We start from the raw sequence: 115,343 nt of genomic DNA, 5'->3' as shown, positions 1-115,343 counted from the left end.
ATTGTTGTCTTTCTATCTTGAGAGAAAAAGGAGCCGGCGGCTTCTTTGCTATAAAATAAGACACTGGAAGGGAGTCCGGCAGAATGGGTCAGAAGATCATTTACACGGAGCTGTTCTTTGCCGGTTACCTTTGCATCTGGTTCATCTTTAAAATCTGGCAGGATGGATTGTATTTTTTCGTTCACATCCAGTTTTTTCTCGTAGACTAGCTTTTGCAGGGCATAGTTGGTCGCATACATTTTGGTGTTGGATGCTAAGTCGAACAGTGTATTCTTTTTCATTTTCTTATATGATTTGAGTTCGGTTGTGCCTTCGTATTTTTGCCTGTAGCCATAGGCTTTTTGATGGACGATTTTTCCGTCTTTGATAATGATGAGTGCGGCTCCTGGAAATCCTGCTTTGATGTCGTTTTGAATCATGTGATCAACCTTCCTAAGCTGCCTGGAAGAAAAACCTGCTTGTTCCGGTCGTTTTGCCTTTTTTAAGACGGGATATTCTTCAGGTGCTGTTTTAGACAAAGACGATACAGGATGGGAGCTAGTTGCAAATGTTTGTACGGGTAATCCAAGGAGCATGAGCAGACTTGTTATTAAGAGAAAGTATTTCTTCAAGAGTTAGACCTCCTATTGCTTATTTTTCCTCAAATTCAACAGCCATATCATCATGAAAACCAAATAAGTATGTGAAAATAAATCCAGCGACATATGCAATAAAGAGTCCGATTAAGTAAAGAAGCATTTGATGTGTGTGAACAATAAAGGTTAATGGGAGACCTGATACACCAATCGCCTTCGTTGCAATTTGGAAGTAGGCTTGAAATGCGCCGCCGATTCCAGCGCCAAGACAAGCAGTGAGAAATGGCCGTCCCAGAGGGAGTGTGACACCGAAAATGAGTGGTTCACCAATGCCGAGCATCCCTGAAGGAAGTCCACCTGCGATGGCTCTTTTGAGTTTTTTCTTTTTTGTTTTCATATAAATGGCGAATGCCGCACCGACCTGTCCTGCACCGCCCATAGCGAGGATTGGCAAAAGCGGGTCATCTCCAATGGAATTAATGAGTTCCATATGAATTGGTGTCAGTCCTTGGTGAAGTCCTGTCACAACAAGTGGAAGGAAGGTCGCACCAAGAACAAATCCAGCGAAGATTCCGCCCATATTTAATAGATAAGTTAATCCTGAGGTGATGGCATCAGATATAAATCCGCCGACTGGCATGAAGACAACGTACGTAAAAATGCCTGTAATGAGTAGTGTGATGGTAGGTGTGACGATGATATCAAGTGACTGCGGGACGAAGCGTCTAATTCGGGTTTCCACAAGCGCCATAAAGATGGCGGCTAGAAGAACACCGATGAGTCCGCCTCTGCCTGGTAGAATATTTGTGCCAAATAACATAATGTCTGCGGAGGCTGGATTAATAATCAGGATACCAGCTAATGCGCCTAATGCAGGAGAGCCTCCAAACTCCTTTGCGGCATTTGTTCCGACTAAAATACCGAGATATGCGAACAAGCCTGAACCAATAACGGTTAAAATGATCGCTGCTTGAGACTTTTCATCGAGCCAGCCTGCTTGCACGATTGCTTTCGTAATTCCTGTAATAAGACCCGATGCAACGAGTGCCGGAATGATAGGAATAAAAATGCTGGCAACCCGTCGTAAGAACAGCTTGAACGGTGTGCGGTTCTTTTGTGAAATGGCTTGCTTGTTTTTTTGTGCTTCATTGTTTAAATTATAAGAGCCAGAGGCATTTAGCAGCTGTTCAAACGCACTTGAAACTTGGTTGACAACACCTGTACCTAAAATGATTTGAAGCGTTTCTGCCTCGACGACACCTATGACGCCATCGAGTTCTTTGATTTTTGTGATGTGAACTTGTTCATTGTCAATCGGTGTAATTCGGAGACGCGTCATACAATGTGTATGGGAAGAGATGTTTTCAGAACCACCACAGAGAGAAAGAATGTCTTTCGCCAACTGCTGATATTTCGTTTGATGACTCATGTTGAATCCCCCTTTGATTTTCGTTTCATGGAGCGGATGGCATGTCTTGTCTTGTCAATATATTGCGCTGTCTCTTCATATTGACGGGAAGCTAAGCTGAGGAACAAGACATCAATTAAGTAGAGCTGTGCCATTCTAGAGGAAGTGGCTGCACTGCGAAAAGGTGCTTCATTGGAACCGGACGTCGATAGGTGAACATCACTTAAGGCAGAAACGCTTGTTTGACCAGGATGCGTTAAGGCAATGGTTTTCACTTGATTGTCTTTTGCGAGCTGAAGGGCTTGAATGATGTCTAACGTTTCTCCTGAAAAGGATATACCGAACACGATGTCATTCTTTCCTGCATTTGCGATGACCGTTGATGCGATGTGCATGTCAGTGAAGGCAGTCGCTGCATAATTGATTCTGAGAAATTTCTGCTGGGCATCCGCTGCGACGATGCCAGATGCGCCGACGCCGATAAAATGGATTTGGTTTGCATGCAGCAGTAATTGAACAGCTTTTTCTAATGCATCTGCATTTAAAATAGAAGCGGTGTCCTTAATCGATTGAATCGAGTTTCCTGCTGTTTTTTGAATAATGGATTGAATCGGTTCATCTTGTTCGATATCACGGTAGCCTTGTTTATCGTTGTGCACCAAGTCTCCAGCGATTCGCATTTTTAAATCGTGATAGCCATCTAGCCCGAGAGATTTACAAAGGCGGATGACTGCAGAGCTGCTTGCACCGGCTGCCTGGCTGATCTCGTGTACTGTGCTCTTAATGACTTTGTCAGGATGGGCAAGAATATAGTCTGCAATGATTTTTTCAGATTGGGGGAGCTTTGCTTTCATTGTGTGTAGTAGGGTGAGTCCACCTGCTGACATGAGCTCTGCCTCCTTTAGGATTGATGATGAGAGATGGCTTTGTCGATATGACCATTCGTTTTGTTGAGTAAATCCTTGGCTGTTTTTTTGTCTGTGTTTGTTTGAAGCATGACGATGGCGGTTTTGACTTCTAAGTCTGCTGCTTCAAGAGTCTTCACGGCTTGTTCATAGGAAGCGTTTGTCACATGTTGAATGATGGTGATGGCGCGTTCTTTTAATTTATAATTGCTGACTTTTACATCAACCATCAGGTTTTCATATACTTTACCTTGTCTGATCATGACAGAGGTGGAAAGCATATTTAAAATCATTTTATGAGCGGATGCGGCTTTCATTCGTGTTGACCCAGTGATGGCTTCTGGTCCTACAATGACTTCAATGGCGCAGTCTGCCAGCTCGCTAATTTCTGCTTGTTCATTGCAGCTGAGGGCTACTGTTTTTGCGCCGATGGATTTAGCGTAGTTTAAAGCGCCGATGATGTAGGGTGTCCTGCCGCTGGCGGCGATACCGACGACCGTATCTTTTGATGTCAGGTGAATGTGTACTAAATCCTGTTTGCCGGCTTCTTCACTGTCTTCCACATCTTCGGCAGCATGTGAAAAAGCAGAGTCGCCGCCTGCCATGATACCGACAATCACATCAGGTGAGACGCTATAGGTAGGGGGACATTCAACAGCATCCATCACGCCAAGTCTGCCGCTTGTCCCGGCTCCTAAATAAACGAGTCTACCCCCATTTGAAATGGATTCATAGGCGAAGTCACTTGCTGTTTTGACATGTGGTAGGACACGGTTCACTGCTTGAGCGACCTTCATATCTTCTTCATTGATCAGCTGGAGTATTTCGAGCGGATCTGCTTGTGATATTCCCATTGTGTTAGGGTTTCTTGATTCTGTTGTCAAAGAACGCAATTGAGATGGCTGCATGCGACATTCCTCCTTATTTCTTCATTTTCAGTATATTCAGTATGATATGAAATTTCAACATTATATTTAAATATTGAAATTATATTTCAATCAAAAAGTGGTGCTAATCAAAGGTAAATAGTTAGAAAATAAAAAAAATAAAAATCCCCTTTACAAAAGGGGGACAACCTGTATATAATAACTTTTGTCAGCTTCACGGAAACAGCAAACTTGACAAACTGGCCCGTTGGTCAAGCGGTTAAGACACCGCCCTTTCACGGCGGTAACACGGGTTCGAATCCCGTACGGGTCACCATGATGTGGAGGATTAGCTCAGCTGGGAGAGCATCTGCCTTACAAGCAGAGGGTCGGCGGTTCGAGCCCGTCATCCTCCACCATATGCCGGTGTAGCTCAACTGGTAGAGCAACTGACTTGTAATCAGTAGGTTGGGGGTTCAAGTCCTCTTGCCGGCACTGTTTTTTCTTTATCAATTCCATATGTGGAGGGGTAGCGAAGTGGCTAAACGCGGCGGACTGTAAATCCGCTCCCTCCGGGTTCGGCGGTTCGAATCCGCCCCCCTCCACCATTTTTGGGCTATAGCCAAGCGGTAAGGCAACGGACTTTGACTCCGTCATGCGTTGGTTCGAATCCAGCTAGCCCAGTTAAGACACTTTTTTCAAAAAGGTGTCTTTTTTTATGTTGGCAGACGGAATGTATAACTATTCAAAATATTGTTGAGTTGAGTCAGAAGGCATCGAGAAAGTAAAATATAAGCATGAACGGAAAGGGGATGTACATATGGGAGATCAAAAGAAGGTCACGCTTGTCGGAGTTCCGATGGATTTGGGTCAAATGAGAAGGGGCGTCGATATGGGACCGAGTGCGATTCGGTGTGCAGGTGTAAAAGAAAAATTGGAATCGCTTTCATTTGATGTGGAGGATCTCGGCGATATTTTGGTTGAACAAAGAGATGATGAGAAAGGTTTATATACAAGTGAAAAGCTAAAAAATTTAACGGAGAATGCTGGTGCGAATCAGCTGCTAGCTGAGAAGGTTGACAGTATTGTGCAATCAGGCTCATTCCCGCTCATTTTAGGCGGTGATCACAGCATTGCGATAGGAACACTTGCGGGGGTAGCCAAGCATTATGAAAACTTAGGTGCCATTTGGTATGATGCACACGGTGATTTAAATACAGAGGAAACCTCTCCTTCTGGAAATATACATGGTATGCCGCTTGCAGTCAGTATCGGCCTTGGGCATGCTGATTTAACGAACATTGGTGGTTATTCCCCTAAATTGAAGCCTGAGAATGTTGTTATAATTGGTGCTCGATCCTTAGATGAAGGAGAGCGGGCATTGATTAGAGAGAAAGGCATTAAAGTGTATACGATGCATGAAATAGATCGTTTAGGGATGACAAGGGTGATGGAGGAAGCCATTTCATATTTAAAGGAAAGAACAGATGGTGTCCACCTGTCACTTGATTTAGATGGACTAGATCCAGCGGAGTGCCCTGGTGTAGGAACTCCTGTGGCGGGCGGCATTAGTTACCGGGAGAGTCATCTTGCCATGGAGCTTTTAGAGGAAGCGGGTATTTTGACTTCAGCTGAATTTGTTGAGGTGAATCCGGTTTTGGATGAAAAAAATAAAACAGCCGAGGCAGCTGTTGCGTTGATTGGTTCGTTAATGGGCGAAAAGCTATTGTAGAGCGGGACTTGTTCCCGTTCTTTTTTGTTTTGGAGAAATTTAAGGATATATTAAGGTTTTTACCGGTGGATATGCGTAACACGCTGTCAAAAATTTGTTACACTATTTTTTAGAGGAGAATGAAACCTTTTGGAAAGAGATTCGTATACATAAAGACCGGTGAAGGCAGAGGTTGAATATACTATGGACACAATGATTAAAAAGAGAATTAAGCAAGTGAAAAAAGGCGACCAGAACGCATTTGCAGACATCGTAGACCTGTATAAAGACAAAATTTATCAGCTGTGCTACCGTATGCTTGGGAATGCACACGAAGCAGAGGATATTGCACAGGAGGCGTTTATTCGTGCCTATGTGAATATTGAAAGCTTTGATGTAAATCGTAAGTTTTCTACGTGGCTGTACCGCATTGCAACCAACCTGACCATCGACCGTATTCGCAAAAAAAAGCCGGATTATTATTTAGATGCAGAGGTGGCAGGAACAGAAGGACTGAATATGTATTCTCAAATTGCTGCTGATGGCATTTTGCCAGAGGAAGAGGTGGTGTCTCTTGAATTATCGAGTACCATTCAGCAAAAAATTCTAAGATTACCCGATAAATATCGTTCGGTCATCGTATTAAAGTATATTGATGAACTCTCGTTAAAAGAAATTAGCGAGATTCTGAATATACCCGTTGGTACGGTAAAAACGAGAATACACAGGGGTAGAGAGGCTCTCCGGAAACAGTTGAGAGACCTTTGAGTGAGGTGATTTTGATGAGCTGTCAGGAAAAAATCGTCCTGCTTATGCATCAGTATTTAGACGGGGACATTGAGCCCCAAGACGAAAAAGAATTAAAGAGCCATCTGCAATCGTGTGAGGAGTGCCGTACTCATTTTCAACAAATTGAGAAATCCATCGCGCTTGTGCAGAGTACATCTCATATAGAAGCACCAACTGATTTCACTGCAAAGGTGATGGCAGGTCTTCCAAAGGAAAAAAAGCGTGTGTCGGTTCAAAGATGGATCAAAGCTCATCCGCTGATGGTGGCCGCTGCCCTCTTTCTCATTTTGATGGGAGGCAGTCTGTTTACAAGCTGGAATACCGATCATAATTTCAGTGTGTCGAAGCAGCCGAATCTCGTCGTTGTAAATGATACAGTGACCGTACCTAAAGGGGAAACCGTAAAAGGTGATGTCACTGTTAAAAATGGCAAGCTGATTGTAGAAGGCAAGGTTGATGGAAATGTCACCGTCGTCAATGGGGAACAGCTGACTGCTTCTGCCGGACAAGTCACTGGTCAAATTAATGAAATTAATGAAGTGTTTGATTGGATTTGGTACAAAATGAAATCTACAGCACAAAATGTGATGCGGGTCATTGGACCAGAGGAGCAAAAGTAATCATACGGGTCGAGAGCAGTCTCTTTAGGGGCTGCTCTTTTTCTATATTATAGGTCAGAATCTATGCAAATTAGCACGCCAGCCATATATGGCAACTGTTTTCCTTGCTGAAACAAAATGTGGTATAATAGCCACGCTATGTATTTACACATAGGTTCTTTTTTTATCAAAAATGCATCAAACGAAGATTAACTGAAAATTCTGGAGGACGAGGAAATGGCTTTAGGGGATATTCCTTTTTTGCAGTACCTCGGTAATGCTGTTGATATTCTCGTTGTTTGGTATGTGATATATAAATTAATGATGGTCATCCGCGGAACAAAAGCGGTTCAGCTTTTAAAGGGAATTGTGGTCATTGTTCTCGTCAGGATGGGAAGTGCGTATCTCGGTCTTAACACACTTCAATGGCTGATGGATCAAGCGATTACGTGGGGATTCCTTGCGATCATTATTATTTTTCAGCCAGAGCTAAGGAGAGCGCTTGAGCAGCTTGGGCGCGGCCGTTTCTTCTCAAGAAGCGGGACACCTATAGAGGAACAGCAGCAGAAAACGATCGAGGCAATTACAAAAGCAATTAAATATATGGCAAAACGCAGAATCGGCGCGCTTTTGACAATTGAGCGTGATACTGGGATGAATGATTACATAGAGACTGGAATTCCTTTGAATGCAAAGGTGAGTTCAGAGCTGCTCATTAATATTTTCATTCCAAATACACCGCTTCATGACGGTGCTGTCATTATGAAGCGTGATGAGATTGCAGCTGCGGCTTGTTATTTACCGCTGTCAGAAAGTCCTTTTATCTCTAAGGAACTGGGGACGCGTCACCGGGCGGCAGTCGGAATTAGTGAAGTGACAGACAGCTTGACCGTCATCGTTTCTGAAGAGACAGGCGGCATTTCTGTCGCAAGAAATGGTGATCTCCACCGAGAATTGACAGAAGAAGCGCTTGAAGAAATGCTGATTGCTGAATTTAGTAAGAACAGCAAAGATGCTTCCTCGACCAAATGGTATTGGAGGGGCAAGAAAAATGGATAAGATTTTGAATAATCGCTGGGCCGTAAAGCTTCTTGCATTGGTCTTCGCTTTATTGCTGTATGGTGCAGTCAATTCAGCGCAAGCGCCCACGCCGAAAAAAATCGGTGAATCCTTTTTCCCAACATCGACGACAGATGAAGCAACCTTAACCGACATTCCTGTTAAAGCGTATTATGACGACGAGAAGTACGTCGTTACTGGTGTGCCGCAAACAGTCAATGTGACGATTAAAGGGTCAACGAGTGCTGTGAAAACAGCAAGACAAACAAAGAACTTCGAAATATATGCAGATATGCAGAATTTATCGACAGGTACCCATAAAGTGGAGCTGAAGGCAAGAGATGTATCAAAAGGGCTCACACTATCGATCAACCCATCTGTGACGACGGTGACGATACAAGAAAAAACAACAGCTGAATTTCCTGTTGAAACCGAATTTTATAATCAAAATAAAATCAAAGACGGCTATTCACCTGAACAGCCTATTGTGAATCCGAAAAAGGTCACAGTCACTGGCTCAAAGGACGTGATCGACAAAATTTCTGTCATTAAAGCATTTGTGAACCTAGAGGATGTCGATCAGCAAATTGAAAAGGAAGCGAAGCTCACTGTGTATGATAGCAGCGGGAACGAGCTGCCAGTCGAATTGAGTCCCTCTGTGGTGAATATTACAGTTCCCATCTCGAGTCCAAGCAAAAAGGTTCCGTTTAAAATTGAGCGGACGGGCAGCTTACCTGACGGGATCAGTATCTCAAGCATTGAGACAAGCCCGAGTGAGGTCACGGTGTACGGCTCTCAAAAAGTGCTGGATTCGCTTGATTTTATTGATGGCGTCAAGCTGGACCTAAGCAAGATCAAAGATGATACGGAGATTGATGCCGACATTCCTCTGCCAGATGGTGTGAAAAAGGTATCGCCCGAAACGGTTAAAATCAAGGTGAAGGTTGCAACAGCGCAAGAAAAAAAGATCGATAATGTACCGATTTCTGTCGTGGGTCTGAGCAAGGATCTCACCTCTGATTTTGTGAGCCCATCTTCTGGACGGCTCACGTTAACAGCAAAGGGATCAAAAAGTGCGATTGATAAACTAAAGGCTTCAGATCTTGAAGCCTATATCAATGTCGGGGACTTGAACGAAGGAACACATGAGGTCACCATTCAAGTGAACGGTCCTCAAAATGTGACGTGGACATTATCGAGATCAAAGGTCAAAGTGAAACTGACTTCTACTGAGACAGAAGATCAGCCAGCGTCTACGAATGATCGCAAGGATCCATCTTCTGATGACGATGATCAGGATGAGAAGAGTAAAGAAGAATCCACGCAAGATAAAGCAAAGAAAGAATCAAGTCAGAGACAGCGGATCAAAGAAGATAAAAAAGAGGACGAAGCGTCCTCTTGAATGGTAAAAAAGGAGCGATTGAAACATGGGCAAGTACTTTGGAACTGATGGTGTAAGGGGTGTGGCGAATAGCGAATTAACGCCAGAGCTCGCATTTAAAATTGGGAGATTTGGCGGCTATGTGCTCACGAAGGATAAAGAACGTCCAAAGGTACTCGTTGGACGAGACACACGTGTATCCGGTCATATGCTAGAAGGAGCGCTCGTTGCAGGCTTACTTTCAATTGGCGCTGAAGTGATGCGTCTAGGTGTGATCTCAACACCTGGTGTGTCTTATTTAACGAAGGCAATGGACGCAGAAGCGGGTGTCATGATCTCTGCTTCTCACAACCCAGTTCAAGACAACGGAATTAAATTCTTCGGCGGTGACGGCTTTAAGCTGTCTGATGAACAGGAGAATGAAATTGAGCAGCTGATGGATCAGCCGGTCGATCAATTGCCACGCCCAGTTGGAGCGGATCTTGGAACGATGAATGACTACTTTGAAGGAGGTCAGAAATACTTGCAATTCTTGAAGCAGACAGCGGACGAGGATTTCACAGGTATTCACGTGGCGCTTGACTGTGCTCACGGTGCAACCTCTTCTCTAGCGACACATTTATTTGCGGATTTAGATGCTGATGTGTCCACAATGGGAACATCACCAAACGGATTGAATATCAATGATGGTGTCGGCTCAACTCATCCAGAGGCACTTTCTGCTTTTGTGAAGGAGAAGGGTGCAGATATTGGTCTGGCGTTTGATGGTGACGGAGACCGTTTAATTGCTGTCGATGAAAAAGGTGATATTGTAGACGGCGATCAAATTATGTACATATGTGCACGTTATTTGAAGGGTGAAGGCCGATTAAAGGATGACACCGTCGTGTCCACGGTCATGAGTAACCTAGGCTTCTATAAAGCGCTGGAGAAACAAGGCATTAAGAGCATCCAAACCGCTGTTGGTGACCGCTATGTGGTTGAAGCGATGAAAAAGGATGGCTATAATGTCGGCGGTGAACAATCAGGCCATTTGATTTTCCTTGATTACAATACGACAGGTGATGGCATGCTTTCTGCGATCATGCTTGTCAATACACTCAAAGCAACAGGAAAAACATTGTCAGAGCTTGCAGCTGAAATGGAAAAATTCCCGCAGCTTCTAGTGAATGTGAAAGTGTCTGATAAATATAAAGTGGAAGAAAATGAAAAAGTAAAAGCAGTGATTCAAGAGGTCGAAAAAGAGATGAACGGTGATGGCCGTATTCTTGTTCGTCCATCTGGAACAGAGCCGCTTGTACGCGTGATGGCAGAGGCGAAAACAAAAGAGCTGTGTGATGAATATGTGACTCGAATTACCGCTGTTGTGAAAGAGGAAATGGGTATCGAGTAATAGATGAAAGCAAATCGCCAGCGGCGGTTTGCTTTTTTTTCGAATAAACGTCATAAATGATGGATTTGTACGAATCTTATAAGCGAGGGCAATTTGCTGCCTTCATACATAGGAGAGCACATCAAAGGTAGAACATGACAAGCCTCATCGCATATAGTGAATGGAGGTCTCACTTTCTTGAGCGGGATCACCCGCTAAATTGTGATTGACGGAGGTCAGACCTTATAGTACAATCATCCTTGTGTTACTGGATTTTTATTCTATCAGGAAAGGCAGGGTAGATGTTCAGCAACTCTCTTATAATTATAGCGCCCGAACTAAGCGATCGGACGAAAGATGCTTAGTTGACGAGGATGGAGGTTATCGAATTTTCGGCGGATGCCTCCCGGCTGATCAAAAAAGAGATCACAGCCGTAAGTGTTTCTTTAAAGCAAAGAGGTGACTCTTTGTACAAAGGGAATACACATGATCTCCCAAATTAAACATGTAGAGAGGGACGAAGAAATGTCCCTTCTATTTTAGTAGGCTTTCTTTGTCCCTTTCACATGAACGGGAGGAAGAATATTTATGTGTGGAATCGTAGGTTATATTGGTCAGAATGATGCGAAGGAAATCTTATTAAAGGGTTTAGAGAAGCTTGAGTACCGCGGGTATGACTCAGCAGGTATCGCTGTGGCAAACGAAGAAGGCGTGCATGTGTTCAAAGAAAAAGGACGTATTGCTGAGCTTCGTGAAGTTGTTGATGCAAATGTAGCATCTTCAGCTGGAATCGGACATACACGCTGGGCAACACACGGTGTACCAAGCCATCTAAATGCGCATCCGCATCAAAGTGCTTCTGGCCGTTTTACGCTTGTTCATAACGGTGTCATCGAGAACTATGTACAATTGACACGCGAATATTTACAAGACGTCACACTAAAAAGCGACACAGATACAGAGGTTGTTGTTCAAGTTATCGAACAATTTGTAAGCAGAGGTCTTGATACAGAGGAAGCTTTCCGTCAAACGCTTCTTCAACTAAAAGGCTCTTACGCAATTGCCCTTTTCGATAACGAAAACAAAGAAACAATCTATGTGGCGAAAAACAAAAGCCCATTATTGGTTGGTTTCGGAGAAGATTTCAACGTTGTAGCTTCTGACGCAATGGCGATGCTTCAAGTAACAAACGAATATGCGGAATTAATGGATAAAGAAATGGTCATTGTCACAAAAGACGAGGTGATCATCAAAAACCTTGACGGTGATATCATGACACGTCCTTCTTATATCGCTGAGCTAGATGCAAGCGACATCGAGAAAGGCACATATCCTCACTACATGTTAAAAGAAACGGATGAGCAGCCGCTTGTCATGCGCAAAATCATCCAAGAATATCAAGACGAAAACGGCAAGCTGTCAGTCGCTGGCGATATCGCAAGCGCAGTAGCAGAAGCAGACCGCATTTACATTGTGGCTTGCGGAACAAGCTACCATGCAGGACTTGTCGGTAAACAATATATTGAAGACTGGGCGAAAGTACCTGTAGAAGTCCATGTAGCAAGTGAATTCTCTTACAACATGCCGCTTCTATCGAAAAAGCCGTTGTTCATCTTCCTTTCTCAATCTGGGGAGACAGCGGACAGCCGTGCTGTACTTGTTCAAGTCAAAGAGCTTGGTCATAAAGCATTAACGATCACAAACGTACCAGGTTCAACGCTTTCTCGTGAAGCGGACTTCACATTGCTTCTTCATGCAGGACCAGAAATCGCAGTGGCTTCAACAAAAGCTTACACAGCACAAATCGCTGTTCTTGCGATCCTTGCATCAGTTGCAGCCGAATTAAATGGTCAATCTCTTGACTTTGATCTTGTGAAAGAACTTGGGATTGTAGCAAATGCAATGGAAGCCCTTGTCGATCAAAAGGATGAAATGGAACAAATCGCTCGTGACTTCTTCACAGTGACACGTAACGCATTCTTTATCGGAAGAGGACTTGATTACTATGTGTGCCTTGAAGGTTCACTAAAACTAAAAGAGATCTCTTACATCCAAGCAGAAGGATTTGCTGGCGGAGAACTCAAACACGGCACAATTGCTTTAATTGAAGAAGGCACACCGGTTATTGCCCTTGCAACGCAAGAGCACGTGAACCTCAGCATTCGCGGTAACATCAAAGAAGTCGTGGCACGCGGAGCAAACCCATGTGTCATCTCACTAAAAGGCCTAGAAGACGAAGGCGACCGTTTCGTCCTTCCAGCTGTACACCCAGCACTTGCACCACTTGCATCTGTTGTCCCATTACAGCTCATCGCTTACTACGCAGCCCTTCACCGTGGGTGTGATGTGGATAAACCACGTAACCTTGCGAAGAGTGTGACGGTGGAGTAGGTTTAATTTTTATAATGAAACACCCCTTTGAGAATTTGTTAAAGGGGTGTTTTTTGTTTAGGTTACTATTATTTGCGAATAATCACCATTTTCAAAGCGTTTAAGGAGATTTTCAATCTTTTTTATGGATGTTAATGAGTAACTATAAACTCCAAGCTCTTTTATTAAACAGATGTTCTCTATTTTGTAAATTGGCACTTCCCAATTATGTGCTTTACGTTTTATTAAGTCACCTTTAATTAAATAAGTAAACGTATTTTGGGGAATCGAAGGCAAATCCCAAAAATCAAAATCAGCTATTCCTAATTTCTCTATTAGATTTTGTTCGTCATTAATACTATATTGTTGGCCGATATGATTAATTTTATCATGCTGTTCATATTCTAATAACAACTCCATAGTAGACATGAGTTTTAATACTTTTGATGATTCATCGCCATCTCCTAATTGCTTCATAAATCGCTTAATGGCAGGTTCAACATAGAATTGATTAAAATGATATGGTGTTAACTCTTCGAAAAGCCTATATAATATGCTTTCCCACTCACTGTTATAGATGTAGTATTCTCCAAATTCAGGATAAAATAGTTCAGATAATTTTTTTCCATTCTCCAGCTTTATTCGTTTGATTTTTTTTGAATTTTCACCCCATATTTCGGGGTAGATTTCTAGTAATTCATCATCATCAATGCTAAAACTTATACTCATCGAAAAGCAAGCGACGAATAATGGAATATTAATAAATCGTAACCACTGTTCATCCTCTAATATTAAATGTTCATACACAATATTTTTGAGTGGAGGGTTATCTGCTAAATGATCTCTATAAATGTTACTTTTTAAAAATTCCCTTTTTCGAAATAAAGGTTGTTCCCGATACATGAATGAACAAAATGAATCAATACAAAAGTCAATTAAATTTATTAATAATGTAGAATCACCTTGGGTTAAATAGGTTAACGTTTTCATATATAAGTCGGTTTCTCTCTCAGGTAGCATTGAACCGTCTTTTTCTAATGTTGCGATTAATAAGTTCAAAGATTCTTTCGTATTTAGTAACTGATAGATGTAAACTGGTGAATTATTGTCTAATACGAGATTTAATTTATCTTTGACACCATTCGAAAGTTTGCTTTTTGATATAAGTTCGATAACTTCATCATTTTCTATTAATTCTTCTTCCTTTCCATACATCCAATCATATGCGTTATATTTTACTGTACTTACGTCATGTTCACTTAAATTATCAGTTGGCGAATGTCTGTTCATTATTGAATGGTCATTATTTATTCGTGTAGGTGAGCGTCCATATAAAAGCTCAATTTGTTTATCCATTTCTATTGAGTATTGAAGGCCATAAAAGTCACATAAATCAGGAATGCTATCAATTAACATATCTAATTCTACATCCATGCAGTATTCTTCTAAAAAATCCAACTCTGAAAAAATCAATTGTTTTATATTTTTTCTAATTTTTGAGTTAAAAGATTCATAAAATATTTCGTACTCCTTAGGAAATATTTCTCGAAAACGTTCCATCGCTTTATAATGAAACACACTAAAGGCGTTTTTGAAGTATTTATCTATTAATTTATATCCGTTAAAAGCCATTCCAATATTTGTGCAACTTACGATATAATCAGGTAAATTATGCAAATCATTATATTGATATTCTTTAGGGTCATTACTCCCCATATCAATACAGTACTGATTGATTTTATACTCTAAAAATTTATAAAGTCTCGGTTGTTTTTGATTTTGTGTTAGATAAATTCTAAGTAAATCAAAGAATCTATCTAAGCTTCCCTTTTCTTGTTCTAAAATATCAATATTCCATATATTATCGTTTTCTGAAAAACTAGTTGTATAATCATCATAATGTTCTATACAACTTTGTATGATCTGTTCACTAATGTTTGAACTACAAGAAGGTGATACATTCTTAAATAGAAACAATAATTGATTATAGAAGGAGCAGCAAGGCAGTAGTTTGGGAATCCATTGTTCACAATTCTCTTTCAAGAAGTCAAGCAGAAAATCTTGTGCTGATGGGTTTATAAAATATATAAAGATATCATCATACTCATCATCATAAACGGTCTTGATCATGGTTTCTTCAAGTTCTCTAAGACTCTCACTTAAATTCTTCGTGTGCGTTTCATTGAAATAATAATGTAAAGAATTTTTGTAGCAGACTTCTACATCCTCTTGTAATGAAGGTGTTGAAGTAATTAGTAGTAAAAAAGCTACAAACTTTGCTTCATTAGATAAATTATCAAAAATATCTCTCCAAAAATCACTTGGACAATCTAAATAATTTAACAATCGATTTAAGTAATCTTCTGGTGTTTCATAACTTTGAGGTTTTTGATCTAAAAATAGTGATAGTACCCTTGGATTATAATTGTCGTGATATACAATCTCATCTGTATAAAGATGCAAATAGTTAACATGCTCATAATTTAGTTTTGAGTAGTAGAGACGACTAAATAAAATACTTGCTTTTTCACTCTCGGAGTATGCTTCCAAGTTGCAAATTAAGGTATAGTTATCAAATACTTTTTTTAGTAAAGGACTTTTATGAATGAGTTGTTGAAGAATATATTCTCTTGTTGTAATAATTAATCTTGTATCATTAGGGAAATTTTCGATATCCTTTATTAACTTAGCTAAGCGTTCTTCTTCTTTTTTATTCTTTTCTTTTTCGAGGATACTTCCCCAGTAATCATCTAAAATAAAAACTTGTATTTGGTGTTCATCTAACATACTGTATATATCATCGATTGAGTATACCCATCTAAATCCGTTTAAATGATTTTGATACAAATGGGCTAAAGCTAGAATTTGAGCGATTGTTGTTTTTCCAACACCTGGTTCTCCGGAAAGTATGATAGTTCGGTTAATGTCCCAATTCGAAACTGCTGATCTATAGACTTTTGAAGGTAAAAAAGTTTTTGCTGTTTTACAAGCATCTTTTAATCTATAGGCAGACTCTCTATAAATACGACTATGTAGATATTCTTTTAACAAGTGTTCAAGCACATTTGAATTTGGAATTAAAAGCTTTGGTTGATTAATTATCACTTTTCTGTAAGTCGGCTGTGAAAGGAGTCTGTTCAATTCAACCCTATCTAATATATCGTGTTCAGTCACATTGAATTCTTTAAATAATTCAACAATATCTTTCGTTTGTTGACGTGTTAACTCCATTGATATCCCTAGGATATAGCGATCTGGTTTTAATTTGCGAACTTTTTGTAGGTCTTGCTTTAAAGAATGTATTAAAGGCTTAAAAGATTGCTGAGCATAACGCTTTACTTGTATGACGGTTTCAGTTTTACCGTCTGTATAAAAACCATCAATGCCTTGATCTCGCCCCTCTTTAAAGGTTCTAAAGGGAACGTTCTCTCTTTGAGAGACTACATCACATACCAACACTTCAAACTCTAATGGTTGAAGTAATGCATGAAAATCGTAATTAGACAATTTTCTTCTTCCTTTCACATGTAGATAACGAGTAATTATATCATAATTTATGTATATATGGTTATTATTGTAATGTTTATTTTGTAGCTAGATTCCTCATTACTAGATTGGACATAAAAGGTTAGGCAGATTAAAAACGTGAGGGTAACTATCTTCTAATGCATGGATAAAAGTACTTTAAGAAAGAAAAGGGGAATAACACATGACCAAACCTAAAATCTATACAATGAGCTTCGCAAAAGTCTATCCTCTCTACATCGCAAAGGCAGAGAGAAAAGGACGAACAAAGGCTGAAGTCGATACGATTATTTGTTGGTTAACAGGGTACAGTCCGGAAGAGCTGCAGGAACGGGTGGATCAACAGACAGATATTGAAAACTTCTTTGCCGAGGCCCCTGAGCTTCATCCTTCCCGCAGTTTAATCAAAGGAGTCATCTGTGGTGTTCGAGTAGAAGACATTGAGGAAGAAACCATGAAAAACATTCGGTATCTAGATAAGCTGATTGATGAGTTAGCGAAAGGAAAGACGATGGAAAAGATTTTGCGAGATTCGTTATGACCATCACAAGCAAGCCCAGTGAACTTACTTTCACTGGGCTTTTTTATATCTTATAGACCACTCGATCGATAAAAATAAAATCCATTTGAACGAATTCACTCTTCATGTCGTCAAAAGAAGTGATATCAAAACAAATTGGTTATGAAAAAGGAGTGGCGTGGATGGATATGAAGATGATTTTACCTCTCGTTTTGCTGCAAGCCATTTTAATGGTGATTGGTTTGTTTGATTTGCTGAAAAGAGATCCATCTAGGATCAGAGGAGAGGTGAAGTGGGTTTGGGCTTTGGTGATTGTGTTTGTGGCGAGTGCCGGTCCTATTGCGTATTTCATTTTTGGTCGTAAACAATCTTAGTAGGGGGGATTTGCTTGAATATGCTGGAGTGTCAAGGGCTGACGAAATCGTATGGTCGGCATGAAATTTTAAAAAACGTTTCGTTTTCTGTTGGGGAAGTTGGTTGTGTCGGTTTTTTAGGAGCCAATGGAGCGGGGAAGACAACGACGATTCGGATTTTGACGGGGCTTGCTCGTCCTACGTCTGGCGTCGTGAAGGTGGCGGGTATGGATGTGACAAAGGACATGGATGACATCAGTCATGTGATTGGATATTGTCCGCAGCAGCCTGCATTTTATCAGGACATGACGGGGCAGGAGTGGATGCATTGGGTTGGCGGGTTATTTCAATTAGAGAAAAACATCATTCGCTCCAAAACTGAGGAGCTGTTGAAGCTTTGCCGTGTGTATGAGGCGAAGGATCGTGCCATTGGCAGCTATAGTGGAGGAATGAAGCAGAGGCTCGCCATTGCACAGGCGCTCATCAACAGCCCGAAGGTTCTTATTCTAGATGAACCTGTGTCCGCACTTGATCCGATGGGGAGAAAAGACGTCCTGACTTTGATTGAGCGTTTAAAGCATGAGATGTTGATCTTTATGTCGACCCATATTTTAGATGACATTGAAAGGGTGGCGGATCATATTATCATGATCAACAGCGGAAAAATTGAAATGTCCTCTTCCATGAAACAGATCAAAGAAGACTATATTCAGCCAGTGATTGAATTTCAATTAGAACAAAAGAATACGAAATTAGTGGCTTTGTTAAAAGAGCAGGATTGGATGGAGGAATGCATTGAGGCAGGGGACGGTTATCAGGTGCGAGTGAACGATCAACAAATGGCGTTGAAGGAGCTGCCTGGTCTCATCACTGAAACTGGCGGTGTTCTCCTCCATTATCGACTATCTAAGCTGACGCTTGAAGATATTTTCATGAAGGTTGTGAATGCATGATGATGCTGAAAAAGGAATTTAGGGAGTTATTCACTAGTTATAAAATTTTATTTGTGCCGATCATTTTTACGATTTTAATGATCACACAGCCTATTACGCTCAAAATGCTGCCGGATCTTTTATCGAAATCAGCTAATTTACCTGAAGGGTCCACATTTTATATACCAGAGCCTAGCGCTGGTGAGGCTTTAGCGAGTGCATTGAGTAAATTCGATTCGCTTGGTGTTTTTATTCTCATTATGATTGTGATGGGGACGATCGCTGGAGAGCGTGCCTCTGGGGTGACGGCGATGATTATGGTGAAGCCGATCAGTCGAATGAGTTATTATGTCTCAAAAATATGCGCCTATGCTGGTTTGACCTTGTTTAGTTTGGTGGTGGCGGTGCTTGCCTCCGTTTATTATGTGGACATTCAATTTGGGCATCTGGATTGGGTCAATGTGGTAAAAGGAACGCTTCTTTATTACCCCAATTTATTGCTGATTGTCGTGTCGACCATTTGTGCTTCGGCGTTCTTTACGCGTTCCGTCACAGCCGGCGGTGTATCGCTTGTGATCAACCTTATTCTATTTACCGTTCCTTCATTTTATGAGGATACATTAGGGAAGTTTGCGCCTAAAGGCGTGACAAGTGCGGCAGAGGAGATGATTCATAGAGGGACTTATTCGGATCAGACTCTTACAAGCTTTCTAGGTGTATCGGTATTGATTGTTATCTTTTTTCTCATTGGATGGTTTCTTTTTAGAAAACAAGAATTATAGGTTGCTGGACCCTTTGGAGCAGCTCGAATTATCGTTAGAGAATGTGAAACGGAATGTAGAAGCGACAGATATGGCTGTAGAAGAAATAACGAAACTAGTGTTTTATCTTGTGGGAGAGTTCGATGCTGCGAGTAGAAAACGAATCATGAGTCAGTTTTTAGGTGATCATCTTCCTTGTATGACGATGGTTTATGTGGTGGCCCTGGCTTCTCCTGCTCTTAAGATAGAGGTGGATGCTTGGGCGTGTCAGGAGATTTAATAGGTAAAAGATTGGGTGGTTGATGCTCAATCTTTTTTTGTTTTGTGAAATTTTAAGTGTTTTCGTTCAATAAATTACCTCTATACCCTTATCTTGTTATTGTCTGTATGGTAATATCAGGGTAAATGTTGAGTGGGTCTAATTACATTTACATGTCATCGTAAAAAACACCATAGATAAGCATACATCACTCTAATAGTAAGGGAGAGATTCGATGCCATTCATGGAGGTTCAGAATATAAGCAAACGATACAGTAATGGTGATGGGATAGAGGGCCTGTCATTTTCCATAGAAGCAGGAGAAGTTGTGGCGCTGCTTGGGCCGAATGGCGCCGGGAAGACGACAACGATTCGGTGTTTAACGGGTCTATATAAACCAGATGGAGGGGAAATTCTCATTGAGGGTTTCCCGCCTGGTCATTCCCATGTCCAAAAACAAGTAGCTCTTATTCCTGATCAGCCGTATTTGTATCCAGACTTAACGGCTGCTGAACATGTTCAGTTCCGTGCTCGTGGATATCATAAAGGCTTAAAACAGATCAAGGAAAAGGTATATGGAGCGTTGAAAGAAGTACATATGGAAAAAAAGATGAACGAACTGTGCGGAAGGCTGTCAAGAGGTCAAAAGCAGCGTGTCGTCTTAGCAGGGGCCATTGTTCAAGATGCCTCCCTTTTTATATTAGATGAACCGACTGTTGGGTTAGATATTGCGTCAAAACAGTGGCTGTCGGATTGGCTGAGACAAAAAAGCAGTCAAGGTGGGTCGGTCTTTGTGTCGACTCATAGTCTGGAGTTCGTTCTCGATACGGCCAGCAGGGTGGTATTGATTCGAGACGGTGCCATCATGAAGAATATGGATGTTCCTCAATTAAAGGAAGAACAGATTGAGTGGAGGGCAGAAGTCATTCAACTTCTGGGGGAGTGGTCAAGTGAATAACACACTCTCCCTTTTATGGATGAAATCTCAAAGGCGCTTGATCAGTAAAAATCAAGAAAAGAAAATGCCTTTTGTGATCTTACTTCTTTTCATTGCGGCAATTGGTTTTCAGCTAAGCGCAGTTTCAAGTATGGGTGATTGGAATACGGTTGCAGCTGGATGGATCATTGTCAGTTTGTTTGTTCTCTATACGGGGTTTGGCTTGTTTACAAATCGACTCCCTAGTCAAATGAACGATATCATTTGGTTATATGGAAATGGCGCTTCTCTATGGACAGTTGTCATCAGTGTATGGTTGTATCACATTTTTTGGCGAGGGGCTCTTCTCATTGTCTCTGCTGTGGCTGCGGATCTTCTTCTGTTTTTTATGACGCAGCAGTACCCGTTTCTGCTTGGAAAATCACTCATCCTGACAGGGCTGTTATGTTTGATCGAAACTTGGATGATTGCGATGTCTTGTGCTAGAACCATTCGAGTATACAAGCGCCTGCTCTTACTCGGTTTTGTATTGATGTTTGGCTTCTTTGCACTGCTTGTTTTGAATCAATTCATGATGAAACAGCCCTTCTTGATGAACATTGCTGATTCTTTGATGTTTCAAGCTGGACGTATGTTCGAAGAGTTCTCCATTCTTTCTTTCTTCATCTTTATTGGAGTAATGTTCCTATCTTTCCTGATGATGTACAAGGCTAGTCATCGTTTAGAGATGAAGGAGTCTTTAGTCAAGGAGGCAGTATTTTGGGAAGAATTTGAGGGGAAACATATTCAATCAAGTCCAATCGTTCAAAAAAAGGGCAAGACGTGGTGGGGGCTTCCGTCATTAACGGGCAGCTGGGCTTTTCTTTGGATTGAATTATTGCTGCTAAAAAAGTATGCGACCTTCCATTTGTTATCTACCATGCTGTTAATTGGTACTTACTATGTCGTCCTTACTTATTTTTCAGATTGGCTATTCTTAATCGTCATCGCTGCATCCGTTCTTTTTAGTTCATATTATGCGGGGATTGTAAGACACGCACAAACAGGAGTGCTCTATCTTTTTCCAGGCGCTTTATATCAAAAAATCATTCTGTTAGAAGTGTTTCAAACCTTTTGGCTGTATGCGTTCTACTTGATTTCACTTTATTTGGTTGAGATTCAGGATGTATTGTATTGGACCTTATTTGGTGGAGGAGTTTATATATGGTTTTTGGTCATACGGCTCTTTGCCTTTATGCAGCCTCTGAGACGAGAAAAGAGTTTTGCTTTGGCCGCCTATTATCGATCATTGCTATTTGCGTCTGTGATCAGTGCTGTGGTCATTATTAGCATTCATCTGTTCACTGATGGCTTGTTGACAGCAATTGTATCCCTAGTGGCTGGAGCTGTATTTTATGTGCTTTGTTATCGATACCGTGCGGTTCATTAAAAAGAGGAGTTGATTGTCAATGAAACCAGAAAATAAGCTGTCTCAATCAGTTCAACAATTGGCAAATACAAATGAAGTAACGATCATTCAAGCAATAGGGGAATTGAGAAAGTTCGGAAAAGATGCAGTGCCCGTCCTTGTTGAGGCTTTAAAAGAAAGAGGATCTCTGCGGAACATTGCAGCAGCTGTACTTGGTGAATTTGGAGCAGATGCGGGAGAAGCAGCTGAGCCGCTAGCCCAGCTATTAGAAAGTGACGAAGAGGATACAAGAATGGCCGCTGCCATGTCACTCATGAGGATTGGACAGCCCAGCTTGCCATTCCTTCTGGCACTGGCTAAACGTTATGAGGGACCTACTTGTTTCTGGGCATCATGGTGTATCTCTTGGATTGATCCATCAAAAATTGAAAAAAACATGTACGAGTGCTTAAAACAAGAACAAGAAAATCCAACAGGCAGCGTCACTCCTTTTGCTGCAGAGGAAGCATTAGGGAAAATTATCGCTTTTCAGCTAAAGGAAAAGGAGGATGAATAGTGGAAAAGCAAAAACTCAATTGGCCTGAGCACCTTCCGTGGATTCATCCTTCAGATCAAAGGAAAAGTTAGAAAAACATTCAATTGGTTAGTAAGTGTAAGGGAGGAGAGAGTGTTGTTTCTATCAAACAAAGAATTAAAAAGAAACGCGGTTTTTTTCGCAGGGATTGGAGCGGTTTTGTTGATTTTAATGATATTGAAATGGTTTCCGATTCCTGCAGACTGGGAGTTGATGTTGATTTTTTTTGGATTGGGGATTTTGTTTTATTTGAAACGTGTGATGCGGAAAGAAGAAAATCATCATTCATAATTCATCAGTAAGATACCTAGAATGTATATTCTAGGTTTTTTTATTAAAATTACCTTAAAACGCATGTTTTTACATGGGTGTAGAGACCAATTTTTTGAAAGTGTGGTAGGATAAATATGCTTTTATATTTTCCGAAGGAGCTGTCGTGTTGAAGGGATCTAGGGTTGAGTTCATTGATAGTTTGCGTGGTTTTAGTTTATTAGGTATTTTGATCGTGAATATGCTTAATTTTCAATATGATTATGATTTTGAGAAAATGTTTGATTCGAGTTTTTGGGGGCAGGAATTCGGAGTTTATCTGACGGAAATTTTGTTCCAAGGGTCGTTTTATCCGATATTCTCTTTTTTGTTTGGGTATTCTTTTATCAAGCTGATTGAATCAACGAAAGCCAAGGGACTAAATACGAATGCCATTGTCGTTCGCCGGGGCTTTGGTCTTATTGTGCTTGGGATGCTGCATTACATCTTTATTTGGAATGGTGACATTCTTCTTTATTATGGAGCTTGTACGTTTTTCTTGATGATGTTTTTGAGCAGCCGAATCAAAACAATGCTTATTTGGTCGGGTGTGTTAGGGGCGTTGTCTTTAGTCGTTGTGCCATATATGATGAACTTTGTTTATGGGAATGATGATTTTTTAACCGATGTGTATGCGAAGGGTGCATATGGAGATATTTTGCTCAGCCGGATTACGGTTGAAGACGATATGTTGATTGTGACCATTATTCTGGCGATCGTGACCATTACGCTTATGCCGATACTAGGGTTTCTTTTCGGTACGATGATGGTGGGTCCGTTCGCATTGCTTGGCATGGTGATTGGTAAACGAGGACATCTGACAGAAGAAGATCGAGGAATGGCCTATCGCAAAGGCTGGGTATGGATGATTGTCGTCGGGCTTGCGCTAAAATGTGCGACGTTCATTGATGCGCCTTGGAGTGAATTCGTTATGATTCTCGGTGGCTATGTGCTGGCGATCGGGTATATTCAAGCGTTTATTGTTTTTTACTATTCGAAAGCAGCTCAAGGCCTCAAACGTCTGCTTGCAGGACTTGGCCGTTTGTCCCTATCAAATTATTTGGCGCAGTCGATCATTTGTACAACAATTTTCTATTCTTATGGACTTGGTCTATTTGGACAGATGGGGTCAATGTTTGGACTGCTGCTCGCTGTCGGACTGTACACAGCACAGCTGTTCATCAGCTATCTCTATTTGAAAAAATGGAGAAGAGGTCCGGTGGAGTGGATGATGGGAAAATGGGTGTATTGGAGATGAATTTTGTTGGGGAAGGCCGCATAGCTGAAGAGCTGTGCGGTTTTTTTTAGTTGAGTTGCAATCAAAAAATGGTTGATTATTCTTTCAGTGTGTATATAATGTGTATATAGTGTATATACAATATTTCGTTCCAAACACCAGTACAGAAAAAAGAGGTTTTTATATGCAGATTACGATTTCAAACCACTCTAAGGAGCCCATTTATGAGCAAATTACGAATCAAATCAAATCGATGATTTTAACGGGGGAGCTGGCGGAAGGCTCGGCACTGCCGTCTATTCGAAAGCTGGCGAAGGATTTGCAAATTAGCGTCATCACAACAAAGCGAGCATATGAAGAGTTAGAGAAGGCAGGATTTATTTATTCGATTGTAGGCAAGGGATCATTTGTTGCGGAACAAAACCTAGAGGTCATGAGAGAGAAAAAATTGAAGGTGATTGAGGATCAGCTTGGAGCGGTTGTCACAAACGGCAAGGAATTAGGCTTATCTTTTGATGAATTGCAGCAGTTATTAAAGTTCTTGTATAAGGAGTGAGATGAGTGGAGCATGTGATTGAATTCAAAGGAGTATCAAAACGATTCAAGGACTTTTCTGTTCAGAATCTTGATTTACAGGTCAAAAAAGGCTTTGTTACAGGGTTTATTGGGGAAAATGGAGCCGGTAAGTCGACCACCATTAAAATGATCATGAATTTGTTAAAACCAGATTCAGGTGAGGTCAAGATTTTCGGATTAGATTATCACACCCATGAAAAAGAGATTAAGGAACGAATCGGCTTTGTTTACGATGCCAACGTTTTTTTCCCAGGTTTGAATTTAAAAGACATTAAACGGATTGTGGCACCTGCTTATAAACGCTGGGATGACCGTCTTTTCCATCAATATATTGAACAGTTTGGCCTGCCCCTGCATAAAGCAATCAAAACATTCTCAAAAGGGATGCAGATGAAGGCGTCACTTGCGATTGCGCTATCACATCATGCAGAGCTGATTATCATGGATGAGCCAACAGCCGGTTTAGACCCAGTTTTTAGAAGAGAGCTGTTAGGAACGTTACAAGAGTTAATGATTGATGAGAACCGGACCATATTTTTCTCAACACATATGACAACAGATTTAGACCGGATTGCGGATTATATTGCGTTTATACAAAATGGACAATTGGTCTTTCAACAGTCGGTTCATGATGTAGCGGAGAATTATGCGCTGGTGAAAGGAAACCTGGATTTATTGGATCGAGACACAGAAAAGGCTTTTGTCCATATTCAGCGTACAGCAGCAGGGTTTGAAGCATTAACAGATCGGATCGGTGAAGTGAATCATATTTTTGGAGACGCTGTTGTGATCGAACCGGCGTCGCTTGAGGATATCATGTTTTATTTGAAAGGCGGGGTGGCGCATGTTTCATTTAATTAAGCGTGATGTGATTTTGCAGAAAAAGCAGCTGATTATTTTCCTTCCGTTTATCTTATTTTTTATTCTCATGGATGCGCATCCGGCATTGACGTTTCTAGTCGCTAGTTTCTTCATTCCTTTTAACACATATGCGTACGACGAGAAGGCAGAAACGAATATTCTATTAAACTCTTTGCCTTATACACGTAAAGAAATTATCGCATCACGTTATCTTGGTGCCGTTTTCTATATGATTATCGCAATCGGGCTGACAAGTGCTGCTTTATTTGTTTTTGGGAAGCTGTTTTCGCTGACGGATATTGCGATTGGCAGCGGGCTGTTTTTATTGTTTGCGGCGTGTACGTTTCCATTGTTTTATATCTTGAAGCCTGGCTATATCACAACGGCAGTGATTATTGGCTTTATCCTTTTATCTGGTATAGGACCGCCATTTGTTGCCTATTTAGCGGAGCAATTCAGTGGGATCACAGATTTTATCATGAAATTATCGATACCTATTTTATATACTGGGTCAGCTGTGCTGATTATGCTTATCTACCTGCTGTCTTGGGGGCTTTCTACTGCTATTTATCAGAGGAAAGTGTTCTAGGAAAAATAGCTGAATCTATTCAAAGTAGATCATGACCGCAATTATGATCAAGTAGAGGTGAGCGAGATGATGTATAGTCTGTCACGCAAGAGGCGATTTTCTATTTTGAGTCGCATTTGATGGATGAGCTGTATTAAGGCAGGTGCCTGAAATAGTGGGGAATTCTCATTTTCATTTCAATATGCGATTGTTTTAGATATCCCTTCTCACAGTGAATCCATTCATTTTGGTGTCTTGCTCAGCGGCAAGGGAACGGTATGGGCAGATGGGTTTCGATTTGAGGAAGTGAATGAGAAGACATCTACAACCAATATGGTGGAGGATTCTGCATTGCCAGATGTTCCAGTGAATTTACAGTTTGAGCTTGAGGAGACCGTGTGAGCGGTCTTTTTTATTTATTTTATATAAAGAACCTATATTGACAGTTTATCATGAAGTAGATTAAAATACATACCAACGGTCGGTATGTAAGAGGAGGCGTTTCATTTGGCCAGAAATAAATATCCAGAAAAGACAATCCAACAAATTTTAGATGTGTCGACGAAGCTGTTTCAGGAAAAAGGATTTGAAAAGACGAGTTTGCAGGATATCATCCATGAATTGAACATGTCTAAGGGTGCTATTTATCATCATTTCAAATCGAAGGAAGAAATATTACGTGCCGTGATGGATCGGCAATTTCGTCATGCGACAGAGAAGCTTGAAGATCTGATTAAGCATACAGAGGCAGTTCATGCAAAAGAGAAGCTGCAGCTTATTTTAGAGAAGCTTGTGGCAGATCCACAGTCTCACTCAATTGATGGAATCTTAGTTGATCAGATCAAAAACCCGCAGTTTGTGGTGGAAGGGATGAAGGCAGGAGTAAATCAGGATGCGCTTAAAATTAAAAGGCTGATTCTAGAAGGAATTGATGATGGTTCGATGAAGACTGCTTTTCCTGGTGAAGTGGCAGAAGTGTTTATGCTTCTCGTGAATATATGGCTGAATCCAACACTATTTGCTCGTGATCAACAGGAAACTAGTCAGCGTTTGCTGTTTTTACAACAGATGATGAAAGGGCTTGGAGTGGATGTAGTGAGTGATCTATTTATTCAAAAGGTCACAGCGCATTATGCTGGAATTGGTGGATATGATCAGCCTGGAACCTAAATGGTCAGATAAGAGACAAAAAGAAAAATTCATTTCATAGGAGGATGCCTTATGCTTCACTACATAAAACTTGAGCTAAGAAAAAGCCATATGAAACATTATATTCAAGCTAGTATGATTGCAAGCATTGTACTGCTGGTGTTTATTTATTTTGTCGCGTTTGTTGCACAGGTTGAACAGGAAATAGGTTTTCAGCAATATCCGAATATCTATTTGTTGACCAGTATAGTATGGATGATCTTTTTTTCGATCGTCACAGCCTTGATGTATTGTCGAGTGATGGTGACTGCATTGAAAGAGCATGAACCTCATTCATCAAGTCTGAAAGCATCACTCCTTTCGAGAATGGTCTGGATGCTGTGCTTTTCTACGATTGCAATGCTGTGTAGCATCATTCCCTCATTTGTTGTGTTTAGTGTCACTGAAACGTTCTTCCCCCTTGTTCAGGATGCGCTGACAGCTGATGTGATGTTCACTGTGATCAAAACGTACCTAGTGTTTACTTGTTGTATCAACGGTATTGGCATGATTGCGATGAGAGTGGGGTTAATGAAGAAATCTACCTCCATGACCATTCTGACTGCGATTGTTCTATGTGCTGTTTTAGGAAACCTATTAATTGCTTTTTATGGAAATGATCAAATGAATTTCATTCTGTCAGGAGTCATGATCGCAGCCGTTCTCATTGTGATCTTGGAATTATGGGGCAGTATCATCCGGCTTCAAGGGAGATGAGCCGCGTTGAAAAAAGGAGGGAGACATTGTGGAGCATACGATTCAAATTGAAGAATCGGTCGTAGAATTATCGCTGGATTGGCTATTGGGAGAGGTGCGTATTCATCATCATGATCATCCTTATCTATTCATTCGTCAAACGACCAATCAAGCCTTTCCCCAACGCTATTTGCTGCATCATCAGGTAAGAGAAGGACGTTTAGTCATTCAAGATAGACGAAAAAGAATACTCAGCTTAGGGTTTCACCTTTATAAAACTGATGTAGATATTTATCTTCCTAAACAACAATTACAGTCCATATCTCTTCGTTGTAAAGGAGCAAATCTTCAGGCAGAGAGGCTGAAGGTGGAAAATGTCTCTTGTCATTTAACTTCTGGAAAGACGATGCTATCAGGTGAAATCAAGCATCTCCATTTAGAGACAGCAGGTGGACTTATTTCTAGTCGGCAGCTGGTCGCGCAGAGATTATTACTGCACGCCACATCGTCAAAAGTTGAGTTGACGGGTGCTTTTTTGGACGTTGATCTGCATGTAACAGGTAGAAGGATACAGATTCATTCTACAAACATGCTAGATTCACTTAAATCTACTTCAACAGGAGCAAATGTCAAAGTGGCGATACCGGAAAATGATGGGTTTACTTGTTATGTAAAGAAAAGATCCGGCGCTTTCCGGAATGACTTTTCTTGTCATCGAGAGAAGGAGAAAATGGTGCATAAAAATGGATTGCGATCCTTTGAGGTTGATATAAGAGGCGGTCAGTTCCTATTAAGTCATCAGATTTGAAATGACTTTCACCCTTTGATTCAATATATCAATATAAAACAATTTGAACATCTCTTTATGTCGGAATATTTTGATAATAGTGTTTCCCTCAAAAAAACAATTGTTTTTTAAGGGTAGATTTATTATGATAATATACAACGAAAGATTGATGTTTCTCAATCAGAATGAACATTCTGATTTTTATTTTTTATGTTGTTTGTTGATGAGGGGGAAGAAAAGTGGCTCAAAAGGAATTAAAGAGAGGGTTAAGTGCCCGCCATATTCAAATGATTGCACTCGGCGGCACGATTGGTGTTGGCTTATTTATGGGGTCAGCCAAGGCCATTCAATGGACAGGTCCATCGGTTCTTCTAGCGTACGCAGTATGTGGTATCTTTATTTTTTTTATTATGCGTGCGATGGGAGAAATGTTATACGTTGAACCGAGTACAGGTTCATTTGCTACATTTGGTCATCAATATATTCATCCGCTTGCGGGGTATATGACAGCTTGGAGTAACTGGTTCCAGTGGGTCATTGTCGGGATGTCGGAAATTATTGCCGTAGGCGCTTATATGAAATATTGGTTCCCAGAGCTGCCAGCTTGGATTCCAGGATTAATTGCGATGATTATTTTGGGAGCGGCCAACTTGATTTCGGTTAAATCGTTCGGTGAGTTCGAATTTTGGTTTGCAATGATCAAGATTGTGACGATTATTTTGATGATCATTGCAGGTCTAGGCATTATTTTCTTTGGATTTGGAAATGGCGGGACGCCTATTGGCTTGTCTAATCTGTGGGCGCACGGCGGGTTCTTTACAGGTGGATTTACCGGATTCTTGTTTGCGTTGTCGCTCGTCATTGCTGCCTATCAGGGGGTAGAGCTGATTGGGATTACAGCAGGTGAAGCACAAAATCCAGAAAAGACGCTGACCAATGCCATCAAAAGTATCATCTGGCGTATTTTGATTTTCTATATCGGTGCGATCTTTGTCATTGTGACAGTGTATCCTTGGGATCAGCTGAATACCCTTGGCAGTCCATTTGTGGCGACGTTTGCGAAAATTGGGATTACAGCAGCTGCTGGTATTATTAACTTTGTCGTCATTACAGCAGCGATGTCAGGCTGTAATAGTGGGATTTTCAGTGCGGGACGTATGCTTTATACATTAGGTGTGAATGGACAGGCGCCTGCTTTCTTCACCAAAATTTCGAAGAATGGCGTGCCGTATTTTGGGACATTTGCTGTGCTGATTGGTCTAGCGATAGGAGTTGTCCTCAATTATGTTGCGCCACCAAACATTTTCGTCTATGTGTATAGTGCGAGTGTACTTCCTGGTATGGTGCCTTGGTTTGTGATTTTGATTAGTCATATCGGCTTTAGAAAAGCGAAGGGATCTGCTCTTGATCAACATCCATTCAAGATGCCGCTAGCGCCGTTTTCTAATTATTTAACAATCGGTTTCTTACTGATGGTGCTTGTGTTTATGCTTATTAATCAGGATACGCGTATTTCTCTGATTGTGGCCATTGGGTTCTTGATTGTAGTAGCGCTTAGCTTCTTTGTCTTTGGGATTGGGAAACGGAAACCGATCGAAACAGCTTCTTCTGATCAAACGGTAAAATAATCAAAGGCCTTGCGGGATGGACCGCAAGGCGTTTTTTGTTTAGAGTGAAGCTTTCACACGGTTAAAGACATCTGGAAAGTTGGTGAAAAGACCGGTGACGCCGTATTGCAGTAAACGGGTCATGTCTGCTTCGTTGTTTACCGTATATGGGTGGAGGAGGAGTCCGTGGCTTCTGACCTGCTGTACGTTTTCAAGTGTCAATGCTCTAAAGTTTGGCCCGACACCCACTGCATAAGATTTGATGAAGTCGAGTTGATCATCTGTGATGGACGTCATTTGGGTTCTGTCTAAAAGCTGTACTTTGGGAAGGCGTGGATCTAATTTCTGTAGTTTTAGCAGGCTGTCTTGGCTAAAGGATTGGATAATGACCTGCCCTTTTCTTGTGTGTTTCCCGAGAAGATGATGTTTTTTAAGGGTAGCCAATAGCTTTTCTTCCATTTGCGGATAGATGTCTGGTTTTTTTGTTTCAATATAATAATTCTCTCGTTTGCCGAAATAGCGCAGCACCTCATCTAATGTGAGTACTCGCTGTCCGATATAGTTGGCATTTTGTCTGTCGGGATTGACTTCGTTAAACCATGTACCGGCATCAAGCTGTTTGATTTCGGCAAGTGTGAGGTCTTTGACCCAGCCTGTTCCGTTTGTGGTCCGGTCAACGGTTTCATCGTGCATGACGATGAGGTGTCCATCCTTTGTCATTTGAAGGTCGAGTTCGAGGTAATCCACATTCATCTTTGTAGCGAGTTTGTAGGAAGCCAGGGTATGCTCTGGTGCATACCCTGATGCTCCGCGGTGTGCAACGGTTAGAATACGATCTGGAGATAAAAGATGTTCATGTGCCGATATGGTGGTCGGCACCCACGCAAAAGACAGTAAAGCAAAAGAGAGCAACACGAAAGCAAGTAATCTACTTTTCTTCATATTTTATCCTCCTTTTACGGTAACTTCCTTCATCATAAGAAATAGATGTAAAGGGCATGTTGGGTGGATATGAATCTTTTATGTGATTTTCATTAAGCTTGCTCTACGCGCTTCCCTGTATTCCATGTCATCGCCAGGAAGACAATCGCAAGCACACAAGAACCAACCAGTAAAATGAAGCCTCCTGTCCAGTCATAGTGATCTACGACGACGCCCATCATCGCATTGGCAAAGGCAGAGCCGCCAATATAGCCAAAGAAGCCAGTGAGTCCGGCCGCAGTGCCAGCCGCTTTTTTAGGAGCGAGGTCAATGGCTTGAAGTCCAATGAGCATGACAGGTCCGTAAATCAAAAAGCCGATGCTGATAAGGGCGATGTTATCGACCATTGGATTGCCAGCAGGGTTTAACCAGTAAACGAGCACCGCAATTAACACCCCAGCCATAAAGAGGACGCCCGCTGGTGCACGGCGGCTTCTAAAGAATCGGTCGCTGATCCAGCCGCACAACAATGTCCCCGGAATGCCTGCATATTCATAAAGAAAATAAGACCAGCGTGAATGCTCTGGTGAAAAGCCCTTTGCTTCTGTTAAGTAGGTCGGCGCCCAGTCCACCACACCGTAACGGACGAAGTACACAAAGACATTGGCAATGGCGATATACCAAAGGAATTTATTGTTGAGTACATACTTAAATAAAATCTCTTTCACTGTTAATTCTTTTTCTTGATCTTCATACTGCTGTGCCGGATAGTCATTGCGATATTCCTCGATTGGCGGAAGGCCAGCGGATTGCGGGGTATCTCGGACGAGTAGAATGATCACGATGGAGACGATAATGGCAATGATGGCAGGGAAGAAAAAGATACTTTTCCATGTCGCAAACAGCACGATCCCTAAGGTGATGAGCGGTGCAAGAATTCCCCCGCCGATATTGTGAGCGACGTTCCAAATGGACATTTTCGTTCCACGTTCACTAACCGAAAACCAATGCGCCATCGTGCGTCCGCATGGCGGCCACCCCATGCCTTGGAACCAGCCGTTTAAAAACATGAATAAGAACATGATCCATACACTTGACGTCACCCATGGAAATGAGACAAATAGGATATTGATAAGGGCTGATAGAAAGAGTCCGGTGGCTAAAAAGTATCTTGGGTTACAGCGGTCTGAGATCATCCCCATGATGAATTTACTAAAGCCATAAGCGATAGAGACAGCTGCGAGTACAAAGCCTAATTCACTTTTCGTGAACCCTTCTTCCTGTAGATAAGGAATGGCAAAAGCGAAATTTTTGCGCAGCAAATAGTAGCCCGCATACCCGATAAAGATGCCTAAAAAGACTTGCAGCCGCAGCCGCTTATAGGTCTCATCTGTTTTGGCATCATCGAGCCTGTCGATATGCGGAGCGGGTTTAAACCATTTGAACATAAAGATCCTCCTCTTGTCGTTATCCGATTGACTGAAGCAAAAGTACGAGATCGGCGTTTGATCTTGTACTTTTTAAGAGACAAAAGAATTGATAGCGCTTTCTTTTGTACTCCCATCATATCGGATGGAAGAGACGTTTATGATGAGGCTTTTGTCATAATTTTGGAAAAACAGTTCATCAAGTAACGAAAAAAAATCCGCACAATGGCGGATTTTTCTTAGCTGTTACAGAGATACATTAATTTTCGCAGATTTCTTTAGTTTTTCAATTTCTTTTTGTACTTCTTTCTGCTTTTCTTGAGATTCTAGCTGTTTTTTAATTTGTGATTTAACCTCTTTGTATTCAGGTGCTTTTTGCTTTTGTTTTTTCATTTCATCTGCGTATTGATCATAGTACGCTTTGACATCCTTTTCAGAGACGGACGCTGATTTGATTTCTTTGTCGACATACTGGCTGTATTTGATGCTGTCGGCAATGTCACTTTTCAGCTGATCCATTGTGAGTCCGCTTTTCTTAAGAGCTTCTTCAAATTGAGCGTTGTCTTTGAATTGTTTCTTTTCTTCTTTTAGCTGTTTATCTACCTGCTTGTCAGAGGCTTTGATGCCCTTCTCCTCAGCATCTTGCAGGATGAGCTCTTGACCTACGAGCGCATCAATGGTTTGTTTCTTGACTGCTTTTGCGCCTTCTTTAGATGTTGGGTCTTGCCCTGATTGTTGAAGCTGGCCTTGAATGGTCGATAAAGCACTATTATATTCATTACCTGTGATTTTGTCTTGGTTGACGGTCGCAACGACCTTTTGATCATCGATTTTTTGTGCGTCTAATTTCTTTTGCATCTCTTCCATTTGCTTTTGCTGTTCTTTTTGGTCAGCCTGTGTTGTTTCCTTGTTTTTGGCTGAATCGTTTTGCTTATCTTGTTTGGTATCGTTTGACGAGCAGGCTGCAAGCCCAACAGATAACAAACAAGCGATGAGTGTGTATGATACCTTTTTCATCATTTTCTCTCCCTTCGGTATGAGAACATCTAGTGCGCATTCTAACCGTTTTTTAGGAAAAATAAAACCGTACAGACAATTTGTTAGCGGATTGACATGTTTTTTATCTGTTTGTCCTCATTTTGTCTTCTCATAGTCATCTTATGACAAACTCAATCGTGGAATAATTGTTCCATCGCCTCGTCGATATTGGTAATGGGCTGGCGGCAGCTGTAGTTTTCACAAATATACACAGTGGTTCTGCCATCGATTGTTTTGTAATCTTTTGTAAAGGGTGCGAGCTGCGCTAATTCCTGCCCTGTTTCGGCAGTCAATATGATATCAAATGGCATGAAGCGTTTCCGAAGCGCCTGTAAAAGTCGTTCTTTTTGAGGATCACCGTTTTTCCCGAGAATGATGATCTCTCTTTTTGTTGCATATTGACTCAAGAGTCCTTGCAGAAACGCTGTGTGCCCGCTTGGATAGGAAGAGACATCGACATAAAAAGCTTTGAACATCTGCTCTAATGTGTCCAGCCAGTCCTGACGTCCGGTCAGTCTGCTTAGCGTGAGAAGCTGCTTGAGTGCGGTGCTGTTACCAGAAGGCATGGCGCCGTCGTACACTTCTTTTTCTCGAACGAGGAGCGCTTCCGCATCTGATCCTGAGAAGAAAAAGCCCCCTTTTTCCTTGTCCCAAAACAGCTCAAACATGTTCTCAGCTACTGTTGTGGCTTTTTCCAGCCATTCTCGTTCAAAGGTTGCTTCGTATAAGGACATATAGGCAGAAAGCATATGCGCATAATCCTCGATAAAGCCAAGATGCTTCACGTCACCTTCTCTATAGCGGACCATGAGCCGCTCATGTTGGACGAGGTGTGTTTCTAGAAAAGACATCGCCTGCTTCGCCATGCGGATGGCTTCCTCTGTACCGAATACCCTTCCTGCTTTGGCGAGCGCAGAGATCATCAGCGCATTCCAAGATGTGAGCACCTTGTCATCGACAAGCGGTGCGGGTCGCTGCTGTCTGACAGATTGTAAAATGTGCCGGGCAGATTGAAGCTTGGACTGAAGCGTATGGTCGTCGATCGAGAAAGAGGCTTTGATGTCATCAAAAGAGGTTGAAATGGTATGAGGGATGTTCGCCCCTTCAAAGTTCCCCTCTTCAGTGATGTGATAGACTGCGCAGAACAAAGCGCCGAGGTCCTCGCCTAAATGAGTCATGATCTCATCTTTTGACCAGACGTAATATTGTCCTTCTTTCCCCTCAGAATCTGCATCTATCGCTGAATAAAAGGAGCCGTCCAGATTCATCATATCTTGTTTAATAAAGTGGATCAGGTGTTGGACAAGCTTTTCATACTCAGGCTGTTGAGTAAGCTGATATGCTTCTGTGTAAGCTTCCATCAGCAAGGCGTTATCATACAGCATTTTTTCAAAATGAGGCACAAGCCATTTTTCGTCTGTTGAATAACGAGAAAAACCTGAACCCACATGGTCGTATATACCGCCATTTGCCATTCCATCTAACGTTTTCGTGACTGCATATAGCGCATTTTCCTGCCCAGTCCATTCGTAATAGCGCATCAAGAATGAAAGCATATGAGGTGCAGGAAATTTCGGTGCGGAGCCGAATCCGCCGTGCAGCGTATCAAAGCTGCTCATGAGCTGGTAATAGGCTTTGTGGATCGCCTCTTGAGTGAGCGTACTTTCTGTCTGCCCTGCTGCTTTGATCCGCAAATTATTTGTCGCCTTCTCTGCCAACGATTCGATATGATCGCGGTCGTTGTGATACGCATCCAGCAGTTGCGTCAGTGCTTCAATGAAACCAGGACGTCCGTAAGCACTTCTCTTTGGAAAATAAGTCCCCGCATAAAAAGGCTTTTGATCAGGCGTGACAAATACATTCAACGGCCAGCCGCCTTGCCCCGTCATCATCTGACAAACAGACATATACATAGAATCGATGTCTGGACGCTCCTCACGATCGACTTTAATCGAAATGAAATGCTCATTTAAGATGTCAGCGACTTGCTGATCTTCGAAGCTTTCGTGTGCCATGACGTGGCACCAGTGACAAGTGGCGTAGCCGATGCTGACAAGCACTGGTTTATTTTCACGCTTGGCTTTGTCGAAGGCTTCTTGCCCCCACGGGTACCAGTGAACTGGGTTGTGGGCGTGCTGAAGGAGGTACGGTGATTTTTCGTTGATGAGTTGGTTGGGTGTTTGGTTGTTTGGCATGGGTCACCTGCTTTTTTGTTTTTATTTTTTATAAGATCCCTCATTTGGAAGGAATTTATCATCTTTACTTCTTCACCAGCACATATTGTAAGTGTTCTAATTCAAACATATCAATCAGTTCATCGATCTCTTTAAAATCGATATGTTTTCCAAATCGTTTTTTGCTTAGGTCAATTTCTACATCTAATTGATCGTCTTTTTCTTTCGTTTCCAGACCGTCTACACAAGAGTAGATTTCAATGGTTTCTCCTTTTGACAGCTCTGTTTCAATGAAAAGGAAAAGAGGACGAAGAGAATGAATGATGTCTAATTCATAAACAAAAGAATGGGTGAATTTATCTCTTACTGCTTCATAGACCGGATCTACATAAGCAATGTGAATGCCAGCAAAGTCCTCTTCTGTTTCGTATACTTCTATCAAGGGCTCTTCTTTTTGATAGATTTTGGTCTTTTTTCGTTTTCTATCAACCGTTTTGATATTGAGTTCAGAGAGTGGTTTATAGGTAGGCTTTTGACCAAAGATACCAAGCGGCAGCTCTTTATTAGCACCAATATAGTGATGTAAAGTCATATGTGTGTCCTCTTTTCGCCAACTAATTTCTCGTGCATTGATTAACTTCTTTTTATCAATAAATGGTGGAATGTGCAATTCTTTTCACATACGATCTTTCCTTTCTCTATAAAAAGGAGGGCAAGTCGTTTGACTAAATACCTCTTAGGGTATACTATCTGTTCATAGAAAGAATAGAAAGGAGTGCTGGTACATGGAATATAATCAGCAGATGAAGAACCGTCTTCGCCGGATTGAAGGGCAGATTAAAGGGGTTCTTGCGATGATGGAGCAAGGCAAAGATTGCCGCGAGGTGGTCACGCAGCTGTCTGCATCACGTAATGCCATTGATCGGGCAATGGGTGTGATTGTGAGTACAAATCTTGAGCAATGTGTTCGTGAAAGTCTTGAACAAGGCAAGGATACGGAAGGTCTTGTGAAAGAGGCAGTTGAGCTATTGGTGAAAAGCCGGTAAGAAATTCCTCAGCCTTTGGAGGTTGACGGATTTTTTTACTTGATGTAATATACCCTTACCGGTATATGTATATATATTTTTTATTTTTATATACCCCCATAGGTAATATTTGAAGGAGGAGCAGAATGGAAGAACAGAAAAAACGTACGACGATTGTGTTATTCAGTGGAGATTATGATAAAGCGATGGCAGCTTACATTATTGCCAATGGTGCAGCAGCCTATGATCATGAGGTAACCATTTTCCATACGTTTTGGGGGCTGAATGCCTTGCGTAAGGATGAGATGGTGCCAATGAAAAAAGGATTTTTAGAAAAAATGTTTGGGAAGATGATGCCGCGCGGGGCTGATCGAATGGGGCTGTCAAAGATGAATTTTACAGGGATGGGGCCGAAAATGATCAAGCATGTGATCAAAAAGCACAATGCTATGACCTTGCCGCAGCTCATTGATATGGCAAAGGAACAGGATATCAATCTTGTGGCATGTACAATGACGATGGATCTTTTAGGATTACAGGAGAAAGAATTATTAGATGATATTCAATATGCTGGTGTAGCGGCATATTTAGCAGAAGCTGAAATCGGATGTGTGAATTTATTTATCTAGTGAGGTGATACAGGATGGTGCAGACGATTTTACTCATCATCGTGATTGGATTACTCGTGAGCCGCTTTCTGCCGGTACGAGGTGTGAAGCAAATGGATGCAGCCCATATGAAAAAGAAGCTGAAAAGCAAAGGTCAACAGCTCATTGATGTGCGCTCTCCTAGTGAATTTCAAACAAACCATATCAAAGGCTTTCAAAACATCCCGTTGTCTCATTTGAAGAAACGAGCTTCTCAGCTTGAGGAAAATAAAGAGGTCTATGTAATATGCCAAAGCGGAATGAGAAGTATGCAGGCGGCGAAAATATTGAAGAAGCAGGGATTTACTCAAATTACAAACATTAAGGGTGGCATGAATGCTTGGCATTAAGTGCGCATGAAAATATACCCCTACCCCTATATGAAGGAGGACATGACATGCAGCAACCAACTGTCATTTTAGATGCAAAAGGACTGGCATGCCCGATGCCGATTGTGAAAACAAAAAAACAAATGAATGAGCTTTTGCCCGGAGATGTACTTGAAGTGCAAGCCACCGATAAAGGGTCAGCAGCGGATCTAGCGGCTTGGTCAAAAAGTGCCGGCCACGAATTTTTAGGAACAAAAGTAGAAGGTCAGGTGCTTCATCATTTGATTCGTAAGGGCGGAGAACAAGAGAAAGAAGGGAAGTTCATGATTTCGGAAATGTCTTTGGAGACTTTTCAACAGAAGGTAAAAGAAGATCCATCTTTGTTTGTTTTAGATGTACGAGAGCTGGATGAATACGAGGCGGGTCATATTCCAGGAGCTGTTCACATCCCTCTTGGTGAGGTTGAACAACGTGGGGAAGAATTGAGCCGGGAGATGGACATTTACCTTATCTGTCATTCAGGCAGAAGAAGTGAATTAGCTGCGCAAAAGTTAAAAGAAAAAGGATTTCATCAATTGATGAATATAGTGCCTGGCATGAATAGCTGGACAGGACCGATTGAAAAATAGGAGCTGAATGAAACATGACGGTAAAAGCGATGACAGCAGAGCAGTTAACTAAAAAGATCGTGAACAAAGAGCCGCTCTTTTTGCTAGATGTGCGAAATCAAGCGGATGTTCAGGACTGGAAGATTGAAGGGGAAGCAATAGTCGATATGAATGTGCCTTATTTTGATCTCCTTGAAGGAGTAGAGGGCATTTTATCTCACATTCCTTATGACCGTGAAGTGTTGGTGGTTTGTGCCAAGGAAGGCTCCTCTATCATGGTGGCGGAGATGCTGTCAGAGGCGGGGAGAACGGTCCATTATTTAGAAGGCGGTATGAAGGCGTGGAGCGAGCATCTAGAGCCAGTGAAGATCGGGGATTTAACCGGCGGTGGAGAGTTGTATCAATTTGTGCGGATGGGCAAGGGATGCTTGTCTTATATGATCATGTCCAATGGAGAAGCCGCAATTGTAGATGCAGCTAGAATGACGGATGTCTATATCCATTTTGCTAAAAAGCATCATGTCTCTATCACGCAAGTGTTGGATACTCACCTTCATGCGGATCATATTTCTGGCGGGAAAAAACTGGCTGAACAGACTGGTGCCAGCTACTGGCTGCCGCCAAAAGATGCAGAAGAAGTGACCTTTGAATATAACCGGCTTGAAGAAGGACAGCGGATGACGATTGGAGCGGCTTCCATTGATATTCACCCCCTTTACTCGCCGGGGCATACGATTGGTTCAACATCTTTTATCGTGGATCATCAATATCTTCTTTCAGGTGATATTTTGTTCGTTGATTCGATTGGAAGACCTGATCTCGCTGGAATGGCGGAGGACTGGGTAGGTGATTTGAGAGAAACACTCTATGACCGATATAGAGCACTTTCGAAAGAATTCATTGTTTTGCCAGCACATTTCATGATCATGGATGAAGTCAATGAAGACGGAAGCGTTTGGAAGGAGCTAGGCGTTCTATTTGAAGAAAATCATGGACTGAATATTGAAGATGCAGACGTATTTAGACAAATGGTCACGAAGAATCTGCCTGCACAGCCAAACGCCTATCAAGACATTCGTCAAACCAATATGGGGAAGCTGAACCCAGACGATGAAGCGCAGCGTGAAATGGAAATTGGTCCAAACCGTTGTGCGATTCGGTAATGTCCAATAAAATAAGAAGAGAGGAACAATCAAATGACATCAGATCAAATATTAGATGTAACAGGGCTTGCATGCCCAATGCCGATTATTCGAACGAAGAAAAAAATGAATGACTTGACGGAGGGTCAAGTTTTAGAAATACATGCAACAGATAAAGGGGCTAAAGCTGACTTGGCAGCATGGGCGAAGTCAAGCGGACATGAATTGATCACGCAGACGGATGAAGGACATGTGCTGAAGTTCTGGGTGAGAAAAGGGTCCTAAAGGATGTAGGGGTATCTGCTGAAGATCCCCTTTTCCTTTTGCAAAGGAGGAGACCAGCGTGGATTTTGCGTTTTTGATTACACTTTTTATCATCGGATGTATTGGTTCCTTCTTATCAGGAATGGTGGGGATTGGAGGATCGGTGATCAACTATCCTATGCTGCTTTATATCCCGCCACTGGTCGGTGTGATGGCACTATCAGCTCACGAGGTATCAGGGATTGGTGCTATTCAAGTGCTTTTTTCGACGCTGGGTGGGGTATTGGCCTACCGAAAAAGCGGATATTTACATCGATCGTTGATTTTATATATGGGGAGCAGTATATTGGCGGGCAGCTTATTAGGCAGTTATGTCTCCCACTTTATGCCAGAGAATGGGATGAATCTCGTCTATGGATTGCTCGCGGTAGTGGCTGTGATCCTCATGCTGATTCCAAAAAAGGGACAGCGTGCAGACTCAGAGGGAGAAGTCACTTTTCATAAAGGGCTTGCGGCAGGTATTGCCTTTGTGATTGGCAGTGTTTCCGGGGTGCTAGGCGCGGGTGGAGCATTTATATTGGTACCGGTGATGCTGTCTATTTTAAAAATTCCTGTCAGGATGACGATTGCGTCCTCACTTGCGATTACGTTTCTATCTGCTATCGGTGCATCGACTGGAAAGGTATTGACGGGTCAAGTTATGCTTCTTCCTGCGGTTGTGCTGATGCTGGCAAGTTTAGTAGCTGCTCCGATTGGTACTAAGGTCGGTCAGAAAATCAATGCCGTCTACTTGCAATGGGCACTAGCTGTGATGATTACGGCGACAGCGGTCAAAATTTGGCTTGATTTATTATAAAGAAAAGACCAACAAAGCAAACGTGTTGGTCTTTTTTATTTGACGTCATCGTGCTCGATATATGTTTCAAGAGCTGGGTGAAACTCTTTTTGATAATGAAGGTTGGGGCACGTTTTCACGACTTTGCCTTGCAGGGCATTGGACTTAGAGACTTCTAATGCAGTTTTACATTTAGGGCAGCGTTCGGCAAACAGTGAGGGCCAGCGCTTCATATATCACCACTCCAGTTAAAGTCTTAAAAACCGATTATATTAATATGAATTATAGGGGATCGTGCAGGTGAGGTCAATGGGTGTTTGGGTCTTTTTAACAAAAAAAGAAGCCTCAGCGTGTAGACAAACCCTCGCATTCGTTGTCAGTTCTGCGCGCCGATGCTCACGAATGTCAAATTCGCTCCGCTTCGGTGCTCGTCCTTCCTAGACTTCAAAGGTTTTCAGGTCACGCTGAAAAGAAGACAAAGGGCTAAAATAAAGATCATTTTAGCCCTTTGTCAACAATCTGAAAGAAGCATCGTGAAGGATGCTTCTCTTTCGTTCCTATTCTTCTTAATAAGCTTTCGCCCAGAAGACCATATCAGATGCAGGCTTTCCGCAGCAGACACATGTGTCTGAAACGGATTCCTGTTCAAATGGGATACAGCGTGAGGTCGCCCCTGTTCTTTCTTTAATGTCGTTTTCACAGCCTTCGTCACCGCACCACATGGCTTTAATCAATCGGTTTTCTTCTGAAAGAATGTGCTCAATGTCTTCAATTGTGTGAGCTTTTGATGTTTTTTCATGTAATCGTTCTTTCGCCTTTTCGTACATTGTCCGTTGAATGTCTTCAAGCGTGGATGTGATGGTTTGTTCAAGTGCATCTAATGTGACAGCTTGCTTTTCACCAGTGTCTCGTCTTGCGAGCATCACCTGTCCTTTTTCGATGTCCTTTGGTCCTACTTCGACACGTAGAGGGATGCCCTGCATTTCACATTCGTTGAACTTCCAGCCTGGCTGTTTATCACTTGCATCGATGTCAGTACGTGCGATGCGGGTGAGTCGATCTTTCAACTCGTAGGCATGATCGAGTACGCCTTCTTTATGAGAGGCGATTGGCACGATTCGCACTTGGGCTGGCGCAATGTTTGGCGGAAGGACGAGTCCTCTGTCATCACCGTGCACCATGATCATGGCACCGATGATTCTTGTCGTAAAGCCCCAAGAGGTTTGCTGGACATGCTCTAGTTTTCCTTCGCGGTTTAAGAATTCGATGCCAAATGCTTTGGCAAATCCGTTTCCGAAGAAGTGAGAAGTGGCCGTTTGCAGGGCTTTTCCGTCATGCATCAGACTTTCGACTGTATAGGTGAAGCGGGCGCCAGCGAATTTTTCTTTCTCTGTTTTCCTGCCTTTAATGACAGGGATCGCTAGAAGCTCTTCACAAATAGACGCATAGATATGGAGCATTCTTTCTGTTTCTTCAATCGCTTCTTGCTCAGTCTCGTGACAAGTGTGCCCTTCCTGCCAGAGGAATTCAAGGGTTCTAAGGAATGGACGTGTTGTCTTTTCCCAGCGGACGACATTGGCCCATTGGTTATATAGCTTCGGTAAATCACGATAGGAGTGAATGATGTTTTTATAATGCTCGGCGAACAGCACTTCAGAGGTTGGTCTGACGCAGAGTCTTTCTTGTAATTCCGAATCACCGCCATGTGTCACCCACGCCACTTCAGGAGCAAAGCCTTCGATATGATCCTTTTCTTGCTGGAGCAGACTCTCTGGGATAAAGAGCGGCATATACACATTCTCATGCCCTGTTTCTTTGATTTGGCGGTCAAGTTCGTCGCGAATATTCTCCCAAATTTTAAAGCCATATGGCTGAATGATCATACTGCCTCTGACGCTTGAATAATCGACGAGGCGTGCCTTTGTGACAACATCTGTATACCACTGGGCAAAGTCGTCTTCCATGCTTGTGATTTTTTCAACAAATTGTTTCTTTGACATTGCATGTTCCTCCTTTGTAAAAACAAAAAAGCTGTGCTTTAAGTTAGGGACCATTCCTGTCCTGGTGGTACCACCCTAATTTAAAGCACAGCTTTACACTCGATCATGATAACGGTATGAACCGCTGTATGAAACAGAACTAAATCGGCAGGTTCACTTGAAGATGTCAGTAGGAACTTCTCAGCACGGTTCCCTCTCTGTTAAAGGTCAATTCAAGCTACTATTCCAGATCTACGTTGATCAATGTTCGTTGATTTTTCATCAGTTTACCTGTAAATGCAGGAGAAAGCAAGTTGTACTGGGGTTTCTTTTCATGCTGTTCTGAGTGCTTTGTTTGATCGTGAATTTGCAGTCATTTCCTATTTTTACAGCTTGCCAGTTATGTAAGGCTATGCTAATATATTTGAAGAAAAAAATAGACTTGTATAACCTCAATAATATGGTTTGAGGGTTTCTACCAGGATCCGATAAATCCTGATTACAAAAGCGCGCTTTCCTTTTTTGTAATCAGGGTTTTTTTGTTTGTCTGCGCCCTGTATCAAAAGTGAAAGCGATGATATATAGAAGGGATGTTAGACATGAACTGGAGAGTATATTTATTAGCCGTTTCTACTTTTGCGGTTGGATTAGTTGAGCTTGTGGTCGGGGGCATTTTGCCAAGCCTTGCAGAGGATTTGAATGTATCTCTTGCGACAGCTGGGCAGCTTATCACCGTATTTGCCATTGTGTATGCCATTTCAGCACCTGTGCTGCTGACTGCCACAGCTAAAATTGAACGAAAGCGTCTTTATCTAATCGCGTTATTGGTGTTTACAATAGGGAATGTATTCACATATTTTAGTTCGACTTTTGCCCTTGTCATGATCTCTAGGGTATTGATCGCAATGAGTACAGCGCTTGTCGTGGTGTTGTCACTGACGATCACTGCTAAATTGGTGGAACCAGCGCATCGTGCGAAGGCATTAGGGCTGATTTTTATTGGGATTAGTTCTTCACTTGTTCTCGGTGTACCGATCGGTATTTTTATTACAGAGAGCTTTGGCTGGAGAGTGATGTTTTTAGGAATCAGTATTTTATCAGCGATATCGATGGTGCTGATCTATTTTCTATTGGAGAAAATGCCTGTTGAAAAAGTGACACCTCTTAGAGAGCAAATACGTTCTTTAGGGCATCCGAAAATTTTTAGTGCACACTTGATTAGTTTGTTTATGCTGGCAGGTCATTATATGCTTTATTCTTATTTCACTCCGTTTTTAATGGAAGTTCTGCATATGACCCCGTTCTGGATTAGTATTTGTTATTTGGTCTTTGGGCTTGCATCTATTGGCGGGAATGGGTTTGGCGGCTGGCTTAGTGACAAGCTGGGTTCAGGGAAAGCCATTTTGCTGGTGACAATCGCGTTTGCAGTTGTGATGTTTATCATTCCTTATACAGCGGGTGTGTTTGTCCTCTTTATGATCATGGTTGTCCTATGGGGAGCGCTTAGCTGGGCATTAACGCCTGCCTTGCAGAGTTATTTGATTCAAACAGATCCTGTGACGTCTGATATTCAGCAAAGCTTAAATACATCGGCCTTGCAAATTGGTATCTCAATTGGATCAGCGGTTGGTGGTGTCCTATTTACGATGACCGGTTCATCTGTTGATCTGGCGAAATTCGGTGCAGTGTTTGTGCTGATTGCCTTTAGCTGTGCGGTAATTTCGTTGAAGAGACCACCACTTTATATGGATCGTCAGCATCGTGCTGAAATGAAGACAAAGGGCTAAAATAAAAATCATTTTAGCCCTTTGTCAACAATCTGTAGCTGCCTCATGATAGGCAGCTTTTTTTATGTTCTATTCAAAAACAACCATTTCGCTGATTGGTTGGAAGCCGGCACGTTGGTAAATATTTTTGCCGTCAGCTGATGCTTGTAACATGACGCACTTTTGTTTGTTTTCTGTCTGGGTCAGAAGATAATGAAACATGTCACTGCCAAGTCCCTTTCCGCGGTGCTCTGCCCTTGTGATGACATCATAAATTCCGTAGCTATCGGTGGCTTCGAGTAATAAGCCTGTTGTAACCGGTTTGTGGTCTACATATCCGACGAACATGCGAGCACGTGATTGTATAGCTTCAAGCGAAAAACGCTGGAAATAGATCTCTAAGGCGATGGCCTCCGGTGACTCTTTGAATAGTTCGATAAAGATACTTTTGTAATCAAGCAGTGTCTGGTCATCAAGTACTTCTTTGATTGTAAGCGGTGAAGATGTAGCTGGGTCGATGTCTTCTGTCTGCTCAAGTATCATGATCGTATTTCGTTCAACCTCTTCAAGCTGGTATTCCTGTAGTAAATTGGTCCAATCAGGATGAAGCAAACGATGATCCACCCACGTACTGAATGATTGTTTCTGAGACTGCAAGTGTTCGATCGTTTTTTTCACTTTTTGCGGATCTTGAATGTGCGCTGATGTCGGTAATAGCAAATTGAATGTGTCTGTCGATATATGAGTATTAGATAGAACGAAATCGTCCGTTGTGAGGAAGGTTCCGTTCACAGCTGAAGAAAACAGGTGGATCTTTTCTTCTAACTGACGAATGGCGATTTGTTGTTCGATTTTCATTAGCTCACCTTTTTCATCAAAAATTGGATGACATCCCCCATGAATTATAGCAAATAAAAGAAAGAGGAGCTGTGACAGCATAGGTGATCTAGTAGAAAAGTACATACATCATTTTCAGGTCTGATGGCCTGTTCTTTTTATTACACTGACATTTCTTTTGACTCCTATCTTAATTATTAGTACCATTTTATTAACCAGTTAAGAGTGGAGGTATCAGATGGAGACTAAAGAGCAGATTGTATTAAAAGCGATTCAAGATCTGATAATTCATAGGGAAAAGAGAAGGAATGATCCAACAGATCCACTGATTACCACGACTGATACACTCAAGCAAGATTGGACACTCACACAGCTACACATTTTATCGATGATTCAAGCCAATCCAAACGAATCAAATAATACATTTCTTTCTCAACAACTGAAACTATCAAAGCCCGCTATTACAAAGGCTGTGAAAAAACTAATTGATAAAGGCATGGTGGACTATTGCCACCGGCAAGGGGATAAGAAGTCGGTCTACTATTCATTGACAGAAAAAGGCACGCAATTGGCGGCACTGCATGATGAATTACATGAGAAAGCTGTCGCGTCCTACTTAGAATTTCTCCAGCAGTTTCATGAAGATGAATTACAAGTCATTGAGCGCTTTTTAAAGGCATGGAAAGAAAAAATATAGATTGAAAAAACCGAAACTATCGTAGAAAATGAGATGATTTCGGTTTTTTATATGGTAAAATTAACATATATTGACGTTATTTGTGATCATGTGAAAAGGGAGGGAGCTTCTTTGGGGAAAGAAATGATGGAGAATTTTAGAAAGTCAGCAACCATCATGCCGTTCGTGGGATTGTTTGTCAGCTTGCTATTATTTGTTTACTTTTTTGGTATCACAGGAGTTGAAGAACCTGTTTGGGCGGCTGTTTTGTATTGTGCCCTGCCCTTTTTAGGGTACACGATCTTCTATCTGCCTGTATATATTTATTTTAAAGTCAGTAAAAAACGCTCAATCCATAAAAATGAGGAACAGACGTGATTGTGGTCAGCGCTTGTCTTGCTGGATTGAAGGTTCGGTATAATGGCAGCCATCGATTAGATCAGCGAATTGAAGAGTTTGTGCAGGAAGGAAAGGCTGTGACAGTTTGTCCTGAACTGCTTGGCGGCTTCTCTACGCCTAGACCACCAGCAGAGATCATTGGCGGAGATGGACATGATGTTTTACGGGGAGAGGCTACTGTTGTCGATGTTCACGGAACTGACGTCACAGAGATGTATGTAAAAGGTGCAAAAGCTACGCTGGAACAGGTTCAGTCTCTGAAAGCAACAGCGGTTGTGTTAAAAGAGTACAGCCCTTCATGCGGGAGCCGGATGATTTACCAGGGAGAGTTTAATGGGAAGACAAAAGCAGGAGATGGTGTGACGTCCGCTTTGCTGAAACAGTACGGGATTCAAGTGTTCTCTGAAGAGGATGATTGGATTTCGTTGTTTCAATAGGTGTGGCGAATAGAAGGAGGAGAGGAGATAGGTTGAAAAAGCCAAAAAAGCCTCAAAAGAGTCTTATTTGATCATGGTGTATGAGAATAAGTGTTGAAGAAGCAAACAGGCAATATAAGCCTGCATTGATATTTCTCACTTTGACAGTTAGAAACGTTGATAGGGACGACCTGAAACAGGCGATTTCAGATATGATGAAAGCGTGGAACCGATTGTTTGGATATAAAGCTGTGAAAACTTCGGTTCTTGGATATTTTAGAGCTTTAGAGATTACAAAACATCATGAACAAAATACATACCACCCTCATTTTCATGTACCAATTCCCGTGAAGAGAAGCTATTTCACTGGTAAACGTTATATAAAGCAGGCAGAGTGGACAAGCCTTTGGAAGCGTGCGATAAAATTGGATTATACACCAATTGTTCACGTGCAGCGGGTCAAAGGAAAAAGGGAATTAATGCGGAATCGATTGAAAAAGAAGTGCGCGCAGAAATGGAAGAGCAGAAAGCTATTTTAGAGATTTCTAAGTATCCAGTGAAAGATACTGACGTGATACGAGGTAATGAAGTGACTGAGGAAAATTTGGATACTGTCTATTATTTAGATGACGCACTTAGTGCACGGCGGTTGATCGGCTATGGTGGGATTTTGAAGGAGATTCATAAGGAACTAAATTTGACTGATGCTGATGGTGGGGATCTTGTCAGAATTGAAGAAGATGATGATGAGGTAGCCAATGAGACGTTTGAGGTCAAGGCACGTTGGCATGTTGGAATTAAGAATTACATAATTAATTAAAGCAGGCTTATATAAGCCTGCTTTATTTTTATGGAGCTGTTCCACAATTAACTTTGTATTCACCTTCTGTTACCTTTTTAGAATAACATATAGATGGATTTCCAGCTTTGTTTTTCCAGGCATTAAATAATATTAAAGAGTAAAGACTACTTGAAGGATCATCACTTTCTTTTTTTTGGAGAATTGTGAAATAGCTTTGATACGGGTATCCTTGCTTATAAATTTCGTGTCTTATAGCACCTTTTTCCGAGGAGTTATTGAAGAATACTGGTGAAAGAGGTGGCATTAATATTAATACAATTAGTAGTGTTGCTAATATTGATAAGATAATTTTAGTTCTCTTTCTCATTTTTTCCTCCTATTTTCCTTTATTCCTTTATGTATAATATGTTATATTACTAATTATGTAAATGATAAATGTTACCTATATTATAAAACATTGGAGGATTTTATGAAGAAAATTTTATTAACTTTTGCTTTTGTTTGCTTGTTAACTTTGCTTTTTGTATCTAATAATGTAGTTGCTTCATCTGAGAATGAAGAACAAGAGAAGGTCTATGTATCTAAAGATATAGGATTAAAAGAATTAAAAGTGATGCTTGAACAACAGAAGACTGATTTTCAAAATAATGAGCCTTTTGCTCATAAAAATGTTTCGAAATTAACAGATACAGATGAAGCTGTTCTTGTATTTTATGCTACGACTAGCGTTGATAAACAAAAATTAATAAGTTTCACATATGAAATAGAAGATGTTGAAACGTATAAGCAAGGAAGTAAGACTTTTGTTGAAGCTTATATTATTAGAAATTTTGTGTTTGGAAAAGATAACGTTGAAACTAGTTTAGGTGACAATATTAAATTAGATATTACAAAAGAGAATGTGAGTAAACAGTCCAAAACTTTGATGAAAAAGGCTTCGATTTCCGAGTCTCCTACTTTAGAATTTGAAAATAAAGGTCAAGATTCTTCTGATATTAAATTGGATCAATTTTTAAAAAATTATAAAGAAGAGGTTCAAGAAAATAAAAAAAATGAAGTTAATACTGCTAAATCTTTAAGTAGTTCTGAACTAGTAGTTTCAGCTTCTTCTGTTAAAGGATATAATCGTTGGAAAGCTATGCAATATGCGGAAAAATATGCATTAAAACCAAACAAGAGTTATAAATATTGGAAAAATGCTGATTGTACTAATTTTGTATCTCAAGCATTAAGAGCTGGTTCTATGCCATACTTTAAAGAATGGAAACCTTATACAAATGCTTGGATTAATGCAGGTTCTTTTAGAAACTATATACTTGAACCGGGTGGTATAAAAATGAAAACCGTGAAAGATGTATATGAGAATGCAGCACTTGGAGATGTATATCATTATGATTATAATAATAAAATAGGTTTACCTTGGCCTGATGGTTGGATGGATCATACAGCAATTGTTACAAGTCGTGCTAATTACAAGATCTATGTCAGTTATCATACTAATAATAGAAAAAATGTTACCCGAGAATATTTTACTTCTAAACAGGGTGGAAAACGTTATTTATCTAGTATTCGTAATTAAAGATATTTTCAATTATAAGGATGATTGTGGTTTGAAGAAGCAGAAGAAGCCGACTATTGAGTCGGCTTCTTCGGAAATCGAGAGATTTTAGCACTCACACATGGGTGTGTAAGTGCGCCATCTTCATGGGTGTCCTATTTCCAAAATTGCCACCACCTTTTTTGTTGTGCAGCAGCAATCTGTTTTTTCATTTCTTCATTTTTTTTAGTCTCTATGAGGTGTTTGTCGCGTTCCTCAAGCTTAGCCTCGATGTAGTATTGCTGTTCGTTAATTGTCTGAATAAGAGATTGAATGATTTGTTTTTGTTCATTCATTTGTGAGTTGAGAGTTGAGAGTATTCTTTATTTCCTCTATCGACTCATTCAGCGTCAATGCTGTATTTTCTGTACGATTGTCTATCGTGATCGTGATCGGATGTCCTTCGTTAGTGAGGATGGTCTCAATGTTTTCTATAGACTTTCCTTCTACGTATAAACCACGAATTTTTTTCAGCAAAGGAATGGATTCATTTGCTACTAAATAGCTTTTTCCGTTTTTCTATATGTTCAAATGATGACCATGTTGACGAATGTATCCTCGTAATGTGGTATCTGGGATTTGAAGTTCTTTCTCTAATGATTTGATAGAGTGCCATTTTTCTTGGTTATCCATATAATTTCACCACCTCGTTCACCATACGATGACTTTCTATGATCAGGCATTTCTAACGACATATAATTTTTCTGAAAAGAAAGATAAAACAAACGAATACCAAATCGTTGACGCCAATCAGGTCGATATAGGACAATATATCAAATAACATCAACGCACATTCATGCATGATCAATAGAAAATTTGGGTATAGTGCTTGGTAAGCAAAAATGAAGCGGAGGTTTGTTTGATGAGTGGATTAACAGATACAGTCACATTAGCAAACGGAGTAAAAATGCCGAAGCTAGGCTTTGGTGTATGGCAAGTAAAAGATGGAGATGAGGCTGTAAATGCCGTCAAAGACGCTCTTGAAGCGGGCTACCGCAGCATTGATACAGCAGCAGCCTATCAAAATGAAGAAGGGGTAGGCAAAGCCATTCAGCAATCAGGCATCTCTCGCGATGATCTATTCATTACGACAAAGGTCTGGAATAATGATCAAGGCTATGAATCAACACTCGAAGCCTTTGAAACAAGTATGAACAAGCTGGGGCTAGATGTATTAGACCTTTATTTAATTCATTGGCCTGTTGAAGGCAAATATAAAGAAACATGGAAAGCGCTAGAAAAACTATATAAGGATGGACGCGTTCGAGCGATCGGAGTGTGTAATTTCCATCAGCATCATTTAGAGGATTTATTGGAAGAGGCAGAAGTTGTGCCAATGGTGAATCAAATCGAGCTGCATCCGAAGCTGACGCAGGAGCCTTTACGAGACTACTGCAAATCGAAAGGAATTCATGTAGAGGCGTGGTCGCCATTAGGAAGCGGGAAGCTTCTAAACCATCCTGTTCTTCAGGATATCGCGAAAAAACATGCCAAGTCAGTAGCGCAAGTGATTCTTCGCTGGGACTTACAGCACGGCATTATCACCATTCCAAAATCTGTGACGAAGAGCCGAATCATCGAAAACACACAAGTCTTCGATTTCGAGCTGTCCGCACATGAGATGGGCGTCATCGATCAGCTTAATGAAGATGAGCGCACAGGTCCAGATCCAGATAACTTTGATTTTTAATCGAAAGAAAAGCACAGGTGAGATGCCTGTGCTTTTTTTATTTAACGGTTTTTCGAGGCTGATACGTTTTCAATGTCTTGAATGGCGTCGGCAATTTGCTCTTTGGAATAGTCTCCAATCAAGCAAAAGGTTTCGTCTGCACGTGCAGCATGGCTTGCCACTGTTTTTGCGGCTTCTTCCAGCTGAGCTGTGATGCCAAGCTCACGCATATTTCTAGGTAATCCGAGTGTTTCATAAAGCTCAAGTAATTCTTCTACTTCGCTCATTCGGTTTTCTGCGGCAAGCTGAACAAGAATGCCATAGGCCACTTTTTGACCATGTAATACGTGATGCGTTTCTTCAATAAATGTCAATCCGTTATGGATGGCGTGAGCTCCTGCCATTCTGCCGTAGCGTCCCCCGTACCCGCCGACCGTGCCGGCTAATGTAATAATGGTATCCGTTACATCCGCAAATGCTTGCGAGTGCTGCCCTGTTGTCAAGCTGTGGACGGCTTCTTCGCTATGGGAAAGAAGAATGTCTCTGACGTATACCGCCTGCTTTAGTGCAGCATGCACCATGAGCGGTAAGGAGTCTTTTGCGTTTCGAATAATGGCTTCCGCTTCATACCATTTGGCCAGCGTATCTCCAATCCCACTTTGAAGGTAGGAAAGAGGAGAAGAAAGCAAAAATGTATGATCAATGAGCGTGAGGTAGCTGGACCGTTTATGATAATCGACTCTCATGAAATTCCCCTTGTCATCATAAATGACGCTAAGCGGTGTAGATGCAGCACATGTCCCTGGGATGGTTGGAACCATGATCACTTCAATTTGAAGAGCTTCTGCTACTGACTTGGCGGTGTCTAAAATCGTGCCGCCTCCAATCCCAATCACCACATCTGCCCCTTTCAGTTCTTCAGCAATTCGTGTGATCGCATTTGGTGAACTGTATCCTTTGTGCTGAACAACAGGCCAATGAGGTGGAAGCTTTGTGTACGCTGAAAAAGCATGAAATGAATCGTGTCCCGTCAGTACAGCGGGCGACTGGAAGGATGGAGAAGCAAGTGAATCGAGTTCATGATAAATGCCTTTTTGAGAAATAAATTGGTTTGGGCCGCTTCTGACGATATCTTCTGGCTGGATCATTGCGTTCTGCTCCTTTACAACATCATATTTCATAAATCATCTCATTTTACAGAAAGTTCTGTCAAACAATCGATAATATGAGGAGAAAGACCCTTCCGTTTTATGGAATTGAGCCGCTGACATTGCCTTTAGGTATGTATTTCCTGTATGATAAAGAACGGTATGTTTTGATTAAATTTAAGAGGTGTTTATATATATGGAAAAACAATATCGTGTCTTACTTTACTATCAATATGTCCCCATTGAGGACCCAGAGACGTTTACAGCAGAGCATTTAGCATTCTGTAAGGAGCTTGGTTTGTTAGGCCGTATCCTTGTGTCAGCAGAAGGCTTGAACGGAACTGTTTCTGGTACCATTGAGCAAACGGACAAGTACATGCAAGCGTTAAAAGAAGATCCGCGCTTTGCGTCTATGCCGATCAAAATTGACGAAGCAGATGGTCATGCGTTTAAAAAAATGCACGTCCGCCATCGGAATGAACTAGTGAATCTTAGCCTTGAAGATGACGTGAATCCGTTAGAATTAACAGGTAAACATCTCAGCCCGGTTGAATTTTACGAGCAAATGCAATCACCTGATACCGTTGTGATTGATGCACGTAATGATTACGAGTTTGATGTCGGCCACTTTAGAGGGGCAGTACGTCCTGATATCGAGACATTCCGCGAATTACCTGAGTGGATTCGTGACAATAAAGACATTCTTGAAGGGAAAAAAATCCTGACGTATTGCACAGGCGGCGTACGCTGTGAGAAATTCTCAGGCTGGTTAAAGCGTGAAGGCTTTGAAGATGTCTCTCAGCTTGACGGCGGAATTGTCACGTACGGAAAAGACCCAGAAGTTCAAGGAAAGCTATGGGATGGTCAATGCTATGTGTTTGATACCCGCTTAACAGTGCCAGTGAATCAAACAGAGCATGTAGTTGTCGGAAAAGATTTCTTCACCGGTGAGCCTTGCGAGCGTTATGTGAACTGTGCAAACCCTGCATGCAACCGCAAAATGATTGCAACAGAAGAGAGCGAGCATAAATATATGCGCAGCTGCAGCCATGAATGCCGTACAAGTGAACGTAACCTTTATGTGAAACAGCACAATCTGTCTGAAGAAGAAGTGCAAGAAAGACTAGCTGTGATTGAAAAAGAACAAGCAATCTCACAAGGATAGAGGGACCCCCTTTATCCTTTTTTTCTATACACGAGAGGGTTCAGAAGAAAGAGGGATTCATTTCCTCTTTCTTTTTTTGTTTTGTTTTTTTCAAAATAAGGGTAAAGGTAGTTATTCAGTCTAATAGATTGAACCGTTGAAAAAGCGCTTTCTTTAGAAATAAGCATGTTCGACTATTTCAGAAAATAGAGAATTGAGAGATAATAAAACAGGCGAAAAAATGAACAAGGGTAAAGATTTATTTGGGGAAATATTTGTCAATTGAATGAAAAGTGAGCTGCAAGTAAGAAAGACGCTTACTTGGGCACATGCTTTGTAATTTAATCGAAAGGTGTTATGAACATGAATCATTTGCATCGTAGAATGGGAACTTTCGCTTTAATGATGGTAGGTCTTGGCTCAATCATTGGTTCAGGATGGCTTTTCGGTGCTTGGCGTGCCGCTCAAATTGCCGGCCCTGCTGCTATTTTGTCCTGGTTGATTGGGATGGTCGTGATTTTATTTATCGCTTTGTCTTATAGTGAACTCGGATCGATGTTTCCAGAGGCAGGCGGAATGGTGAAATATACGCAATATTCACACGGCTCTTTTATCGGGTTTATTGCTGCTTGGGCAAACTGGATCGCTATTGTCTCCGTCATTCCTGTTGAGGCGGTGGCTTCTGTCCAGTATATGAGCTCATGGCCTTGGGAGTGGGCAAAGTGGACAAGCCATTTGGTCACAAAAGGGGTTTTGACGACAGAAGGGCTCATGGTCGCCAGTGTACTTCTTGTGATTTACTTTCTGCTCAATTATTGGACAGTTGGGTTATTTTCAAAAGCGAATACATTCATTACTGTGTTTAAAATTGTCATTCCAGGATTAACAATTGGTGCGCTCTTATTCGTAGGTTTTCATAGTGAGAATTTTACTTCTGGAACAAGTATTGCCCCTAATGGCTGGGCGAGTGTGCTGACAGCTGTTGCGACATCAGGGATTGTGTTTGCCTTCAATGGCTTCCAAAGCCCGATTAATATGGCTGGTGAGGCGAAAAATCCAGGCCGATCGATTCCGATCGCCATTGTTGGATCCATTTTGATTGCGACTGTAATTTATGTGCTTTTACAAATCGCCTTTATCGGTGCTGTCAATCCGTCCATGATTGTGAATGGATGGGGCCATTTGAATTTTAACTCGCCATTTGCTGACCTTGCCATTGCGCTTGGGATTAACTGGCTGGTTCTGATTTTATATGCAGATGCTTTTGTATCACCTTCTGGTACAGGGATTACGTATACGGCGACGACATCTCGTATGATTTATGGAATGGAAAAAAACAAATACATGCCAAGCGTGCTTGGCCGTCTGCACCCTATTTACGGTGTGCCTCGTCCAGCGATGTTTTTTAACTTAGCCGTATCGTTTATCTTTCTGTTTTTATTTAGAGGCTGGGGTGTACTTGCAGAAATCATTTCAGTTGCGACGCTCATTTCTTATTTGACAGGTCCAGTGACCGTTATGACACTGAGAAAGACAGGGACAGATTTATATCGTCCGCTTCGAATAAAAGGACTCAGCATCATTGCTCCTCTCGGCTTTGTCTTTGCGTCATTGACGCTGTATTGGGCGAGATGGCCGTTAACAGGTCAAGTGCTATTCATTATTCTCATCGGTCTTCCGATCTATTTTTACTATCAAGCAAAAGCGAAGTGGAAAGGCTTCGGCCGCAACTTCAAGGCGGGTGCTTGGATGGTCGTGTACTTACTTGTGATGATGACGATTTCCTGCCTTGGCAGTGACAAATTCGGCGGCTATAACGTCATTCATTATGGCTGGGACATGGCTCTTATTACAGTGGTTGCTCTGCTATTTTATATGTGGGCACTCAAAAGTGGATTTGAAACAGAATTTCTAGAGGATGCGAAAAAAATCAATGATGAGCTGCGTACTTCTACGCAAGAAGCCGCATCATCCAAAGAATAAAGGAACGGCTGCCTGAATATTACGGGCAGCCGTTTTATTTTGATAAATGATGCATCACGTGCTGCCTTAGCCAAGTGGTGACACCGCGCAAAACGGCTGCTGTGACAAATGAGATGAGCACATACTTCCAAAGCTGATTCATGCCTTGTCCACTAAGCAAAAACACGATTCCTAGAAAGACGAGTGTGAATAGAAGCACGAATAAAAATGATGCAGACCAGAAAAAAGCCTTCACTGAAGGTCACCTCCTCGGAGTATTGTATGCAGGCAATTGAAGGATCAGACCAGCTATGACGGGGGAGAATTATGGTGAAATCTATTGCAAAAGTCAGATAAAAACACCAAGTGATTTGACAGTTATGTTAAGATGAGAGCATATTTTGAGAGAAGATTGTGGTTCATAGACGGAGGTGTTTGGGGTTGCAGATACAAAAAGTTCTAAACAATAATGTCATTAGTGTGATAGATGAACAAGGGAAAGAAATCGTCGTCATGGGGAGAGGTATCGCGTTCAAGCGGCGACCCGGGGACCCGGTAGACGAGTCGTTAATCGATAAAGTCTTTCGACTAGAGGATCATTCCGTTCATGAGCGGATGAAAATGCTGCTTCTGGAGGTTCCGTATGATGTGGTCAAGGTAACCGAAGAAATGATTCAATATGCACATACAAAGCTGAACCGAAGATTAAACGAAAGTCTGCATGTATCGCTCGCAGACCATATTCATTACGCCATCGAACGATTGAAGAAAAATCACCTCATTGAGAATTCGCTCATTTGGGAGATTAAACGCTTATACAAAGATGAATTTCTTGTGGCAAAGGACTGTCTTGAGATGATTGAAGAGCGTCTTCATATTGAACTGCCTGAGGATGAAGCAGGCTTTATTGCGATGCATATCATTAATGCAGAGCTCAATGAGGACATGAATACAACGGTCAATATCACAAAAGAAGTAAACGCCATTCTCACCATTGTGAAATATCATCTCAATATGGAATTTGATGAAGATTCGCTCAACTTTTATCGTTTTCTCACGCATTTACGCTTTTTCGTCCAGCGTCTGATGAACGAAACAATGCTTGTCAGCGAAGATCATGACTTGTATCAGCTAATCAAGGTAAAATATCCGAAGGCATACGAATGTGCAAAGAAAATCGCAGAATATGTCTATCAAACCTATCACCGAGATCTCACATCAGAGGAGATGCTGTATCTATCTATTCATTTGAATCGATTGATCAAACGAGAAAAATAAAGGTAGTTTTAAAAGAAAGCGTTGACATAAGAAAAGCAGAGTGGTACTATTTGCTCATAAACATAAAAGAATACGGTTTCACAATGATCGTCTTAGAGGATTGTGACTGTTCGGCAGGCAAAACCTAAACGTTCACTGAAAAAGCGCAATAGCAGTTGCGACTATTTTTGGTGCCCGTTTAGGTTTTTATTTTGCCCAAAAGCGTATTTTTTTGAAAAAAAGGGGGTTTTTGTATGAGTTATCGTCAATTAGCAGAAGACATTATCAAACACATTGGCACAGAGAAAAACGTTCATTCACTGGTCCATTGCGCTACAAGACTTCGCTTCACATTAAATGACCGATCAAAAGCAGACAAAGCAGCCATTGAAAAATTAAATGGCGTTGTAACTGTTATGGAAAGCGGCGGCCAATTTCAAGTAGTCATTGGCAATACTGTACCAGAGGTTTATCGAGAGATTGGGGAGTTTACAAATCTATTAGAGGAGTCCACTTCTTCATCTGCAAAATCAGGTGGAGAGAGCACGAGTCTTTTCGGAAAATTCGTCGACATTGTCTCTGGTATTTTCACACCACTTCTCGGTGTCATGGCAGGTGCTGGTATTTTAAAAGGTCTATTAGGGATCTGTATCAATGCAAAATGGTTATCACCTGAAGATACGTCGTATCAAATTTTATTTGCTGCGTCTGACAGCTTGTTCTACTTCCTGCCATTACTGCTCGCATTCACTTCGGCGAGAAAGTTTAAAGCGAATCCATTTGTCGCTGTGACGATTGCTGGTGCACTCATTTACCCTACCATTCAAGAGTTGTCAAAAGGCGGCGGAGATGTGACCTTCTTCGGTATTCCGGTCATCTTAATGTCTTATACATCAACGGTTATTCCAATCATTTTGGCAGTGTTTGTCATGGGATATATCGAACGTTTCTTTAACAAAGTCATTCATGAAAGTGTCAAAAACTTTATTACACCACTGATTTTACTTGTCACGGTTGTTCCGCTGACACTCATTGTATTCGGCCCATTTGGTGTGTATGCAGGGAACGGCATTGCAGCTGTCTTGCTGAAAATATTCTCCTTTAGTCCTACACTTGCAGGTGCTTTAATTGCGATGGCATGGCAGGTTCTCGTGATCTTCGGTATCCACTGGGGTCTAGTGCCAGTGATTTTAAATAATATCGCCGTCCATGGAAAAGATCATATCAAGCCGGCTACTGCGCCAGCTGTATTCTCACAAGCCGGTGCCTCAATCGGTGTTATGCTGAAAACAAAGAATAAAAAACTGAAATCATTGGCTGGATCGACAGCGGTTTCTGCCGTGTTTGGGATTACAGAGCCAGCTGTATACGGGGTCACGCTTCGTTTGAAAAAACCATTTATTGCAGCCGTTATCTCTGCCGGTGTCGGCGGTGCGATCATCGGTTACTCACAAAGTATTGCGATTGCGTCAGGGCTTCCAAGTTTACTGACACTTCCGATTTTCTACGGACAAGGCTTTACAGGGTTCATCATCGGAATCTCGGTCTCGTTTGTTCTATCCATCGTCTTGACTTATTTGATTGGATTTAAGGATCCAGTAGATGAAGATGACACGCCAGCACCGATTTCCGCACCAACAATGGAAAACGAACATGGGGTCAAAGCAGCTCATGTGAAGAGCCCTTTAAAAGGCGAGGTGATCAAGCTGGAGGAAGTGCAGGATAAGGCATTCTCATCTGGTGCACTAGGAAAGGGTGCAGCCATCATTCCATCAGAAGGCAAGCTGTTTGCACCAGTATCAGGAGTCGTGACAACGGTGTTCCCAACAGGCCATGCGTACGGCCTCACCTCTGAAAGCGGAGCAGAAGTGCTCATTCACATTGGACTGGATACCGTCCAATTAGGCGGTCAGCATTTTGCCCCGAAGGTCGTACAGGGGCAAACCATCACAGAAGGTGAACTGCTTGCAGAATTTGATATTGAAGCCATCCAAGCTTCCGGCCTTTCCGTCACAACACCAGTAATTATTACCAATTCCGGTGAGTTTAGCGATATTATTGAAACAGAAGAAAAACAAATCACACCAGGACAATCATTTTTACATCTCGTTTAATGAAGAGGAGGAAGAAATTATGAGATATTCAACACTAGCACCATTTCCAAAGGACTTTTTCTGGGGCGGATCTACTTCCGCCTATCAAGTAGAAGGTGCGTGGAACGAGGATGGCAAGGGGCCTTCTGTCATTGATATGAGAGCAAGTTACCCTGAAGGGACAACGGATTTTAAAGTCGCAAGCGATCACTATCACCGCTATAAAGAGGATGTGAAGATGTTTGCAGAAATGGGTTTAAAGGCTTATCGCTTCTCTATTGCATGGACACGGATCATTCCAGATGGAGATGGGGAGATCAACCAAAAGGGGATTGAATTCTATCATTCTCTCATCGATGAATTGCGCCGCTATGATATTGAACCAATCGTGACAATGTATCATTTTGATCTGCCTCATGCGCTTCAAGTAAAAGGCGGTTGGTCAAATCGTGCGACAGTAGATGCGTTTGAACGTTATGCAGAGGTTCTCTTTAAGGAATATGGCCATAAGGTAAACTATTGGCTGACTATTAATGAACAAAACATGATGATCTTACATGGATCGGCGCTCGGTACACTTGATCCAAATTTAGAAAATCCAAAAAAAGAACTGTATCAGCAGAACCACCATATGCTCGTAGCTCAGGCGAAAGCCATGACGCTTTGTCATCGTTTGCTGCCTGAAGCGAAAATTGGACCAGCACCAAATATTGCGCTCATTTATCCGGCATCTCCAAAGCCTGAGGATGTGCTTGCTGCGGCGAATTACAATGCGATCCGCAACTGGCTTTATCTTGATATGGCAGTCTTCGGCCGTTATAACAACCTTGCTTGGGCTTATATGAAAGAAAAAGACATTCTTCCTGTTATTGAAGAGGGAGATATGGATATTTTGAAAAGTGCGAAGCCAGACTTCATTGCCTTTAACTACTACACTTCGCAAACAGTTGAAGCGAGTAAAGGAGATGGCAACGATGAATTTGCACGCGGCGGAGATCAGCATTTAAAATCTGGTGAAGATGGCGTATACAAAGGCGGCAACAACCCGTTCTTAAGTAAAAATGCGTTTGGCTGGGAGATTGACCCTGTCGGCTTCCGTTCAACGATGCGCGAGATTTATGACCGCTATCAGCTGCCGCTTATTATTACAGAAAACGGATTGGGTGCTTTCGACAAGTTAGAAGAAGATGGTTCGATTCAGGATGATTATCGAATTGACTATTTAGAAAAGCATATCGAACAAATCAAATGGGCGATCACAGACGGCGTCGAGGTCTTCGGATACTGCCCGTGGTCCGCCATCGACTTAATCAGCACACACCAAGGGTGCTCCAAACGCTACGGGTTCATCTACGTCAACCGCGACGAATTTGACCTAAAAGACCTCAAACGAATTCGTAAAAAGAGCTCTTATTGGTACGAAACCTTGATTCAGCAAAATGGAGAGAACATCGGGAAGTAACAGATAAAAAAGCCAATCACCTTATGCGGGTGGCTGGCTTTTTTTTTCGTTCACTCTATTGGCAACGTCATATTGTTCGAGTTGTTTTAAAATGATAGTCTAATTATATATTGTAAAATTTGGTTTAATATCCATTATAAGAGAGGGTCTGTTTATATGATGACGATTCTTTTTCTGTTTTTCTTATTGTTTTTCATTTTTTATGCTTTGAATTATATAGGTCAGAAATTAATTGCGAAGGAATACCCAATGAACCATGGTGTGATTGTGACTCTATCAGCTGTGGAAGGTATTCTTGTTTTTGTACTTGTTGGTGTTAATGAGAAGTTTCCATTTTTTTAGATCCAATCACATCTTGCTCTCTACTATTATTATACCGCGAATACAATCTCATTTACAGACTGTTTTCCGCCCAGATCAGGCCGTATACTGTTATACGCAAGTCAAAAACGATAAGGGGTGCGGCTGTATGAATGACAATGAGCAGGTTTTAGATCCTGGCCCATTTTTTCATGGGACGAAAGCAGAATTGAAGATTGGAGATCTGCTTGAACCGCTGTATTTATCCAATTTTCAGGATAAAAAATCAAACCATATCTATTTCACTGGAACATTAAATGCGGCCAAATGGGGTGCTGAGTTAGCAAGGTCAGATGCGAAAGAGAGAATATATCTTGTAGAACCGTTAGGCGAGTTTGAAAATGATCCGAATTTGACTGACAAAAAATTTCCCGGCAATCCAACACGTTCTTATCGATCGAAATCCCCTTTGAAAATAGTCGCAGAATTAGGTTCATGGGAAAGACATTCTGATGAAGAAATTGAACATATGCTGAGCTCTTTGAAGAAATTAAGTGAAGAAGGAAAAAATGTCATATACGATTGATGATCCATATTCTAAATAACACGAAGGCCGCCTCATTAACTGGGCGGCCTTTGTTCTATCTTATTGAAACAACGCATCCATCAACTCAACAAATGTGTTTGCTTGCTTCAAGGAGTGAATGCGGTTTGGATTGTCCAGTAAATCGACGGCTTGTTCAAAGAATTGATTCATGCAGGCTGCGTCATCCTTATGAATGGCTAATAAAAAGACAAGTGATACTTCATCTCCCTGCCAGTCAATTGGCTGTTTTAAGTGTGCGATGGCTACGCAGGAGGTGCCTTCATTTGTGATGAGCGGGTGTGGCATAGCCATTCCTCTGCCAAGATAGGTAGACGACATTTGCTCCCGCTCAAGCACCGAGGACCGAAAAGAAGGCGATACTAGCTGATGCTCCTCTAGACGGCTGCATAGTGTGTCTAATACCTCGTCCTTGCTGGATAGGTCAGCATTTAATAAGGTCAATCGTTCTTGAAAAAATGCCATCAGCTCTTTAGAGGGAGTCCCATGTCCATTTAATAAATGAATGATCTCATTTACCCGCTGTACATCATGATGTTCAAAAAAAGCGCTGACCTGAATCACGGGTTTTCCCTTTGATGCGAGTGGGACGGTTGTAATGATGACATCACAGGGCAGGGTGGTACTCATTAGATAATCCTGATAGGAATACAGCTCGACGATTTCCAGTTCGTGCTGAAAGGCTGCCTTCAATTTAATTTCAAGCAGTCTTGCCGTCCCTAGTCCAGACCCGCACACGATAATGGCTTTCTTTTTTTGCGAGGTATCGAGCTGACTTCTTTCAAATGAAGCAGCGATATGCAGGGCAACATATGCCGCCTCGTCTTCATTTGGCGTCCGTACCAGCTGTAAGGCATTCAGTCCGCTGACAGCCAAATCAAACGGGTAAGGATAGGACGCTTTGATCTCATGCAAAAGCGGATTTTGTAAGGATACGCCATATTGGATTCGATTTAATAATGGCTTCATATGAAGCATCAAGTCTTGCTGCAGGATGTTGTCATCTGCAAAGCGGTGGCCGCTTGTTTTCTCAATGTGCTGTAGAAAGACCGCAACCGCCTGCTGAACTTCCACTGTCGTCTGATGCTGGGCGGCTTCTTTCCACGTTTGATTCGCCAATAGATGCATCACTAAGTAATATGTTTCATCCTCTGATAAGATGACGTGAAAGGTGTCACTTACCTGCTGTATGATCTTTTGGGCAATTCTCATTAAGACTTGCGATTTTTGTGTACGAGTGGTGCTGGCGGATATCCGCTGGTTTTTTCGTGTCTGCTGAATCGCAATCGCTAAGTGAATGACTAAGTTTTTTAAGGCAATGTCTTTAATGAGCAATGACTCTTGATGCAGGTTCGTCAGGACAATAGATCGAATGGTTTCAAGAGAAATATCAGGAAAATGGAGCTGCTCCCGCTCGGTGATATGAGAAAGTGCAGGCTCTTCCTCAAGGAGTAAGTCTGCATAGCATGTTCTTTTTTGCAACTCGTCTCCCTCAATTTTTAAGCCAAACCCAGGTTTTGACACAAGGGTCATGCCGTATCGGGCTAACAGCTCTCGTCCTTTTTTTAAATCACTGCTGACTGTCATGCGGCTGATAAACAGTTCTTCAGCCAGCTGGTCAATTTTTAAGTAATCCGGTTGAAGCAATAGCTTTCTCATCATAAATCGTACACGCTCTTCTGGCATGACGGGGACGAGAGAGCGGGCAGGAAGCTTCTGCTGATGAAGCCAAAGCAGAAAGGCGTCTTGATCACTCGTTAATAGGGTGTATCCCTTTCCGCGGATCGTTTTAATCTTGGCTCCAGCTTCCTTTAATTGCTCATTTGCTTCTTTGATTAAATTGCGGATGGAGCGGTCAGATAAGCGAAAAGAGGCAGTGAGCTCCTCCAGCTTCACGAACCCCTTCGTTTCAAATAGCCGCTGAATCAGCTGATAGGTTCGAGGATCTGCCGTCATCATCATTGCGCGGCTCCTTGCGCCTGTAAGGCATCAGTACCAAGAGCGATTGCGCCCATTAAACCAGATAATCCATCAAAGGATGGCTTGGTGATAATTTCATTTAAAGGCTTTGGCAGCTGCAAATACCCGTGAAGCCGCTTTTCTGTTTCATCAAGAATGAGCGGCAGCATAGCGGGCTGTTTCATCACACCTCCGCCGAGAATGATGCGCTCTGGTGAAAGAGTGAGTAATAAATTGGCGGTCATCTGCCCGAGATAGTAGGCATGAAGTGACCAGGCAGGATGCTCCTCTGGCAGCATTTGCGCCAGTGTATGATAGCGTCCTTCTATGGCAGGTCCAGATGCCAGTCCCTCTAAACAGTCGTGATGTATTGGGCAGCAGCCTCCGTAGGAATCATGAGGATGCCGCTGAACGGTGATATGACCCATTTCTGGATGCAATAATCCGTGAATGAGGCGGTGTTCAATATAGGCACCGCCGCCTATTCCTGTTCCAACTGTGATGTAAACCAAAGAAGCAGGCTTTCGTGCTTCGACCGAAAAGCGGGCTTCTCCGAGTGCTGCACAGTTCACATCGGTATCGAGCTTCATCGGGAGCCCAAGGGCTTGTTTTAAGGTTGAGAGGAAAGGGAATTGGCGCCAGGCTGTTTTTGGTGTATCTAAAATCGTCCCATAGCTTGGGCTTTGTTCTTTTACATCGACAGGCCCGAATGCCCCAATGCCAATGGCATCGACAGGATGCTTTGTAAAGTAATCGATCACTTGCCGGCATGTTTCAATTGGGTTTCCTGTTGCAAAGGAAGTCATGTGTTCAATCGTTCCGTCTGTTGTTCCGTAGCCGCAGACAAATTTTGTTCCGCCTGCTTCAATGCCTCCAATTCGCATGATCAATGCCCTCCATTAAAGAGGGGCGGAATCCAAATGGACCCCGCCCCTACATGTTCATTTTTTCTTTACAATGTAGGTTTGTACCTGACAAGGTGTGAGCGGTTCAATGTGTAATGATCCATGTTGTGCTTTGAGTATATGTCCTTCAGGTGTTTCGCCTAAATTCGCTGTTTCTCCGTGTTGTAGAGATGAACTATTGATTGAAGCGGCTGTTTGACGCGTTAAATATGGATTGAAGAGACGGATGACAATGCCTGTTCCATGCTCTTCTTTTTTTAGAGCGCTTAGAATGGCTCCGTCTGTCTCAATGTCAAGCAGGCTATAAGTAGATTGTAAGTCTTCTTTTTCATCTCGGAAAGAGAAAATTAAACGACCGTTTAAAAAGTCTGCCCGTTCGTAGCATTGAACTGGGGTGGTATACCGCTTAGCAAGCTGCGCTAAGTGCCCCTCGCTGACAGCGTCCTTACTATAGTGCATGCCAAATGAGAACGACAGTGCACCTTGCAGCTGAGCGTCAGGTGTCTCAACAATTTTTTCCCCAGATGCGCGGCCTGGACGGTAAAGAAGATTTTCTTTCCCCATTTTTCCGAAACAGCGGAAGAGCGTATACGCAATCGTTGTGTAGTCTTCTCCTGTGATCTGGTATTCTCTCACACAGTCGGTCAATAGAGCGACACCATATGCTTCATCACGAAGTGCAGTAAAGGATTGCATCGGTTCAATGGTGATCGGTTTTTCTTCCCAATGCTCATTGCTCCACCATTCAAGCTCTTGCGTGAGCTCTGTTGGGCGTTCGATGGTTCCAAACTGCTGATCGCTCAGTGATACCTTTGATGCGATGCCTGTATCAAAGAGGACACGCAGACGATGGTCTAACGCATGATTGTCGACATCGACATGAAAACGGATGACAGGCTCATCTTTGTTTAATGCCACCTTCGCTGTGATCGGGAGTGAAGTCGTGACCGATTGCTGAGAGCGCTCTTCTAAGTCATATGGGACAGTGAGAGTAAGCTGGATGGTGAGCTCTTCCTGCAGGCCGCTTTTAGACACTGTGATGTCTGCTGAAGAAAGATCCTTGGATGACACATACAGATCTTCGCGCGGCGGGGAATAGTTGTAGGAATCTCCATCGTCTCCATTGTCTTCAAAGATCATTTGCTCAGAGAATGTCAGGCCTGTTTGTTTATCTGTGATGTCCAGCGATCCGTTGTCATTTGCTGCTATGCGGTAATACGTATTTTCAATAGCGCGTCCTTCTGTTTGATCCCATACAGATTCGCTCGATTCATCGAAAACCATGCTGACTTGTGTATAACCAACGGACGGTAAGCTGGCGGCTTCAATCAGCAGAATGGCTTTCCATACTTGTTTTGGCATGTACACATCTTTACTTGGGTTAAGAGAAATTTGCTGTGCCAGCACATAATCTGTGACATCGGTTTTGCTTTTCACTGTGTAGTGAAGCGTTCTTCCGTTTGCATCCTTTAGTGTAAATGGACGTTCCGTGATAAAGGTTTCAACCTCAATGACTTCAGAACGCTTTGAAGGCAGTGTATTAAATAACGTGAATGTGATTTCTTGCTCAGTTTGCAGTCGAATAGCAATGAGACGCATGTGTAAGTCCACAAGATTCTCGGCGATTTCCTTTGCCTGCTTGTAGCGGAAGAAGACATCTTGATTCGTCGTGTCGCTATTGCAGCCGCCAATGCTGTCATGCGCTGCATTTTCAAACATGAGGTACCAAATATCACGAACCGTATCATGCGGATAGTCGTGTCCGAGAGAATAGCTAATCGTTAGGATAGGCTCCATCACATTGACGAGATAGTTTTCAATTTGATTGTTTAAGATTTTTAAATCAGCTCGTGTTGAAAAAATAGATTTGTGAATCCGCATATGCTTCGCATGAATGAGCTCTCCTTCTAATGTCTCAAAAGACGTCCGCTCTTTTTTTACTGCTGCAATGTAATCTTCTAAACTGCTGATTTGATAGTGGTGCTCGTCAAGTTCATTGGCTTTTTCTAATAAGTCAGGCAGGTTTTTGCGGATCGTTGCCTGGTCAAAGCCATTTGGGAAATAGACATTCTTTGTGGTTGCTTTTGCTTGCAGTGCACCAATTTTTTCAGATAAAAAGGCTTGTAAGTCCGCATCCTTCTCAGGAATATTTCCACCGTAGTAGTAGCCAAATGGCAGGTTCACCGCAAAGACTTCACTGCCGTCAGCACCTTGCCAATTGAATTCAGTGTGATTCGTCATATGGTCTGAAACGCCGCGCCAAAAAGCCGTATCCACAATGCCGAATCCACGGTAAATTTGAGGCATTTGCGCGGATTGACCGAAGGAATCAGGGACATAGCCGACTTTCATCACATGACCGAACTGCTGACAGCGTTCAATCCCATATTGCAGGTTCCGTACAATCGATTCACCTGAAATGACGAGCTGGTCGGTTTGGGTATACCATGGGCCGATGATGAGACGTTTGGCTGTGACGAGTTTTTTGATTCTATTCTCATCCTCAGGGCGCCATTTCAGGTAATCATCCAATAAGGATGCCTGTGCATCGAGCATGAAGTAATGGAACCTTTCATCTGTTTCAAGGGTGTCTAAAATGTCCATTACGCTTTTCATTAAGTAGATACGGGATCGGGAGGTGGTGAAATACCATTCCCGGTCCCAGTGAGTATGTGGAATCACATGTACATTGACAGTCATTGATCAACGACACCTTTCTATGTTCAAATTATCCTTCTAGCACAAGGTCAAAATCGTCTTCTTCTTTCTGCTTCTGGTCATGTTCTGGCGTTTTTGGCTCTTTTTTCTCAGAGAAATTCACAAGCAGGTTGGCGCCAATACCGATGACGAGTGCGCCAGTGAGGGCTCCGATTAAATAAGCCCACCAGTTTCCGACTGAGAAGAAGCCGTATAGCCCGCCAATTGGCGGCATGATGTCATGAACACCTAATAATGCAGCGACCCCGCTTCCAGCAGCACACGCGACAACATTGAGCGGAATCAATTTCAAAGGATTGACAAGGGTAAAAGGAATCGCCCCTTCCGTAATACCGATAATGCCCATCACAAGCCCGCCTCGTCCGGCTTCTCTAAAGGTTGGAGAGAAGTTGCGTTTTCGAATCAATGTCGCAAGCCCGTATCCAAGCGGCGGAATGACAATCGCAATATTGACGAGGATGGCAGGGAGGTAGACGCCTGACAGGAAGAGTGCGTTACCTGCCATCCAAGCGGATTTATTCACCGGTCCGCCAAGGTCGAAGCCAATCATCGCGCCTAGAATCAGAGCGAGTGCAAGTGTGCTTGTGCCGTCAGCGACCATACCTTTAATCCATTCAATTAATGCCGTGTTCAAAGCGCCTAATGGTCCGCCCAGCAGAACGGACATGAGAAGCCCGGTTAAGCCAACGGTTATAAGCGGTAAGATGAGCAGAGGAACGAGTCCGGCCGCGGAGCCTTGAATTTGAATTTTTCGTGTTACAAAAAGAGCGACATATCCTGCGAAGAAGCCTGCAATGACGGCACCGATAAATCCAGCATTCGTTGAGCTGGCAAGGGCACCACCGATGAAGCCGGCCGCAAGACCTGATTTATCCGCAATCGAATAGGCGATAAATCCAGCGAGCAGGACGTTCATTAAGCCAATGCCTGTCCAGCCAACCTGCTCCATTAAATAGGCGCCGTGTAAAATGCCGCCAGCATCCTTATAGGCGTTTAAATCTGAAACACCAAATCCTAATCCGACTAGTTTTGCTAAACCAACGATAAGGGAGGCACCGATGATCACAGGAAGAATATAAGAAATACCGGTCATGAGATGGCCTTCAATGACTTTTAATTTTGCTTTCATTTTGCTTTGCTCCTTTCTATATGGCATTGCTCACGTTTATTGAGATTCAGATTTTTTCTTTTCAACAAGTGCTACGGCTTTTGTGATGATTTGCTCGGCATTTTTTAAGGCGCGTCCAATCTCGACACGTACTGTGGGAATGCCTGAGAAACGTTCCGCATCGTTGATATGCTGATTTGAGGCAATGATACAAAGGTCTGCCTGCTTTGCTTCCTCTGCTGTAATGCCATTTACCTGTCCCATAATCCCTTGCTGCTCGATTTTGATCTCGTGACCGAGCTGTTTACCCGCATTCTCTAATGCCTTTGCTGCCATTGGTGTATGAGCTAACCCTGCTGGACATGAAGTGACACCGACAATTTTCATTGTGTAATCCCCTCTTTCAATTGTTGTTCAATGACTTCGTAATAATAGTCAGCGGTTTGACCTGGTTGTATCTTATCGATGAAAGCCGGTTCCATGAGGCTTGTCGCAATCCCTGACAGTAATTTCAGGTGTGTGACATTTGCTTCTTCTAATGGAACGAGCAGTGTAAATAAATAGCTTGTGGGCAAATCGTCGAAGCTTCCCCATTCAATAGGTTGTTCTAACTCTAAAAATAGAAGTGAAGCCGTTTGTACAGCGGAGCTTTTTGTATGAGGAATGGCGAAGCCTTGCTGAAGTCCTGTTGAGACTTCGTCTTCGCGAGTCAACAAATCGGATAATAACCCCGCCTGATCGTTTGTAATCTGAAGGTCTTCAGCTTTCTCGGCAATGTATTGTAAAATCTCATTCTTTGATCGTCCGTTTACTTGTGTGAAAACATGATCTTTTTGGAACAAGCTGATCCCTTCTCTCTTGTTTGTTAAGCGCTTACAAGTTGATTGTAATGTACTTTTCGGCATGGTTAAATAGAATCATTTTCCGTTTGAAATGGCAAAAAGTTTATGAAGCTATCTGTCATACTTTCTGGATATCTCAAATCCTAGATTAAAACGAGTTTAATTATGTAAAAAACAGATTCTACTAAATGCATTTCTGTGATATTCTTCCAAGGTATTACAAAAGATAAGGGGGTCTTTTCATGTTCAAAAAGCAGGTCAAATCCTGTGTGGTCGTACTCATGGCCATCATTCTCTGTATGGCGGCATTACCTGGATACGAGGCAGCAGCTGCCAGTAAAGGAACAACTGTCAATGAAGCCATTGGGTTAAAAAATGGTGAAGTGATTTCAGGTACATTACAGAATGAAAAAGAAGAGTCATGGTACCAAATCACGCCATCTGCACAAGAGGTGGCAAAACATACGCATATGAAAATTTCTGTAAAAAGTAAACAGGTGTTGTCCGTATCGGTCTATCCAAGCAAGGACAGAGCGATGAAGGATGACACTTATTCCAGATATCGTGTGGACACTGCAAGTGGAGAGACAGAGATCGACTTCCCGCATGCATGGTCAGGTCCTTATTTTGTCAAAGTGCTCTATTTAGGGTCGGAGGAAGACAGCCGTGATGAGGAAGAGGATGCGGCCTATACAATTGGGTATAAAGGAGCTAACCTTCCGCCTTCCGAACCCGTTTTCCCTGAAGACGATGAGCCTGACATCATTATTATTGAGAAAAAGTACGGGCGCGAAATTCTCCAATCGATGCGTACAATTGAAGATAAACGTTTTAATGAAACACCAAATGGTCAGAAGCTGAGTCGCCTGCTCCAAAAGACAAAGCCATTTCTCAAATCGAAGCTCATCAAACAAAAAAATGAGCAGCAAAAGGTATACAATCATCTGCTTACATTAAAGACACTGCTAAATGACGTAGAGAAAAATGGTGCATTTAGCGGTCATATCGTGACAGAGAAAGAACAACAGGCGATCCGTTCTCTTTTTGATATGCTCAAAGGAGCAAGTCCTGCCTATTTAAAGAAGGAATTAGAAGCAGTGAGTCAAAATATTGGAATCGATCAGCTTGAAGGAAAATCGATCGGTTATGTATTAGAGAAGCAAAAGCTTGTAAAAGAAGAGAAAGTGAAGACGAATAAAATCATTTTTAAACTAAAGGATGGCCAAACGCTTCAATCTGCGAAAAAGAAGATGAAAAGCTATGGAATCCAAGAAAACCGCGTGACATCGCAGTCAGTAAGTCCTTTGTTTAAAGGAATGTATGTCTATGATGTACCAGCAGGGCAAGAATCAGCTGGGAAGACACTAAAAGCAGGCAAAGCTGTGATCAAAAGCACTGCAAGAAAGCTGTCCAGTATGCCGAATGTTGAATTTGCGGAGCCTGTTCAAACTTATCGTGCACTTAGCAATGACGTGCAGTATGGTTACCAGTGGCCGCTGAAAAACAGTGCGCAAAACAGCGGGAAAAAAGGCGCTGATGTGAAGTTTGAACAAATGAATACACTGATTGGCACAAGCAAAATGAAGCAAACATTAATTGCTGTTGTGGATACAGGTGTAGACAGTCGTTTGACTGATTTAAGCGGGACTGTTCGTACGGACTTAGGTGCGAATCTCATTGGACGAAACAAAGATGCGATTGATGACAATGGACACGGTACGCATGTTGCCGGCATCATTGCCGCAAAAGCCGATAATCATTACTCCATGGCAGGCCTCAATCAACATACGGGCATCATTCCAGTGAAGGTGCTGGATGCCTATGGCTTTGGAGATACAGAGCATATTGCACTTGGAATCAAGCATGCAGTAGATAAAGGCGCAAAGGTCATCAACATGAGCCTTGGCGGCTACTACAGCCGGGTGATTGAATATGCAATGAACTACGCGGCTCAAAGAAATGTACTAGTGGTCGTCGCGAGTGGAAATGATGGCATTCCAGAAATGGGCTATCCTGCGACATCAAAGTACGCAATGGCCATTGGTGCAAGCAACCGTATGGATATTGCCGCTGAATTCTCAAGCTATGGTAAAGGACTGAGCATGTCTGCACCAGGATCTGATATTCCAAGCTTAATGCCAGATGGGAATGTCTCATATCTGAGCGGGACATCAATGGCGACACCATATGTGGCAGCAGCAGCAGGATTACTGCTTTCTAAAAATCCATCCTTGAAGCCAAATCAAGTAAGGAATATCTTGCAAAGCACAGCAGATAAGATCTCCTTTACATCTGTTGATGGAAAAGATGACGTTTTCTATGATGAAAACGATGAGCCAATTGTCGATCCGAAAATTCCAGGTATTGATTGGATGACAGGACATGGCAGACTGAATGCATTTGCTGCTTTAAGTGCTGTCGAACTGAATGCATCTGTGAGCAAAGTGGAGGATCAACATCAAAAGGTGACAGGTAAAGCAAAGGCAGGCGCTGCTATTTCTGTGTATAGAGGCAAAACCCTGCTTGGAAAAGGCACAGCAGGGAAAAATGGAACTTTTAGTGTGAAGATCAAGCATCAGAACAAAAACAAAGTCCTTCACATTAAGATTTCAAAAGGAAAGGCCGCTACAACGCTCAAAACAGTCGTCAAAAAAGGCAAAGCACCAGCTAAGCCGAAAGTGGGCAAAGTAACGGTCAAAAGTAAAACGGTCAAAGGGACTGCGGGTGCAGGATTGACCATTAAAGTGAAAAACAAATCAAAGAAAGTCATCAAAACGGTGAAAACGAATAACAAGGGCGCATTTACTGCCCAAATAAAACCGCAAAAAGCCAAAACAGTCTTGTATGTGACCGCTTCTGATGTGAGAAAAAGAGAAAGCAAAGCGGTGAAGGTTGTTGTTGTGAAAAAGTAAGAGAAGAACTTCCCTTTCTAAAAAAAGGGAAGTTTCAACGTGTAGACAAACCCTCGCATTCGCCCGCAGGGCTGTGCTCCGGTGCTCACGAATGTCAAATTCGCTCCGCTCCGGTGCTCGCCCTTCCTAGACTGCAAAGGTTTTCTATCACGCTGAAAAGAAGACAAAGGGCTAAAATAAAGATCATTTTAGCCCTTTGTCAACAATCTGGAACTTCCCTTTCTAAAAAAGGGAAGTTCTTTTGTTTGTTACTGGAAAAATACCAATTAATGTCGAAAGTAATATAGTAGGAAAAAAAGGAGGATTTATCGATGAAAAAATGATGTTTGCTTTCTTTCTATCATTGCTTCTCGTATTCCCAACCTTTGCACATGCAGAGGAAACAGGAGCAGTACCAGCATCTGTACAAGTAACTAGTGTCACAGCAGCAGATAGTGGAATGGTGAATTACGGCTCTGGCAGTAAATATCGAGTGGGCTCTTATTATCCAGCTACGTTTAAAGGAACACTAAAAGATGCAAGCGGAAACCTCATGCCCAATCAGCCGATCCAGCTTTATTTTGAAGCAGCAATCAAATCATATGCTCAAACAGCGACAGGCACAACAGGCGTAAATGGACAATTTTCACTAACGATTCAAGTTCCTTCAGGTGCAGGCTACCGTACATACAATAATGCAGGCTGGTCGACACATTACTACGATATTGTTCCGGCGACGTTCACTTCAAACGACATCAAGCTTTCTTCAAATGTCACAAGTGTGTACCATTTGGCATATACATTACGTAACTAATTTGCTGAGGGAGACGACTTGGCTGGAGCTTGTCGTTTTTTCATAGAAAAAAGGATGTCTCATTTGACATCCTTTTCTTTTTGTTAGCAAACCTGCTGGGCGGCAACCGAAAGAGTCGATAAACAAACACTCATCAGCCGTTACTCCCAGATTCGATCGAGCGTTTAACTTTTAATCCTGAGCTTTGATGGATAAGAACTTTCACACTTGAACGTTGATCCTTGAACATTCAGCTTTGAGCTTTTATCAAGGATCATCCAAAGATGATCAGATGAGGAGGGAATGACCTTTCCCTCGGAGGTGTTTAGTTCTATCGATTTTCGGCTCACTAACAAAATCAATTAATCGATCTGTATTTTCGTCAGTGTATTGCTTTCAGACAAGGAAAAATCAACTTCCATTTGAAAATCCTCAATTTCGTTCGAAAGCTTTTCAATCTTCACTCGAAGACGAAGCGGGTCGATGATCGTTGCCTCATTTTCAGCGAGGAACGACTTGACGATCTCTTGGTTGGCAGCCGCTTGTGTTTTTCCGTCTTTCCCAAACAAGGTTTCTAAATGCTGGTCGAGCCTCTTTTTCACATCTTCATTGGTTTGTTCTGCTTTGTCTACTAGTTCTGTGTACACCTTTTTCAATTTCCGTAAATAACGAATATCGTATTCAATGGACGTCTTCCGTTCAATCGCTTCTGCCACCGTCATGCTGACACCCGCTACATCAATTGTTGTGGTCGCATTCGACACAACAATGGCTGATTTGATGGCATTCCGGCGTTTGATTAATGCTTGAATCGATTGGTCATCAGCGTTCGCCTTTTTTTCGATTTCTTCTTGATTTTGAAACCCGTGCTGTATATGTTTCCCGATCATCAATCCACCAAGTACGGCTTCATCAACGGTTCGGTTGATTCTCTTATCTAACATTTTCAGTTCACTTAATGCTCTTGTAATGGTCATTTCCATATTAGCGACAACTCCCTTGGTTCATCCTGAAAATCATAGATTCCTATCATATACCAAAGTGTGCTTCTGTTGCTAGTGTTATCCTTTTTTGTCAGGTTGTTTTTATAGAAAAAAACCTGGCGTTATACACCAGGTTCTCGTTTTTTCTGAATCCAAGCTGTCACATAATAGGCAGCATAGCAGAGCGCGATGAAAGGAATGCCGCAGATGAGGGCAATCCGCTGATTTGGATCAAAGGCAATACCGATGACAGATGCAAAACACAGGAGGAAAGCAGCAATTGGAACCACTGGATAGAGCGGGGTTCGAAAGGAAAGATCATGGAGCTGTCCGCCCTCCTGTAAAAAACTTTTCCGAAACATAAACTGTGAGGCAGCAATCCCCATCCACACGATTACAACGGCCAGTCCAGAGATCGAAACAAGGACAAGGTATACCGTTTCGGGTGCGATGACACTTGATAACAAAGAAAGAATACCGCCGATCATACTTAAAACCAGTGCATTCAAAGGAATTCCTTTTGATGTCAGCTTCGCTAGTTTCTTAGGCAGTGTCCGTTCCTCAGAAAGAGACCAGAGCATACGGGATGACGCGTATAGTCCTGAGTTTGCGGCAGATAAGATCGCCGTCAAAATGACAAAATTCATGAAATCTGCGGCATACGGAATCCCGATTCGATCAAACACCACAACAAATGGACTTTTGATCACCCCGGCTTCTTCCACTGGGATCAAGCCGGCTAAGACCACGATCGTTCCAACGAAAAACAGGACAAGACGCAGTACGGTTGTGCGAATCGCTCTTGGAATGGTCTCGTCAGGATTGACGCTTTCACCCGCAGCAATTCCAATTAACTCCGTACCTGAAAAAGCGAAATTGACGGCAAGCATCGTCATTAAAATTGGTAAAAAGCCGTTAGGGAAAAGTCCTCCTTCTCCAGTGAAGTTAGAAAAGAATGGAGCGGCCTCACCGCCCTTTAATGGAATCAAGCCAAACATCGCAGCTCCGCCAAGGATAATAAAGAGAATAATAGCCATTACTTTAATGCTGGAAAACCAAAATTCCGATTCTGCAAAGAACTTAACTGTAAAAGCATTGAGTAAAAAGATGAGAAGAGCAAAAACGCCACTCCACATCCAAACCGATGTGTCTGGGAACCAGCGCTGCATTAAAAGGCCTGCCGCTGTAAATTCCGAACCGAGTGCCACTGTCCATGTCAGCCAGTAGAGCCAAGCGACTGTATAGCCTGTGCCGGGTCCAATGTATTTTGTTGCATACGTATGAAAGGCCCCTGTAACCGGCATTGCGACAGACAGCTCGCCTAAACAGAGCATCACGAGGTACACAATTAATGCCCCGACAAGATAGGCAAGAATCGTTCCTGCGGGTCCTGCCTGATTGATGGTATACCCAGAGCTTAAAAAGAGCCCTGTTCCAATAACGCCGCCTAGAGAAAGCATGAACAGGTGGCGGCTCGTCATTTTTCGTTGATATTGTTGTGACTGATCTTTTGCTTGTTCCATGTCTTCCCGCCCTTTTGCTTAGAAGTATGTGTGATGATTCGTGGTGCTATGATGTGGTTTGTTTTAAGATGTCCGTGATATCTTCTGGGGTCGTCCGGCAGCAGCCGCCGATGATATGCGCGCCGTCTTTGTACCATTGATGCGCACATTCACCAAATGTATGCTGAGATGTATCCCCGCTCCATACCTTTTCTTCAGGATCATATAATTCTCCTGAGTTTGGATACACGACAATCGGCTTGCTCGTCCCCTTTTTCATCTCTTGAATGAGAGAAGAGATAAATTGCGGCGGCGTACAGTTTACACCAACAGCAGCGATCTGTTCATAAGGTTCCAATGCTTGTACACATTCTCTGAGCAAATCACCTTCACTAATGTGAAGATCGTCCTTTGCGCTGAATGTGATCCAAGCAGATACACTCCTGAATTCATTTTGCAGCAGCTTTGCGATAGCCGTTGCTTCAATCAGACAAGGGATCGTTTCACATGCAAGAATGTCTGCACCAGCTTCTACTAATGCCTGAATTCTTGGTCTGTGAAAATCAATGAGTGCCTGCTCCGTGAGTCCGTAATTTCCCTTATATTCTGAACCATCAGACAAATAAGCACCGAATGGCCCCACAGATCCTGCGACAAATGGTTTTGTCCGCCCTTTACGATGCGCTTCATCCTGCCAAAAAAGATCGCGTGCCTCTTTTGCTAAAGTGACAGATCGTTTCATTAGTTCAATGGCTTCTTCTTTTGTATAGCCTTTTTCAGCGAAGCCATCAATCGTTGTTTGGTAGCTCGCTGTTGTGGCACAGTCAGCTCCGGCTTGGAAGTAATCCAAGTGTACTTGCTGAATCAATTCTGGCTGTTCAATGAGTATTTTGGCTGACCATAAACGATCGTTTAAATCGCAGCCCTTTCGTTCAAGCTCCGTTGCAAGTGCACCGTCTAAAACCAAAGGTGCGTGAGGCTGTAAACGGCTTTGAATAGGATTCATCGGAATCGAACACCCTCCTTTTTAGTTGGAAATGATGGATATGATATGAGGCAGTAGTTTAAATGACTAAAGTGTTTTTGTCAAGGAGAGGAAAAAGCATGATATCGCGGAAAAACCTTGAAAACATGCGGGTTTCGGTGCATAAAGATGCAGTCAAAATAATAGAAAACCAAGTCATTGACAGCCTCTAAAAAGAGATATATATTATGGAAAGGCTCATTTCAGAAAGCTTCATCAAAAGGCGCTGTCTTTTGATTTTTATTTTGTCCAACGACTGTCTTCTTTCGTGCAGAAAGAGGGTTTTTTATATGCTTAGAAAAGGAGGAAAGAAGAAATTGAAAAAATGTGTAAAAGATTTGGCTATGATTCTGATTGGTTCTTTTTTATTTGCTGCAGCAGTGAACATGTTTGTCATTCCACTTGAATTTGGTGAAGGCGGTGTAACGGGGCTGTCCATCATTTTCTATTATTTGTTTGAAATTGCACCATGGCTGACGAACCTGGTGTTTAATGCCATCCTGCTGCTTGTGGGGTATAAATATTTGGACAAGAAGACGACGATTTATACTGTGGTTGCCGTCGCAAGTAACTCCCTATTTTTACACCTGACCACAACATGGGTCGTGAATGTACATGAATTGATCATTGGAGCGATTTTCGCAGGAATTATCATCGGTATTGGAATTGGTCTTGTGCTAAGAGCAGGCGGTACAACGGCGGGTTCTGCCATACTCGGAAGAATTGCCAACAAGTATTTAGACTGGAACGTGAGCTATGCCATCTTGTTCTTTGATCTGATCGTCGTATTTGCTTCCTACTTTATTATTGGTGCGGAAAAATTAATGTTCACCATTGTGATGCTGTACGTGGCAACAAAGGTGATGGACTTTGTGATAGAAGGGCTTAACACGAAAAAGGCAGTAACGATTATTTCTTCATGCAAAGATGATATTGCTGAAGAAATCAATCACACTTTGGATCGAGGCGTGACGATTTTAAACGGACGCGGTCATTATTCAAAGGAATCGAAGGAGATTCTCTACGCAGTCATTCAAAAGCAAGAGCTCATGCGCCTAAAGAAAATCATCAAGAAAATTGATCGAGACGCATTCGTTGTTGTCCATGACGTGCGTGATGTGTTCGGAGAAGGATTTGTGAATATATAAACCTGAAAAGACCTTAACCGGGTCTTTTTTTATGCTCTATACCTCTTGTCACATTATACTATGTATTGTATAGTATAAATGGTTAGGAGTTGTAATTATGAATGCACAATTAAAAAAAGGTTTGCTGGAATTCTGTGTACTGGCGGTATTAAAGAAAGGCGATTCCTATGGTTATCAAATTATTAAAGATATGTCCCATTGTATTGAGATTTCAGAATCGACATTATATCCGATATTAAAGCGGTTAGAGCAAAACAACTATGTGGAGACCTATTCCCAGGAACATAACAGTCGATTAAGAAAGTACTACCGAATGACAAATAGCGGCCGTGAGCATATGGCGCAGTTTTTAGCGGAATGGGATCAAGTGATGGCGATTTACGACTTTATTTCTGGAGGACAGGGCAATGAATAAAAAAGAATTTTTAGCCAGCTTAGAGAAGCACCTGCATCGTCTAGGCGAAAAAGAAAGTGATCGGTTCATCGAATATTACGATGAAATGATCGAGGATTATCAGGAAGATGGCTATAGCGAACAGGAAGCTGTTCATCAAGTGGGTCAGCCTTCAATCATCGCTGAGGGGATTATGAAGGAACAAGGAATCAAAACTGCTCAGGTGCCGACGTTCGGAGAAAAAGCTACAAGGCTTTCCATTCTCATTTTGGGCTTTCCGTTATGGGGAAGTATTTTAGCAACGGTCATTCTGCTGATTCTTTCTGTCTATATGGTGGTTTGGTGCGTTCCGCTCGTCACAGGTGCATTGACGCTCACTGGTCTGCTCGGAGGTTTTTGGAGCATCATTGGTTCTCCATTTATTTTTCAGGACGGTTTGCATGTGGTGGTGACGCAGGTTGGAGTGGGTATTCTTCTATTAGGTGTCGGATTATTATGCGGAATTGCCACGGTGTATTTGACAAAGTTATTTGTGCAAATGACTGTTCAAACCACTAAGGCATTCATGGGAATGTTTAGAAAGAAGGTCGTGAGAATATGAACGTGAATGAATTCAAAAAGCAATGCTTTAAATGGGGCATGATCTTCACAGTTGTAGGAGGCATTGTAACGGCGATTGGGTTTGGGCTATCAGGTTTTGATCCAGACGCATATCACACAAAAAAAGAGAACAACGTGTTCCGCACCATCAATTGGTAGCAACGCGCTATAATGAACTAAAAAAACCCGCTTATGCGGGTCTTTTTGTTGCTCGGGCCACAAAGAAGAAATAACAGCAAAGTGCACCTAGGTCACAAAGCATAATGATCAGGCCCATTGGAAAGGCTGTTTGGCTTCCCGCTAGTCCGACAAGAGGTGTCATGCATGCGCCTAGCAGCATTTGTGCCACCCCGATGAGGGCAGCTGCACTTCCTGCATGCGCTCCGTGATGCTGCATCGCAAGAGACGGCGCGGACGTACCGACAATTCCGACGCTTGAGACAACAAAAAACAATGGAATGAGAATGCCATACAACCCTGCATCAATGGAGATCATCAAAAATAAGGAGACGCCGCCTAAGGCAGCTGTCAGCAATCCAATGCGAAGAACTTTCTCTTCGCCGATTTTTACAGCGACACGGGCAAATACTTGTCCAGCCGTGATGATGCCAAGACTATTCACCGCAAAGGCAGCACTAAATCCTTGTGGAGAAAGGTGGAAAAGATCCTGGAGCACAAACGGTGAGCCAGAAATATAGGCAAACATCGCTGCGAATACAAGACCCTGCGAGAGGGCATACCCAACAAAGAGACGATCACTCGCTAAAATTTTCATGGCACCAACAATCTGTTGAAAGCCCCCAGTCTGTCTGCGCTCCACAGGTAAACTTTCTTGTAGTGAAAAAATGGATCTCAGCAGCATCAAGGCCCCGAGAATTCCTAGTAGAACAAATACACCCTGCCATGTTGTAAAGCGTAAAATCTGTCCGCCCACAATAGGTGCCGCTGCCGGAGCAACCCCGTTGACCAACATCAGCAGTGCAAAGAATTTCGTCATTTCTGATCCTTCATAATGATCTCGCACAATGGCTCGTGCAATGACAATGCCAGCTGAACCAGCGAGCCCTTGAATCAATCTTAAGAGGATGAACATCCAAATCGATGTGACCACCGTACATAAAAGTGATGAGGCTATAAAAATGATTAAGCCGATCATCAGCGGTTTTCTTCTGCCGATCGTATCACTAATAGGACCTGCAATCAGCTGTCCAAGCGCCAGTCCAATAAGACAAGCCATAAGACTTAATTGGGACAAAGCCGTGCTTGCTTCAAAATCACGCGCAATATTAGGCAAAGCAGGTAAATACATATCCATTGCAAGCGGTGCAAGGGCTGTTAAAGACCCAAGCAATGCAGCAAGGAGAAATCGATTTTTTTTCGATTCTTGGGGATAAGATAAAGAACTCATATGATCACTACACTCCTCGTATACTTCCTCAAAACAGCATAATGAATCAAGCGTTCCTTTTCAATGGAAATTTTCAAAGATGATTCCGTGCAAAATGATTGATCTTTCGAATGAGACTCTTTACATTGAATGAGTAGAGAAAAGAACAAGGTCATCGACATGCAGTATTTGCATGATACGTATATCTAGCAATAAACAACAGGAGGTGCTGACATGAAGCAGCAAGAGCTGATCATTCGTCAAGCAGTCAAAGAAGATCATGAAGCGGTCAGGCATGTACTAATCAAATCCTATTCACAGTATGAGCCTCAATTTACAGAGGAAGGCTGGCAAAATTATTCTGCTGCGCTTGCAGCAGCTGTAGATAATCCGAACATGGAGCTGATGCTTGTGGCGGAGCTTGAAGGCAAGGTCGTGGGGACGCTTCAAATGTTCCGGTCATCAGAGCAAGCGTATGACAAACCCGAAATGGGCATTACATCAGCCATCGTCCGGTTTTTAGGAGTAGATCCCGATGTTAGGGGAAAAGGAATTGCAGAGTCATTATTACGTAAAAGTATTGAACTTACGCAATCATGGGGCGAAAATGTCCTGTATCTTCATACATCTGATAAAATGCAGGCTGCCATTCGTCTATATGAAAGAATGGGCTTTGAGCGTGCACTAGATAAAGAATTTGTGAATCAAAATGGGACGCATGTCAAGAGCTATCAATATGTTATCCAAAAAGAATAGCCGGCTGGTTCATCACTTCACTCGTAATAAAAGGAAGAGCAAGTCCTTCAGGGACAGCTTTCGTTCTCTCTTCGTTTTCACCAGCCGTCAATAAAAGGCATAGCTTCATAAAAAGAGGATGATTTGTCCAAGCTCTGTAAGGTTTTCAAGAATCGTGATTCCGTTCATTTATTTCATCTCATCATAAGTCTTCCATAAGTAAATGCAGCAACCCTTTATTTCTTCAAAAAAAATCGGTGTATACTGGAAAGAGAGAAACTAGATGCAGAGGGAGTTGTGACATGTTGTTTTCGCTACATGCGGATCGTTGGGATGAAGTAATCGAGAGGAAAATCAAATACGATCAGAAGGTCGTGGAATATACTTGTCAGCTGTTAGACGCACAGGAGCAGCAGGCTGTGCTGTTTCACAAGATCGAAGACACGTTTACGATGAGGGCAGGTGATGGTGCTCTGACCATTCCAAAAGGGAGCTATACGACCGCCTATTATTGGAAGGATCGACCTTACAATATTTACTTCTGGAGAGATGATCAAGGGAAGGAACTTGGGTCTTATTTTAATATTGTGGGGAATACATGGTTCAACGGCCAGCTGGTCATATTTGAAGACCTCATTATTGATCTTCTCGTTCTGCCGAATGGTCATTTCTTTGTGTTGGATGAAGATGAATTGCCGGAGAGTTTAGCGGCTTTTGAACAAGGTTCAGTGCGCCAGGCATTAGAGGGTGTGATGGCTTCGTTAGAAAGCATACTCGATCAAGTGAGGGCAGATGCCGAAGGAAAATATCATCACAGCTTGTTTGAGCCGATGTTGAAATAGAAAAAACGATTCCTTTCAGGCGAGGAATCGTTTTTTTCTGTCAAACCTTGATACGGTTTAATCGTTTCTGTAAGTTGGTTTTCGTTTTGGAAGCTTTTAGCTGTTTGACAGCGGTTTGAGCCGCTGCTTTTGTTTTCTTTGTCCGTTTGGCTTCCGCTTTTTTCACCTTTTGTTTGGCGTCTGTCACTTTCTTTTGATAGGCGACCTGTTTTTTGACTTTGTCGAGCCGGTTTTGCAGGCTTGTTTTTTCTTTGCCTTTGTTTAGCTTTTTGATAGCCGTTTGGGCGCTTTTAATGGCGCCTTGTGTTTTGTTTTTTTCGGCTGTTTGAACCTTTGAACGTGCGGAACGGATATCAATGGTTCCTTGTACCTTTTTCACCCGTTCGGTGAGTGCTGTTTTTTGTTTACTTGCAGTGAGTCGGCCAATTCTCGTTTTGGCTTGATTGACATCTGCCTGCTTTTTAGATGTTTCGGCTTTTTTGACAGCGCTGGTCGCAGCCTTTAAAAAGGTGGATTGCGGTACATATTGCACGCGGCCATAGCCGAATTGTGGATCCTTTCCTTTTGCGCCAAGATCCACTGTATAGCTGCGCAATAAGGTGCGAAGCTGTGCATTTGTTTTCTTCGGATGAAGCTGCTTCAACAGCGCCAGCATCCCTGTGACATGCGGTGCAGCTTGTGATGTACCCGTTGCATACCAATATTCATTTTTTAAATAAGTGCTGATGACGTTCTCGCCAGGGGCAGAAAATTCGATGCCTTTCCCTGTATTTGAGATAGACGCGAGTTTGTCTTTGTCAGTGGTTGCGGAAACAGCAATGACGCTATTGTAAGCGGCAGGGTAGCTGATATGATTCTTCTTCCCATCATTTCCGCTTGCAGCGACCACAAGCAGTCCTTTTTTGTATGCTTCATCCACTGCTGAACGCAAGATGGGGATATTGTCTTCAAAACCTAGACTTAAATTCATAATATCCATCTTATTGCTAATGGCCCAATCGATGCCTCGAAGCAGACTGTACAGGTCGCCTTCTCCCTTTTTATCTAACACTTTCACAGCATACAGCTTCGCGCCAGAAGCGACGCCGACTGTGCCGTAATCGTTATTGATCGCACCAATCGTGCCCGCAACATGTGTGCCGTGTCCTTCATCATCTTTATAGGAAGATGTGTAGTTCACAAATGATTTACCGCCCGATACCTTTAAATCCTCATGTGGAAAAATACCAGTATCTAAAACGGCTACTTTCACATTTTTACCTGTGACGCCTTCTTTGATCGCTTTCTTTACATTCAGCTTTTGCAGGTTGTAAGATTTTTGAACCAATGCATCCTGATTCGTAGCGGCAGCAGTTTTTTTCATGGTAGAAGAAGCGAGTTTGACCTTTACGTTTTTTGACACATATGCAATGTTTGGGTCTTTTTTGAGTGAAGTGACGGCTTGTTCATCTGCTGTCACAGCGACAGCGGGAAGATGTATGTACTGTGCGTTCACTTTTTCACTTTCTTCAATAGCCGTTTGCTTTCCTTTTTGGTTTTTATAGACGATGATGACATCTGTTTCTTTTGGCGGTGCAGCTGCCTGCGAATGGTAAGGCAAGGCAGTTGTCAACGCAAGAAGAAACGCGATGACTACGACGATTTTCTTTTTCAAGGCGATAGCCCCTTGCATACGATGACCTCCGTCTTTTTTTCTCTATTATATCGGAGAAATGAGAAGGATGGTTAGAAGAATCATATTGTTTGTCAGAAAGTTTTTTTACAAGTAACCTGAAATTGAAATTCATACAAATCTAGTAGACAATAGAGAGATCATAATAAGAGAAAGTAGGACATGCTGATGAACGTAAAAGAGTATATGACGTATGATGCGACTGGCTTGGCAGCACTTGTACGGAATAAGCAGGTAACGCCAGACGAGCTTGTACAGGCTGCATTTGCTAGATTGAATGAGGTCAATCCTGAACTAAATGCGGTGATTCAGACAAGACAAGATCAAGTATTAAAAGAAATCAAGACATTACATACGAATCAGCCGTTTGCGGGCGTTCCATTTGTACTGAAAAATATATCGCAAGGGATGGAAAATGAACCGCTGACAGCAGGTGCTGCATTGTTAAAGGATGTAAAGGCAAAAACGGACTCCCACTTTGTCCATCGATTGAAGCAGGCTGGATTTCTCATGATGGGGCATACAAACACACCAGAATTCGGTTTAAGGAATGTAACAGAACCTTCTTTACATGGTCCAACGAGGAACCCTTGGCATCCTGACTATTCCCCTGGCGGTTCAAGCGGCGGGACGGCAGCAGCTGTTGCAAGCGGCATCGTACCGGCTGGTGGAGCAAGTGATGGCGGTGGGTCCATTCGGATTCCAGCATCCTTTACAGGTTTGTTCGGTCTCAAGCCAACGAGAGGAAGAACGCCAGTAGGACCAGGCGCAGGAAGGCAGTGGCAGGGGGCTTCCATTGATTTTACACTCACAAAAACAGTGCGGGACAGTGCAGCCCTTCTTGATCTGCTTCAAGTCATTCAGCCTGAAGCGGCTTTCCAAACGCCGTTATACGACGGCAGCTATCAAGAAGATCTAGTGAAACGTACATCTTCTATGCGAATTGCTTACAGTATAGAATCTCCAGTAGGTACGAAGGTTAGTGAGGAAGCGAAGCAGGCGGTTCAGCAAACAGTGAAATGGCTGAGTGACCAAGGGCACCAAGTAGAAGAAGCGAAGCCGGCAATTGACGGGATCCATCTGATGCAGCAATACTACGTCATGAACAGCGGAGAAATGTCTGCATTATTCACGTCCTTGGCTCGTTCATTAGGACGTCCAGTCAATCCGGAGGAAACGGACATCGTCGCATGGGTGCTGGCGGAGGCTGGCAAGAATGTGACCGCTGCTGCTTATACAGAAAGTCTTGATGCGTGGGATATGGCGGCTGCACAAATGGCATCATTTCATCAAACGTACGATCTTTTTGTGACACCAGCTACTGCCTATTCAGCTCCAAGGATTGGTGAGCTGATGCATTCGAAAGAGGAAATCACTGAACTTTTACGTGTGTCATCCCTCTCAATGCAAGCGCAGCAGGATCTCATTTATGACATGTTCTTAAAGAGTCTGACCTACACACCATTTACACAGCTTGCCAACTTAACGGGTCAGCCTTCTATGAGTGTTCCTGTTCATCTCACTGAAGCGGGCATGCCTTTAGGGGTACAGGTGACAGCACCAAAGGGAAAAGAGGACTGGCTGCTTCGGCTTGCAGCAGAAATGGAGACATCCTCGATTTGGAAAGGAACAAATCAAATCATACGTTGAAACGACATTTGTCTATGGAGGGAAAGGAGTGTCACACGTGAGTACGAAGGACAGAATCATTCAAACGGCTGCACTTCTTTTACGAAAACAGGGGTATCATGCGACAGGATTGAATCAAATCATTAGAGAGAGCGGCACGCCTAAAGGATCTCTTTATTATTACTTTCCAAACGGAAAAGAAGAGCTAGCCATAGCAGCCGTTGAATATATTAGTCAAAAGGTCATCGATCGAATTGAAGAAAGTTTTGCCTATTCGGATGACCCTTATATCGCCATCGACCGTTTTATGACAAACATCATTCGGGGATTTATGGAGCAAGAAAGTGAAAGAGGGATTCCGATTGTCTTGCTGGCGGCAGAATCCAAGCCAGAACATACGCAGCTTCATGCTGCATGCAAACAAGAAATGATCCGCTGGCAAGAGCTTGTGAAAGAAAAGCTAATGAACAGCGGATATGAAGAAAACAAAGCGGATGAGCTGGCTTCTCTCCTTCATTCAATGGTGATTGGGGGTCTATCGATGACCACAGCACTCAAACAAACGACCCCGTTAGAACACGTAAAGTGTTACCTTAGACACTTATTTATGCGAGAAGAGTAAAATCTCTCGCATATTGTCTATCTATTATATCAATTGGTCTATATAATAAAGATAGTCAATTAGTCATGAGGAGTGATGGGATGTCGGAGCAACCGCAATCAATCAAGCAATCCGAAGATACCTATTTTTATACCGTGTCTGGTTCAGGGAAGCTGTATGGGCTTGAAAATCAGCTTGTTCATGTGCTGGCAGAAGCAAATCAAACGAATCAGCTGTTTGAGCTTGTCTTAATCACAGGTGGGAAAGGGGCTTATTTTCCACTTCATTGTCATGAGCACTTATTTGAAACCATTTTCGTGCTGGAAGGAAAGCTTGAAGTGATACTGGACGGTAAAAAATATATGGTCACAGCCTTCGATTATATTCATATCCCGCCTAAAACGATTCATGGCTACAGAATGCATAGTCACAAAACAAGGTTTATTTCATATACGTTGGGCGGACAAATGACAGATGTCTATCAGCAAATTGGGAAGAGGCTTCAGCAGAACGAATGGCTGATGACTGATCATGCTTTCGATGCAGCCAGCTTTGAACAAGCTGAAAAAGAAAGCGATCTCATATTGATGCATGGTATCCGGCAGCTATCAAATACAACCAAGCCCTCCGTTTTATTTCATAGTCAGCTCCCTCAGGCGGTGCAGCCCTATGTATTAGAGGCTGGTGAAGGGAAGCAATATATCGTGGATGGTCAGCTTCATGAGCTGATCGCAACAACAGAAACAACTGGAGGCGGGTTCAGCCATTTTGTGATTGAAGGCGCGAAGGGAAAGTATTTTCCTCCGCATTATCATCAAGTACATACAGAAGCACTCTATTGCGTTGAAGGAAAAATGAACCTTCAATTGAACGGAGAGGATATTTGCCTGATGCCGGGTGATTTTGCCTATATACCGCCGGATACGATTCATTCTTATGAATTCGTTTCCCATTCTAATAAATTTTTGCTTTTACTGCTCCCTGGAAAGATTGAGCAGTTGTATGAGCAGTTTGAAGAATCACAAAGCCCGAGTATATGTCCTTATTTTATTCAAGAAGGGAACTTGATGATCGATCGAGAGACTTCATCTCAATATGATTTGGTTTTTGTCGAAAAAGGATAAATATGTAACGCGTTACACATGATTGAATAAGCGCCTGTCGAACCTATCGACGGGCCTTTCTTATTTTTTGGCTCCTCCTTATAAATCTCTCATTTGATGAATGAACCATTCATTCAAGGTGAAGCTATGTACAGATGATTTTCGCTAAAGGAGGAAATGCATGTGAGAGCTGTTACTTACCAAGGGAAAAATAGCATTGCAGTGAAGAAAGTAGATGCGCCATCTATTCAAGATCGGGAAGATGTGATCATACGAATTACATCAACAGCAATTTGTGGATCTGATTTACATTTGTATCAGGGGAACTTCCCGCTTCCAATCGGCTATGTGATTGGGCATGAGCCAATGGGGATTGTGGAGGAAGTTGGACCGGATGTCACGGTAGTAAAAAAGGGAGATCGTGTCGTTATTCCATTTACCGTTGCATGTGGTCAATGCCAATATTGTCATCATCACTTAGAAAGCCAATGCGACAACTCAAACCCGCACTACGATTCGGGTGGGCTTTTTGGATATAGTGAGAAATATGGGAATTATCCTGGAGGACAGGCAGAGTATTTACGCGTGCCTTTTGGAAATTACACCCCGTTTAAGATCCCAGATGATTGTGAGCTGGAGGATGAACAATTACTGTTCTTATCGGATGTTCTTCCAACTGCCTATTGGAGCGTGGAGCACGCAGGTGTGAAAAAAGGTGATACGGTCATTGTGTTAGGCTGTGGACCTGTTGGGTTAATGGCGCAGCAATTTGCATGGCAAAAAGGGGCAGAACGTGTGATTGCGGTCGATTACATTGATTACCGTCTGCGACATGCAAAACGGATGAGCGGCGTAGAAGTATTTGATTTTACAGAAGATCCCGACATGGGAGAAACGTTAAAGGAGCTCACCAAGGGTGGAGCCGATGTTGTGATCGATTGTGTGGGAATGGACGGGAAGAAGTCACCGCTTGAAAAAATTGAGCAGAAACTCAAGCTGCAAGGTGGAACGATCGGACCGATTCAAATTGCTACAAAAGCCGTCCGTAAATGTGGAACGGTGCAGATGACGGGTGTGTACGGCGGACTATACAATATGTTCCCATTAGGTGCCTTTTTCGCAAGAAACGTCACACTGAAAATGGGACAGGCTCCGGCGAGAGGCTACATGTCAAAACTCTATCAAAAAGTGACAGCCGGTGAAATTGATCCTAGAGCGATCATCACACACCAATTGCCGTTAGATGATGCCGCTCATGCGTATCACATATTTAATGAAAAGAAGGATGATTGTATAAAGGTCATCTTAAAGCCATAAAAAGAAGGCTTAGGAATATTCCTAAGTCTCAGCAAGTAGACAAACCCTCGCATTCGGTGTCAGGTCTGCATTCCGGTGCTCACGAATGTAAATTCGCTCCGCTCCGGTACTCGTCCTTCCTAGACAGCAAAGGTTTTCTATCACGCTGAAAAGAAGACAAAGGCTTAGGAGGTTTCCTAAGCCTTTAATGTGTGCTCGTCCATCATTTTTTCGATTAATTCAAAAAATGTTTTTTTATCTTCTTCTGAAAGATGGTTGAACAGCTGATTGACAAGCAGCTGGCGGTTGTCGATCATTTGTTTTGCGATTTGTTCACCTGATTCAGAGAGTGTAATCCATACAGTACGGCGGTCATTATTATTTCGAGAGCGGATAATCAGCCCTTCATCTTCTAAGTGATTGAGAGCGGTTGTTGTTGCAGAGGGAGATAATGAAACTTCCTGCAGAATATTTTTCACAGTACATGTTTGATGGCGATAAATGATGCGTAAAATAAACCCTTTCACATTCGTGACGTTTTTCGGGATGTTCTCTTCATCTATTTGCTTCGTCGCCTTTAAATACTTTGTCAGCGCATGGTCTAATAAACTTGCCTCTAGCTCGAAATGTTGCATTCTCCATACCTCTTTTCCTATTGCGTTCGCATTTTCCGATCAATTACTAGGTCTATCTTATCATAATAGTTATCATCATTTAAACCAAAATGGAAGACGGCTATAAAATTACCTATATTATCAATTAATATAAAGAACAATTCCAAAATGAAATGATTTTACTTTCAGCTGGTTTTATTTTAGAATGTGAATGAGATAAAATCTGCCAACCCCATTCACTGGAAATTGGCTATTGTAAATCAAACGTTTGGAGATGAAGATATTGAATACTTTACAGGCATTACTTAACGACAGAATGGAACGCTCTTCACAAATTGAAGCGGTAACTGGCGGGGGTGTGTCTTATACATTTGAAGAATATGCAAAACGCATTGACCAGCTCGCTCATTACTTATATCAAAAGGGGATTCGAAAAGGAGACCGCGTTTGCTTTATTTGTCAAAACCATCATCACTTTTCAACGATTATGCTGGCAGCCATCAAAGCAGGTGCAGTCGCAGTTCCGCTTAGCTGGCAGCTTACTTCTTTTGAGCTGGAAGGTATTTTGAAAAAAGCAGAGCCAAAGGCTTTATTTTTTGACCGTGAATTCCGTGACATCATTGCGGCAGTGAATGTGTCTTTAGAAGATTGTCTGATGGTGGAATCCGGTGCCAATGCGAAAACAACCCAGCTGTTTGAAGACATTTTGGCTTCAAATGATGGAAGTCATCTTGCTGATGAGGTATCAGAAGAGGATTTAGCGATGATTTTATTCACTTCTGGAACAACGGGCAATCCAAAGGGCTGTATGGTCGGGCATGGACGAATTTATCAATTTTTAACAAGACATGGGAATCGAGGATTTGATCTGAAAGGAAAACGGTACTTGGCGAGTCATCCGCTGTATCATATGAGTTCAATTAATCATCTGATCGCAGCTGCGATTGAAGGGTATACGCTTGTCTTCTTACATGATGCAACACCGAAACGCATTTTAGAAACGATTGAGAAAGAAAGAATTACGTTCATGATGGCTTTCCCATCAGCTTACACGTACATGCTAGAAGAAATGAAACGCGGTTCGTACGATCTCTCATCTTTTGAAATTGCGATTTCTGGCGGTACGAAGGTGCCGGTACGCTTAATTAAAGATTACAAAGAAGCAGGCATTCAGATGATGCATGGCTATGGAAGTACGGAAGCATGGATTGTCAGTGCGTGGCATCCAGCGATGGGTGAGGATAAAATGGGCTCTGCCGGTAAAGTGGATGCGGATGTAGATGTGAAAATCGTGCATCCTGAGACAGAGGAGACATTGCCAGCAGGAGAAATTGGCGAAGTCGTCATGAGAAGTCCATTTTATTTCCTAGGCTACTATCATCAGCCTGACGCTACTGAGAAGGTGCTGAAAAATGGCTGGTTCCATATGGGGGATGCAGGCTATCTAGATGAAGACGGTTTTCTTTTCATTACTGGCAGATACAAAGATGTGATTCTGTACGGCGGGGATAATATCTATCCTGACCAAGTAGAAGAGGTCATTGATCAAATTCCAGGTGTGATTGAATCAGCTGTCATCGGGGTACCAGACGAATTATATGGTGAAGTGCCAAGTGCGTATATCGTAAAAGACGATTCCGTCGATTTTTGCGAAGAAGATGTGGTGAACTATTGCCAGGAACGTTTGGCAGATTACAAAGTGCCCTCCATTCATTTCACACAGGAGCTGCCAAAAAACAAGCTTGGTAAAATCATGAAGAAAGATTTACGTGAATTGGTTGTGAATGCGTAGTACCTATTCTGCTATAATGAAATTTGAGTGATTTTTTGTTTTTCTAACGTTTTGGAGGGAAAGGGTTTGCGACATATTCTTCGTAAGAAACACATTCACGATTTGTTAGAACAGAGCAGGCAGCAAAAGGTAAAGAGAACGCTGGGCGGGCTCGATCTCACGCTCCTTGGTATAGGGGCAGTGATCGGCACGGGGGTCATGGTGTTAACCGGAATTACAGCGGCTAAGGATGCAGGACCGGCTGTCATTTTCTCCTTTGCCATTGCAGCGATTGTGTGCAGTTTGGCAGCACTTTGCTATGCAGAAATGGCTTCAGCGCTGCCTGTATTCGGCAGTGCGTACATTTATTCATATACAACGATGGGTGAGCTTGTCGGGCATCTGATGGGATGGACTTTATTGTCCGTTTATATGCTGACTGCTTCAGCTGTCGCCAGTGGCTGGTCGAGTTATTTCAACAGCTTGCTTGAGGGGTTTGGCATTTCGATTCCCCATCAATTTTTAGCGGGGCCAGAACAAGGCGGATACATGAATCTGCCAGCCATTATCATTGCCTTACTGATTGCGTGGATCTTATCTAGAGGAACGAAGGAAAGTAAAAAATTCAATAATATCATGGTGTTTGTGAAACTCGGTATTATTGTTCTTTTCATTGTAGTAGGCGGTTTTTATGTACAGCCAGCCAATTGGCAGCCGTTCATGCCGTTTGGTGCAGAAGGCGTCATTGCCGGTGCTGCTGCTGTGTTTTTTGCCTTTTTAGGATTTGATGCGATTTCTGCTTCTGCGGAAGAGGTAAAAAATCCGCAGCGGAATCTGCCGATTGGTATTATCGGCTCATTACTCATTTGCACGATCATTTACATTGTCGTTTGTTTGATCATGACAGGCATGGTGCACTATACAAAACTGAATGTCACAGAGGCTATGTCCTATGTGCTGCAAAGTGTACATCAAAATAGCGTAGCCGGTATTATTTCTGTCGGTGCGGTCATTGGATTGATGGCTGTGATTTTCGCCAATAATTATGCAGCAACTCGAATTGCTTATGCGATGGGACGAGATGGACTTTTGCCTAAAGTGTTTTCGAAAACAAACAAAAGCGATACGCCTGTTGCAAGCATATGGATGATTGGCGGCATGACAGCTGTTATTTCAGGGTTTATTGATTTAAAGGACTTGTCCAATTTAGCGAATATCGGTGCTTTATTGACGTTTGCAATGGTGAGTTTATCTGTGCTCATTTTGAGAAAGACACATCAGCAGCTTGAGAGGGGATTCCGGGTTCCATTTGTGCCGGTCTTGCCGATTATCTCAATGGGCTGCTGCTTGTTCCTTATGCTCAACTTACCAGGCCGGACGTGGCTTTACTTTGGTGTTTGGCTGTTAATCGGTGTCGTCATGTACGCAGCGTATTCAAACAAACATAGTGAATTAGCGAAAGCTTCATGAGAAAAAGGTGCAAATCCGTTGACGATTTGTGCCTTTTTTCATACGATTTGGGATAAGCTATAAAAGAGAAGATGGACGGACAAGAGGAGGATGAAGGGTATGATTAGCGTTAGTCCTTATATTGTGGTAGACGATGTGAAGGAATCTCTTCAATATTATCAAGGAATTTTTGGCGGAGATATTCATATTTTAAATGAACATCAAGACCGTGTGCTGCATGCGGAACTTCACCTTGGAGAATCATTGCTTCACTTTTCAGATACGTTTGGCCGCACACAAAAGCCCGAGAATCTCAGATTGATTATGCAGTTTGACAATGAAGAAGAACTAAAGGCAGTATATGAAGCGCTAGAAGCTGACGGAGATGTACTGGTCGAATTACAGGATACGTTCTTTGGTGCACTTCACGGACAAGTACAGGACCGCAAAAATGGGTTGATCTGGGTGCTGAATTATATGAAATAGATGAAGACAAAGAGCTAAATAAAGATCATGCAATGATATAAAAATAAAAAATGATTGTGGACACAGCAACCTCAACTATCTGTATTTACTTTTGTTTTACAAGCACCAGCAAAGGCAACAGAAAACGAAAATATTGTGATTAACCCAAATGATTTAGTATCCTCTGAAGGAGAAATAAATCATGATCAACTTGCAGAAACAAAATTTGCAATTCCGATCCCTTTCTTCTTTATTCCAGGATTAGGACAAGTCGCAGTATTAGCAACTGGGGCTGTCATTGTAGGTGGTATGATATTTTCTTCAAACTCTTGGGAAGCTCAAGTTGTTAAACATCACAAAATGACAGCAAATGAATTCATCTCAAAAAACAGAAAAGGAAAAATAAGAGGTGAATTTCCAACAGAATATCTAAATAAAACCATTGATCAAATTAATAAAGATGCAAAAAAGGGTATCAAAAAAGCAAGAACAGCTAAAAAACTTTTAACTGATAACAGATTTAAAAAGAAAAAATAATTAAAAGGTGATAAATCTATGTATGATCTCTTTTCAGCAAAATTATTGTTTGAATCCATACCGTCTCCCAAAGTTAGACCTGATAAGATATTTGAAGAAAGAATCGTATTAATCAAAGCAAAAGATCAAGATGAAGTTAAAAAAATTATAGAAAAAAGTTTTCCAGAAGAAACATTTGGAAATGGGGATTACGGACAAACAACAAAAAAATTAGTAGCAATCCTAGATATATTTGAACTTGTAGACAATTTAGAAGAAGAACCACTTCACTTAAGTGAAGTGTATTGTCGTTATCTTTCATTTGATGAAGAAATATCTCCAAAAGAAGCAATAGAAAAATATTCTCTAGATAAATAAAAATCGTAAAAAAAGCAGACTGATTAGAGTCTGCTTTTTTAGTTATTTAGTCATTTAGCACAAATACATATCTTCTCTGTTTCTTTCGCAATAAGGCACCAATTCGCTGTTCAAGGATCCTTGGTCAAAATTCTAAGACCTTCACCATCGTGAAGGTTTTTTTGGGAGTGTTTTTATTTTCTGAAAAATGGAAAATATGCTATGTTGGAAGAATAAAAGAACAAGGAGAAGGGTGGCAAAGGGATGGAGCAAATTGAATTTCAATCGATCCAAACAAATGGTGTAACACTTCACACAGCAATGGCTGGACCTGAGGATGGCCCGCTGCTTGTACTGCTGCACGGGTTTCCTGAGTTCTGGTACGGCTGGAAGAACCAAATCATGCCCCTGGCTGAGGCAGGCTATCGTGTCGTCGTTCCTGATCAAAGGGGCTACCATTTAAGTGATAAGCCGGAAGGAATCGAATCCTACGTATTAGATCAACTGAGAGATGATATCGTAGGGCTGATTAAGACGCTTAGTCCGAATCAAAAGGCGATTGTGGGAGGTCATGATTGGGGAGGAGCTGTTGCTTGGCATTTGGCATCCACACGTTCTCAATATGTAGAGAAATTAATCATTGTCAACATGCCGCATCCGCGGGTCATGATGAAGGTTCTTCCGTTTTATCCCCCGCAGTGGAAGAAGAGCTCCTATATCGCTTTCTTTCAGCTTCCAAATGTGCCAGAGGCAGCACTTCAGGAAAATCACTTTCAAAAGCTGGATGAAGCCATTGGATTGACTGCAAGACCACATTTGTTCACGAAGGAAGATGTATTAAGCTACAAGCTGGCTTGGACGCAGCCAGGTGCCATGACCTCAATGCTGAATTGGTACCGCGCCATCAAAAAGGGCGGCTTTGAAAAGCCGATATCAAAACGCATTTTAGTACCTGTTCGCATGATCTGGGGGATGGAGGACAAGTTTTTAAGCAGAAAGCTGGCGAAGGAAACGATGAAGATTTGCCCAAATGGTCAGCTGATTTTTGTCGATGATGCTTCTCATTGGATCAATCATGAAAAGCCAGAAGTGGTGAACAAACTCATACTCGAATTTTTGAACTAAAGAAAAAAGCTCTGATCAGAGGACCAGAGCTTTTTTTATTTATCCGATTTGATTCTTTTTCAACGAAGCAGGTTCGTCGTCCCAGCATTCAATTTTCTCATTGTTTGGAACGGCATTTTTATAGAAGACAGGGTCCTTGCCTTCTTGTTTCTGTCTCGTATAATCCTTCAATGCTGCAAAGGCGACCTTAGACAGCATGGTAATGGCGATGAGGTTGACGATGACCATGAGTCCCATGAAGAGATCGGCTAGACCCCAAACGAGAGGAACAGTTGCAACTGCACCGAAAAGAACCATTCCAATAACGGCAATTCGATAGATGTTAAGCCAAATTTTGTTGGCACCAAGGAATTCAATGTTCGTTTCACCATAGTAATAGTTACCGATCAATGTACTAAAGGCGAATAGGAAAATCATGATAGCAAGGAATCCAGAGGCCCATGGCCCAATGTGCTGACTGAGTGAAGCCTGTGTTAATTCAATTCCTTGCAGGTTCGTTGTTTTGTACGCATCAGAGAATAGGACAAGGAAGGCTGTGCTCGTACAAATAATTAACGTATCTGTTAATACGCCAAATGCCTGGATCAACCCTTGTTTTACAGGGTGACTTGTCACGGCTGTTGCTGCTGCGTTAGGTGCACTACCCATACCAGCCTCATTTGAGAAGAGACCGCGTTTAATCCCTTGTAATAATGCCCCGCCTAGTGTTCCGCCAGCGAACTGTTCAAACCCGAAGGCATGTTTCACAATCGTACTGATGACACCAGGAAGTTCAGTGATATTTGTCACAATAACAAAGAATGCAATTCCGATATAAGCTAGAGCCAGTACAACGACAATGTATTCAGAAGCTTTTGCAATGGCTTGGATTCCCTTGAAAATGATTGCTGCAAAAATAACAGCCATTACAATACCGACTGTTAAACGGTCTAATCCAAAGGAGTTTTCAAAAGCGACGGTGATCGTATTTGATTGAACCGCATTAAAGACGATTCCAAAAGAAATTGTAATTAGGATCGCAAATAAAATTCCCATCCAGCGCTTGTTTAACCCTTTTTCCATGTAATAAGCAGGTCCACCCCGGAATCCTGTTTTATCTTTCACTTTATACACTTGGGCTAATGTACTTTCAACAAAGCTTGAGGCAGAACCGATAATGGCTACGATCCACATCCAAAAAATTGCCCCAGGTCCACCAATTGCAATGGCGATAGCAATCCCTGTGATATTCCCTGTTCCTACACGTGCCGCCATACTGATGGCAAATGCTTGGAACGGTGATATCCCCTCTTTTTCTTTTCTTCCTTCTTTCAGGACACGCACCATTTCTTTAATCATTCTCACTTGCAGGAAGCGTGTTCTATATGTGAAGTAGACCCCTACTCCAAGTAACAGAGCAATCACAATATAAGTCCAAATAAAATCATTTGTATTTGTTAAATAAGATAGCAAAGCTTTTTCGTTCATAACATCACCTCTTCGAATTCATGACTGTTCATTTTAAAAAATACTGAGATCCCACTCTTTGGCGAGCTTTTTCAGCATCATGACACCGGTAATACTATTTCCGCAATCGTCAATGGCTGGACCATAAATACCAATTCCGCAGCCTGTCTGAAATGGGAATTCTCTTCTTGCGCTTGGCGGAACGCAAGCCATAATTCCTCCAGACACACCACTTTTGGCTGGAACGCCTACGAAAGCAGCAAAATTACCAGATGCATTATACATGCCGCATGTCAGCATCAATGCCTTTGTTAGTCTTGCGATATCCTTTGGTATGACTTGGACCTGTTTAAAGGGATGGTAGCCATCACTTGAAATAATCAGTCCAATCAAGGCGATGTCCTCTGTTGTGACCTCGATGGAACATTGCTTTAAATACACTTCTAATGTCTCTTCGACATCTGATTCTAAGTAATTGGTTTCTTTTAAGTAATAAGCAAGAGCACGGTTGCGGTGCGCAGTTGCCCATTCTGATTGATAAACCTCTTCATTAACAGATGGACGCTTTCCTATTAAGTTTTCGATTAAATCGAAAATATATGCTAGCTTTTCTGTAGAAGTCTTTCCGGGAAGGATGGAGGATACGGTAATAGCTCCAGCATTAATCATTGGATTAAAGGGCTTCCCCGGTTTATGCATCTCAAGGCGGTAGATGGAATTAAATGCATCACCAGTTGGCTCTACATCTACCCGGTCCAAGACGTAAGGAACGCCTCTTCCTAAACAGGCAGCTATAAAGCTGATGACTTTTGAGATACTTTGCAGGGTAAAGGGAACGTCCCAATCACCATATCGTACAGATGATCCATCTGGGCCTATCACGCTGATACCAAGTTGAGAGGAATTCACTTTTCCGAGTGCTGGAATGTAGCCAGCATTCTGCCCGTTTTTGTAATACGGACGTATTTCTTCTGCCCATTGATCAACAGAAGACTGGCATGCGTGTTGTGTATTATTAGAAATTGCTGTTTTCATACGATTCCTCCAATCAAAAATCAAAAAGTACCCTATTGAATTGGCGGATGACAAAAAATGCGATCAAATAGGCACGAAAACATGTTACACATCTTCAAAGAACTTGTCATGCGCTGCTTGTACCACTCCTTTACACCTAAATATATGTTCAATTGAAGGCTTTGGCGGCGAAAAAACAAAAAGGGTTTTTAGTGAAAATTCAGAAAACGCTTACATATAGTTTCACTAAAATTGTTCATTTAATTTATCTTGGAAACTACACAATCTGACGAAAATCTACAGAAAAACTTACAAATAAAAATCGGTTTGTCGATGATTGTCTAAACAATTCCCATTATTGTAGACAATCACCAAAACGCTGAATAGCTGAAAGGTCACCATGCCGTCTCGGAGAATAGTCATAAAAAAGGATTTTGGGGAAAGAAGGAGCCGTGAAAATTATTTTTTTGCACATTGTGAAGAAAAGAGTCTCCTTGTATACTGTGGCTATGCAAAAAGGGGAAGGGATGTCAGTCATTTGAGTTTAAACCAGCTTGTCAAAAAAGACGCATTCATTTTAATTTTTATGGTGGTTATTGTGCCGCTTGCAGGAGAACTGAAGTTTTATCCTGTGAATGAGACGTTCCGGATCAGCTTTGGCGCACCTGCGTTTTTCTTTTGTTTATTACTCTTAAGGAAATCTAGACCGTTTTTGCCTGGGTTTTTAACAGGCGCAGCCATTGTGCTTTTTCGAGTAGGCTTAGATCTGATTCAGCATAATGCTGGACTGGCTGCATCATTTTATCAGCAATTCCCAAGTTTCTTCTTCTATTTTACATATGCTTTCCTGTTTTTTGCCGTCCGTACGGGACGTTTTAAACAGCGCTCTATTTTTATTGGGATCATTGGTCTCATGATCGAATTAGTAGCTGATTTTGTTGAGCTGTTTGTACAATTTTTAGTGTTTGATACGACGATGACATTATCAAAGCTGAGTGATATGTTTCTCATTGCGTTTGCTCACAGCTTTGTGGTGATCAGCTTTTTTAATATGATGAAGCTGTACGAGGCACAATCAAGAGAGAAGCAGATCATGAAACAAAATGAGCATATGATGATGGTCATTTCAAATTTATATGAAGAAACGGTTCATTTAAAGAAAACGTTAAAACATACAGAGCATATTACGCAAGAATCATACAGACTTTATCGTCTGCTGCATGAACACGAAGCAGGCAAGAAAGTGAGTCAGGAGCTGTTGAAGCTCGCAGGAGAAATCCATGAAGTGAAAAAGGACAATCAGCGTATTTATGCTGGTCTTTCGAAGCTGATTTCTAAGGAAAATATGCAAGACTATATGAAGGCTGAAGAGCTGGTTCAGATTGTCATCCGCATTCAAGAGAAATATGCGTTATCTCTAGGGAAAAACATCTCTTTTACATCTGATATAAGGGGCATTCATTTGCATGATTACCATGTGTTCATTTTCTTATCGCTCATTAATAATTTAATGGCAAATGCGGTTGAAGCCATAAAGGATACTGGAATGATCTCACTCGTATTAAAAGGAAGTCATGATAAAATAGAGATTCGGATTGAAGATGATGGCCCGGGGATTCCTGAAAAAATGAGAGAAATTGTATTTGATCCAGGCTATACTTCTAAATTTGATGCATATGGAACACCATCAACTGGGATTGGATTATCCTATGTGAAAGAGTTGGTTAAAGAGCTTGGCGGTCAAATTAAAATCGAACAAAGAGAAACAAAGGGAACAGCTTTTCAGCTAATCCTTCCTATACAAAATTTAATACAGAGAGGGTGAGTGTATGCGGTTTTTCATTGCAGATGATGATCGTGCAATACGCTCGATTTTAGGACAAATCATTGAGGATGAAGATTTAGGAGAGGTCGTGGATGAAGCCGATGACGGAGTTGGATTAGAAGCACATTCATTGAACCTAAAAAAAATAGACATCCTTCTGATTGACCTTTTAATGCCTGCTAGAGACGGCATTCAAACGATTCGTCATATTCACCCTGAATTCAAAGGTAAAATCATGATGATTTCCCAAGTAGAGGCGAAAGAGATGATGGCAGAAGCCTATGAATTAGGGATCGAATATTATATTCATAAACCTGTCAATCGAATTGAGATCGTCAGTGTGATTCGAAAAGTCATGGAGCGTATTAAGCTGGAGAAATCGATATATGATATTCAAGCTTCCCTTCGCCATGTGCTGCCGTTAGAGCCTGTAATTTCTCATGATACGACGGGTGCTGGGGCGAAAAAAAGGACAATGAAAGAGGCAGGGGAATTTCTCTTATCCGAACTGGGAATTGTCGGAGAGAGCGGATCTAAGGATTTACTAGAGATCCTGATCTACTTACATGAAACACAGTCAGCCAATTCTCATGAGGTCAATTTCCCGCCGCTAAAGCAACTCTTTATCAAAACAGCGGAGAGGAAGCTGGATGATGGGGCAACCGATGTCGAAGTGATGAGAGAAGTGAAAGCAGCAGAGCAGCGGATTAGACGCGCTATTCATCATTCCTTGAATCATTTTGCTTCACTAGGATTAACAGATTTCTCGAATCCTAAGTTTGAGCACTATGCGTCGAAGTTTTTTGACTTTACCGATGTCAGCCAAAGAATGAAAGAAATGCAGAAGACCTCTTCATCCGCAGGATCGACAGGCAGAGTCAATACGAAGAAGTTTGTTCAAATCTTTTATTTTGAAGCAAAGCAGTTATTTGAAGGAATGAGCTGAAGAAAAACTGTTGGAATGATTGGAGAAAATAAACAGAAAAAGACTGCTATTCCTATGATCTGTCGTGATCTTCATGTACCTTTGTTATTTAACTGATCATTCTGATTTTTCTTTTTTCTTGAAAATAAAACTCTCCTGTGCAATCGTTTGTTAAAATAGTGAGGTTAGACTAGAATGTCGGAGGTTTTATTTTGGGAAAAATTAAACGAAATGCGCTCTGCCCATGCGGAAGCGGAAAAAAATATAAACATTGCTGTGGTCAAAAGTCAGGCGGAGAACAAACGTCTGAGCTTGTGTTTAAGGAAGCTGTACAAGTTCAAAAGGATTTAATGAACTATGCTTTCTCTAAGCATCAGAGAGCCATTAATCAATTCATTAATGAGTTTTCTTTCCTTGCAGATATGGATAAAGAAACGCAACAAATTTCAGTTTTCCATTTAAGTGTATGGGGCATTTTCTTCCGTCCATTAACGGATCAGAAAGAAACCATCTTCCAAGAATTCCTGACAAAGAAAGCAGAGGATATTACCCGTCCGAAAACAAAACAAGTGGTTCAATCATGGACAGACATGGAACCATCTTTGCTTTTATTAAATGAAAAAACGGACGAGTCTCTTTACTTTGAGAATATGGTGACAGCTGAGAAGGTTGAAGTAGATGTAAAACCTGATCAAACAGTGCTTCCTGAAAAAGGAAGTCTCGTGCTTGGATTCCCTGTTCAATTTGAAGAAAAAGCAGAGTTTTTCATTCAATATACGATGTTTGCAAAAGAGTTTACAGATACGCTTCTTCTTCAAGTTCGTCAGCTTGTTGAAGCATATGAGGCAAATGGAGGAACGCGCAGCACATTTATGAGAGAATCATTCCCTGACGTGCTGAAGTGCATGTTTGCGAAGCAAGAAGTAGAAGAATCAGAAACATCTGCTCAAACAGAAGGCGATACAGGTCTAACAGCAGATCGCATGGACTGGGCAAGTGATGTTCAGCTGGAAACAGCTAAGCTGATTGAAGACGGAATGAAGGAACACGGGGACCAAAGCCTGACTGATGGCGCTTTAACTGTGTGGAAAGCCTATTGTGATCAGAAATCACCTGTAATCCGTAAAGCGGCATCATTTGCTGCGGGAATCGAATATTACATTCATTCACTTGCAAGCGATGCACCGCTTTCTCAAGCGCAAATAGCGAAAAAGTATGGCATTAGTGCGTCTACTGTATCGAGCCGTTTTAAAGATATTGAAAAAGCGGTGAAAGAAGAGCAAGAGGCGACTGTATAGCATAAGAAAAGACGCGGCACCTTCATGGGCCAGCGTCTTTTTTTAGTTCATGATTATCTTGTTTTAATAAAACCGCTCATGTACTGCGATGTATTATAATCGTTGAGGTCAATTTTCCACTGACCATCCCCGTTACGTTTCATTTTCACTTCGTATTCAGCTGGGCTGGAGACTGGAGGAAGCTTTTCGAATTCAGATGCGTACATGTTTAAGCTTTTCTTATACAATTCTTCTTTAGAGCGGATCTTGCCGTTGTAAAACTCGTCTCTTTGCTTGTCTAGCTTGTCTTTTAAGTTAGAAGCATCAAGGCCTGTTACTTGAGCGACAACCTTCGCCTCGTCATCAGAGATGGTTTTTACACTTGTTTCTACTTTGGCTTTATCCTTCATGGTGTTTTGAATACGTTTGTACATAGACAGAATATCACGGTCACTTACTTCATTTCCGTAAATGCCGGCACTTCTTTTGAAGTCTTTCACAAACATGTCGTGGTATTTATTGACGACATCTGACTGGTTGTCACCCGTTAAATCTGCAAACTGATCGTTCTTTTTGTCAAAGACAATCATATCGGTATAAGCGGATAGCGCCTTTGCAGGGTTATCCAGCTTTTTCGCTGTATCCAGTATTTTGTTTCCATCTAGGTTGATTTCAATCGAATCACTGTTTTTCTTGATGCTGTCTTGGTACACGAACTGATATTTTTTCCCTTTGTCTACTAGGAAATAAAGAGCACCTGATTGTGATTTGCCTTTGTTCAATGAACCGAGGTCAAGACGGTCTTTACTGCCGTAAAATTTTAAATCAGTTACTTTGGCATCGTCCTGATAAAGGGAGAAGTCAGAGCTATATAATGAAAGAGCCTTGTCACCTTTGTTTGTAATCGTCAGGTTGACTTTTAGTACCAATTCATTGTCTCTTAGCGTAGTTGTTGAGTCTTCTGGTAACGTATATTCGTAGCTGTTGACTTTTACCTCTGCTGTTTTTGTTGATTTTTGATCAGTGTTGCTTGATTTTGCTGAGCTCTGGCAGGCTGCAGAGATGATCATCACGAATGAAATCATGAGGAGTGCACTTATTTTTTTTAGATTCACAGTTGATGCTCCTTTGCTTTTCTTTCGTCATTTCATTCCCGCTATCTGACTATGAAAAAAGAAACAGATAGGATGGTATATTCGGGTGTTACAGGGGAAAATCTCCTTATGACGATTTGCACTTTTCATTCTATCGAAATTCGATCATGATGAGGAATAGGTTTTAGTCCCTATCTTTGAAAAAAATTTACACAAACATCTTTAATAAAAGGAATTTTGTAAGTCTAATATACTAGTTAATAAGAATTAATTTATAGATTTATCATGGGTTTTAAATGTTTTTTAGGTAAAAATTTTGAAGTGGAGGTGTTAATGCTTTCAGAGAGATGACTATATGTCCATTTATTTTCTCACCGTCCACCTCCCAGTTAATTTTCAGAGAGCAGGATACTTGAATGTTGAAAAGGATTCATGGGAAAATAAGGATGATTAAGCGGATAAGGGAGATGAGCTTTTGAAAAAGGTAACGCTTGGACGAACTGATTTACAGGTGAATCCGATAGGGCTTGGTACGAATGCGGTAGGTGGACATAATTTGTTCCCGAACCTGAGTGAAGATGCCGGACGAGAGCTTGTGGAGACGGCTCTTGATCAAGGAGTCAATTTCTTAGATTCTGCTTTTATTTATGGGCTGGGCCGTTCAGAGGAATTGATCGGTGAGATCATTGCCAAAAGAGGCGGCAGAGAAAACCTTGTCCTTGCGACAAAGGGGGCTCATAAAGAAGTAAACGGACAAATTGAACTGGATAACAGCCGGGACTTTTTAAGAGAGCAGGTCGAAAATAGCCTGAAACGACTGCAAACAGATTATATTGATTTATACTATATGCATTTCCCGGACGGCCGGACGCCGCTGGAAGAAGTAGCAGGCACATTAAAGGAATTGAAGGATGAAGGAAAAATCAGGGCAATTGGTGCATCAAACCTTGATTTCGAACAGCTTCAAGCCTTTAATCGAGATGGCTACTTAGACGTGCTTCAGTCGGAGTATTCTCTGCTGAAACGTGAGGCAGAGCAGGATCTTCTCCCATACTGTGTCGAGCATCGTATTTCCTTTATTCCGTATTTCCCGTTGGCGTCAGGCCTGTTGACTGGGAAATTTACGAAGGATGCGACATTTGATGATATTCGAGCAAAAGACCCGCTTTTCCAAGGCGAGGCGTTCCTTCAAAACCTCGAAAAAGTAGACAAGCTGAAGGCAATTGCACAATCAAAGAACGCTGAAACGGCACACGTCGCACTGGCTTGGCTTTTAGCGCAGGAAGGCATCGACGCCATCATTCCAGGTGCAAAACGAGCTGAGCAAGTTCTGCAAAACTTAAAAACAAACGATGTTCAATTAACAAAAGAGGAAATCAATCAAATTGATCACATTTTCTCTTAACATAAAAAAGGTGCCTAGCTGCACCTTTTTTTTATGACATCGTGAGGGGGATTTTGATGACGAGCCGCAAATTTGGAGAACGGTAAGTGAAATCAAGTGTACCGTCTGCCTTTTCAACAAGCTGATGAATGATATACGTCCCCATTCCTTGATGATCGCCGCCTTTTGTCGAGCGGCCATAGGTTTTGAACAAATGGTCTAACACGTGTTTTTCCATTCCTTTTGTGCTGTTCTCACAATGGATTAAAAAGAGCCCGCTCCGAATAGAGGTCGTGATTGAGATGCTTCCCTCGTTCCCGGCTTGCTTCGCTTCAATCGCCGCATCTAGGGCATTATCAAGCAGGTTGCCAGTAAAACTAACCTGATCCGCCTTAGAAAAGGGAAGCGATGAAAATGGTGCTTGAAGGTCTAGTGAAAGGGCAATGTCCTCTTTTTCAGCCCGCTCAAAAAAGGGGTGCAAGGTTGAGGCCAAATAAGCATTTTCTCCTTTAATCCATGGGAAATGTTTCACGTATTGCTGAATCAAATCCTTGATCTCATGTTCGTCGTTCGACGTGGAAAAGGCATTTAAATGTCTAGCTGTTTCATGATGTTTACTGCGCAGCTCAAGCAGCAATTCATTGGTTCTTGATTCTGCGTTGATCAGCTCTTGAAGCCGTCCATTTAACCGTCTCTCCGTCTGCATCATCTTCAATGAAAGGATATCTGCTGTCATGATGATCATCAAAGCCAAAAGAGAGCTCAGCCCATTTCCTTGCGTCAGAAAAAGGGAAAGACCTGCACAGGTGAAGAGCACAAAAGCGCCCAGCATCACATAATCACTCACATGAGGCAAAAACCTTTTGTATATGAAGAATGTATAAAGACAAATCACACAAAAGGTGAGGAGCCACAGCACCCCAGATGATAGCGGCAGAAAAGCTTCAACAGCTGCGTGAAATGCAAGACCTAGCCATATGAGAGCATACATGCGGAATCCAAGATAGAAATCGTTCACGTTCGTTCTCCTTAAAAATAGTATTTCTTAAAGTATTCTAATTGCTGCTTGGTCATCATGGCTTTTTTATCCGTACCTTCAAAAGACACGATAAACGAATTTTTGGCATACGCCGAGAAGTTCTTGATGTAATGAATATTGATGATAAACGATCGGTGGGAGCGGATAAAATCTTTTTCAGCCAGATCGCCCTTTAACTCGTTTAATGTCTGATATGTCTGGATATCTCCTGTTGTTGTGACAATGGTGGTTGACCGGCCTGTTCGCTCAACAAAAATGACATCCTTCTTTTGCAACACATGAATATCTGACTGCTGCTTAATGAGAAGCCGTCCATGAATGCTTTTCTCCTGCTTGGTGGACAGATAGCGATCTAAGGATTTGGCAATTCGATCGGCTTGGTAGGGCTTCATAATATAATCATGAACATTTAAATCAAACGCATGGACCGCATATCCACTGTTTCCTGTCACAAATACAACATCGACATTCAGTGCGTGAGAGTGAATGAGATCCGCTAATTCATAACCGGACATTCCGGGCATTTCAATGTCTGCGAACAACAGATCAATGTCTCCCTGTTTGACCTTCTTATATGCATCCTCTGCTGACTGCGTGACAAAGACAATGTCTACAGCCTCCATTCTGCCCACAATGGCATGCAGCTTTTCTAAATCTACTCGGTAATCATCAACGAGACCTACTTTTATCATAAAAATCACCTGTGACTCTTCTTATTATTTGTCTATTTTACCATTTGTTTTTTTAAAATAGATCATTTCAAGACAGAAAAAGGACGTTTCGCGACATTTTTATGTCAGAGAAGCGTTATTTTTTCTATCATAGACTTAGAAAGTTGAAAGGGGCGAACCAAATGATTACTCTCAGCGATTGCAGCTGCTGGTTTAAAGATAAGAAAAAAGTCGTGAAAGCAATGAAACACATGACGTTCTCCGTGAAGGAAGGGGAAGTCGTTGGTATCTTAGGAGAAAATGGTGCAGGAAAAACCACATTATTGCGCGCCGTAGCCACATTATTAGAGCCTACGCACGGAACAGTCACTGTCGCAGGCTTTGATACGGTGAAAGAAGCAACTGAAGTGAAAAAGCGAATTGGTGTTTTGTTTGGCGGTGAGACAGGGCTTTACGATCGTTTGACGGCACGAGAAAACCTTGAATACTTTGGCAAATTATATGGCTTAGATCAGCATGAAATCAAAGCAAGAATAGAGGATCTGGCAAAGCGTTTTGGGATGAGACAATATATGGATCGCAAGGTGAAAGGATTCTCAAGAGGAATGAAACAAAAGGTGGCGATTGCTAGAACCTTGATTCATGATCCTGACATTATTTTATTTGATGAGCCGACAACAGGCTTAGATATCACATCAAGTAATATTTTCAGAGATTTTATTCATCAGCTCAAGCAGCAAAATAAAACCATCCTTTTTTCAAGCCACATCATGGAAGAAGTCAGCCAGCTTTGTGACAGTGTCATGATGATTCATCAAGGAGAGCTTGTGTACAAAGGAACACTTCCAGAATTATATACACAGGAACAAAGTGATGACTTGAACTATATCTTTATGTCGAAGCTCGCTAGGGGGATTTCATAATGTGGAAAACCGTATTTTTAAAAGAAATGACAGATGCACTCAGGGACCGAAAAACCTTACTCTTAACAGTGCTGATTCCTCTTTTGACGATGCTTGGACTGGTGTTCTTTTATGAAAGCATGATTGCAGATCCAGGGGATGAAACCTATACGGTCGCAGTGAATGAAAAGCTTCCAACCGAAATGAATCAAATGATCAAAGAGGTCAAAAACCTCACGCTTGAAACATTTGATGACCCGCAGCAAGCTGTCAAAGAAGGGAAGGCGAATGCTTACCTGGAAATGCCGAAAGAGGCTGACGACATGCTTCAGCATCAAAAATCATTTGCGATTAAAATTCATGGGTACACAACAGATGATGATTCTGTCATAACGGTTCAAATGCTGCAATCCTTACTGGAGCAGTATCAAAACCAAGTCGTAGAAAAGCGTTTAGCAGCTGATCAAATTAATACGTCTGTTATTCATCCATTTCAGGTGCAGGCCGTTGATGTAGAAGAAGGCGATGAAGGGGAAAATGGAATGACCGCTATGCTTTTGTCGATTCTCCTTCCGATGATTTTGGTGACCTCCGTTATCTCAGGAGCTTTGCCAGCTGCGCTTGATATTGTAGCGGGTGAAAAAGACCGAAAATCGATTGAAGCGTTGTTCCTGACACCTGCCAGCAGACTTCATATTCTCATAGGAAAATGGCTTGCTGTCTCCATGTTCGGAATTTTAAGTGGAATTGTGGCGATCGGCATGCTGCTTTTATCCACGCTGCTCTTTACAGAAAAGCTAAAACAAGCACTGAACTTTGGTGATCAAATGTGGAGCATTATCGCCGTCATGTTTGCGGCGCTTATCATCTTCTCATTCATGGTATCGATGATTGAACTGCTACTCAGTGTCGTTTCAAGCTCAGTCAAAGAAGCGCAATCGTACATGTCCATGATCATTACATTAGGTGTGATCCCAATGTTCTTTACCATGAGAGCAGGTGCTACGCAGCTAGATACGTACTACTTTGCTGTCCCATTCCTTAATATTCATGCATTGTGTAAGCAATTGATGTTTGGCATCATCGATCCGATGTCCATCACTCTGACACTCGGCTCCTCGGCCCTCGCAGTCGTCATCTTGTTTGTCATCGTGAGAAGCTTGTTTATGAAAGAAAAGTGGATGCTTGCGAAATAAAGAAAGTAAAACTTGTAGATTATTCTACAAGTTTTTTTATATCCAGAGATTCATATAAAAGAGGTTCACGATCGGGTTAAAGAAATGGCATAATAGAAGAGAACTTACATTATTATCCTAATTTGATTAAAGAGGTGATTGGTGTATGTCTTATCAAACAGATGACGATGATGTGCTAGAGTTATGTAATATATATGCTCAACAAACACACCATTTTGAAGCGTTTATTTTGGGGAACAGGAAAGGGTTATTGGAATTAAGAAAAGCAATAGATGAAGCGTTAGAAACGGGCAGTTCCGTTGCACATTTATATCCATCCGATTATGAAGGATATGAAACGTATATTGCTTTAGTAGACGACGAACAAAAGTTTGAGAAATTAATGGATCCTTATGTAGAGGAATACGCACAAGAGGAGGATGCTGTTGATCCTATTGAGGTGATAAAAGAGTATGAAGCGGCAAAAGAAAATCCTTCGTAATAGACCGTATCTTACTTTCTTGGCTGTAATTCGGAATTAAATATAGGGATCAAACGAAAAACGATAAGAAAAACCCCCGAATCGGGGGTTTTTCCTTAGTTCTTGATGAATTTTTCAACTAATGAGCTTGTTTTGTAATCGTTCAAATCAAGTTTCCATTGGTCGATGTCATTTTTCTTCATGTTGACTTCTACTGTTTCTTCAGAAGATGAAGGTCCTAATTTTTTGAACTCTTCTGGGTAGATCGAGAGTAAATATTTTTGTGCTTCATCATAAGACGCTGTACGGTTTTTGCTGTAGAACTCAGTCGCCTTTTCTTTTAAACGATCGACAAGCGGGCTTGCATCAATTGGTGTAAGGGTCACAGTCACAACGGCTTTATCACCACTGATGGCTTTTGTTTTTGTTGATACTTTTGATTTTTCAGCTAATGTTTCTTTCACGGCTTTTAGAAGCTTATCAAGGTTTTCATCCTTCGCTGAGCTAGAAGAAATACCTGATGACGTAATGTAGCCTTGTTTGAATGATTTATCAAATTCGTTGATAACGGTTGATTTGTTATCACCTGTTAGTTTTTCGAACTCGTCGTTATTCTTACCAAAAATCATCACATCAATATAAGAAGAAAGGGCTTTTGCAGATGCTTGAAGTGTATCTGCTTTTTTCATTAAGTCTTTACCTTTAATATCGAACTCTAGTGTTTTGTCATCTTTTTTAGAACCACTGCCTGGCTCTGTGTACACAAGCTGATAGTCTTTGTCTTTGTCAACAACATAGAAAAGACCGCCTTTTAATACTTTGTCTGCATTTAGAGAGCTTGAAGATAATACTTCGTTGTAGTCATCTGGAGAGATCGTAGACACCTGTGCATCATCTTGGTAAAGCGTGAAGTTGCTTTTATCAACATTTAGAGGCTCTTTGCTGATATTTTTTACAGATACGTTCACTTTTAGTACATACTGATCATCCTGTACAGATGTATCGTATTGAGGTGGTAACGTGTACTCAGCGCTTTCTACCTTTACCTCTGCTGCATCAAGGGATTTTGTATCTTTTTCTTTCGTAGCTGATTTTTCTTTTCCACCACTACAAGCAGCAGCGACAACAGTTACACACAAGATCAGAAGAAACAGGGATAATTTCTTTTTAAACATGACATGTTTTCCTCCTCGGGTTTATGATGAATTTCATTGGAAAGCTTTAGTTCATATCGTTCTTTTTGCACAAAAAGAAAAATACTGTATGTTTTTTACTGTAGAATGAAGCGAAAGTACTGTCAATACTTCAGTGCGTTTCAACGGCTGCACAGCTTCAAGTAGTAAAAATGACACTAAGTTGAGAGGAGAAACTTGTAATTTATGATGTGATATCTCCTGTAAAAACTCAACATTTTATATTTTAAGGTTTTGAGTCGGATTATTGAATAGGTTCAAATGACTGTTTTTGACGAAGGTGTAGCAATTAGAAGGATTTTTATGACTTGTAAATGAGTCTATAGTAATGAATGTTTTTTCCTGTTATGTGTATGATCACTTGGTTTGTGTGTTGTTGGCAGAGAACTCATGTCCAGCAAAATGTTGAGGTGTTTAGACAGGCTCTCGACACTGAATGTGTCTTTTCCCGTCAAAATGGCAGTCATCTACACAGAAAGACCACATAAAATAAAAGAGAAACGAAATGGAGGTGGATGTATGGCAGTGGTAAGAGCGACAAGCTCTGATATTGATCTAATGGCCAGACTGCTGAGAGCGGAGGCAGAAGGTGAAGGGAAGCAAGGGATGCTGCTCGTAGGAAATGTGGGCATCAACCGGTTGCGTGCCAACTGCTCTGACTTTAAAGGGCTGCGTACGATTCCACAAATGATTTATCAGGAGCATGCATTTGAAGCGGTCACGCATGGTTATTTTTATCAACGAGCACGAGAAACGGAAAAAGCACTAGCGCGGAGGAATATTAACGGAGAACGATTTTGGCCGGCAAAATTCAGCCTTTGGTATTTTAAACCGCCTGGAAATTGTCCACCGACTTGGTACAATCAGCCGTTTGTGGCAAGGTATAAGTCGCATTGCTTTTATCAGCCAACCGGTGAAACATGTGAAAATGTCTATAACACCTTTTAGCTTGATGAACAGCACAATCCTCTTAGTCAACGATTGCAGAGGGTTGTGTTTTTCTTTTTTTCAAAATGGGTAACCATTGTGTATCAACAAGATGAAGCACGTGATTGGGGGAAATGAAGATGTATCAAGATTTAAAAGGAAAAACAGCCATTGTCACAGGTTCTTCAAAAGGAATCGGACAAGCCATCGCATTACGATTTGGACAAGAGCAAATGAATGTGGTTGTAAACTATAAAGGCGATGAAGATGGTGCTGAAGAAACGGTACAAGCCATTCAGCAGCGCGGAGGTCAAGCGGTGAAAGTACACGCAAATGTCTCCAAAGAGGAAGGAATTCAAGCCATCATGGATACAGCACTGGAGCATTTCGGTACAGTAGATGTGTTCGTTAATAATTCAGGCTTTAATGGCGAAGAAGCGATGCCGCATGAGATGACGCTTGAACAATGGCAAAAAGTCATTGATGTCAATATCACAGGCGCCTTTTTAGGAGCAAAGGCTGCGATCGCCTATATGATGGAGCATGACATCAAAGGGTCCATTTTAAATATATCCAGTGTCCATCAGGAAATACCGCGCCCGTTCAATGTTCACTATTCCACTTCCAAAGGTGGAATGAATATGATGACGAAGACGCTGGCTCTTGATTATGCGGAAGCAGGTATTCGGATCAATGCGATTGCTCCAGGTACAATGGCGACCGAATCGAATGATGATTTGCAGGATGAACAGAAAAAACAAAAGCAGCTTGAAAAGATTCCGATGAGAGCCTTTGGCGAACCGAAGGAGATTGGGTCCGCCGCTGCATTCCTCGTATCTAAGGAAGCTTTGTATATCACAGGCACCACCTTATTTGTGGATGGAGGAATGACGCTTTATCCTTCTCAAATCAATGATTAATACAAAAAGCATCCGCCCGATCAGCCGGCGGATGTTTTTTGTTCGTAGCGGTGTGCGGCTTTGGCTGGTTTGCCGAGCAGCATCGGATACTTGCTCAGGAAGGAGATACACGGCACCATAAGCAGCAAAGTCCCGATCGTATAAAAGAGTGTCCAAGAGAGCTGCGCTGTATCCGCAATATTGATGCCAAGTCCATAATAAACAAATGCTTTCATAATATCGATGCCGGCAAACTGCAAGACAAGAATAACAATAGAATTTCGTCCGAGATACGTCAAAATAGGGGACGTTTTGAATTTAAAGCTTAAATAAATCACGGCAGCTGAACCGAGCAGTGCACATGCATAGAAAAGAAAGAGATCGCCATAGTCGTTAACGCGCATATCGACCCGTGAATTCAAGCTTTGCATGTAAGCCGTCAGTACAAGCAGACCTGTACATAGAAGAAGGGTTGGATCTGTTTTTAATTCCACAAACCATTGCTTTGCCAAAAATCCAATTGAATAAAACACAACAGCCGTCAAGGCGACATTGGCATTCCAAGGCAGACTTTGGTCTAAAAGCAATGTAGAGGCATATCCAGCACCTCCGCAAAGAACGGTCAGTAAGATCAAGACAGCAGGTTTCCCTTTTGTCAGACGGTGCATAAAGAAAAATATAATTTCCACTAAAAAGAGCGTCGTTAAAAACCAGATGGCTGGGTTATGCGTGAGTCTAGCTTCATCTGCATTGGATATAAAAATACCTGTAAACGGAACGAAAGGATCAATATCCGTTTGTCCCTTAAAGGCAAAAAACCGAGTAACGGAGAACCAGAAAACATACGTAATGATGGAGAAATAGAGATAGGGCAAGAGTAAGCTCTTGGCTTTCTTCTGAATAAATGACAGAGCAGGGTGTGAGGATGATCGAAACATCATGCCTGATAGTAAAAAGAAAAGCGGCATATGAAAAGAGTAAATGAATTGCTTTAACGAATCTGGAATGGGCACATGCGCCATGACCACGAGCAGAATGCCGATTCCTTTAGCCGCATCGACCCAATCGAGTCTCTTTTTCATGGCCTGTCATCTCCTTCCTTCTAGCGTCGTAAACGATTCTTTAATATGTACCTCTACTATATAAAAGGTACACCCCTTATGCGTTTACAGTTCGCTAACGATTAGAAGACACATTTGCGATCAGATGACAGACGGAAGGATTTTGACATCTTGATGTTACATTTCCCATTTTTTATGACAATGTAAAAAAAGAAGCCAAGGGGATTGGCTTCAAAATAATTCTGCGATTCGTTTGAAGGAGCGCTGTTTTTCTATCGGATCAAAAGAATTGTTTAGAATCATGATGTCATCCGTTTGATAGCGATCCATCAAGCTAAGTAATTGCTCTTTCACCGTTGCTTTTGAGCCGACAATCATCCGCTTGCGGTTTTGTAACACTTTTTTCTTTTCCTGCGTGGTGTAGTGATAGGCACTGGCTTCTTCTATAGAAGGTACGCGGCTGTCCAGTCCTTTTTCAACACGCAGCAGCCATAAATCTGTACTGCTGGCGATCCGGTCAGCCTCTTCATCTGTTTCACCACAGATGACAAAAACGGCAAACATAGCGTGCGGCTGCGTAGAAAAGACAGATGGAGAAAAGTGAGACCGGTACGTCTCAAATGCTTGTTTGCCGCGTGCAGGGTGGATAAAGTGACCAAAAATATAGTTGATCCCAAGCTCCGCCGCCTGCATGGCACTATTTTCTCCTAGACCAAGCAGCCAAACCGGCGGATGAGCATCGACAAGCGGAGAAGCTTTGACTCCTGCATGCGGGTGCCCAGAAGGCAGGCTGTCTGATAAGTAATATAGAAGATCCTTCAGCTGGCGGTCAAACTGAGACAGGTCTTTATGCACGCCGTCCGTCAAAGCCAGTCTCGTCCTTTCAATTCCGCCCGGAGATTTGCCGACACCGATTTCAATTCGTCCAGGATAAAGAGCCTCAAGCTGCCGCGTGACCTCTGCTACTTTAAAGGGGCTGTACTGCGGAAGTAAAATGCCGCCAGACCCGGTACGTAAGGTTGATGTATGAGCAGCAATATGTGCCATTAATATTTCAGGTGCTGTACTAGCGAGCCCTCTTGTGCTGTGGTGTTCAGCAAACCAATAACGCTCATATCCAAGAGTTTCCGCAAGCTGAGCCAGCTGCGTTGTGTGAATCAATGTCTCTTGGGCTGTCTGACCTTTAGGAATAGCGACTTGATCTAATATGTGAAGTGATGGCATCATCAACATCCTTTCATCGACACGGTCAATGTTCTTCATCTCAAGTATAAAGAAATCCATGAATAGAAGGAAACGAAAGGGTTTATCTCTCGATCGCAAGCTTTTATATTTTCTATATCAACATATAAAACCAAGTGAAATGATGCCTACACTTCGTTCATTCAGCTAGAGCTGCTTACCGGGAACATTCGACAATGTTTCACATGAAACACTTCATTTACGACATGAACCATTTTCAACATGGATCTTTCGTTAAAAAAATATCATCTGTTTGAAACCTATCTTGAACATAGATCGTATATACTAGTAAATAGAAAAAAGAGTAAGAGGCTCCAATGTCATATCATGAATTTTGTCGAATTTTCATGTATGATAATTTTAATAGGGTCCATCGCTTAATAAATAGATTTTTATTATGCTGGAGGAGTGATTGATTTGGCGATTACATTAGAAAAAGGTCAACGTATTGATTTAACAAAAGGCAAAGCAGGGCTAACGAATATTCTTGTTGGACTTGGCTGGGACCCTGTATCACAAGGCGGCGGATTTTTAGGAAAGCTGTTTGGCGGCGGAGGCGGCGCTGATGTTGATTGTGATGCTTCAGTGCTCATGCTGAAAAATGATAAGTTTACGGAAAATAAAGATTTGATTTATTTTGGCAACTTGAAAAGCAAATGCGGCAGCGTCGAGCATACAGGTGACAACCTGACTGGTGAAGGAGACGGAGATGATGAACAAGTCCTCGTCAACTTGAGCAAGGTGCCAGGCAATGTGAATAAATTGGTGTTTGTTGTGAACATCTATGATGCACTAAGAAGAAATCAACATTTTGGTATGATTCAAAATGCGTACATTCGCATCGTGGATCGTTCAAACAATCAAGAATTAGTGAAATATAATTTAAAAGATGAGTATGCAGGGAAAACATCGTTAATCGTTGGAGAGCTTTATCGTCATGAGAATGATTGGAAGTTTGCGGCTGTTGGAAACGGTACAAATGATGCGAAGCTTGCCGATATTACGAGAAACTATATTTAATCAGAAGGGAGAGATTCCTAGTGGGAATTTCTTTAGCGAAAGGTCAAAAAATTGATTTAACAAAAACGAATCCAGGTTTAACAAAAGTGGTCGTCGGTCTTGGCTGGGACGTCAATAAGTATGACGGCGGACATGACTTTGATCTAGACGCAAGTGTATTTCTTTTAGATGCAGCAGGTAAGGCAAGCTCTCCATCGGATTTTGTCTTTTACAATCAAACAACTGGCGGTGGCGGCAGTGTCGTACATACAGGCGATAACCGCACTGGTGAAGGAGACGGAGATGACGAGCAAGTCAATATCGACTTATCAGCTGTACCAGCGAGTATTGAGAAGATTTCATTTGTCATTACGATTCATGATGCGGAAGCGCGCAGTCAAAATTTCGGACAAGTAACGAACGCATATGTGCGTATTTTAAATGCGGCATCAAATGAAGAACTCATTCGCTACGATTTGGCAGAGGACTTCTCCATCGAGACAGCGATTATTGTAGGTGAATTATACCGTCATGGCGGGGAATGGAAATTCTCAGCTGTCGGATCGGGCTATCAAGGCGGACTTGCCCGCATTGCAACGGACTTCGGTTTAGATATCGGGTAACGGCTAGTTTCATATTTTCAAAGACAGGAGAGGTACGAATATGGCGATTCAGCTTTCAAAAGGACAACGTGTCGATTTAACAAAAACCAACCCAGGGCTGACGAAAGTGATGATCGGTCTTGGCTGGGATACGAATAAATATTCTGGTGGAGCCGAATTTGATTTGGACGCTTCGGCTTTCTTAGTCGATGCAAACAATCGTTGTCAGCAAGACACAGATTTTGTCTTCTATAATAACCTTCAGCACCCAAGCGGCAGTGTCACTCATACAGGTGATAACCGGACGGGCGAAGGAGATGGAGATGATGAGCAAATTCTCGTTGATTTCTCAAAAATTCCTGCTAACATTGATCGTATCGGAATTACAGTTACGATTCATGATGCAGAGACACGCAGCCAGAATTTTGGACAAGTCTCTAATGCGTTTGTTCGTGTTGTAAATGAAGAGGGCGGGGAAGAATTGATTCGCTTTGATTTAGGGGAAGACTTCTCAATTGAAACAGCTGTTGTGGTATGTGAGTTGTACCGCCACGGAAGCGATTGGAAGTTTAACGCCATCGGAAGCGGATTCTCTGGCGGACTTGCAGCTCTTTGTCAAAATTATGGGTTAGAAGTGTAAACGATAGAAACAAATCGATTCAAGTGGCGCTGCCAATGACTCATATGAGGGCCTTTTCCAAAGTGAGAAAGAAACAGCGGTCAAGAATAACAGCAGGCGAAAGCCTGCTGATACTTCTACACTTATAGGAGGAAAACCAGTTGGATATTTTGAAACATATGTTGGACACGTATGCCTCGTTTTTTGATTGGCATATGTGGGCAGAGGTATTAACAAACCCTGTCTCTTGGGGGCTCATTGGGACCCTTGTTGTGCTTGAAGGATTGTTATCAGCAGATAACGCGCTTGTATTAGCTGTCATGGTGAAACATTTACCAGAAAAGCAGCGTAAAAAGGCATTAACCTACGGATTAATTGGCGCTTATTTCTTCCGTTTTCTATTCATTGGCGTAGGGATGCTGCTTATTAAGTTCTGGTGGATTAAGGTCCTCGGAGCTGCATATTTAGCATGGCTTGTCATTAAGCACTTCTGGTTAGGTGACGGCGATGACGAAGCGAAGGAATTGAAAAAAGAAGGCTGGATGGTTCGTGTATTTGGCGTGTTTTGGGCAACTGTTATTTCTGTGGAAATTATGGACCTTGCCTTCTCGGTGGACAGTATTCTTGCGGCATTCGCTGTATCTGAGGAAGTATGGATTCTGCTATTAGGCGGAATGCTTGGAATTCTCATGATGCGTACAGTGGCACAGTTATTCCTTGTCCTCATTGACCGTATTCCAGAGCTTGAGAATACAGCGTTTATTCTCATTGGAATTATTGCTATCAAAATGGGCTTAAGTGCTGCTCATATTGAAATTCCGCATGTCGCATTCTTTGCAATTATTATCCTAGCATTTATCGGGACGTTTATTGTTCATAAAATCAATAAGAAGAAACATCAAGATGTGACAAACGAAGCTGCGGCTTCAAAAGAAGAATAGGACGATCAAAAAGGAATGGAGTTGACTAGCGGCTCCATCCTTTTTTGAATCATCAGGTCATTTATTTTCTCTAAACAACAGGAGGTGGCACAGCATGCGGTATTTTCGATTTTTATCAGAGGCGAGGCAGCACGATCTTTTTTTCAAGCGGCCAGGGGCGATGCATTCACTGACACCGAGGCATGTACTTGCGCATGCATTAGGTGCTACTTTGTATATGCCTGCGACAAGACAAGATATAGCAGATATGCTGCTGTCACAGAAATATGAAGCGCTTTGCTCTGTTGTATTTTGCTTGGAGGATGCCATCGGTGATCAAGAAGTGGACATGGCCGAACAGAATCTAGTGACACAATTGGCCAGTCTCAAAGAGAAAGTAACGCATGCTCCTGAAACGGCTGAACATTTGCCTCTTTTATTTATTCGAGTTCGTTCGCCGAAACAGCTGCTTAAAATGGCAGACTTGCTCGGTTCCTCTCTTCAATTACTTACCGGTTTTGTGTTCCCGAAGTGTTCAGTTCATAATGCGAAGGATTATTTGGAC

General features: G+C 42.1%; 110 protein-coding genes, 5 tRNA genes, 4 pseudogenes and 1 riboswitch (2 of these 120 cut by a window edge). Of the genes and pseudogenes, 81 read left to right on the top strand and 38 right to left on the bottom strand.

Features of this window, described 5'->3' with window-relative positions; all coding sequences use genetic code 11:
• The 4 genes in view from pbp4b to murQ are tightly spaced (at most 19 nt apart) and all read right to left on the bottom strand, a layout consistent with a single transcriptional unit that may run on beyond the window.
• On the bottom strand, nt 1–611 hold the beginning of the coding sequence (gene pbp4b, locus ACSSTM_RS10780; RefSeq protein WP_034664439.1) for a penicillin binding protein PBP4B. Its footprint begins 745 nt before the window's first position; 611 of the gene's 1,356 nt are visible here — the first part of the coding sequence; its start codon is at nt 609–611; its stop codon lies off the left edge, out of view.
• Between the two features lie 19 nt (nt 612–630).
• Nucleotides 631–2,004: a PTS transporter subunit EIIC gene (locus ACSSTM_RS10775; RefSeq protein WP_095285881.1), complete on the bottom strand. Its 1,374-nt coding sequence runs from the start codon at nt 2,002–2,004 to the stop codon at nt 631–633.
• Nucleotides 2,001–2,870: a MurR/RpiR family transcriptional regulator gene (locus tag ACSSTM_RS10770; RefSeq protein ID WP_420735134.1), complete on the bottom strand. Its 870-nt coding sequence runs from the start codon at nt 2,868–2,870 to the stop codon at nt 2,001–2,003. The genes ACSSTM_RS10775 and ACSSTM_RS10770 overlap by 4 nt, the downstream gene beginning before the upstream one ends.
• Before the next feature lie 14 nt (nt 2,871–2,884).
• Complete coding sequence (gene murQ, locus ACSSTM_RS10765) at nt 2,885–3,796, bottom strand: N-acetylmuramic acid 6-phosphate etherase (protein ID WP_437404174.1); 912 nt, start codon at nt 3,794–3,796, stop codon at nt 2,885–2,887.
• 220 nt (nt 3,797–4,016) lie between these two features.
• Between murQ and ACSSTM_RS10760 the strand changes: the two genes are divergently transcribed.
• The 12 genes from ACSSTM_RS10760 to glmS all read left to right on the top strand — a co-directional run bounded on the left by ACSSTM_RS10760 (nt 4,017) and on the right by glmS (nt 13,056).
• Nucleotides 4,017–4,091: transfer RNA gene (locus ACSSTM_RS10760), tRNA-Glu, on the top strand.
• Between the two features lie 6 nt (nt 4,092–4,097).
• A tRNA-Val gene (locus ACSSTM_RS10755) sits at nt 4,098–4,173 on the top strand.
• 3 nt (nt 4,174–4,176) lie between these two features.
• A tRNA-Thr gene (locus ACSSTM_RS10750) sits at nt 4,177–4,249 on the top strand.
• A gap of 28 nt (nt 4,250–4,277) precedes the next feature.
• Nucleotides 4,278–4,362 (top strand) — tRNA-Tyr (locus tag ACSSTM_RS10745).
• 4 nt (nt 4,363–4,366) lie between these two features.
• Nucleotides 4,367–4,438 (top strand) — tRNA-Gln (locus ACSSTM_RS10740).
• 136 nt (nt 4,439–4,574) lie between these two features.
• Nucleotides 4,575–5,486, top strand: coding sequence for an arginase (gene rocF / locus ACSSTM_RS10735; protein ID WP_437404173.1), 912 nt, complete (start codon nt 4,575–4,577; stop codon nt 5,484–5,486).
• Nucleotides 5,487–5,669: 183 nt separating this feature from the next.
• Nucleotides 5,670–6,233: an RNA polymerase sigma factor SigW gene (gene sigW / locus ACSSTM_RS10730; RefSeq protein WP_034664426.1), complete on the top strand. Its 564-nt coding sequence runs from the start codon at nt 5,670–5,672 to the stop codon at nt 6,231–6,233.
• A gap of 14 nt (nt 6,234–6,247) precedes the next feature.
• Nucleotides 6,248–6,874: an anti-sigma-W factor RsiW gene (gene rsiW / locus ACSSTM_RS10725; RefSeq protein WP_034664492.1), complete on the top strand. Its 627-nt coding sequence runs from the start codon at nt 6,248–6,250 to the stop codon at nt 6,872–6,874.
• Between the two features lie 216 nt (nt 6,875–7,090).
• Nucleotides 7,091–7,912, top strand: a complete 822-nt coding sequence (gene cdaA / locus ACSSTM_RS10720; RefSeq protein ID WP_034664424.1) for a diadenylate cyclase CdaA — start codon at nt 7,091–7,093, stop codon at nt 7,910–7,912.
• Nucleotides 7,905–9,314: a CdaR family protein gene (locus tag ACSSTM_RS10715; RefSeq protein ID WP_034664422.1), complete on the top strand. Its 1,410-nt coding sequence runs from the start codon at nt 7,905–7,907 to the stop codon at nt 9,312–9,314. Before cdaA ends, ACSSTM_RS10715 begins: the two co-directional genes overlap by 8 nt.
• Before the next feature lie 25 nt (nt 9,315–9,339).
• Entirely contained in the window at nt 9,340–10,686 is a 1,347-nt protein-coding gene (gene glmM, locus ACSSTM_RS10710) for a phosphoglucosamine mutase (RefSeq protein WP_034664420.1), read from the top strand.
• Between the two features lie 567 nt (nt 10,687–11,253).
• Nucleotides 11,254–13,056, top strand: coding sequence for a glutamine--fructose-6-phosphate transaminase (isomerizing) (glmS, locus tag ACSSTM_RS10705; protein ID WP_437394598.1), 1,803 nt, complete (start codon nt 11,254–11,256; stop codon nt 13,054–13,056).
• Between the two features lie 57 nt (nt 13,057–13,113).
• Here the strand turns inward: glmS and ACSSTM_RS10700 are convergent, their stop codons facing one another.
• Nucleotides 13,114–16,542, bottom strand: coding sequence for a restriction endonuclease (locus tag ACSSTM_RS10700; protein ID WP_437404172.1), 3,429 nt, complete (start codon nt 16,540–16,542; stop codon nt 13,114–13,116).
• 202 nt (nt 16,543–16,744) lie between these two features.
• On the opposite strand from ACSSTM_RS10700, the gene ACSSTM_RS10695 reads away from it, so the two are divergent.
• The 17 genes and pseudogenes from ACSSTM_RS10695 (at nt 16,745) to ACSSTM_RS10615 (ending at nt 30,154) form a co-directional block, all read left to right on the top strand.
• Nucleotides 16,745–17,101, top strand: coding sequence for a DUF2200 domain-containing protein (locus ACSSTM_RS10695; protein WP_106038462.1), 357 nt, complete (start codon nt 16,745–16,747; stop codon nt 17,099–17,101).
• Nucleotides 17,102–17,262: 161 nt separating this feature from the next.
• Complete coding sequence (locus ACSSTM_RS10690; RefSeq protein ID WP_106038463.1) at nt 17,263–17,454, top strand: PLD nuclease N-terminal domain-containing protein; 192 nt, start codon at nt 17,263–17,265, stop codon at nt 17,452–17,454.
• A gap of 14 nt (nt 17,455–17,468) precedes the next feature.
• Entirely contained in the window at nt 17,469–18,386 is a 918-nt protein-coding gene (locus ACSSTM_RS10685; protein WP_106038464.1) for an ABC transporter ATP-binding protein, read from the top strand.
• Nucleotides 18,383–19,147 (top strand): ABC transporter permease, encoded by a 765-nt coding sequence (locus ACSSTM_RS10680; RefSeq protein WP_106038465.1) that lies wholly within the window; start codon nt 18,383–18,385, stop codon nt 19,145–19,147. Before ACSSTM_RS10685 ends, ACSSTM_RS10680 begins: the two co-directional genes overlap by 4 nt.
• A 10-nt stretch (nt 19,148–19,157) precedes the next feature.
• Nucleotides 19,158–19,406, top strand: a pseudogene (locus ACSSTM_RS10675) (RidA family protein); the annotation flags it as partial.
• Between the two features lie 214 nt (nt 19,407–19,620).
• Nucleotides 19,621–20,343 (top strand): ABC transporter ATP-binding protein, encoded by a 723-nt coding sequence (locus tag ACSSTM_RS10670; RefSeq protein WP_106038467.1) that lies wholly within the window; start codon nt 19,621–19,623, stop codon nt 20,341–20,343.
• Nucleotides 20,336–21,751 carry a sporulation killing factor system integral membrane protein gene (gene skfF, locus ACSSTM_RS10665; protein ID WP_437404171.1) on the top strand — a complete coding sequence of 472 codons (1,416 nt, stop codon included), beginning with the start codon at nt 20,336–20,338 and terminating at the stop codon, nt 21,749–21,751. The genes ACSSTM_RS10670 and skfF overlap by 8 nt, the downstream gene beginning before the upstream one ends.
• A 19-nt stretch (nt 21,752–21,770) precedes the next feature.
• The gene (locus ACSSTM_RS10660) at nt 21,771–22,286 is read left to right on the top strand and encodes a HEAT repeat domain-containing protein (protein ID WP_187704296.1); all 516 of its coding nucleotides are present in this window, start codon (nt 21,771–21,773) and stop codon (nt 22,284–22,286) included.
• Nucleotides 22,287–22,743: 457 nt separating this feature from the next.
• On the top strand, nt 22,744–23,871 hold the full coding sequence (locus ACSSTM_RS10655) for a DUF418 domain-containing protein (protein ID WP_034664405.1): 1,128 nt from the start codon (nt 22,744–22,746) through the stop codon (nt 23,869–23,871).
• A 163-nt stretch (nt 23,872–24,034) separates the two neighbouring features.
• Nucleotides 24,035–24,406 carry a GntR family transcriptional regulator gene (locus ACSSTM_RS10650; RefSeq protein ID WP_034664402.1) on the top strand — a complete coding sequence of 124 codons (372 nt, stop codon included), beginning with the start codon at nt 24,035–24,037 and terminating at the stop codon, nt 24,404–24,406.
• Between the two features lie 5 nt (nt 24,407–24,411).
• A complete protein-coding gene (locus tag ACSSTM_RS10645; RefSeq protein WP_034664399.1) occupies nt 24,412–25,287 on the top strand; it encodes an ABC transporter ATP-binding protein in 876 nt (291 codons plus the stop codon).
• Nucleotides 25,271–25,876, top strand: a complete 606-nt coding sequence (locus tag ACSSTM_RS10640; RefSeq protein ID WP_034664396.1) for an ABC-2 transporter permease — start codon at nt 25,271–25,273, stop codon at nt 25,874–25,876. The genes ACSSTM_RS10645 and ACSSTM_RS10640 overlap by 17 nt, the downstream gene beginning before the upstream one ends.
• 177 nt (nt 25,877–26,053) lie before the next feature.
• A pseudogene (locus ACSSTM_RS10635) lies at nt 26,054–26,257 on the top strand (AraC family transcriptional regulator); the annotation flags it as partial.
• Between the two features lie 135 nt (nt 26,258–26,392).
• Nucleotides 26,393–27,025, top strand: a complete 633-nt coding sequence (locus ACSSTM_RS10630; RefSeq protein WP_095285911.1) for a TetR/AcrR family transcriptional regulator — start codon at nt 26,393–26,395, stop codon at nt 27,023–27,025.
• A gap of 51 nt (nt 27,026–27,076) precedes the next feature.
• Nucleotides 27,077–27,760 (top strand): hypothetical protein, encoded by a 684-nt coding sequence (locus ACSSTM_RS10625; RefSeq protein WP_034664391.1) that lies wholly within the window; start codon nt 27,077–27,079, stop codon nt 27,758–27,760.
• Between the two features lie 28 nt (nt 27,761–27,788).
• A complete protein-coding gene (locus ACSSTM_RS10620) occupies nt 27,789–28,547 on the top strand; it encodes a DUF4097 family beta strand repeat-containing protein (RefSeq protein ID WP_437404170.1) in 759 nt (252 codons plus the stop codon).
• A gap of 218 nt (nt 28,548–28,765) precedes the next feature.
• Nucleotides 28,766–30,154 (top strand): amino acid permease, encoded by a 1,389-nt coding sequence (locus ACSSTM_RS10615; RefSeq protein ID WP_420735127.1) that lies wholly within the window; start codon nt 28,766–28,768, stop codon nt 30,152–30,154.
• Between the two features lie 39 nt (nt 30,155–30,193).
• On the opposite strand, the gene ACSSTM_RS10610 is transcribed toward ACSSTM_RS10615, so the two are convergent.
• The 6 genes and pseudogenes from ACSSTM_RS10610 to ACSSTM_RS10585 all read right to left on the bottom strand — a co-directional run bounded on the left by ACSSTM_RS10610 (nt 30,194) and on the right by ACSSTM_RS10585 (nt 36,285).
• Nucleotides 30,194–31,075, bottom strand: coding sequence for a glycerophosphodiester phosphodiesterase (locus ACSSTM_RS10610; RefSeq protein ID WP_106038473.1), 882 nt, complete (start codon nt 31,073–31,075; stop codon nt 30,194–30,196).
• Nucleotides 31,076–31,167: 92 nt separating this feature from the next.
• Complete coding sequence (gene glpT / locus ACSSTM_RS10605; protein ID WP_034664381.1) at nt 31,168–32,502, bottom strand: glycerol-3-phosphate transporter; 1,335 nt, start codon at nt 32,500–32,502, stop codon at nt 31,168–31,170.
• 225 nt (nt 32,503–32,727) lie between these two features.
• Complete coding sequence (locus ACSSTM_RS10600) at nt 32,728–33,498, bottom strand: SurA N-terminal domain-containing protein (protein WP_429677329.1); 771 nt, start codon at nt 33,496–33,498, stop codon at nt 32,728–32,730.
• Between the two features lie 152 nt (nt 33,499–33,650).
• Complete coding sequence (locus ACSSTM_RS10595; protein ID WP_262417217.1) at nt 33,651–34,442, bottom strand: AGE family epimerase/isomerase; 792 nt, start codon at nt 34,440–34,442, stop codon at nt 33,651–33,653.
• 780 nt (nt 34,443–35,222) lie between these two features.
• Nucleotides 35,223–35,714 (bottom strand): annotated as a pseudogene (locus ACSSTM_RS10590) (thioredoxin domain-containing protein); the annotation flags it as partial.
• 64 nt (nt 35,715–35,778) lie between these two features.
• The gene (locus ACSSTM_RS10585) at nt 35,779–36,285 is read right to left on the bottom strand and encodes a hypothetical protein (protein ID WP_034664374.1); all 507 of its coding nucleotides are present in this window, start codon (nt 36,283–36,285) and stop codon (nt 35,779–35,781) included.
• A gap of 193 nt (nt 36,286–36,478) precedes the next feature.
• Here ACSSTM_RS10585 and ACSSTM_RS10580 point away from each other — a divergent pair, with 193 nt between their 5' ends.
• The 7 genes from ACSSTM_RS10580 to ACSSTM_RS10550 all read left to right on the top strand — a co-directional run bounded on the left by ACSSTM_RS10580 (nt 36,479) and on the right by ACSSTM_RS10550 (nt 40,564).
• The gene (locus ACSSTM_RS10580; RefSeq protein ID WP_003217059.1) at nt 36,479–36,739 is read left to right on the top strand and encodes a metal-sensitive transcriptional regulator; all 261 of its coding nucleotides are present in this window, start codon (nt 36,479–36,481) and stop codon (nt 36,737–36,739) included.
• A 125-nt stretch (nt 36,740–36,864) separates the two neighbouring features.
• A complete protein-coding gene (locus tag ACSSTM_RS10575; RefSeq protein ID WP_106043272.1) occupies nt 36,865–37,347 on the top strand; it encodes a DsrE/DsrF/DrsH-like family protein in 483 nt (160 codons plus the stop codon).
• A 14-nt stretch (nt 37,348–37,361) separates the two neighbouring features.
• On the top strand, nt 37,362–37,715 hold the full coding sequence (locus ACSSTM_RS10570) for a rhodanese-like domain-containing protein (protein WP_106043274.1): 354 nt from the start codon (nt 37,362–37,364) through the stop codon (nt 37,713–37,715).
• A gap of 47 nt (nt 37,716–37,762) precedes the next feature.
• The gene (locus ACSSTM_RS10565; protein WP_420735125.1) at nt 37,763–38,323 is read left to right on the top strand and encodes a sulfurtransferase TusA family protein; all 561 of its coding nucleotides are present in this window, start codon (nt 37,763–37,765) and stop codon (nt 38,321–38,323) included.
• A 14-nt stretch (nt 38,324–38,337) separates the two neighbouring features.
• Entirely contained in the window at nt 38,338–39,465 is a 1,128-nt protein-coding gene (locus ACSSTM_RS10560) for an MBL fold metallo-hydrolase (RefSeq protein WP_342689407.1), read from the top strand.
• A 33-nt stretch (nt 39,466–39,498) separates the two neighbouring features.
• The gene (locus ACSSTM_RS10555) at nt 39,499–39,729 is read left to right on the top strand and encodes a sulfurtransferase TusA family protein (RefSeq protein ID WP_034664361.1); all 231 of its coding nucleotides are present in this window, start codon (nt 39,499–39,501) and stop codon (nt 39,727–39,729) included.
• Between the two features lie 58 nt (nt 39,730–39,787).
• Nucleotides 39,788–40,564: a sulfite exporter TauE/SafE family protein gene (locus ACSSTM_RS10550; RefSeq protein WP_420735124.1), complete on the top strand. Its 777-nt coding sequence runs from the start codon at nt 39,788–39,790 to the stop codon at nt 40,562–40,564.
• A gap of 35 nt (nt 40,565–40,599) precedes the next feature.
• Here ACSSTM_RS10550 and ACSSTM_RS10545 read toward each other — a convergent pair whose 3' ends face one another.
• Together ACSSTM_RS10545 and proS are read right to left on the bottom strand one after the other, a co-directional pair.
• Nucleotides 40,600–40,776 (bottom strand): hypothetical protein, encoded by a 177-nt coding sequence (locus ACSSTM_RS10545; protein ID WP_003216908.1) that lies wholly within the window; start codon nt 40,774–40,776, stop codon nt 40,600–40,602.
• Between the two features lie 333 nt (nt 40,777–41,109).
• Nucleotides 41,110–42,543: a proline--tRNA ligase gene (proS, locus tag ACSSTM_RS10540; RefSeq protein ID WP_437404169.1), complete on the bottom strand. Its 1,434-nt coding sequence runs from the start codon at nt 42,541–42,543 to the stop codon at nt 41,110–41,112.
• A gap of 401 nt (nt 42,544–42,944) precedes the next feature.
• Nucleotides 42,945–43,044: riboswitch (purine riboswitch) on the top strand.
• Nucleotides 43,045–43,121: 77 nt separating this feature from the next.
• On the opposite strand from proS, the gene ACSSTM_RS10535 reads away from it, so the two are divergent.
• Nucleotides 43,122–44,309: an MFS transporter gene (locus tag ACSSTM_RS10535; protein WP_144522501.1), complete on the top strand. Its 1,188-nt coding sequence runs from the start codon at nt 43,122–43,124 to the stop codon at nt 44,307–44,309.
• A 69-nt stretch (nt 44,310–44,378) separates the two neighbouring features.
• Here ACSSTM_RS10535 and ACSSTM_RS10530 read toward each other — a convergent pair whose 3' ends face one another.
• The gene (locus ACSSTM_RS10530) at nt 44,379–45,146 is read right to left on the bottom strand and encodes a GNAT family N-acetyltransferase (protein ID WP_340875083.1); all 768 of its coding nucleotides are present in this window, start codon (nt 45,144–45,146) and stop codon (nt 44,379–44,381) included.
• 217 nt (nt 45,147–45,363) lie between these two features.
• Here ACSSTM_RS10530 and ACSSTM_RS10525 point away from each other — a divergent pair, with 217 nt between their 5' ends.
• From ACSSTM_RS10525 to ACSSTM_RS10510, 4 genes and pseudogenes are all read left to right on the top strand, one after another.
• The gene (locus ACSSTM_RS10525) at nt 45,364–45,822 is read left to right on the top strand and encodes a MarR family transcriptional regulator (protein WP_003216997.1); all 459 of its coding nucleotides are present in this window, start codon (nt 45,364–45,366) and stop codon (nt 45,820–45,822) included.
• Nucleotides 45,823–45,933: 111 nt separating this feature from the next.
• Nucleotides 45,934–46,179, top strand: a complete 246-nt coding sequence (locus ACSSTM_RS10520; RefSeq protein ID WP_041815128.1) for a hypothetical protein — start codon at nt 45,934–45,936, stop codon at nt 46,177–46,179.
• Entirely contained in the window at nt 46,176–46,637 is a 462-nt protein-coding gene (locus tag ACSSTM_RS10515; protein WP_437404168.1) for a DUF523 domain-containing protein, read from the top strand. The genes ACSSTM_RS10520 and ACSSTM_RS10515 overlap by 4 nt, the downstream gene beginning before the upstream one ends.
• 83 nt (nt 46,638–46,720) lie before the next feature.
• Nucleotides 46,721–47,436: pseudogene (locus ACSSTM_RS10510) on the top strand (protein rep); the annotation flags it as partial.
• A gap of 28 nt (nt 47,437–47,464) precedes the next feature.
• Here ACSSTM_RS10510 and ACSSTM_RS10505 read toward each other — a convergent pair.
• Nucleotides 47,465–47,785 carry a hypothetical protein gene (locus ACSSTM_RS10505; protein ID WP_039176139.1) on the bottom strand — a complete coding sequence of 107 codons (321 nt, stop codon included), beginning with the start codon at nt 47,783–47,785 and terminating at the stop codon, nt 47,465–47,467.
• A gap of 102 nt (nt 47,786–47,887) precedes the next feature.
• Here ACSSTM_RS10505 and ACSSTM_RS10500 point away from each other — a divergent pair, with 102 nt between their 5' ends.
• A complete protein-coding gene (locus ACSSTM_RS10500; RefSeq protein ID WP_340875093.1) occupies nt 47,888–48,997 on the top strand; it encodes an amidase domain-containing protein in 1,110 nt (369 codons plus the stop codon).
• A 134-nt stretch (nt 48,998–49,131) separates the two neighbouring features.
• On the opposite strand, the gene ACSSTM_RS10495 is transcribed toward ACSSTM_RS10500, so the two are convergent.
• The gene (locus ACSSTM_RS10495) at nt 49,132–49,311 is read right to left on the bottom strand and encodes a DUF3967 domain-containing protein (protein ID WP_340875097.1); all 180 of its coding nucleotides are present in this window, start codon (nt 49,309–49,311) and stop codon (nt 49,132–49,134) included.
• A 566-nt stretch (nt 49,312–49,877) separates the two neighbouring features.
• Here ACSSTM_RS10495 and ACSSTM_RS10490 point away from each other — a divergent pair.
• Nucleotides 49,878–50,705 carry an aldo/keto reductase gene (locus ACSSTM_RS10490; protein ID WP_437404167.1) on the top strand — a complete coding sequence of 276 codons (828 nt, stop codon included), beginning with the start codon at nt 49,878–49,880 and terminating at the stop codon, nt 50,703–50,705.
• Between the two features lie 41 nt (nt 50,706–50,746).
• Here ACSSTM_RS10490 and ACSSTM_RS10485 read toward each other — a convergent pair whose 3' ends face one another.
• Nucleotides 50,747–51,829, bottom strand: a complete 1,083-nt coding sequence (locus tag ACSSTM_RS10485; RefSeq protein WP_437404292.1) for an iron-containing alcohol dehydrogenase family protein — start codon at nt 51,827–51,829, stop codon at nt 50,747–50,749.
• A 199-nt stretch (nt 51,830–52,028) separates the two neighbouring features.
• Between ACSSTM_RS10485 and trhO the strand changes: the two genes are divergently transcribed.
• Entirely contained in the window at nt 52,029–52,997 is a 969-nt protein-coding gene (gene trhO / locus ACSSTM_RS10480) for an oxygen-dependent tRNA uridine(34) hydroxylase TrhO (RefSeq protein WP_307498928.1), read from the top strand.
• 342 nt (nt 52,998–53,339) lie between these two features.
• On the top strand, nt 53,340–54,959 hold the full coding sequence (locus ACSSTM_RS10475) for an APC family permease (RefSeq protein ID WP_437404166.1): 1,620 nt from the start codon (nt 53,340–53,342) through the stop codon (nt 54,957–54,959).
• A gap of 34 nt (nt 54,960–54,993) precedes the next feature.
• On the opposite strand, the gene ACSSTM_RS10470 is transcribed toward ACSSTM_RS10475, so the two are convergent.
• Nucleotides 54,994–55,194 (bottom strand): hypothetical protein, encoded by a 201-nt coding sequence (locus ACSSTM_RS10470; RefSeq protein WP_034664345.1) that lies wholly within the window; start codon nt 55,192–55,194, stop codon nt 54,994–54,996.
• 185 nt (nt 55,195–55,379) lie between these two features.
• Between ACSSTM_RS10470 and licT the strand changes: the two genes are divergently transcribed.
• From licT to arr, 4 genes are all read left to right on the top strand, one after another.
• Entirely contained in the window at nt 55,380–56,216 is an 837-nt protein-coding gene (gene licT / locus ACSSTM_RS10465; RefSeq protein WP_034664343.1) for a BglG family transcription antiterminator LicT, read from the top strand.
• 233 nt (nt 56,217–56,449) lie between these two features.
• Nucleotides 56,450–58,309 carry a beta-glucoside-specific PTS transporter subunit IIABC gene (locus tag ACSSTM_RS10460; RefSeq protein ID WP_437404165.1) on the top strand — a complete coding sequence of 620 codons (1,860 nt, stop codon included), beginning with the start codon at nt 56,450–56,452 and terminating at the stop codon, nt 58,307–58,309.
• A gap of 19 nt (nt 58,310–58,328) precedes the next feature.
• A complete protein-coding gene (locus tag ACSSTM_RS10455) occupies nt 58,329–59,750 on the top strand; it encodes a glycoside hydrolase family 1 protein (protein WP_034664339.1) in 1,422 nt (473 codons plus the stop codon).
• 469 nt (nt 59,751–60,219) lie between these two features.
• The gene (gene arr, locus ACSSTM_RS10450; RefSeq protein ID WP_034664337.1) at nt 60,220–60,636 is read left to right on the top strand and encodes an NAD(+)--rifampin ADP-ribosyltransferase; all 417 of its coding nucleotides are present in this window, start codon (nt 60,220–60,222) and stop codon (nt 60,634–60,636) included.
• Nucleotides 60,637–60,696: 60 nt separating this feature from the next.
• Here the strand turns inward: arr and ACSSTM_RS10445 are convergent, their stop codons facing one another.
• Genes ACSSTM_RS10445 through ACSSTM_RS10420 form a run of 6 tightly spaced genes read right to left on the bottom strand, consistent with a single transcriptional unit; the run spans nt 60,697 to nt 68,186 of the window.
• Complete coding sequence (locus ACSSTM_RS10445) at nt 60,697–62,616, bottom strand: BglG family transcription antiterminator (RefSeq protein WP_437404164.1); 1,920 nt, start codon at nt 62,614–62,616, stop codon at nt 60,697–60,699.
• The gene (locus tag ACSSTM_RS10440) at nt 62,613–63,497 is read right to left on the bottom strand and encodes an ROK family protein (RefSeq protein WP_034664331.1); all 885 of its coding nucleotides are present in this window, start codon (nt 63,495–63,497) and stop codon (nt 62,613–62,615) included. Before ACSSTM_RS10440 ends, ACSSTM_RS10445 begins: the two co-directional genes overlap by 4 nt.
• Nucleotides 63,498–63,554: 57 nt before the next feature.
• Nucleotides 63,555–66,218, bottom strand: a complete 2,664-nt coding sequence (mngB, locus tag ACSSTM_RS10435) for a mannosylglycerate hydrolase (RefSeq protein ID WP_437404163.1) — start codon at nt 66,216–66,218, stop codon at nt 63,555–63,557.
• A 28-nt stretch (nt 66,219–66,246) separates the two neighbouring features.
• Complete coding sequence (locus tag ACSSTM_RS10430; protein ID WP_309416218.1) at nt 66,247–67,365, bottom strand: PTS fructose transporter subunit IIC; 1,119 nt, start codon at nt 67,363–67,365, stop codon at nt 66,247–66,249.
• Between the two features lie 36 nt (nt 67,366–67,401).
• Nucleotides 67,402–67,731 carry a PTS fructose transporter subunit IIB gene (locus ACSSTM_RS10425; protein WP_007498438.1) on the bottom strand — a complete coding sequence of 110 codons (330 nt, stop codon included), beginning with the start codon at nt 67,729–67,731 and terminating at the stop codon, nt 67,402–67,404.
• Nucleotides 67,728–68,186, bottom strand: coding sequence for a PTS sugar transporter subunit IIA (locus ACSSTM_RS10420; protein WP_034664319.1), 459 nt, complete (start codon nt 68,184–68,186; stop codon nt 67,728–67,730). Before ACSSTM_RS10420 ends, ACSSTM_RS10425 begins: the two co-directional genes overlap by 4 nt.
• A gap of 242 nt (nt 68,187–68,428) precedes the next feature.
• Here ACSSTM_RS10420 and ACSSTM_RS10415 point away from each other — a divergent pair, with 242 nt between their 5' ends.
• Nucleotides 68,429–71,098 carry a S8 family peptidase gene (locus ACSSTM_RS10415; RefSeq protein ID WP_034664317.1) on the top strand — a complete coding sequence of 890 codons (2,670 nt, stop codon included), beginning with the start codon at nt 68,429–68,431 and terminating at the stop codon, nt 71,096–71,098.
• Between the two features lie 241 nt (nt 71,099–71,339).
• Nucleotides 71,340–71,891 (top strand): hypothetical protein, encoded by a 552-nt coding sequence (locus ACSSTM_RS10410; protein ID WP_309416216.1) that lies wholly within the window; start codon nt 71,340–71,342, stop codon nt 71,889–71,891.
• Nucleotides 71,892–72,232: 341 nt separating this feature from the next.
• Here the strand turns inward: ACSSTM_RS10410 and ACSSTM_RS10405 are convergent, their stop codons facing one another.
• The 3 genes from ACSSTM_RS10405 to mmuM all read right to left on the bottom strand — a co-directional run bounded on the left by ACSSTM_RS10405 (nt 72,233) and on the right by mmuM (nt 75,361).
• Nucleotides 72,233–72,853 carry a hypothetical protein gene (locus ACSSTM_RS10405; RefSeq protein WP_309416215.1) on the bottom strand — a complete coding sequence of 207 codons (621 nt, stop codon included), beginning with the start codon at nt 72,851–72,853 and terminating at the stop codon, nt 72,233–72,235.
• A 122-nt stretch (nt 72,854–72,975) separates the two neighbouring features.
• On the bottom strand, nt 72,976–74,376 hold the full coding sequence (mmuP, locus tag ACSSTM_RS10400) for an S-methylmethionine permease (protein WP_034664312.1): 1,401 nt from the start codon (nt 74,374–74,376) through the stop codon (nt 72,976–72,978).
• A 46-nt stretch (nt 74,377–74,422) separates the two neighbouring features.
• On the bottom strand, nt 74,423–75,361 hold the full coding sequence (gene mmuM / locus ACSSTM_RS10395) for a homocysteine S-methyltransferase (protein ID WP_095285920.1): 939 nt from the start codon (nt 75,359–75,361) through the stop codon (nt 74,423–74,425).
• Nucleotides 75,362–75,696: 335 nt separating this feature from the next.
• Here mmuM and ACSSTM_RS10390 point away from each other — a divergent pair, with 335 nt between their 5' ends.
• The 4 genes from ACSSTM_RS10390 (at nt 75,697) to ACSSTM_RS10375 (ending at nt 77,680) form a co-directional block, all read left to right on the top strand.
• On the top strand, nt 75,697–76,527 hold the full coding sequence (locus ACSSTM_RS10390) for a YitT family protein (protein WP_034664484.1): 831 nt from the start codon (nt 75,697–75,699) through the stop codon (nt 76,525–76,527).
• A 97-nt stretch (nt 76,528–76,624) separates the two neighbouring features.
• On the top strand, nt 76,625–76,942 hold the full coding sequence (locus tag ACSSTM_RS10385; RefSeq protein WP_034664309.1) for a PadR family transcriptional regulator: 318 nt from the start codon (nt 76,625–76,627) through the stop codon (nt 76,940–76,942).
• Nucleotides 76,935–77,522: a DUF1700 domain-containing protein gene (locus ACSSTM_RS10380; protein ID WP_034664308.1), complete on the top strand. Its 588-nt coding sequence runs from the start codon at nt 76,935–76,937 to the stop codon at nt 77,520–77,522. The genes ACSSTM_RS10385 and ACSSTM_RS10380 overlap by 8 nt, the downstream gene beginning before the upstream one ends.
• On the top strand, nt 77,519–77,680 hold the full coding sequence (locus ACSSTM_RS10375; protein ID WP_164847186.1) for a hypothetical protein: 162 nt from the start codon (nt 77,519–77,521) through the stop codon (nt 77,678–77,680). Before ACSSTM_RS10380 ends, ACSSTM_RS10375 begins: the two co-directional genes overlap by 4 nt.
• A gap of 31 nt (nt 77,681–77,711) precedes the next feature.
• Here ACSSTM_RS10375 and ACSSTM_RS10370 read toward each other — a convergent pair whose 3' ends face one another.
• Nucleotides 77,712–78,929 (bottom strand): multidrug effflux MFS transporter, encoded by a 1,218-nt coding sequence (locus ACSSTM_RS10370; protein WP_034664307.1) that lies wholly within the window; start codon nt 78,927–78,929, stop codon nt 77,712–77,714.
• 213 nt (nt 78,930–79,142) lie between these two features.
• Between ACSSTM_RS10370 and ACSSTM_RS10365 the strand changes: the two genes are divergently transcribed.
• Together ACSSTM_RS10365 and ACSSTM_RS10360 are read left to right on the top strand one after the other, a co-directional pair.
• Entirely contained in the window at nt 79,143–79,664 is a 522-nt protein-coding gene (locus ACSSTM_RS10365) for a GNAT family N-acetyltransferase (RefSeq protein WP_437404162.1), read from the top strand.
• A gap of 281 nt (nt 79,665–79,945) precedes the next feature.
• Nucleotides 79,946–80,485, top strand: a complete 540-nt coding sequence (locus tag ACSSTM_RS10360; RefSeq protein WP_106037053.1) for a DUF402 domain-containing protein — start codon at nt 79,946–79,948, stop codon at nt 80,483–80,485.
• Between the two features lie 40 nt (nt 80,486–80,525).
• Here ACSSTM_RS10360 and ACSSTM_RS10355 read toward each other — a convergent pair whose 3' ends face one another.
• Nucleotides 80,526–82,157 carry a S8 family peptidase gene (locus ACSSTM_RS10355; protein ID WP_034664303.1) on the bottom strand — a complete coding sequence of 544 codons (1,632 nt, stop codon included), beginning with the start codon at nt 82,155–82,157 and terminating at the stop codon, nt 80,526–80,528.
• A 168-nt stretch (nt 82,158–82,325) separates the two neighbouring features.
• Between ACSSTM_RS10355 and ACSSTM_RS10350 the strand changes: the two genes are divergently transcribed.
• The 4 genes from ACSSTM_RS10350 to ACSSTM_RS10335 all read left to right on the top strand — a co-directional run bounded on the left by ACSSTM_RS10350 (nt 82,326) and on the right by ACSSTM_RS10335 (nt 86,807).
• On the top strand, nt 82,326–83,807 hold the full coding sequence (locus tag ACSSTM_RS10350) for an amidase (protein WP_034664479.1): 1,482 nt from the start codon (nt 82,326–82,328) through the stop codon (nt 83,805–83,807).
• A gap of 37 nt (nt 83,808–83,844) precedes the next feature.
• Nucleotides 83,845–84,408 carry a TetR/AcrR family transcriptional regulator gene (locus ACSSTM_RS10345; protein WP_034664477.1) on the top strand — a complete coding sequence of 188 codons (564 nt, stop codon included), beginning with the start codon at nt 83,845–83,847 and terminating at the stop codon, nt 84,406–84,408.
• 80 nt (nt 84,409–84,488) lie between these two features.
• A complete protein-coding gene (locus tag ACSSTM_RS10340) occupies nt 84,489–85,511 on the top strand; it encodes a quercetin 2,3-dioxygenase (protein WP_034664300.1) in 1,023 nt (340 codons plus the stop codon).
• A 162-nt stretch (nt 85,512–85,673) separates the two neighbouring features.
• Nucleotides 85,674–86,807 (top strand): zinc-dependent alcohol dehydrogenase, encoded by a 1,134-nt coding sequence (locus tag ACSSTM_RS10335; protein WP_034664297.1) that lies wholly within the window; start codon nt 85,674–85,676, stop codon nt 86,805–86,807.
• Nucleotides 86,808–86,983: 176 nt separating this feature from the next.
• Here ACSSTM_RS10335 and ACSSTM_RS10330 read toward each other — a convergent pair whose 3' ends face one another.
• A complete protein-coding gene (locus ACSSTM_RS10330; RefSeq protein ID WP_034664294.1) occupies nt 86,984–87,421 on the bottom strand; it encodes a MarR family winged helix-turn-helix transcriptional regulator in 438 nt (145 codons plus the stop codon).
• 262 nt (nt 87,422–87,683) lie between these two features.
• Here ACSSTM_RS10330 and ACSSTM_RS10325 point away from each other — a divergent pair, with 262 nt between their 5' ends.
• From ACSSTM_RS10325 to ACSSTM_RS10300, 6 genes are all read left to right on the top strand, one after another.
• Entirely contained in the window at nt 87,684–89,192 is a 1,509-nt protein-coding gene (locus tag ACSSTM_RS10325) for a class I adenylate-forming enzyme family protein (protein ID WP_034664291.1), read from the top strand.
• 66 nt (nt 89,193–89,258) lie between these two features.
• Nucleotides 89,259–90,641 carry an amino acid permease gene (locus tag ACSSTM_RS10320; protein WP_034664289.1) on the top strand — a complete coding sequence of 461 codons (1,383 nt, stop codon included), beginning with the start codon at nt 89,259–89,261 and terminating at the stop codon, nt 90,639–90,641.
• 99 nt (nt 90,642–90,740) lie between these two features.
• Nucleotides 90,741–91,106 (top strand): VOC family protein, encoded by a 366-nt coding sequence (locus ACSSTM_RS10315; RefSeq protein ID WP_034664286.1) that lies wholly within the window; start codon nt 90,741–90,743, stop codon nt 91,104–91,106.
• A gap of 54 nt (nt 91,107–91,160) precedes the next feature.
• Nucleotides 91,161–91,622 carry a hypothetical protein gene (locus ACSSTM_RS10310; RefSeq protein WP_095285922.1) on the top strand — a complete coding sequence of 154 codons (462 nt, stop codon included), beginning with the start codon at nt 91,161–91,163 and terminating at the stop codon, nt 91,620–91,622.
• An 18-nt stretch (nt 91,623–91,640) separates the two neighbouring features.
• Complete coding sequence (locus ACSSTM_RS10305) at nt 91,641–91,979, top strand: DUF4288 domain-containing protein (protein WP_034664284.1); 339 nt, start codon at nt 91,641–91,643, stop codon at nt 91,977–91,979.
• A gap of 243 nt (nt 91,980–92,222) precedes the next feature.
• A complete protein-coding gene (locus tag ACSSTM_RS10300) occupies nt 92,223–93,083 on the top strand; it encodes an alpha/beta fold hydrolase (protein ID WP_034664282.1) in 861 nt (286 codons plus the stop codon).
• Between the two features lie 39 nt (nt 93,084–93,122).
• On the opposite strand, the gene ACSSTM_RS10295 is transcribed toward ACSSTM_RS10300, so the two are convergent.
• Nucleotides 93,123–94,550, bottom strand: coding sequence for an alanine/glycine:cation symporter family protein (locus ACSSTM_RS10295; RefSeq protein ID WP_309416210.1), 1,428 nt, complete (start codon nt 94,548–94,550; stop codon nt 93,123–93,125).
• 33 nt (nt 94,551–94,583) lie between these two features.
• Nucleotides 94,584–95,564 (bottom strand): glutaminase, encoded by a 981-nt coding sequence (locus ACSSTM_RS10290; protein ID WP_012008818.1) that lies wholly within the window; start codon nt 95,562–95,564, stop codon nt 94,584–94,586.
• A 517-nt stretch (nt 95,565–96,081) separates the two neighbouring features.
• On the opposite strand from ACSSTM_RS10290, the gene ACSSTM_RS10285 reads away from it, so the two are divergent.
• The 3 genes from ACSSTM_RS10285 to ACSSTM_RS10275 all read left to right on the top strand — a co-directional run bounded on the left by ACSSTM_RS10285 (nt 96,082) and on the right by ACSSTM_RS10275 (nt 99,591).
• The gene (locus ACSSTM_RS10285) at nt 96,082–97,368 is read left to right on the top strand and encodes an ATP-binding protein (protein WP_095285924.1); all 1,287 of its coding nucleotides are present in this window, start codon (nt 96,082–96,084) and stop codon (nt 97,366–97,368) included.
• Nucleotides 97,369–97,372: 4 nt separating this feature from the next.
• Complete coding sequence (locus ACSSTM_RS10280; protein ID WP_095285925.1) at nt 97,373–98,314, top strand: response regulator; 942 nt, start codon at nt 97,373–97,375, stop codon at nt 98,312–98,314.
• 191 nt (nt 98,315–98,505) lie between these two features.
• On the top strand, nt 98,506–99,591 hold the full coding sequence (locus tag ACSSTM_RS10275) for an SEC-C metal-binding domain-containing protein (RefSeq protein WP_034664274.1): 1,086 nt from the start codon (nt 98,506–98,508) through the stop codon (nt 99,589–99,591).
• A gap of 53 nt (nt 99,592–99,644) precedes the next feature.
• Here ACSSTM_RS10275 and ACSSTM_RS10270 read toward each other — a convergent pair whose 3' ends face one another.
• Nucleotides 99,645–100,685: a DUF4352 domain-containing protein gene (locus tag ACSSTM_RS10270; RefSeq protein WP_106038493.1), complete on the bottom strand. Its 1,041-nt coding sequence runs from the start codon at nt 100,683–100,685 to the stop codon at nt 99,645–99,647.
• Between the two features lie 454 nt (nt 100,686–101,139).
• Here ACSSTM_RS10270 and ACSSTM_RS10265 point away from each other — a divergent pair, with 454 nt between their 5' ends.
• Nucleotides 101,140–102,069, top strand: a complete 930-nt coding sequence (locus tag ACSSTM_RS10265) for an aldo/keto reductase (protein ID WP_420735117.1) — start codon at nt 101,140–101,142, stop codon at nt 102,067–102,069.
• Nucleotides 102,070–102,100: 31 nt separating this feature from the next.
• On the opposite strand, the gene ACSSTM_RS10260 is transcribed toward ACSSTM_RS10265, so the two are convergent.
• Entirely contained in the window at nt 102,101–103,066 is a 966-nt protein-coding gene (locus tag ACSSTM_RS10260; protein ID WP_187704311.1) for a sensor histidine kinase, read from the bottom strand.
• 11 nt (nt 103,067–103,077) lie between these two features.
• Nucleotides 103,078–103,779 (bottom strand): LytR/AlgR family response regulator transcription factor, encoded by a 702-nt coding sequence (locus tag ACSSTM_RS10255; RefSeq protein ID WP_034664265.1) that lies wholly within the window; start codon nt 103,777–103,779, stop codon nt 103,078–103,080.
• Between the two features lie 161 nt (nt 103,780–103,940).
• On the opposite strand from ACSSTM_RS10255, the gene ACSSTM_RS10250 reads away from it, so the two are divergent.
• The 3 genes from ACSSTM_RS10250 (at nt 103,941) to ACSSTM_RS10240 (ending at nt 106,337) form a co-directional block, all read left to right on the top strand.
• Entirely contained in the window at nt 103,941–104,681 is a 741-nt protein-coding gene (locus ACSSTM_RS10250) for an ATP-binding cassette domain-containing protein (protein ID WP_024427223.1), read from the top strand.
• Nucleotides 104,681–105,856 (top strand): ABC transporter permease, encoded by a 1,176-nt coding sequence (locus tag ACSSTM_RS10245; protein ID WP_034664263.1) that lies wholly within the window; start codon nt 104,681–104,683, stop codon nt 105,854–105,856. Before ACSSTM_RS10250 ends, ACSSTM_RS10245 begins: the two co-directional genes overlap by 1 nt.
• Nucleotides 105,857–106,001: 145 nt before the next feature.
• A complete protein-coding gene (locus ACSSTM_RS10240; protein WP_034664261.1) occupies nt 106,002–106,337 on the top strand; it encodes a hypothetical protein in 336 nt (111 codons plus the stop codon).
• Between the two features lie 95 nt (nt 106,338–106,432).
• Here the strand turns inward: ACSSTM_RS10240 and ACSSTM_RS10235 are convergent, their stop codons facing one another.
• On the bottom strand, nt 106,433–107,491 hold the full coding sequence (locus ACSSTM_RS10235; protein WP_437404161.1) for a DUF4352 domain-containing protein: 1,059 nt from the start codon (nt 107,489–107,491) through the stop codon (nt 106,433–106,435).
• 537 nt (nt 107,492–108,028) lie between these two features.
• On the opposite strand from ACSSTM_RS10235, the gene ACSSTM_RS10230 reads away from it, so the two are divergent.
• On the top strand, nt 108,029–108,457 hold the full coding sequence (locus ACSSTM_RS10230; protein ID WP_034664257.1) for a cell wall hydrolase: 429 nt from the start codon (nt 108,029–108,031) through the stop codon (nt 108,455–108,457).
• Between the two features lie 119 nt (nt 108,458–108,576).
• A complete protein-coding gene (locus tag ACSSTM_RS10225; protein ID WP_437404160.1) occupies nt 108,577–109,356 on the top strand; it encodes a glucose 1-dehydrogenase in 780 nt (259 codons plus the stop codon).
• A gap of 20 nt (nt 109,357–109,376) precedes the next feature.
• On the opposite strand, the gene ACSSTM_RS10220 is transcribed toward ACSSTM_RS10225, so the two are convergent.
• Complete coding sequence (locus ACSSTM_RS10220; RefSeq protein ID WP_034664253.1) at nt 109,377–110,417, bottom strand: acyltransferase family protein; 1,041 nt, start codon at nt 110,415–110,417, stop codon at nt 109,377–109,379.
• Between the two features lie 210 nt (nt 110,418–110,627).
• Complete coding sequence (locus ACSSTM_RS10215) at nt 110,628–111,620, bottom strand: LLM class flavin-dependent oxidoreductase (protein WP_437404159.1); 993 nt, start codon at nt 111,618–111,620, stop codon at nt 110,628–110,630.
• 435 nt (nt 111,621–112,055) lie between these two features.
• Here ACSSTM_RS10215 and ACSSTM_RS10210 point away from each other — a divergent pair, with 435 nt between their 5' ends.
• From ACSSTM_RS10210 to ACSSTM_RS10190, 5 genes are all read left to right on the top strand, one after another.
• Nucleotides 112,056–112,658 (top strand): TerD family protein, encoded by a 603-nt coding sequence (locus ACSSTM_RS10210; RefSeq protein ID WP_034664249.1) that lies wholly within the window; start codon nt 112,056–112,058, stop codon nt 112,656–112,658.
• Between the two features lie 20 nt (nt 112,659–112,678).
• Entirely contained in the window at nt 112,679–113,260 is a 582-nt protein-coding gene (locus tag ACSSTM_RS10205; protein WP_034664247.1) for a TerD family protein, read from the top strand.
• 40 nt (nt 113,261–113,300) lie between these two features.
• A complete protein-coding gene (locus tag ACSSTM_RS10200; protein ID WP_034664245.1) occupies nt 113,301–113,879 on the top strand; it encodes a TerD family protein in 579 nt (192 codons plus the stop codon).
• A gap of 140 nt (nt 113,880–114,019) precedes the next feature.
• On the top strand, nt 114,020–114,799 hold the full coding sequence (locus ACSSTM_RS10195; protein WP_034664243.1) for a TerC family protein: 780 nt from the start codon (nt 114,020–114,022) through the stop codon (nt 114,797–114,799).
• A gap of 94 nt (nt 114,800–114,893) precedes the next feature.
• On the top strand, nt 114,894–115,343 hold the beginning of the coding sequence (locus ACSSTM_RS10190) for an HpcH/HpaI aldolase/citrate lyase family protein (RefSeq protein WP_420735115.1). The gene runs 741 nt beyond the window's last position; 450 of the gene's 1,191 nt are visible here — the first part of the coding sequence; it begins with the start codon at nt 114,894–114,896; its stop codon lies beyond the right edge, outside the window.

Origin of the sequence: Bacillus sp. RK1064, from assembly GCF_051488405.1 — a bacterium.
Lineage (GTDB): Bacteria > Bacillota > Bacilli > Bacillales > Bacillaceae > Bacillus.
This window is presented reverse-complemented; position numbering and strand designations above follow the sequence as displayed.

What these genes read in the sequence shown, in the direction of transcription:
- ACSSTM_RS10595 (WP_262417217.1), bottom strand. Translation starts at nt 34,442, where the DNA reads ATGATCTCTGCGCTCGCCAAAGCAGGAAGGGTATTCGGTACAGAGGAA.
- trhO (WP_307498928.1), top strand. Translation starts at nt 52,029, where the DNA reads ATGGAAAAACAATATCGTGTCTTACTTTACTATCAATATGTCCCCATT.
- mngB (WP_437404163.1), bottom strand. Translation starts at nt 66,218, where the DNA reads ATGACTGTCAATGTACATGTGATTCCACATACTCACTGGGACCGGGAA.
- ACSSTM_RS10560 (WP_342689407.1), top strand. Translation starts at nt 38,338, where the DNA reads ATGACGGTAAAAGCGATGACAGCAGAGCAGTTAACTAAAAAGATCGTG.
- ACSSTM_RS10565 (WP_420735125.1), top strand. Translation starts at nt 37,763, where the DNA reads ATGCAGCAACCAACTGTCATTTTAGATGCAAAAGGACTGGCATGCCCG.
- ACSSTM_RS10295 (WP_309416210.1), bottom strand. Translation starts at nt 94,550, where the DNA reads ATGAACGAAAAAGCTTTGCTATCTTATTTAACAAATACAAATGATTTT.
- glpT (WP_034664381.1), bottom strand. Translation starts at nt 32,502, where the DNA reads ATGTTCAAATGGTTTAAACCCGCTCCGCATATCGACAGGCTCGATGAT.
- ACSSTM_RS10670 (WP_106038467.1), top strand. Translation starts at nt 19,621, where the DNA reads ATGCCATTCATGGAGGTTCAGAATATAAGCAAACGATACAGTAATGGT.
- ACSSTM_RS10220 (WP_034664253.1), bottom strand. Translation starts at nt 110,417, where the DNA reads ATGAAAAAGAGACTCGATTGGGTCGATGCGGCTAAAGGAATCGGCATT.
- murQ (WP_437404174.1), bottom strand. Translation starts at nt 3,796, where the DNA reads ATGCAGCCATCTCAATTGCGTTCTTTGACAACAGAATCAAGAAACCCT.
- ACSSTM_RS10585 (WP_034664374.1), bottom strand. Translation starts at nt 36,285, where the DNA reads ATGACTTTACATCACTATATTGGTGCTAATAAAGAGCTGCCGCTTGGT.
- ACSSTM_RS10535 (WP_144522501.1), top strand. Translation starts at nt 43,122, where the DNA reads ATGAACTGGAGAGTATATTTATTAGCCGTTTCTACTTTTGCGGTTGGA.
- ACSSTM_RS10360 (WP_106037053.1), top strand. Translation starts at nt 79,946, where the DNA reads ATGTTGTTTTCGCTACATGCGGATCGTTGGGATGAAGTAATCGAGAGG.
- ACSSTM_RS10525 (WP_003216997.1), top strand. Translation starts at nt 45,364, where the DNA reads ATGGAGACTAAAGAGCAGATTGTATTAAAAGCGATTCAAGATCTGATA.
- ACSSTM_RS10415 (WP_034664317.1), top strand. Translation starts at nt 68,429, where the DNA reads ATGTTCAAAAAGCAGGTCAAATCCTGTGTGGTCGTACTCATGGCCATC.
- ACSSTM_RS10385 (WP_034664309.1), top strand. Translation starts at nt 76,625, where the DNA reads ATGAATGCACAATTAAAAAAAGGTTTGCTGGAATTCTGTGTACTGGCG.
- ACSSTM_RS10240 (WP_034664261.1), top strand. Translation starts at nt 106,002, where the DNA reads ATGTCTTATCAAACAGATGACGATGATGTGCTAGAGTTATGTAATATA.
- ACSSTM_RS10370 (WP_034664307.1), bottom strand. Translation starts at nt 78,929, where the DNA reads ATGAGTTCTTTATCTTATCCCCAAGAATCGAAAAAAAATCGATTTCTC.
- ACSSTM_RS10230 (WP_034664257.1), top strand. Translation starts at nt 108,029, where the DNA reads ATGGCAGTGGTAAGAGCGACAAGCTCTGATATTGATCTAATGGCCAGA.
- ACSSTM_RS10350 (WP_034664479.1), top strand. Translation starts at nt 82,326, where the DNA reads ATGAACGTAAAAGAGTATATGACGTATGATGCGACTGGCTTGGCAGCA.
- ACSSTM_RS10365 (WP_437404162.1), top strand. Translation starts at nt 79,143, where the DNA reads ATGAAGCAGCAAGAGCTGATCATTCGTCAAGCAGTCAAAGAAGATCAT.
- ACSSTM_RS10490 (WP_437404167.1), top strand. Translation starts at nt 49,878, where the DNA reads ATGAGTGGATTAACAGATACAGTCACATTAGCAAACGGAGTAAAAATG.
- ACSSTM_RS10545 (WP_003216908.1), bottom strand. Translation starts at nt 40,776, where the DNA reads ATGAAGCGCTGGCCCTCACTGTTTGCCGAACGCTGCCCTAAATGTAAA.
- ACSSTM_RS10625 (WP_034664391.1), top strand. Translation starts at nt 27,077, where the DNA reads ATGCTTCACTACATAAAACTTGAGCTAAGAAAAAGCCATATGAAACAT.
- rocF (WP_437404173.1), top strand. Translation starts at nt 4,575, where the DNA reads ATGGGAGATCAAAAGAAGGTCACGCTTGTCGGAGTTCCGATGGATTTG.
- ACSSTM_RS10375 (WP_164847186.1), top strand. Translation starts at nt 77,519, where the DNA reads ATGAACGTGAATGAATTCAAAAAGCAATGCTTTAAATGGGGCATGATC.
- ACSSTM_RS10305 (WP_034664284.1), top strand. Translation starts at nt 91,641, where the DNA reads ATGTATGATCTCTTTTCAGCAAAATTATTGTTTGAATCCATACCGTCT.
- mmuP (WP_034664312.1), bottom strand. Translation starts at nt 74,376, where the DNA reads ATGGAACAAGCAAAAGATCAGTCACAACAATATCAACGAAAAATGACG.
- arr (WP_034664337.1), top strand. Translation starts at nt 60,220, where the DNA reads ATGAATGACAATGAGCAGGTTTTAGATCCTGGCCCATTTTTTCATGGG.
- ACSSTM_RS10570 (WP_106043274.1), top strand. Translation starts at nt 37,362, where the DNA reads ATGGTGCAGACGATTTTACTCATCATCGTGATTGGATTACTCGTGAGC.
- ACSSTM_RS10225 (WP_437404160.1), top strand. Translation starts at nt 108,577, where the DNA reads ATGTATCAAGATTTAAAAGGAAAAACAGCCATTGTCACAGGTTCTTCA.
- ACSSTM_RS10770 (WP_420735134.1), bottom strand. Translation starts at nt 2,870, where the DNA reads ATGTCAGCAGGTGGACTCACCCTACTACACACAATGAAAGCAAAGCTC.
- ACSSTM_RS10300 (WP_034664282.1), top strand. Translation starts at nt 92,223, where the DNA reads ATGGAGCAAATTGAATTTCAATCGATCCAAACAAATGGTGTAACACTT.
- ACSSTM_RS10580 (WP_003217059.1), top strand. Translation starts at nt 36,479, where the DNA reads ATGGAATATAATCAGCAGATGAAGAACCGTCTTCGCCGGATTGAAGGG.
- ACSSTM_RS10695 (WP_106038462.1), top strand. Translation starts at nt 16,745, where the DNA reads ATGACCAAACCTAAAATCTATACAATGAGCTTCGCAAAAGTCTATCCT.
- sigW (WP_034664426.1), top strand. Translation starts at nt 5,670, where the DNA reads ATGGACACAATGATTAAAAAGAGAATTAAGCAAGTGAAAAAAGGCGAC.
- ACSSTM_RS10690 (WP_106038463.1), top strand. Translation starts at nt 17,263, where the DNA reads ATGGATATGAAGATGATTTTACCTCTCGTTTTGCTGCAAGCCATTTTA.
- ACSSTM_RS10460 (WP_437404165.1), top strand. Translation starts at nt 56,450, where the DNA reads ATGAGTTATCGTCAATTAGCAGAAGACATTATCAAACACATTGGCACA.
- glmM (WP_034664420.1), top strand. Translation starts at nt 9,340, where the DNA reads ATGGGCAAGTACTTTGGAACTGATGGTGTAAGGGGTGTGGCGAATAGC.
- ACSSTM_RS10280 (WP_095285925.1), top strand. Translation starts at nt 97,373, where the DNA reads ATGCGGTTTTTCATTGCAGATGATGATCGTGCAATACGCTCGATTTTA.
- ACSSTM_RS10500 (WP_340875093.1), top strand. Translation starts at nt 47,888, where the DNA reads ATGAAGAAAATTTTATTAACTTTTGCTTTTGTTTGCTTGTTAACTTTG.
- ACSSTM_RS10340 (WP_034664300.1), top strand. Translation starts at nt 84,489, where the DNA reads ATGTCGGAGCAACCGCAATCAATCAAGCAATCCGAAGATACCTATTTT.
- ACSSTM_RS10680 (WP_106038465.1), top strand. Translation starts at nt 18,383, where the DNA reads ATGATGATGCTGAAAAAGGAATTTAGGGAGTTATTCACTAGTTATAAA.
- ACSSTM_RS10315 (WP_034664286.1), top strand. Translation starts at nt 90,741, where the DNA reads ATGATTAGCGTTAGTCCTTATATTGTGGTAGACGATGTGAAGGAATCT.
- ACSSTM_RS10255 (WP_034664265.1), bottom strand. Translation starts at nt 103,779, where the DNA reads ATGATAAAAGTAGGTCTCGTTGATGATTACCGAGTAGATTTAGAAAAG.
- ACSSTM_RS10650 (WP_034664402.1), top strand. Translation starts at nt 24,035, where the DNA reads ATGCAGATTACGATTTCAAACCACTCTAAGGAGCCCATTTATGAGCAA.
- ACSSTM_RS10215 (WP_437404159.1), bottom strand. Translation starts at nt 111,620, where the DNA reads ATGCCATCACTTCACATATTAGATCAAGTCGCTATTCCTAAAGGTCAG.
- ACSSTM_RS10440 (WP_034664331.1), bottom strand. Translation starts at nt 63,497, where the DNA reads ATGCGAATTGGAGGCATTGAAGCAGGCGGAACAAAATTTGTCTGCGGC.
- ACSSTM_RS10575 (WP_106043272.1), top strand. Translation starts at nt 36,865, where the DNA reads ATGGAAGAACAGAAAAAACGTACGACGATTGTGTTATTCAGTGGAGAT.
- ACSSTM_RS10235 (WP_437404161.1), bottom strand. Translation starts at nt 107,491, where the DNA reads ATGTTTAAAAAGAAATTATCCCTGTTTCTTCTGATCTTGTGTGTAACT.
- ACSSTM_RS10555 (WP_034664361.1), top strand. Translation starts at nt 39,499, where the DNA reads ATGACATCAGATCAAATATTAGATGTAACAGGGCTTGCATGCCCAATG.
- ACSSTM_RS10610 (WP_106038473.1), bottom strand. Translation starts at nt 31,075, where the DNA reads ATGAAGAAAAGTAGATTACTTGCTTTCGTGTTGCTCTCTTTTGCTTTA.
- ACSSTM_RS10200 (WP_034664245.1), top strand. Translation starts at nt 113,301, where the DNA reads ATGGCGATTCAGCTTTCAAAAGGACAACGTGTCGATTTAACAAAAACC.
- ACSSTM_RS10495 (WP_340875097.1), bottom strand. Translation starts at nt 49,311, where the DNA reads ATGAATGAACAAAAACAAATCATTCAATCTCTTATTCAGACAATTAAC.
- ACSSTM_RS10290 (WP_012008818.1), bottom strand. Translation starts at nt 95,564, where the DNA reads ATGAAAACAGCAATTTCTAATAATACACAACACGCATGCCAGTCTTCT.
- cdaA (WP_034664424.1), top strand. Translation starts at nt 7,091, where the DNA reads ATGGCTTTAGGGGATATTCCTTTTTTGCAGTACCTCGGTAATGCTGTT.
- ACSSTM_RS10660 (WP_187704296.1), top strand. Translation starts at nt 21,771, where the DNA reads ATGAAACCAGAAAATAAGCTGTCTCAATCAGTTCAACAATTGGCAAAT.
- ACSSTM_RS10380 (WP_034664308.1), top strand. Translation starts at nt 76,935, where the DNA reads ATGAATAAAAAAGAATTTTTAGCCAGCTTAGAGAAGCACCTGCATCGT.
- ACSSTM_RS10640 (WP_034664396.1), top strand. Translation starts at nt 25,271, where the DNA reads ATGTTTCATTTAATTAAGCGTGATGTGATTTTGCAGAAAAAGCAGCTG.
- proS (WP_437404169.1), bottom strand. Translation starts at nt 42,543, where the DNA reads ATGTCAAAGAAACAATTTGTTGAAAAAATCACAAGCATGGAAGACGAC.
- ACSSTM_RS10505 (WP_039176139.1), bottom strand. Translation starts at nt 47,785, where the DNA reads ATGAGAAAGAGAACTAAAATTATCTTATCAATATTAGCAACACTACTA.
- ACSSTM_RS10250 (WP_024427223.1), top strand. Translation starts at nt 103,941, where the DNA reads ATGATTACTCTCAGCGATTGCAGCTGCTGGTTTAAAGATAAGAAAAAA.
- ACSSTM_RS10430 (WP_309416218.1), bottom strand. Translation starts at nt 67,365, where the DNA reads ATGAAAGCAAAATTAAAAGTCATTGAAGGCCATCTCATGACCGGTATT.
- rsiW (WP_034664492.1), top strand. Translation starts at nt 6,248, where the DNA reads ATGAGCTGTCAGGAAAAAATCGTCCTGCTTATGCATCAGTATTTAGAC.
- ACSSTM_RS10775 (WP_095285881.1), bottom strand. Translation starts at nt 2,004, where the DNA reads ATGAGTCATCAAACGAAATATCAGCAGTTGGCGAAAGACATTCTTTCT.
- ACSSTM_RS10355 (WP_034664303.1), bottom strand. Translation starts at nt 82,157, where the DNA reads ATGCAAGGGGCTATCGCCTTGAAAAAGAAAATCGTCGTAGTCATCGCG.
- ACSSTM_RS10455 (WP_034664339.1), top strand. Translation starts at nt 58,329, where the DNA reads ATGAGATATTCAACACTAGCACCATTTCCAAAGGACTTTTTCTGGGGC.
- ACSSTM_RS10425 (WP_007498438.1), bottom strand. Translation starts at nt 67,731, where the DNA reads ATGAAAATTGTCGGTGTCACTTCATGTCCAGCAGGGTTAGCTCATACA.
- glmS (WP_437394598.1), top strand. Translation starts at nt 11,254, where the DNA reads ATGTGTGGAATCGTAGGTTATATTGGTCAGAATGATGCGAAGGAAATC.
- mmuM (WP_095285920.1), bottom strand. Translation starts at nt 75,361, where the DNA reads ATGAATCCTATTCAAAGCCGTTTACAGCCTCACGCACCTTTGGTTTTA.
- ACSSTM_RS10475 (WP_437404166.1), top strand. Translation starts at nt 53,340, where the DNA reads ATGAATCATTTGCATCGTAGAATGGGAACTTTCGCTTTAATGATGGTA.
- ACSSTM_RS10330 (WP_034664294.1), bottom strand. Translation starts at nt 87,421, where the DNA reads ATGCAACATTTCGAGCTAGAGGCAAGTTTATTAGACCATGCGCTGACA.
- ACSSTM_RS10600 (WP_429677329.1), bottom strand. Translation starts at nt 33,498, where the DNA reads ATGAAAAAGGTATCATACACACTCATCGCTTGTTTGTTATCTGTTGGG.
- ACSSTM_RS10445 (WP_437404164.1), bottom strand. Translation starts at nt 62,616, where the DNA reads ATGATGATGACGGCAGATCCTCGAACCTATCAGCTGATTCAGCGGCTA.
- ACSSTM_RS10405 (WP_309416215.1), bottom strand. Translation starts at nt 72,853, where the DNA reads ATGGAAATGACCATTACAAGAGCATTAAGTGAACTGAAAATGTTAGAT.
- ACSSTM_RS10715 (WP_034664422.1), top strand. Translation starts at nt 7,905, where the DNA reads ATGGATAAGATTTTGAATAATCGCTGGGCCGTAAAGCTTCTTGCATTG.
- ACSSTM_RS10530 (WP_340875083.1), bottom strand. Translation starts at nt 45,146, where the DNA reads ATGAAAATCGAACAACAAATCGCCATTCGTCAGTTAGAAGAAAAGATC.
- ACSSTM_RS10245 (WP_034664263.1), top strand. Translation starts at nt 104,681, where the DNA reads ATGTGGAAAACCGTATTTTTAAAAGAAATGACAGATGCACTCAGGGAC.